This is a genomic window from Paenibacillus sp. V4I7 (assembly GCF_030817275.1).
Lineage (GTDB): Bacteria > Bacillota > Bacilli > Paenibacillales > NBRC-103111 > Paenibacillus_E.
The window spans coordinates 6,398,648-6,513,990 of sequence record NZ_JAUSZD010000002.1 but is presented as its reverse complement, the minus strand read 5'-3'; the positions used below and the strand labels follow the sequence as shown (position 1 = coordinate 6,513,990).

The following is a 115,343-nucleotide window of genomic DNA, read 5'->3' as shown; positions in this document are numbered from 1 at the left end:
CATATATCCGAATATGCATATTGTTATTTTTACGGGAATCGATGTGTCTGGCATCTTGAATAAACTAATCGAAATCAAAGTAAGCGGCGTTCTATCGAAGGAGTCGAGTGAACGAACGATTAAAAATATGGTGAATTGTATGTTGGATGGCCATACGATGCTGCCGTTATCATTCTTTCATCAGATGCAATTAAGTGGGGAATATACGAAGGATGACTGTGTGCTACTAGAGGAAGAAGTACTCATGATGAACATGTTGGTTAAGGGGGCGACTCACGAACAAATTGCGGAACGGATCTTTATGAGTAAGCGAACCGTCGATAATTATTTACGCAAGATTTATGACAAATGGGGCGCCAAATCAAGAACGGAAGCATTAGAAAAGTTTATTAAAAGCAAATATTACACATAAACTCAGGGAGGAAACGATGCAGGACATCAAGGAACATATGCACCGTGTTATTGATGACTATATTTATGTAGAAGATTTAAATGCTCATCTTAAATCTTTTATTGACGATAAAGAAAAGGAAAACTGTACATGGTCTAAGATCACGATTTGCGCGCACAAGATGTTAGGAGGAGATTCGCCTCACATTCATCGCATTGCTGCGGTGACGGAACTGGTCATTCTAACCTTGGATATTATGGATGATTTGCAGGATCAAGATCAAGGGACTAAGCCATGGATGCAATGCCCACAAGCCATTACGTTGAATGCTGTTATGGCGCTTTTCATGGGATTTATAGGTGAATTAGGGCACTTGCAGGTCAAAGATAAGATGCTAGTCGAGGTAAGTAAAATCATTTCGAGATCGATTAATGGCCAACAAAAAGATATAACCAATGCGATATCAACGGTAGATGACTATTTGATGATGACGCAAGAGAAATCAGGTTCCTTATTCCGGTTTGCCTGTTTCATGGGCTATTCCTCTTTAGCGTGCTCGGAGGAAACCATTGAACAGCTTCATCAATTAGCTGACTGTATTGGCCTTATTCATCAAATTCAAAATGATATGAGAGATCTAATTCGGTTTGATGTGAAAAACGATTTGATTGGAAAGAAACGAACGCTTCCTGTGTTGTATTTACTATCCATTGAAGATGCGGCATTTAGCCAATTGAAGGCGTATTATGATGGTGAAATTACGGCAGACTTCCTTTTGGAAGAGAAAGATGATTTTTTGCAAATGATTCATGATTCCGGATGTATGGAATATGCACGAATTGTTCAATCCGTCTGCATTCAAAAGGCGGAAGAGATTTATGAGAATTTGCAAGCTATCTCTCCTTGGAAAGAAAGGTTTAAGCAAATTACGTACGAGAATTTTTTGGATGCTGATTAAGTGGTCAATGGACAGGCGGCATTTGCGCCAATGTTTGGTAATAAGAAAGGCGCTGCAGGGTGCCAAGAGGTAAGTTCGCCTCTTCGCACATTGCAGCGCCTTTCAATCATAAAATAGTCACACGGAACGAAAAAATGTTAAATTTCAATCGCTGGCATTGTCTGATAAAATTTAGATGGAGTCGGTTTCTTCTAGGAGGAGTTCATATGTCTACGAAATGGTCAATTCAAATGTCCGAATCATTCATGCAGCAATATCCGCTCGTATCCGATATGCCGTTTCAGCGAAGAAGATGCTGGAACTATGAAAACGGTTGTATGCTGACTGCATTTGAACAAGTATGGCGCAAGACAGGGGATTATCGCTATTTCGATTATATCAAGACGAATATGGATTTATTTATTAAACCAGATGGAAGTATCGAGACGTATCGTCTCGAAGAATATAACGTAGACCAAATTAATCAAGGTAAGTCTCTGTTCCTGCTTTTGGAGCAGACAGGTGACGAGCGATATCGCAAAGCGCTAGAACTATTGGTGACCCAGATGAAAAGCCATCCGCGTACCTCGGAAGGCGGGCTTTGGCATAAAAAGATCTATCCCTACCAAATGTGGCTGGATGGCGTCTATATGACTTCACCGCTGCTAGCGCGGTATGCCCAAGCCTTTGGCGCTTCGGAATGGTTCGATGACGTGACCCATGAGATTCTTCTGATGGAAAAACATGCACGAGACCCAAAGACTGGCCTGCTGTATCACGGTTGGGATGAGAGCAAAGAACAGTCCTGGGCAGACAAGGAATCGGGCTGTTCACCTCACTTCTGGGGGCGGGCACTCGGCTGGTATGTGATGGCGATTGTGGATGTGTTGGACTTTTTACCGATCGATCATCCCAAAAGGGGTCTCGTGATTGGGCTCTTTTATCGGCTGGCGGAAGCTATTGCTCGTGTCCAAGAACCGGAATCCGGGTTATGGTATCAAGTGCTTGATGAAGGGGAGCGGGAGGGGAATTACCTGGAAGCCTCCGGATCTGCGATGTTCGTGTACGCCTTAGCCAAGGGCGCTAGAAAAGGGTATTTGAGCGATTCCTTTTTACATGTTGCGCGCAATGGTTTCCAAGGTCTGTTAACTCATTGCGTGGAAAAGGATGCGGACGGCTCACTGCATGTGAACCAAATTTGCAGCGTCGCGGGATTAGGAGGAACACCTTACCGTGATGGCTCTTACGCCTATTATATCAGCGAGCCTGTGCGTAGGGATGACCCTAAAGGGTTTGCTCCTTTCGTGATGGCATGCCTGGAAATGGAGGAATCCAGTGTTTCAGATCCTCATCGTTGATGACGAGCACATCGAAAGAGAAGGTATCAAGCTATTAATTCATAAATATAAGCTGCCCTTATCAGTGATGGAAGCTGAGAATGGCGAAGAGGCATTGGACATTCTGGCATCGCATCCCATCGATATTTTGTTAACAGATATCAAGATGCCTTTTATGGATGGGCTTGAATTATGCAGAAGGGCAAGGGAACAGTTTCCCGAGTTGAAAATTATCATTTTCAGCGCGTACGGGGAGTTCGAATATGCGCAAAGAGCGATTCATTATCACATTTTTGCTTATCTGCTTAAGCCGATTGACGTGAATGATTTCATTCGTGAGTTTACCCATGTGATTGAGCTTTGCCAAAAAGACCAAGAACAAGAAAAGGAACATTTATTGCTGGAGTTGATCAATAACGGCCAGCAAAATGCATGGCTAACTCAGAAGCTTGCTTTATCAGGCATCGATTTTAGACAGAAGTATATCCAGATGATTCTGATTGATTTTACCCAGCCTGTATTTGATGCCGAGCATGATGAGCTTCCAGACAGGGTTAAGGAAGTCATTTCTGCACCTATCGAATATGTCAATTTGAATGAACATCAGAGCTTACTCTTCGTTCTATATGATAGGAATGCATGGAATGGGGAAGAGCAGCAGCTTCTAGGGAGCAAGCTCAAAGATAGCATTACGGGCTTGTATGATGATACGGTCACGCTTGTTGTGGGGAGACATGTATGCTCGGAAAGCGAACTAGCGCAAGAGTTTAGGCTGATGGAGAGCGTGCTCGAATATAAGTTTTTCTTTCAGGAAAGCACGGTGTTATATACGGATGAAAGTCAGGGCAAAGAAGATTTGTCCGACACCATCCCGAAGCTGATGGAAACAGTTTATTGGCATTTGGATATGAAGGATGACTTTGGTTTTCGCAAAGGCGTTGAGCTGTTTTTTAAGACCATTGATGGCAGCGGGCAGCATTCAGCTATTTATATCAAGTACATGTGCATTGAATTGGCCAAGAAAATGTGGGAAACGGCTGGAAAAAGTGACAACCATGCGTTTAAATCCGTCGTTGAGGCTATCTTTGGGTGTAAATCCTTAACCGAATTGAAGGGGCAGATTCAATCTGTTATGGCTTTGATAGGCAGAGAAACTGATGTGCATAGTACGGAGTTTAGTAAGAAAGTGATTAAGGATATTTTAAAGCTTATTGATGACAACTATATGTCGGATATCAGTCTGAAATGGATTGCGGATAAGGTGTTCCTCACCCAGACCTATCTTAGTTATTTGTTCAGTAAGGAAGTGGGGCAAACGCTTGTTAAGTACATTACGCTTGTTCGCATGCACAAGGCAGAGGAGCTTTTACGCAAGACGAATTTGACGATTGCGGATATTAGTCACCAAGTCGGTTTCATGAATAATTCGTATTTCTGCAAAATTTTCAAACAGTATCATGGGCAAAGTCCAGCCAAATTCCGTGAGATGAAGAGCTCATGATGAGAAGATTCCTTGCTTATTTTCAAAACTTGAGGTTCAAGCAAAAGCTGTTTATTTCCTATATGATTGTTTCTATTATTCCCGTTCTCGTGCTAGGGCTGTTTTCTTACCATCAAGCCAGCAGCTTTCTATTGCAGCAAGCAAAACAAAATTTAGACGGGGCGATCAGTCAAATTGCCGAGACGATAAACTATCGGGCGAAGCAGCATGAATCGATCATTAATTCGATTACGCAAAATGTGGTGTTTAAGCGGATTTTCATCGCAAATGATGGTGATTTTCCAGTGCTGTATCGCGATTATGTGGATCCGTTTTTTAGTAATATTCTTGATTTTAATACAGATCTTCTACAAATTTCTGTGTTTACCGATAATCCGTCCATTCTGCGCGGGGAGTATATCTTGCCGCTGGGTTTGACGAATGATTTGCAGTGGGTGAATCGAGAGGTTAAGCCGCAAGAAACTCAGTGGAACATTAGGAATGGCAAGCTGTTTGCCACCCGAGCGTTTGTTGGTGAAGAGGGTGTGCAAGTAGGGAAGCCTCCGGCTGTTTTATTTCTCAGCATTGATGGGGATAGCATGTTTCAAGACTTGGATGACATTAAAACGAACGCCTACGGGGTCTTGATCCTAGATAAACAGGGAAATCCGATTCTGTCCAAAAATGTCCGAATGGATGCCAAGCTCCCTATAACAACTTTGATGCCAAAACAGTTAAGCGATAAAGTGGGCTCATTTACTATGAACCATACCGATTATATGTACATCACGGCGGACATCCCGGAGTCGGGCTGGAAACTCGTTTATTTTACACCCAAGAACGGGATTTCAGTGGATGCCAAGAGTATTGTCAGTGCGACAGCGCTGATTACCGTGATTTGTTTGGCGATATTGCTGCTTATTATTTGGATGTTTTCCAACACATTCGTCAAACGGATTATTAAGCTCAATAAAAAAATGATGATCGTTGAAAATGGTAATTTAAAGATTGATGTGACCAGCCAGTCCAAGGATGAAATCGGCCAGCTGACCAACCGTTTCGGCAACATGCTGACCAATATTAACACACTTATCGAAGAGGTTTATCAAAGCAAAATTACGCAAAAAGAGGCGGAGCTCAAGGCGCTGCAGACTCAGATTAATCCGCACTTCCTGTATAATACGTTGTCCATCATTAATTGGAAAGCGCTAGAAATCGATGCCATGGAAATCAGCCAAATTACAAATACCGTATCCAGATTTTATCGGACTGTGCTAAATAAAGGGAGAGACTTTATTCCTGTCCGAAATGAGCTCGAGAATGCCAAGGATTACATGCATATTCAAAGCATTATGCACAATTATAATTTTGATTTTAGTTGTGAAGTCGAGGAAGCGCTGCTGCGCTATGACATGATTAACCTTATTTTTCAGCCGATTCTCGAAAATGCGCTGGAGCACGGCATCGACCAGCTGCGCAAGGGAAGCGAAAGAGGCCGAATTGTGCTCCGAGGTTACATGATTGGAGAAGATCTGGAATTTAGCATTGAAGACAACGGGCCGGGTATGAACGAGGAGCTTGCCGAAGAGGTTCTTCGGATGCATACAACCGGGTATGGGTTGAGAAATGTCCATGACCGTATCCAGATTCGTTTTGGCCAAGGATATGGGTTGCGAATTCATAGTGAAGTGGGCAAAGGTACGAAAGTTTACCTGACTTTTCCTGCCTATACGGCAGTAGTTACTCCGACTTAGTTATGCTAATAAAGAGCAGTCTAAAACTGAAAAATAGTTTTACCAGGACTAGAAGCCGCTAGAGCACGTGGACGCAAGGGCGGTCGCCCTATGACGGATAAGAAGAAGCTAGACAAAGCAATCAAGCTGCATGAAAGTAAAGAGTTTACGGTAACGCAAATTGAGGAAATGACAGGAGTAAGTAAGGGTTCGCTTTATCGTGAACTTAATCGAAGGAAGCAAGAAGAAGTAACGCATGTGACAGAGACAGTTTGAGAGCCTGAGGACTGATATTAGTGAGAGCAACCCACAAGGATAGGGCGGCTCTTCTATGTATGTCTGCGGGTAAGTACGAGATTACAACTAGACCCTATCCCAGTACCTAGCCATTCAATTTTTATTGCAACATTAGAGTTTAACCTCGTTTTACCTACGAGAAAATTTTATCGCATTTAGGCTGTACGTACAGGGCGGCTTCTGAAAGGAACGATCAGGTTAATAGATAAGTAATCAATCTCTGGAAAGAATGACAAGACCCTAGAAGGCTAGGGTCTTGTAGGGTTTTGGTTTCATTAACCTAACACTAAAACGCAAAAGATTCCCCATCATTTGGAATCAGGACATTTGAGGAAATTCCTCTTTCGTTTGTATAACTTTTCAATTCTTCCCTTGATAATGTCCAATGATTAACTGCTTCCATATGGACAGAAATAATTTTCGCCTCAGGGGCGGCTGTATAAACATTGTAGATATCCTCTTTCCCCATTACTAAAGAACCACCTTGAAGGAATTGATTATCTCCTCCATTTACAACAATGATTTCCGGTTTGTGTTTATCGATTGCTTCCTGAACAGCTTCATACCAAACCGTATCTCCAGCAATATACAATGTTTTCTCACTTGGGTGCTTAAAGACAACACCGCAAACATGTCCAGCAAGTTGTAATATTTCTCCTCTTCCGTGTTCGCCTTTTGTTTTAACTAATTGAATATCTCCAAAGGCTGAATTTTCTTGTAGCACTTCTACATTTTGAAAACCAGAGTTTCTTACTTCTGTTGCGTCTTCTTCATTTTGTACAAACATTTTAATATCTTTTGGTAAGACCTCTTTAGCCGTGTCGTCCCAATGGTCTAAATGTAGATGAGTAACAATCACAGCATCTAAGTTGCTGATAATATTGTCAACCGAGATTGGTAAGCTAACCAAAGGATTGTTTTGATCTTGTCGCAACGAATTAGGGAAAGGTGGGTAAATACCTTTTTCCCCTAAAAAAGGGTCGATTAAAAACTTCTTCCCTGCATACTGGACAACAAGTGTCGCATTTCGAATCAGTTGTATTTTCATGTGTAATGGACTCCTTTTTGATTTGGGTATAGTTTGCTCAACGGTCAGTATCAAATACATGTTCCCTTTCTCAACTTTGGGATAAGGGTTAATGTATAATTAAATGATAAATGACATCTTGAATAAATTCGATGCTTCAATGAAACACTTTTTCATTATTTCATTTCACGGTGAAAGGATTATTATATGCAACTTGATCAAACTGATTATCAGATCCTTCGGTTACTAACCGAAAATTCAAGGATTCAATGGAAAGACTTAGGGGAACAAATTCATATGACTGGACAAGCAGTAGGCAATCGTATCAAAAAACTTGAGGAAAGCGGTGTAATTACAGCCTACTCCCTTATAATCGATGAAATGAAACTAGGACTTGTTTTTACAGCATTTGTAATTATTCATATGAAAACAGCAAATCACGATTCGTTTATTCGTTTTATAACCGATCAAAATGAGGTAGTAGAAGCACACCGAATTTCTGGTGAAGGCTGTTATCATTTAACGATAAAAGTTTCATCCCCAGATCAACTGAACCTTTTTCTTAATAAACTTCTCGATTATGGGAACTACAGTTTGAATCTGTCCATACAAAAAATCAAACAAAGCAGTACGTTGACCGCCGTACCAAATAAATAGCAAGCGCTTTGTTATTACTAAAAACTCAGAGCAAACACTATTCCTTCGGACACATACACGTTTGTTGTCACTGTCTACTCGACACATGCGGAGTGCTTAAAATTGATGGTTCTGAATCAATAAATGAGATACAAGCGAAACGACAGAGATGTCGTTTTTTTATTAATATCTGTATAATAAAAACTGACACGTAGAGATTGTAGATTCAGAATGTTCATGCTGATAAATTGAATTGATCGCGAAGAAGGAGGCTGTGGAATGTCTTCAGAAAATCAAAAAGTTAAAATACTCGGAGACTTTTTAAAATCCCGCCGGGAACGGATCAAGCCGGATCATGCCAGCATTGTCGGTCGGTTTGGCAGAAGGAGAACGCCGGGATTACGCAGAGAAGAGGTTGCCCATCTTGCGGGGGTAAGTATCACTTGGTATACCTGGCTTGAACAAGGCAGGGCCGTCACCGCCTCAAGGGAAGTGATCGAGAGCGTCGGCAAAGCCTTGCAATTATCTTCAGAAGAACATCTTCATTTGCTTCGTTTGGCAAATTATGGCGGAGGGGGAGTCTCTTACCCGAACGCTAAGGAAATATATCCGGACCTTCAGAACATTATTGACCAATTGCACTATCCGGCGATCATCGCGAACAATCGAACCGAGGTATTGGCCTACAATCGGATGGCTTCTGAAATCATTGCGGATTTCCATGCGATTCCATTTGAGAAACGCGTGATGACACGATTGATATTTACCGATCCAAACCTACGCAATCAGCTGGCGAATTGGAAGGAATTTGCCGATTACACGTTAGGGGTATTTCGTTCGAATTTTGACCAAAAGGCGGACGATCCCTGGTTTGAGGAATTCGTGCTGCAGATGTGCAAGGAAAACGAGGAGTTTCTAACGCTATGGCGTTTGCATGATGTGCAGCAAAAGAAAGCCATACATTTCACAATTGATCACCTCGTCGGAGGGCGATTATACTTTCAATTGAATTCCTTTTCTAATTTTAACGGCAATGGAAACCTACACTGCTGTATATTTACTCCCATTGCAGGTACCGACACTGAGCAAAAATTATTGTATATTCGAAAATAAGCATGTTAGTCTGGATACCTGTATAACTGCAAACTGGTTACCTCCTTGGTCGTCAAATATAATGGAATTATTCGCAATCAAGGAGGATACAGAAATTGAAAGCTATCATTATTGATCGACCAGGAGGACCTGCAAATTTGCAGCTGCGAGAAAAGCCGGATCTTCAACCAGTCCCCGGTATGCTGACCATTGACGTTGCTTATGCTGGAGTAGGTTATTTCGAAGTATTGCTTAGCCGCGGTGATTTCATTTCCGCTTTTCCGATGCCGCTTACTCCCGGTTTGGAAGTGTCGGGATATGTACGTGCCATCGGTGAAGGAGTAGAGGGTTTCTACGTTGGTCAACCCGTTGCCTCGATGACACTGCATGATCTTAACGGCTTTGCTTCAATGGCGAATGTACGACCAGATCTGACGGTTCCGTTAGATCAATTAGGAGCTGACCTCGACTTAGCGACAGCCGCAGCCTCCATTGTAAATCTGACAACCGCTTATCTGGCTATAAAAGATGTTTATAGAATGAAAACGGGCGACGATGTACTCGTTCATGCAGCGGCTGGCGGGCTGGGCAGTTTTCTAGGGCAAATGGCAAAACGTTTGGGAGCAGGCAAGGTATTGGGAACCGTCGGAAGCGCCGGGAAAGTAAAGCTGGCCGAATCCCTCGGATACGATGAATTATTTATCCGATCCGATTTTGTGGAGCAAACCCTTCAGGCAACCGGACGAAAAGGCGTTCATGCCGTCTTTGATCCTGTCGGGGGGAATATGCGCAAACAAAGCTTAGAGGTGCTTTGTCCGTTAGGCCAACTGGTTGTAGTTGGAAACGCAAGCGGAGAAGAGGATGTTATACATTCTTATAATCAAATATGGTTTTCCAACAAACAGTTCGCAGGTTTTACATTAGGCGGATACAGCGACAGTAATCCTGTGGAGACTGGGAAAGCGGCGCGAGAAGCGTTAGGTATGCTGGCAAGAAAAGAAATACATGCGGAGATTCAAGGCGTGTATCCTCTGGAAAATGCCGCAGAGGCACTTGCTCTTTTGGAAGAGAAGAACACGGTCGGAAAACTGGTTTTGCAAATATAAACCTGACCTCGCTTGAGTAATTGTGGGAAGATCTCGATCCACGAGCAGAAGAAGTAACACCTGTTTGTTAGGCGATGATGCCTGACTGATGCAGGTGTTTTTTTATTTTCCTATGAATCAAAACATCCGTAAGAAAGTGTTACATATCGAAAAAATGTTGGATATTTGCCGAGTCGGGCTTTTGCTAAACTTCAGTTATAGGGCTGCTGATCGAAAGGAGTTGGACATATTGGGGGATAAGAAACCGCCGCTGATCAAGCTGATCCGCAGAGATAAACTGCTTCTGCTCATGTTTTTACCGGTTTTTTTGTACTATTTCATTTTCTGTTACTTGCCGATGCCGGGAATATTGATTGCTTTTAAAAACTTCACACCAGGGCATGGCATTTTCGGAGGGGAGTGGGTTGGCCTCAAATGGTTGAACCAGTTCGTACATTCCCGTTATTTCTGGCGACTGCTCAGGAACACCTTCTTGCTGGCGTTCTATCCGCTTGTTATCGGATTCTCGATACCGATCCTGTTCGCAATCTGTGTGGTTGAAATTAAGAACGGTATCTTCAAGCGTTTTGCTCAAACGGTTACCTACCTGCCTCACTTTATCTCGACCGTTGTTATCGCAGGGATGATCATTAACTTCCTATCGCCGACAGATGGAATAGTGAATACGATGCTCACGTCGTTCGGTATGGAAAAGATCAACTTCATGATGGCTCCTGAATGGTTTCGTTCCATCTTCACCGTGTCGGGGATCTGGCAGAGCTTCGGCTTCAGTTCCATTATCTACATCGCAGCTATTATGGGAATTGATCAGGAAATGTATGACTCGGGCAAAATTGATGGCGTTAACAAATTCCAGGAGGTGTGGCACCTTACACTGCCAAGTCTCAAGCCGACCATTGTTATCCTGCTGCTATTGTCCATAGGAGGCATTATGAGCGTAAATTTTGAAAAGGTGTACCTGCTTTACAACGGGGCGACCTATGAAACAGCTGATGTCATCTCCACCTATGTGTACAGACAAGGGATCGAGTCGCAAAACTTTGGTTTCGCCACAGCAGTAGGGCTGTTCAATTCCATTATCAGTTTTATATTAGTGTATGCTGCCAACCAGGCGAGCCGTCGTGTCAACGATATGTCGCTTTGGTAATGGCGCCCCAAGAAAGGAGGCCGTTATGGTTAAACCATGGGTGGATCGAAGCTTCTATGTGCTCGTTTACAGCGTCGTCATTATTGCGATCCTTGTGACCTTGTACCCTTTCATTTATGTGGTGAGTATCTCGATGAGCTCGGTGGAAGCAATTGATAATAAGCTGGTTACACTGTTTCCAGTTGATATCAATTTTGATGGCTACAAGATGGTGCTTGGCTACTCGGAATTATGGAGGTCTTATTACAATACGGTTTGGTACACAGTCGTGGGGACGATTTTCAATCTCGTGGCTACCTGCCTAGCGGCTTACCCGCTTTCGAGAAAGAAGTTTTTTCTTAGAAGGAAGCTCAATTTCTACATTGCGTTTACGATGTATTTCTCCGGAGGGCTGATCCCGCTTTACATGATTATAACGGAATTGGGCCTCTATAACACGAGATGGGCCATGATCCTTCCTGTGCTTATCAGTACGTTTAATGTGATGATTCTACGTTCTGCCTTTGAGAATATCCCGAATGAGATTTTTGAAAGCGCTAATATCGATGGGGCCAAAGATTTCACCTTATTGTTCCGCATTGCCATACCGCTTACTAAACCAACGCTGGCTGTATTGACTTTGTATTATGCGGTCGCACATTGGAATGACTTTTTCAATGCCCTTTTATATCTAGGAAAAGCCGAACTACAGCCGCTGCAAATCTTCCTGCGCAGGGTGCTTATTATGGCCTCACCTGAAATTTTGCAGAAAATGGGCGGAGAGACGGCGGCCAAAGCGCTCGCTGTATCAACGCTGCAAGTTCGTTATGTCTCGATTGTCGTCAGTATTTTACCGATTATTACGATCTATCCATTCATTCAAAAATACTTCGTGAGAGGCATTACGCTGGGGGCAGTAAAAGGGTAGCGATACCTTTGCTGGATAGAGAATCGAGTTTCTTAAAACTAGGGAGGGTTATGAATATGAAAAGAATGCTAAAAACAACGGCAAGTATGACACTGGCCGCTGCACTATTTACACTTGTGGCGGCAGCATGTACTAGTGAAGGCTCCAGCACGCCGACTGCCAGCTCAACAGATACAGGAGCAAAGAAAACGGATGCTGGCACAACAGCTGCACCGTCAGGCTTCAACTACACAGGAACTGGGCCGATTACAGATAAAACAGGTACACTCAAAATTCTCGCTACGAATGCCTGGACGAATAATGTGGATCTTAACCAAGCTCCCATTGTTCAGGAGATCAGTAAAAGAGCGGGCGTTACCGTCAATTGGGAGCTGCTGCCGCCATCTACGTATCAAGATGCGATTAGCCCACGTCTAGCGGCTGGAGCAGATTTGCCGGATGTCATCTACCAGCTTGATCAGGATCAGACGATGAAAAATATTCAGGGCGGCTTATTCAAACCGCTGAATGACTATATTGATAAGTACGGTGTGAATATCAAAAAGTTATTTGAAAAATATCCTGCTCTCAAAGCAAGCTTGACCACACCGGACGGGAAGATTTATTATCTTCCGCAATTGGCAGTGACCAAAAATTACATGCCTACCTTTATGGTTAATGTGAGATGGCTGGAGAAACTCGGCTTGAAAGACCCAACAACGCTGGAGGAGTTCACGGATATGCTTCGCAAGTTTAAGTCCGATGATCCGAATGGGAATGGCAAGAAGGATGAAATCCCGTTCTCAGTTGCTCCCAATCAATTGGCGAATGCTTTCGGCCCGGTATTTGGTCTGGATTTAGCGAATAATTTCTATGCAGATAAAGATGGCAAAGTGCATTATTCCTACTACGAACCCAACTATAAGGAGTACCTCGCGTATTTAAACGGACTTTATAAGGAAGGATTGTTAGAGTCGGATTTCGCCAGTGTAACAGGGGATCAGATTACGTCGAAGTTCTCTCAAAATATCACGGGCGCTACTTTCAATTTCAGTTGGTACACGTCAATGGTATACAGCAAGCTATTCAAGGACTATGATCCAACGAAGCCGCTTATTAAGGGGATTGCCCCATTCAAGGGACTTCATGGCGATCAATTCTACACAGGCAGAAACCCGATCACTGGCATATTCGGTATTTCCAAGAATGCAAAGGATCCGGAGCTGGCGTTTAAGTATCTGGATTACGCGAGCAGTGAGGAAGCGAAAGAGATTTATGTTTGGGGACTTAAAGGTCAAACCTATGACGTTGTCGATGGTAAAAAGCAATTTACCGAAAAAGGCAAAGATAACGACTTCATCCAGAAATTCGGCATCAACCCGGTTAATTTACCTATCGAGCAGTCCGTTGACGCAACGGATGTTCTGGTAGCCCCGTGGCATGCGAAGATTGATAAAGAGATGGAGAAATATATCAAAGCTCCGTTCCCCTTCGTATACGCACTGAAAGCTGAAGCGGATACTGAAAATACCGTGATGCCTGATATCACGACGTATGTGAATGAAATGAATATTAAATTTATTACAGGCAAAGAAGGCCTGGATAAATTTGATAGCTACTTGAAGACGTTGAAGAGTATGGGTGCTGAAGATGTTATTAAAGGCAGACAGGCGCAATATGACCGTTACCAAGCGGCTAGTAAGAAATAATTAGTGATGATAACACAGCAGCCGTTTACGTGGCTGCTGTGTTTATCTTAAAATAGGGGGATAGCCGATCAGCCTAAGGCATAATTGTAATCGATTTCAAGGTGGCTGGAGGAGAGAGATCGAGATGAGAAAGTCCATGTATGTATTGCTTTTCGTATTAACTACAGTTTTATTCGTTGTGATCATCACCTATTGCAGGGCGAATCCTGATAAGTCATCGATGGTTTCCACACCGGCACCAGCTAAATCGGACATACAGCCAACAACACTTAAACTATTGTTTCCTTTGGACAAACCGGCTGCTCAGGAAGAAGTCATTCGAGCTGTTGAAGCTAAGCTGGCCAAGGATGGTTTACCGATTAAGCTGGAGTTTACGTATATCCCTTATGACCAGTATTGGAATAAAGTATGGCTGATCGCAGCGAGTGGCGAGCCTTATGACATAGCTTTATCGGCATTTTCCAATATATCGGATTTTGTTTCCAAAAAAGTGCTTGCTCCCCTTGATGCTGCACTCGAAAATTATGGTCAGAATATCGTCAAAAGCACACCGGATTACGCTTTTCAAGGTGTGACGATTAACGGTCATATCTACGGTATTCCTCGTGTGATGCCGATTTCGGAATTTCAAAGCTTCGTACAGATCCGAGGTGATTTGAGAAAGAAGTACGGTCTTCCGGAAATCAAGACAGTAGCAGACATGGATTTATATTTGGAAACGATTCATAAGAATGAGCCGGCGATTACACCCTATTTTTATGATACTGGCCGATTCTTGCTTAGAGAATATGGCGATGTGGCTTTTTTTGCCGGCGGATACCTGAATGCTCCCGTTTATATTGATCCTGCGGATCCGCAGCTTAAGGTCAGAAATACGTATGAATCGGACTTTTTCCAGAATATCATGGAGAAGATGCATGACTGGCAGAAGAAGGGATATATCCCGTATGGACCTTCAGATACTTCTCGTTATCCGGACCCTGAAATTGCCTTTAACTCGGGTAAAGTTGCCGCTACTTGGAGCGTTGTTTTGAAGCAAACAGAGAGAATCGATGCTTTTAAAGCAATGAACCCAGAGGGAGAGCTGGAAAATGTGTATCTACATCCGGAAAAACCCAAGTACCTGTTCACCGGAGCGGACAATATTCTTTCCGTTTTTTCAACGAGTCAGCATGTAAATGAATCTGTAGCTTTCATCAATTGGCTGAGGAGCAGTCAGGAAAACTATGATCTGTTCACCTATGGGATTAAGGATGTTAATTATAAGTTGAAGGACGGCGCCATCGATTATGACGGGATTGAGCCTAAACATCAATATACGCCGATCAGTTGGAGCTGGAACGATATCCGATATGTTCGTTTCAGTAAGTATATCTCACCCGAATACAGCAACCAGCTGCGTAACTGGGATAAGGAAGCGATAGTATCGCCAACGCTGGGTTTTGTACCCGACCTGGCTCCAATCAAATCGGAGATTGCCCAGCTTAACGTTATTATTACGGAGTACCTGCCTCTCTTGTATGACGCTAAGGTAGATTGGGCAGTAACGATGGAGAGATTTAGAGCGAAGTTGAAGGATGCAGGTATGAATCATGTCATGACCGAAATTCAAAAACAATTTGATGCCTACAGAGCGACCAGAAAGGGCGATAAATCATGATTACAGTAGCAGCAGATGGAAGTGGAGATTTCGTTAGCATACAGGAGGCAGTCAATCAAATTCCTGATGGACAGATAGAACGGATGATCATTTACATAAAAAGCGGTATTTACAAAGAAAAGCTTCACATCCATAAACCGCTTATCAGTTTGATCGGGGAATCAGCGGAGACGACGATCATCACCTATGATGATTATGCCAATAAGACGTTCCCGAACGGAGAGCTTTACAACACCTTTCATTCTTACACTGTATTTATTAGTGGGGATGATGTTACGTTCGAGAACATCACGTTCGAGAATTCAGCCGGAAAAGGGGAAATCGTCGGGCAAGCGCTGGCTGCTTACGTCGACGGTGATCGGGTCTCCTTTAAAGATTGCAAATTTCTTGGTCATCAGGATACGTTGTTTACGGGGCCTTTGCCACCCAAACCGAGAGACCGTGCTAGCTTCGGGGGCCCTAGAGATGGCGTCCCTACACGCCCAGTGCGTCAATATTATGAGCGCTGTTATATCCAAGGGGATGTTGATTTTATTTTCGGATCGGCTACGGCTGTCTTTCAGGATTGTGAAATTTCTTCGTCTGGACGGGGGTGGATCACGGCAGCATCAACACCAGAGGATGTGCAATTTGGGTATGTGTTTATTGGATGTAAATTAACCGGTGATGCGCCTGAGCAATCGGTTGGTTTGGGAAGACCCTGGAGGAATTACGCAAAGGTTGCTTTCATTAACTGCTGGTTGGGACCCCATATCAAGGTGGAAGGATGGGACAGATGGAACGAACGGGAGAGTGTGGATGCGCTTGAATTCATGGAATACGGAAGCGTTGGTCCTGGAGCTGTTAACCAAGGACGCATAGAATGGTCCAAGGCACCCACTCACATGGAAGCGCAGCGGCTTACTGCCCAGCATATTCTAGCGGGCCATGACGGTTGGAATCCGACATCGGATATACAACCGATTACCCTTTATTTGGCTGGTGACTCGACCATGTCGAGCTATGCGTCCTCTTACTATCCGCGTCTTGGATGGGGACAGGTGCTGGGACGTTTGTTTGAAAACAGTGTAGCTGTAAGCAACGATGCCGCTTCGGGAAGAAGCTCCAAAAGCTTTATCGATGAGGGGCGTTTGGCCGCTATATTAAAACGGATACGTACAGGGGACTACCTCTTTATTCAATTCGGTCATAATGATCAGAAACCCGATAAAGAAAGACATACCAATCCCCGGACAAGTTATCTGGATCATCTGCGGCAGTATGTGGAGGGGGCTAGGGCAAAAGGGGCCACACCGGTTCTGATCACCTCTGTTCAAAGGCGCAGCTTTGACGAGCAGGGAATATTCACCGATACGCATGGTGAATATCCGGCTGCTATGAAGCGACTAGCGGAGGAATGCGAGGTAGCCGTTATAGATTTAGCGGAAAAGAGCAAAGAGCTTTTCATAAAATGGGGAGCAGAACGGACGAAATCGTTGTTTCTTTGGCTTAATCCTGCGGAATATGCCAATTATCCGGATGGGCTCAAAGATGATACACATTTCTCAGAAGCCGGTGCGGTTGAAGTGGCTAACTTAGTTGTTGAGGGTATGAAGGAATTAGGATTGCCAATTGCAGAATGGATTCGAAGATAATCGCGTAATCACTAGTTTTGAAGGCTGTTAAGTTCGTCCGCATGTGCGGTGGGACTTAACGGCTTTTTTTAAGAATAAGAAAGTATAAGTTTTCTGAGGCATGAGAGATTGAGATGATTTCATTGCACATAATCCAATCTCCACCTCATAATGATATACCCATTCCTTAGAATACTGCACATTTTCCAATGGGAGTGGATGTAGCCAATTTTATTCATATTGTTGCAAAGTGTGCAATAACCCACAGCCAACGCACAAGCTGTAAAGATATTTTTCATCGTTACAGGTGCGAGGGGATGTGGAGTCGTGTCTGTAACCATATATTTCATCTTTACAGGGGGGATAACTGCGAAATAGAGGATCTACGTTCCTCTTAATCCTAGATTCGGGTGTTTCCGCACAAATAGCGGATCCTTGTTCCCTTTAAAGATCACACCTTTGTAGATTACAGCAATTTCAGGTTTAACAAGCGTAGAAAGCGTTATTGACAACTCTTCTCAATTAAAATAAAATAGGTATTACATAATAATTATTCTAAATAAGTGACGTACTATTTTATTACAATTTTACCTACGAAGGAGAATGCAGATGTCCCATAACCACTTAACAACGAATCAAGGTGCGCCTGTAGGCGATAACCAGAACTCACGGACAGCAGGTCAGAACGGCCCGACGCTATTGGAGGATTACCACTTATTAGAGAAAATCGCTCATTTTGATCGGGAACGTATTCCGGAGCGTGTGGTTCATGCGCGTGGAGCGGGAGCTTTTGGAACCTTTACGGTCGAGAATTCCATGAAACGCTATACGAAAGCAGGATTCCTAGCTGAAGCGGGCAAAGAAACGGCGGTATTCGTACGCTTTTCCACCGTTATTCACGGTCAAGGGTCACCTGAAACAGCACGCGATCCACGTGGATTCGCGGTTAAATTTTATACAGAAGAAGGCAACTACGATCTAGTCGGCAATAATCTTCCTGTTTTCTTTATCCGTGACGCGATGAAATTCCCTGATATGGTTCACTCCTTAAAGCCCGCGCCTGACACAAATGTTCAGACACCTGACCGCTATTGGGATTTCATGTCACTGACACCGGAATCGACACATATGCTGACTTGGGTATTCTCAGACTACGGAACGCCGGCGAATTACCGTGAAATGAATGGATTTGGTGTCCATGCGTTTAAATGGATCAATTCCGTAGGGAATTATGTGTATGTGAAATATCACTGGAAACCGCATCAAGGCGTTCGCAATTTGAGCAAAGCCGAAGCATCAGTCATTCAGGGCGAGGATTTCAGCCATGCGACAAGAGATTTGTACGACCACATCGATCGCGGCGAATTCCCGAAATGGGATCTGCATGTGCAGCTGCTGCAGCCAGAAGATCTGGATGCTTACGATTTTGATCCACTGGATCCAACAAAAGTATGGCCAGAAGATCTGATACCTTTGCAAAAAGTAGGGACGATGACGTTAAACCGCAACGCTCAGAACTTTTTTGCAGATGTGGAGCAAGCAGCTTTTGCGCCAAGTGTGTTGGTATCAGGGATCGAGCCTTCGGAAGATAAGCTGCTGCAAGGCCGACTTTTCTCCTACCCAGATACACAAAGACACCGTCTCGGTGCCAACTACCTGCAAATTCCGGTGAACTGCCCTTATGCAACCGTGCAAAATAACCAACGCGATGGCGCTATGCAAATGAAGCAGCAGGCTGGCAGTGTAAATTATGAGCCGACTCGTCATGCTGATGCACCAAAAGAAGCGCCTGAATTCCGCGATAGCAGCGCACCACTGGGCGGAACTGTTGTTAGACAAAAAATCGCGAAAACCAATGATTTCGCACAAGCCGGAGACACATTCCGCAGCTTCACTGAACAGGAGCAAGCAAACTTCATTTCCAATTTGGTAGGAGACCTCTCCTCCGTACATGAGAAATCGAAACTGCTTGCGATTTGTAACTTTTATAGAGCTGATGCAAAGTTGGGAGAAAGTTTGGCGGAAGGCTTGAACGTGGACATATCGACTTACTTACAACATTTGAAACGTTAAAGGTCATCATAAATAAATGTCAATAAATCGTAGAGGAGGTTTCCATGATGGTACAACATGATCTGAATTTAGCGCTGCAGAAGATGTGGGCCAAAAATATTACCTTAACACCGCAGCGGCGTGCGTTATTGGAATATCTTTATGCACAGGGGAGTTACACAACGGTCAAAGACATATGTGAAGGGCTCAGTGTAAAGTATCCTCATATTAATGCTATGACAGTTAACAGCAGCTTGCACGTATTCAAGCAGCTAGGATTGGTTAATGAATTGGCTGTTATCGGTGCCTCCTTACGATATGAAGCCGCAATTTGTTCGTAAAAAAATAGTAAGGCGCTGCAGGGTGGGAAGTGTTTACTTCTTAGCACCACTGCAGCGCCTTTTTTAACTGTAAAGGAATATTCCGAAATATCTAGAATATATGTTAACTTCGACAAAATAAATTTCTAAGAGGAGGATGGTGAAGTTATTTGACTTATTTATCCATATTGATTCTAATACTCTTATTTTATATAATTTTCATTTTACCTACACAATGGCTAAAAGTTGAGCGGATTAAATACCCTCTGGATTTAAGATTGAAAATCCTACAGATTAGTGATATGCATGTAGAACGATTAAGGATAAGTCCATCTAAAATTACAACTATTATTAATCGTGAGAAACCAAATTATATTTTTGTTACAGGTGATTTTACCAAATATCGAAAAAGTCTCTTTAAACTAGAAAAGTATCTCAGAGCTTTGGTTATATGTAACGTACCCATTTATTGTGTTCTCGGAAACCATGATTATCAGCAAAAAAATGTACAGGATTTAATCAATCTACTAAGAAAATATGGTTTGCATTTGTTAACTAATGAATCGGTACATTTAGAGCAATTTGAGTTAATTGGAATTGATGATTTTGATTCAGGCAAGAGCAATATAGAAAGATCGTTTCAAAATGTTGATCATAGTAAAACTAAAATCGTTATTACCCACGATCCTAACGTAGTCTTACATTTAAATATACAATATGACTATTTAGTGGCTGGGCATCTACATGGTAAACAATTTAATGTTCCATTTTTCTTTAGAATCAAAAATGCGGGTAAATTGCCTAGGATGGGGATTTATAAGGGTCTCCATAAAAATCGATTTGGGACTTACTACATATCTAAGGGGATTGGGCAGACGGGTATTAATGCAAGATTTCTAGTCAGAAGTGAGATAACGATGCACTATCTATAGAACAAAGTATGTTTACTATTGCTATAATAAAAGGTTTTTTGGTACTTTGACTGGCTGACGGTAAAAAGGAGGGGATCCGCTCTGGGTATCGATTTTTACAAGAAATGGGCATGCCAAAAAATGATTGAATCATCGCAGACGAACATTTGGGAAGGCCACTGGGCGTGCGCGGTTTTAGCCTTGATTGGAGTTTTGGAAGAAAACCTGGTACCGGGAACGCTGGAAGCCACGATTCGCAAACATCTCGAAAAAACGGTGGAGGAACACCCAAACGATAAGCAGTATCGTGCCCACAAGGAATACGCAGGCTTTCGTAATGGTATTTTGAGCTTGCTCGTCAAAAAAGATCAATCTTGCCATGCATTGGGTCATGATGTGATCTATGCGTATTATATGCTGGCTGCGCTCTCTCGCTCCGAAGTTCCGGCAACGGTCGAATTGTACAATGCCATGACTGCATTGCTGGAGGGATTTGCTGCGTCCGGTCCGGGTTATGTAACGATAAACGGAAACAACATCGTCATTGATCCTGAAGACATCCCTGTAACGACAACAAGGGTTCAACTGACTCCCGCTGTTGTGCTTGATCTTTTCCATAACTTTCAGAGGCCGTACCAAATGGAAAAAGGCGATATGCAGCTCGGACACCTCCTTACTCATGGCCACTCCATCTTAGAGCTGAAGCAAGTATTTCGCGATCATGGGCTTGTTCAGTCGGAGACTTCCTTATTCACAAGAGTGGACATTCTGGTCTACGCAAACGGGCTGGAAAAAAATCCGACGGAATATGATCCACCATTTAAAATACCCATGAGCAGTCCGTTGGAACAGCCATACTGGGAGCAGGCATTCGCGGACAGCAGGCACGGCCATTATTATAAATACGCGTACAGTTACCTAAAGCTGAACCGGATGGCCGGCCGCAATCTTTCCGATTTCGGATCGTTCAGCCGGATTTTGTAGTTATCTATTTTCCTGTTGCGCTCTCTGACAATATTGTGGCACACTATGGATATCACGAAATAACCGAGTAGCAAAGAATGCCCCGCTTCCTTTCTAAATCGGAAAGGAGTCGGGGTTTTGTGTTTTTTAAATCGAATGAAGAGGCGGGTGATCAGGGAATGGGTTTTGAGATCGAACACGATAAATGGATAGGTGATCATCTTAGGCGAAGAAGAGGGGAACTTTGGATGCTCTGAAACGCGGCCATAGCTAAAGTGAAAAATCTATGTGAAAAATCGTATATAATTTGTCTTTTTGCATGAATCCCGCAAATTATGTTCGAAAAATCGTATATATCAACAGTGATTAAATGGATTTGCTTCGAAGCACTGATTTTTCCAAAGGCAAGGGTTTTTGACGCTTACATCAAAACTAAAAAAGAACTCCTTTCGGAGTCCTCTTCGACGGTGAATAGATTGATGGTACTTTTGCCTTGAACCTTACTTTGCTCGGTCTTTACCTTAACACACTATTGCAGTACATGACTACATTAATGAGCCCACGGCACATCGCCTCGCTTCAATATCGATTCAATAACAACTTCCCTGGTGTTTTATCATTGAATGATCTTTGACACTACACCTCGCTGTTTTCACCGTCGAAAGATATTATGTCCGATCTGGTTCGTAATATTCGTATTCCCGTCTAAGCTCGTACACGGCATCCATGAGCTCTTTACTAATGTAGGATCGAGCTTCTTCATAAACAGGCTCAAGCGCCTGCTGCCATTCATCCTGTTCCTCATTGGTTAGGATATGAACGTTCATCTGTCCAATCTTCTGTAACTCGTTCCATTGTTTGCGGTTGATCTCAATCGCATTTTGATTAGCCCAGATCGTTGTTTCCTGCATGGCTTCATTGATCGTTTTTTGCTGATCGGCGGATAACTTCTCCCAAAATACTTTATTCATTAGCACACCATAACCTAGATAAGCATGATTGCTTATGGTTAGATATTTTTGGACTTGATACATCTTTTTAGAGTAGATGTTCGAAATTGTATTCTCTCCACCGTCTACCAGACCGGATTCCATGCTGCGGTATACTTGGTTAAAAGGAATAGGGACGGACTTCGCATTCAGATGACGAAATTGGGATTCAATAACCTTGCTTGGAAGAATTCGAAACTTCAAATCCCGAAAATCTTCCAGATGAGCAAGAGTACCGCGGTTTGACGTCATTTGCTTAAAGCCATTGGCCCAAAAACCGAGACCAACGATGCCCTTTGGTTCTAATTTACGCATCAAAATGTTCCCGATCTTTCCTTGAAAAGCTTTTGCTACATCCTCATCGTTTTGAAAAACGAAGGGGAGGTCCATCGCCATCCATTCGGGAAAGACTTCGGATATGTTAGAGAAGCTAGGAGCAATCATTTGAATGCTGCCTCCCTGCAAAGCCGCAACTTCTTCCGTTTCATTGTATAAAGTACTGTTCGGAAACAACTCTACTTTGAGGGTGTCGTTAGTCTTTTCTTTGACTAGTTGGGCGAACTTTTGAGCCGCTAATCCTTTGGGTGTATTCTCCGCTACACTAAAGCTGAATCGAATGACCGTTTGTCGACCGAGTCCGATCTGCTCATCATCATTAACGAGCGGTCCGCTATTAAATTGCCAGGAAAAGCCGAATCCTACCGCTGTTAGGAGGCCGATTAAAAGAAACATAGTGATACCGATAAACGTTCTCATATGGACCCCCATTTGTTATGGATAATAAATTCAGTGTAACATAATGTATGATAATCTTAGAAATAAAACGTTAGGCTAGAAAGTAGGTGATCGGCTTTGAGGATCAAGGGACTTCGCATGAATTGGAAAATTACGATCCTGTCGTTCGGCATTGTTTTATTTGCAATTTGTATCGGCGGTATCAATTTAATAGGCCGTGTTATTCACCTCCAGGAACAAGAACTAGGACAGAGACTGCTTGTGACTGCACGTACAGTTACACAATTGCCTTCTATTCTCAGCGGGCTGACGGAACAGAGCCGAAGGCAGGAAATTAATCCAATTACTGAACGTCTTCGAATCATTAATGACGTTGACTATATTGTTGTCATGGATATGAACGGCATTCGTTGGTCTCACCCATCATCCTCCCGAATAGGGGAGCTTTCTCAGGGAGAGGACGAGCATTCCGCATTTGCCGAGCATACGTATCTTTCCAGGGCAAAAGGAGAGCAAGGGACAGCTCTCAGAGCCTTTGTACCTGTTATGAATGAGCAACACGAGCAAATTGGTGTCGTGTTGGTGGGAAAGCTGGTTCCGGGATTGACAGGAATTATTCTTGATATGAGGGGGCAAATTTATGTAACGGTCCTCTTGTCTTTGCTTTTTGGTATTCTAGGTTCGTGGATGCTCTCTAGGCATATTAAGGAGCAGATGTTTCGTTTAGAGCCTGTTGAGATTGCGCAGCTGCTCGTTGAACGAACGGCTACTTTCAATGCGATGCATGAAGGGGTTATTGCGATAGACAGTAAGGAATACGTAACGGTATTTAATGATAAAGCCAAAAAAATGCTGCAAATCGAAGGGGACGTACTTGGACGTCCTATTCGAGAAGTACTGCCGGACACGAGACTTCCAGAAATTTTGCAGCTTAATCATGCTATTTACAACCAAGAGCTGCATATAGGACCTGCTGATATTTTGAGTAATCGGGTTCCTATTAAAGTAGGCCATCAAACGGTTGGCGCCGTAGCTATTTTTCAAGATCGCTCGGAGGTGACGAAAATCGCTGAAGAGTTGACCGGCGTAAGGGCATTTGTTGACGCACTTCGTGTGCAGAATCATGAATATATGAACAAGCTGCACACCATCGGCGGTTTGATCCAACTTGATCATAAGCAGAAGGCGCTGGATTATTTGTTCGAAACGATGGAAGCTCAATCCGAGCTCAGCAGCTTTGTCTCGAGCAAGATCGCGAATGAAAGCGCGGCCGGTTTACTTTTGGGGAAAATCAGCCGCGGCAGAGAGTTGGGCATCGATGTTCGTTTGGACCGGGCAAGCAGGTTGGTGCGATTTCCGGAAAATATGGATCAGCACGACATTGTGGTCATCTTGGGCAATCTGATTGAGAATGCTTTTGATGCTCTGAAGGAGAAGGATGGGAAGAAAGAGATCTTTATCAGTATCGAGCAGGATGATGACCTATTATCAATTTTGGTCGAGGATAATGGGAAAGGCATGGGGGAGGAAACCAAACAACGCCTGTTTGAGCGAGGCTTCTCAACAAATGCTGGCGAAGGCAGGGGCATTGGTTTGTATTTAATCCATAATATTGTGAACAAATGCGGTGCTCATCTGGAAGTGGAGTCCACGGTTGGCGTGGGGACGAGCTTTATTCTCACTTTCCCTATGCATACAAGAGAGGAAGAAACTCATGTACAGAGTCGTACTGATTGAGGACGATCCGATGGTTCTTGAAGTGAACAGGCAGTTTATTGAGAGGGTTCCCGGCTTTGAAATTGTAGGGACATCCGCTAACGGTGTAGATGGAATCGATAAAGTTCGTGATTTGAAGCCAGACCTCGTAATTCTAGATATCTATATGCCGGGGCAAAATGGAACCGAAGTGCTGCAGCAAATTCGAAATGAACAGTTACATACAGATGCGATTGTAATTACAGCCGCTAATGACATTCCAACGATCCAGCGGATGCTTCATCAGGGGGCAGTGGACTATATCATGAAGCCTTTTAAGTTTGAAAGAGTCCGAGAGGCATTGGAAAATTACCGAATGATGAAACGGAGATTAGGTAAGGAATCGACATTATCACAAGTTGAATTGGATCAATTATTACATGGAACCGTGGGAGAATCGATTCCTGGAACACCTGCCGTCAGCTTGCAAATGGATTTGCCCAAGGGTCTGCAAGCACTGACGATGAAACAAGTCATGCTATTTCTAATGCAGCAGCACAAATCTTTATCCGCTGAAGAAGTAGCCGAGGGCGTAGGATTGGCAAGAGTTACGGCACGAAGGTATCTGGAGTTTTTGGAGAAGAATAAGCAGGTGAAGCTAGACCTTGAATACGGCGGGATAGGGCGTCCGATCAATAGGTATGTATGGATGACAGAGGATAAAAGATCATAAGTCAAAGTGAAGACCAAAAAGACCATAAGTACCAATATGGTCAAATTCTTCACGTCTTCTTTTGAAAGCGATATCATGAAAACAGAAATAGATGTGACAAAGTCTGATATCGCTTGAGGTGCAATTATGTCAATCCCTTCGGGAGTTAATACAAGTATTATTTTGAGACTGGAATTGGATAAGGAAAAAGCGTCGTTCGGCAGTGTTGCTACGGCCATTAGTGATGCAGGTGGGGATATTATTGCTATTGACGTCGTTAGAACGGACAAAAACATCACGGTTCGAGATATCACCATCAATGTATACGATAACAAGCATACTGAACTGATTGCTGCGGCCATCCGTACATTGTCGGGAGTAAAAATCGTTCATGTTTCGGATCAAACGTTTCTGCTTCATTTGGGCGGGAAAATTGAAATGAGTCCAAAGTATCCCATTAAAAATCGAGATGACCTCTCCAGGGTTTACACGCCGGGTGTTGCAAAGGTATGTATGGCGATCCACGAAAAGCCATCCCTTGCCCATACGCTGACAATCAAACGGAATACGGTTGCGGTCATATCCGATGGAACTGCCGTACTTGGTCTGGGCAATATTGGACCAGAAGCAGCGATGCCTGTTATGGAAGGAAAGGCAATGTTGTTTAAGCAGTTAGCTGGTGTCGATGCATTCCCAATATGTCTGGCTACACAGGATACAGATGAAATTGTAAGTATTGTGAAAGCGCTATCTCCGACGTTTGGCGGAATCAATCTTGAGGATATATCTGCACCTAGATGCTTTGAGATTGAACAGCGTCTTATCGAGGAACTGGATATTCCCGTATTTCATGATGATCAGCATGGTACAGCTGTGGTGCTTTTGGCAGGATTGTTTAATGCCGTTAAGATCGTGGGCAAGAAGCTTGAGGATTGCAAAGTCGTGCTTTGCGGCATTGGTGCGGCAGGAACGGCTTGCACCAAAATGCTGATGGCGGCAGGTGTTCGAAATATTATTGGTGTCGATCGGCAGGGAGCCATCACACGTGAAGGCGTTTACGACAATCCGTTTTGGCAATGGTATGCAGAACATACGAATCCGAAGCAGATTCAAGGATCGCTTTCGGAAGTTATTGAAGGAGCAGATATTTTTATCGGCGTATCGGGTCCAGGCGTACTTAAAAGGGAAGACGTAGCCAAAATGGCGGAGAATCCGATCGTCTTTGCAATGGCAAACCCGACGCCAGAAATTCTCCCCGAAGAGGCAGAGCCTTATGTACGGGTTATGGCTACCGGCCGTTCGGACTATCCAAACCAAATCAACAATGTGCTGTGCTTCCCAGGCTTGTTCCGGGGGCTTCTGGATTGCAGGGCGTCCAGGGTGACAGAGAATATGAAGCTTGCCGCAGCCAAGGCGATTGCATCGGTTGTTCAAGAGGATGAGTTGAATGAGTCTTACATTATTCCAAGTGTTTTTAATCAATCGGTCGCAGAACGCGTGAGAGATGCGGTCGTCCAAGCAGCATATGAAGACGAGGTAGCCAGAAGACGCAGAGAGAAAGTCCAAGCCTAGTTCAGATATAGAAAGAAGGAGGATTTTACGATGATGAAACTTAGAAAAAACCTAACATTGCAGGTGTTGATAGCGATTGTACTGGGGATCGCGTTTGGGCAGTTCTTTCCTTCACAAGCAGCCGAGTTAAAGGTGCTTTCCGATGTGTTTATTAAAATGATTAAAATGGTGATTGCTCCAATCGTTTTCTTTACGATCGTGATTGGAATTGCAGGTATGGGCGATATGAAGAAAATCGGTCGTATCGGCGGCAAGGCATTGCTTTACTTTGAAATTATTACGACCCTTGCCATGGTCATCGGAGTCGCCGTGATGTACATTTTCAGACCGGGCGCGGGCATGAGCACAAGCGGCGTGAAGGCAGGGGATGTAGACAAATTTACGAAGCAAGCTGCCGCAACGAGCCATAGTTTTATGGATTTCCTCGTGGGCATTGTTCCAGATAACGTGATAGCGGCCTTTTCCAAAGCGGATATGCTGCCGATCCTATTCTTCTCCATATTATTCGGACTGGCGATGGCGGGTATAGGCAACAAAGTGAAGCCAGTCATGAGCTTTTTGGAGCTAGCGAACGAAATATTCTTCCGCCTCGTGGGAATTATTATGAAGTTTTCTCCGATAGCCGCTTTTGGCGCGATGTCCTATACGATCGGGAAGTTCGGCGTTAGTTCCTTGTTCTCCCTTGGAAAAATGATGGGTTCTGTATACATTACGATGGCGCTTTTCATCTTTATTGTGCTGGGATCTATTTGTAAGTTCTACGGATTCAGTCTTCTCAAGCTGCTGCGTCACATCAAGGAAGAATTGATGCTCGTTCTGGGAACTTCCTCATCAGAATCTGCGCTGCCGCGCGTCATGGAAAAGCTGGAGAAGTTCGGCGCTTCCAAGCCGGTCGTAGGTCTTGTAATTCCTACCGGCTACTCGTTCAACCTGGATGGCACTTCCATCTATCTGTCTATGGCGGGATTGTTTATTGCGCAAGCTTACGGTGTTGAGCTTAACTGGGTGCAATTATTGACATTCATGGGCGTACTCATGCTGACTTCTAAAGGCGCAGCAGGAATTACCGGGTCTGGCTTCGTAACACTGGCTGCAACGCTGGCTGCAGTTCCGAATAACGTTATTCCCGTCGAAGGTATGGCACTTCTCATTGGCGTGGATCGATTCATGTCCGAAGCGAGAGCGATTACAAACATTATCGGCAACAGCGTAGCGACAATAGTTATTGCCAAGAGTGAGAAGCAGTTTAATCCGAATCAATCAAATCAAGAAGAAACAGATATGTCGCTGCAAACGGGATCTGTGAAAGAAGTTTCTGCTGTGTAAAGTAAATTGGCTATGGGTATTCCATTTAATGGAATACCCTTTTTTTTACAACAATTCCCTTGATTTCTCTGGGCACGCTAAGGATGCTGTATGTTGGAGACTGTCGATTGTTTCATTATGCCTCCTCACAACTGGTATTCAAAACTCCAAAATCCGATTTGAGAGTCATTCAGTTTACGCGAGGGCATATGGGCTATAGTGGTTACCAATGTTGCATTTTCTACAACAATTCACACGCCTAAAGGCTATATCGCAACTTGAAGTTGCAGTTTGTACAACATTTTTGAGCCTATTTGTTGCGAAATGGCCTGAACAGGACCAAATTGTTGTACATGATGCAACAACAAAGGGAGAAAGCGAGGTATAGGCAGAAATTGTTGCACTTTCTACAACATCATTCAACCGCGAATATGGATTCATTCAAAGGACAACGTAAGCCGTTTATTTTATGCTGATAAGTCATATATAAAGGTCTTGTCGAAAAATATTAGCACAATAAACGTCTGCGTATCGAAAGTAATTATTGCTGACAGATGTGGTCTCAGGGAAGATGAGAATCGCATCTTAGGTCGCAAACCGTTTAAAAGATAGAAAATGCACCAAAAAGCGAACTATTTAAAAGAATTATCCGAAAATTGTTCGTTTTTTGAAATTGACATCGCACGTTAGTTGGTAGTAAACTAGGGAAGCGGGAAATGAAGCCGCACTAATTGAAAATGTCGAATCAACTCGTATAAAATCAGGGATAAGGCCTGAAAGTTTCTACCCAAAAACCATGAATTTTTGGACTACGAGGAAGCGAATGAGGGAAACCATAGGAAGACGATGGTCTTTTTGCATTCGGTTCTTTTGCTGTCCAGCGGATAGAATCATGTATTCTAGCTCTGGGCGTTTTTTGGGTTTAAGGTTATAGATGATGTATTTGTAAACATGGTTTTAACACTACCATATAAGATGAGAGTAGGTTTGAAGTGATGACGGTACGTGTTGGTGTAATAATGGGAAGCCAATCGGATTGGGAAACGATGAAGCACGCATGCGACATGTTGGAAGAGCTGGGAGTGCCTTATGAGAAAAAGGTGGTTTCTGCGCATAGAACGCCGGACCTTATGTTCGAATATGCAGCCTCGGCGGCAGGCCGCGGCATTCAAGTGATTATTGCCGGAGCAGGAGGGGCGGCGCATCTACCAGGGATGGTAGCAGCCAAAACGGAGCTTCCGGTTATTGGTGTTCCGGTCAAAACGTCGACGCTGAACGGGCTTGATTCCTTGCTTTCAATCGTGCAAATGCCAGGCGGCATTCCAGTCGCGACTGTGGCAATCGGACATGCGGGCGCAACGAATGCAGGCCTCTTGGCAGCGCAAATTCTGGGCGCATTCGAGCCGGAGCTGCAAGCGAAGGTCAGAGCGCGTCGCGAGCGCATTGCACAGACCGTGATTGAAAGCAGTGACCTGTTATGAGCGAAGCCTCAAACTTAAGCGATAAGGTCATCAAGCCAGGCGGTACCATCGGCATCTTGGGCGGTGGGCAGCTAGGCCGCATGTTGGCCTTGGCAGGACGCAACATGGGGTATCGCTTCGTGACGCTCGATCCTACGGATGACGCGCCTTGCGGTCAAGTCGCAGATGAGCAAATTCAAGCGGACTTTGACGATGTTGAAGCGGCGAGAAGACTCGCAGCCTTGTCGGACGTCATCACCTACGAATTCGAGAACGTCGATGCACATGTGACCAACATATTAATGAATGAGTCCTATGTTCCTCAAGGAAGTGAGCTTTTATACACGACCCAGCATCGTCTGCGTGAAAAGAAAGCGATTGAAGCAGCGGGCGTACCTGTTGCTCCATATGCTGAAATCAAGAGTGCAGAAGAACTAAAAGAAGCGGTACTGCGCTTCGGGACACCGTGTGTCCTCAAAACAGCAACCGGTGGCTACGATGGCAAAGGGCAATGGGTTCTTCGCTCGCTGGACGAGGTGGAGGAAGCTTACGAAACGCTCAGCCGCGCCAAAACAGAGCTGGTTCTCGAACAATTCATTCATTTTGACAAAGAATTATCCGTGATTGCGGCAAGAAGTCCACGCGGCGAGGTGAAGGCTTTTCCCGCTGCTGAAAATATACATGTACATAACATCCTGCATCAATCGATCGTCCCAGCGCGAATTCCTGTAGAGGTGCAAAAGGAAGCTGAAGAGCTTGCCGTACGCATCGCAGAATCGCTCGGTGTGATTGGTTTGATCGCAGTGGAGTTATTCCTGACGAAGGATGGACAGCTTTACGTCAATGAGCTTGCGCCACGCCCGCACAATTCAGGTCACTACACGATGGAAGCCTGCCGAACTTCACAGTTCGAACAGCATGTTCGCGCGATTTGTAACCTGCCGCTTGGTTCTACTGAGCTGATGACACCTGTTGTGATGGTCAATTTGCTTGGTGAGCATATCGAACCGCTGCAAGAACTGATCGACCGACCCGATTTCCTGGAACATAGTGAATTAGGCGTTTCTGCGAAGGTTCATTTATATGGCAAGCAAGAAGCGAAAGAAAAACGCAAGATGGGACACATCAATCTCCTTACAAGCGATGTCGCGAAAGCACTAACTTGGATAGAACAGACAAGCATTTGGGGAAAGTAAGTAAATGAACTCATTGGAGGAACGGCTAACATGATTGAACGTTATACACGCCCAGAAATGGCACGCATTTGGACAGAGGAAAATAAATTCCAAGCTTGGCTTGAAGTCGAGATTCTTTCTTGCGAAGCATGGTCAGAACTCGGAGTTATTCCTAAGGAAGATGTGAAAGTACTGCGCGAGAACGCAAGCTTCAACATTGACCGCATTTATGAAATCGAGCAAGAGACGCGTCATGACGTGATCGCCTTTACTAGAGCAGTTTCCGAAACGCTGGGACCTGAGCGCAAATGGGTTCACTATGGTTTAACTTCGACAGACGTTGTCGATACAGCACTTGGCTACTTGCTGAGACAGGCAAACGAGATTTTGGACAAAGACATTCAGAATTTCATTGAAATCCTTCGCAATAAAGCAATCGAACATAAAGATACAGCCATGATGGGCAGAACGCATGGTGTGCATGCAGAGCCGACGACGTTTGGTTTGAAAATGGCGCTTTGGTACGAAGAAATGAAGCGTAACCTGGAGCGTTTCCGCTTTGCTGCTGATGGCGTGCAATTCGGTAAAATCTCAGGTGCAGTAGGCACCTACGCGAACATCGATCCATTCGTTGAAGAGTATGTGTGCGGCAAGCTGGGCACGAAAGCAGCTCCGATCTCTACACAAACCTTGCAGCGTGACCGTCACGCTGAGTACATGGCGACGCTGGCGTTGGTTGCTACGTCCCTTGATAAATTCGCGACTGAAATTCGCGCGCTTCAGAAGAGTGAGTTCCGCGAGGTTGAAGAGCCATTTGCAAAAGGTCAAAAAGGTTCCTCCGCCATGCCGCATAAGCGTAACCCGATTGGTTGCGAGAGCATTTCCGGTCTGTCCCGTGTGATTCGCGGGCACATGGTTTCCGCTTACGAGAACGTAACGCTTTGGCATGAGCGCGACATTTCGCACTCCTCCGTTGAGCGTATTATCCTGCCGGATGCGACGCAGCTGCTTAACTACATGCTGAACCGACTAGGCAACATCATCAAGAACTTGACTGTGTTCCCTGAAAATATGAAACGCAACATGCGCAGCACCTATGACGTTCCTTTCTCTGGCCGCGTTATGACAAAACTGATCGACAAAGGCTTTGCTCGTGAGCAAGCGTACGATACGGTTCAACCAAGAGCGATGCAGGCATGGGAAGAACAGCGTTCGTTCCGCGAAATCGTAGAGAATGCTTCCGTGATTACAGAAGTGTTAAGCCCAGAAGAAATCGCAGATTGCTTCGATCCAAGCTGGCATTTGAAACATGTTGACACGATCTTTAACCGCTTAGGCTTGAAATAGAAAACAACATTTTTAGCAGGAAAGGATGTGTGGTTCGTGGCAAGCAATATCGTGGATTCAGCCGTTGAAATGATTAACGCTCCCCTGGTTCATAAGGGTAAAGTACGTGAACTGTATGATCTGGGCGAACATTTCCTTATTGTGGTGACGGATCGGATTTCGGCTTTTGATTATATGTTGAAGCCTGGTATTCCTGATAAGGGGTACGTTCTGAACGCGCTTAGTAAATACTGGTTCGGCATAACTAGCGGTTACATGAGCAATCACATTGTGCATACGGATGTGGAAAAGCTTCACGCGATTATTCCGAGTGCGGAAGATAGAGAGCTTCTAAAGGAACGTATTATTGTAGCGAAAAAAGCGGAGCGCATCTCCATTGAGTGCGTGGTTCGCGGGTACATCACAGGCAACGGCTGGAGACAGTACGAAAAAACCGGCGAGATTAACGGTCGCAAACTGCCTGAAGGCCTGCGCAAAAACGAGCGCTTGCAAGATCCTATTTTCACACCTGCGGCTAAAAATGATGTCGGTCATGACGAAGACATTTCCGTGGAACAAATGATTGAATTAGTCGGTGAGAAGCTGACTTATGAGCTGCAAGAGCGAAGCATTATGCTTTACACACTGGCTCATGCGATTTGTGAGCAAAAGGGTATTATTTTAGCAGATACCAAGTTTGAATTCGGCTTTTATGCGGGTGAACTTATTATTATAGATGAAATTTTCACGCCGGATTCCTCGCGTTACTGGTCAGAAGATAAATACGCCCTGGATATCGAGATTGATTCGATGGACAAAGAGCCCGTTCGTACGTACTTAGCGGGATCGGGTTGGGATAAAAATAGTGAGCCGGATGAGCTGCCAGCTTCCGTTGTAGAAGAAACTTCGAACCGTTATAAAGAAATTTTACACCGTTTGGTGGATTAGGGGAGGTTCCCCCACTCCCCCGGCTCCCCGCAGCTTAGGCTGCGACAAAAGGAATAAGAGCCTTTAGAGACTCTTATTCCATGGGAATCGCCGATATTCCGGCAAATAAGAGCCTTTAAGGTCTCTTATTTACCGGAATATCGGTCAAATTGTCTTTTTTAGGAGAAATAAGAGCCTTTAGAGGCTTTTATCCTCCCATTTTAGTGAAATAAACGACTTATAAGAGGCTCTAAGGACTTCTATTTTGACAAGCATATACGAGGAGGAGATTTGAAATGAAAGCAACGGTCTACGTAACGATCAAGCAGAACGTATTGGATGTTCAAGGAACTGCGGTGCAAGGAGCGCTTCATTCCATGGGTTTTGAGGAAGTTGGCAAGGTGCGCATCGGGAAATACTTGGAGTTAGAACTGGATACAACGGATAAAGCAGAAGCGGAAGCACGCGTAAAAGCAATGTGCGAGAAGCTGCTTGCGAACACGGTTATCGAAGACTACCGCTACGAGTTGGCGTAATAAACCAGAATAAGGAGGAAAACGTCATGAATTTTGCGGTTCTTGTATTTCCGGGATCGAACTGCGACATCGATCTGTATAAAGCAATCGAAGATACCATTGGTCAGCCGGTTGAGTATGTTTGGCATACAGATGGCGACTTGTCCAAATACGACTGCATCCTCGTGCCGGGTGGATTCTCTTATGGGGATTACCTGCGTTGCGGAGCGATTGCCCAATTTACGAACGTCATGAAAGCTGTGGTTAAGGCTGCGGAAGAAGGCAAGTACATTCTAGGTATTTGTAACGGATTCCAAGTGTTAACGGAAGCAAGATTACTGCCAGGCGCTTTGCTGCGCAACAACGGAATGAAATTCCGCTGCCACCAAACGATCCTCAAAGTGGAGAACAACACGACGGCTTTCACGCGTGATTACGCGGAGGGCGAGCTGATTGAAATTCCAATCGCTCACGGCGAAGGTAACTATTATTGTGACGAAGCTACACTAAAAGAATTGCAAGAAAACAATCAAATCGTATTCCGTTATGAAGCGGGCAACAATCCGAACGGATCCCTTGACGATATCGCTGGAATCAGCAATAAAGCTGGTAATGTCGTTGGTATGATGCCTCATCCGGAGCGTGCCGTTCATGAGATTCTTGGCTCCGCAGATGGTAAGAAAATGTTCACATCAATTCTAAGCGCTTGGAGGGAGAAACATGACGCAGCAGCTATCCGTTAATGAACCAACAGCCGAGCAAATCGCGGAGCAGAAAATTTACAAGCAAATGGGCGTAACGGACGAAGAGTTTGCCAAAATTTGCGGCTTCCTTGGACGCAACCCGAACTATGTAGAGATCGGTGTTTTCAGCGTTATGTGGTCCGAGCACTGTTCTTATAAAAATTCCAAACCTGTACTTCGTAAATTCCCAGTGACAGGACCTCGCGTCTTGATGGGACCTGGCGAAGGCGCAGGGATAGTAGATATCGGAGACAACCAAGCGGTTGTTTTCAAAATTGAAAGTCATAACCACCCTTCAGCGATCGAGCCTTATCAAGGCGCGGCGACAGGAGTGGGCGGTATTATTCGTGATATTTTCTCAATGGGCGCACGCCCGGTAGCGCTTCTGAATTCCTTGCGTTTCGGTAAGCTGGAAAACGACCGCGTGAAGTACTTGTTCGAGCACGTTGTATCCGGAATCGCTGGATACGGGAACTGTATCGGGATTCCGACAGTCGGCGGCGAAGTGATGTTCGACGAGAGCTACGAGGGGAACCCGCTCGTTAATGCGATGTGTGTGGGTCTTATCGACCACAACATGATTCAACGCGGTGTTGCCAAAGGTGTTGGCAACCCAGTCTTCTACGTCGGACCAGCGACTGGCCGCGACGGTATCCACGGTGCGACATTCGCATCCGAGGAGCTTACGGCGGAGTCCGAAGCGAAGCGCCCAGCGGTACAAGTTGGCGATCCGTTCATGGAGAAGCTCGTGCTGGAAGCGTGCTTAGAGTTAATCAATTCCGGCATCGTGCTCGGAATTCAAGATATGGGTGCTGCGGGGCTAACTTGCTCCAGCGCAGAGATGGCTAGTAAAGCGGGCAACGGCATGGAGCTTTACCTTGATGAAGTTCCGCAGCGCGAAGAAGGCATGACAGCGTATGAAATGATGCTGTCTGAGTCTCAAGAGCGTATGCTTTTCGTTGTTGAGCCGAAGCATGAGGCGCAAGCTAAGGGCATTTTTGAGCGCTGGGGTCTCCACTGCGCCAAAGTCGGCAAGGTAACCGATGACGGTTACCTGAAGCTGATCCACCACGGTGAAGTCGTGGGGAACATGCCTGTCGGCGCACTCGTCGACGAGTGCCCGGTGTACAATAAGCCGAGCAAAGTGCCGGCTTATTATGAAGCTAGCGCATCGATCGACACGACTCGTTACCCGGAGGTAACGAAATTGACGGATGCACTGAAATCGGTGCTCGCGTCTCCGACGGTAGCGAGCAAAGAGTGGGTGTACAACCAGTATGACCACATGGTTCGTACAGATACGGCAGTGCGTCCGGGTTCGGACGCAGCGGTTGTAACCATTCGCGGTACCCGTAAGGGCCTCGCGATGACAACCGACTGCAACGGACGCTATGTGTACTTGGATCCGGAAGTAGGCGGACGGATTGCAGTTTCTGAAGCAGCGCGTAACGTTGTCTGCTCCGGTGCTGAGCCGCTCGCGGTTACGGATAACCTGAACTTCGGCAGCCCAGACAAGCCAGAAATTTTCTGGCAGTTGGAGAAATCCACAGACGGTATGGCAGAAGCTTGCCGCTTCTTGGATACGCCGGTTATTGGCGGTAACGTCTCGCTTTACAACGAGAATGCCAAAGGTGCGATCTACCCAACTCCGGTTATCGGGATGGTTGGTCTTGTTCATGACATCGACCACATCACGACGCAAAGCTTCAAAAAAGAAGGCGACATCATCATCCTGCTCGGCGAGACGAAAGCGGAGCTCGGCGGCAGCGAATTCCAATATGTGATTCACGGTGTAACGGAAGGCCGTCCTCCTGAATTGGACTTGGCTACAGAGAAACGCCTGCAAAATGCGGTTCTAAAAGCAATTCAAGAAGGTCTTGTTGCTTCTGCGCATGACTTATCCGAAGGCGGCTTGGCCGTTGCTTTGGCTGAAAGCTGTATCGGTGGTAAAGTGGGCGCAGCTGTTAATGTGGCGTCTGACCTTCGTCCCGACTTCACGCTATTCAGTGAAACACAATCCCGTATTTTGCTCAGTGCTTCTCCTGATAAAGCGGACGCTCTGAAACACTGGATTGCTTCACAAGGCGTACCTTATCAAGAAATTGGAACAGTAACAGGTTCAGATCTGACCGTTAAAATCAATAACGAACAGCGTCTCCAGTCTCCGGTAAACGAGCTGGCGAAAGTCTGGAAGGATGCGATCCCATGTCTAATGGCATGAAAAAAACCAAGGCCCTAAAGCTCCCTGCTGCTCCCGTAGTTCAACTAGGGGATAAACAGCATGAACTTTGGACAGGCGAGTATTTCAACGAAGGTGTAGGCGGCCAAGGCGGATTGTTTGATAAGCTGAATGAGGAGTGCGGGGTGTTCGGGGTGTATGGTCATCCCGAAGCTTCCTCTCTGTGCTATTACGGGCTGCATGCCCTGCAGCACCGCGGACAGGAAAGTGCCGGCATTTGCACGGTGGAAGACGGCAAGTTTAACTATTATCGCGGTATGGGACTTGCCAAAGAGGTATTCACCAATGAAAATTTGCATCCTCTGACAGGTTCTACTGCGATCGCCCACGTGCGCTATTCAACAGCAGGCGAAAGCAAGCTGGCAAACGCACAACCACTCGTATTCAAGTACCGTGAGGGCGACCTTGCTATTGCGACGAACGGCAACCTTGATAATGCGCATATTATCAAGCGCGAGCTTGAGAAGAAGGGTTCGATCTTCCAAACGACGAGCGACACCGAGGTTATGGCGCATTTGATTGCCCGTTCGGAGCACGACGATATTGTGGATGCGGTTAAAGATGCGATGAATCAAGTTATCGGCGGCTTTGCCTTCCTGATCGTCACCAAGGACAAATTGATCGCTGCGCTCGATCCGAACGGACTTCGTCCCTTCATGATCGGCCGTCTGGGAGATGCGTACTTGTTCGCTTCCGAGTCCTGCGCCTTCGATGCGGTGGGAGCTACGTATTTCCGTGATGTGCAGCCAGGGGAAATCATCGTGATTGATCGCGACGGCTTCCGCTCGGAGCGGTTCACGGAAAGCGGCCGACGCGCGATTTGTGCGATGGAGTATATCTACTTTGCTCGTCCAGATAGTGACATTGATACGGTGAATATTCACTCCGCGCGTAAGCGGATGGGTAAGAAACTGGCGATGGAAGCTTTCGTTGACGCTGATATTGTGACTGGTGTGCCGGATTCGAGTATTTCGGCTGCAATTGGTTATGCGGAACAAACGGGTATCCCTTATGAGCTGGGACTGATCAAGAACCGCTACACAGGCCGGACGTTCATCATTCCAAGCCAAGAGCTTCGTGAGCAAGGTGTTAAAATGAAGCTAAGCGCCGTTCGTAAAGTCGTCGAAGGCAAGCGTGTTGTCATGATTGATGACTCCATCGTGCGCGGGACAACGTCACTCCGAATCGTCAATTTACTTAGAGAAGCTGGGGCAACAGAAGTGCACGTGCGTATCTCTTCGCCGCCTTTTATGAATCCATGCTACTACGGGATTGATACACCGGATCGGAAAGAGCTGATCGCTGCGATGAATTCGATCGAAGAGATTCGTAAAGCGATCAACGCGGATTCCCTGCATTTTCTGACAAAAGAAGGGCTGTTAGATTCGATCGGTCAAGGTTCGGCAGGGGCGGAGAGCGGCTACTGTACGGCATGCTTCGATAACAGCTATCCAACAGAAATTGTGGATGTTACGAAGGTTGGTTGTGCTTGCGATTAATTGGTTAATAGATAAGGAAATGCAATAAATTGGAATAGACACAACGGGTGGGTCCCGCTTAGGCGGACGACCTGCCCGATACATAGACAAACTAAGGAGTGATTGCTAAGTGTCGGATGCTTACAAAAAGGCTGGAGTGGATATCGCGGCGGGGAACGAAGCAGTAGAACGGATGAAAAAGCACGTCAAACGGACTTTCCGTCCTGAAGTGTTAACGGACCTCGGTGGCTTCGGCGGGCTGTTCAGCTTGAACAAAGACAAGTACGAGGAGCCTGTGCTCGTATCTGGTACGGACGGCGTGGGCACGAAGCTGAAGATCGCTTTTGCAATGGATAAGCATGATACGATTGGGATTGACGCTGTTGCGATGTGCGTGAATGATATTATCGTTCAAGGCGCGGAGCCGCTTTTTTTCCTCGACTATCTTGCTTGTGACAAAGTAATTCCAGAGAAAATTGAAGCTATCGTTAAAGGGATCGCTGACGGTTGTGCGCAGTCTGGCTGCTCACTCATCGGTGGCGAAACGGCGGAAATGCCGGGCATGTATGCGTCTGGGGAGTATGACATTGCCGGGTTTACGGTTGGAATCGTCGACAAGAAAAAGATCATCGATGGTACAACGATCCGTCCTGGAGACGTGGTTCTAGGTCTGGCATCGAGCGGTGTGCACAGTAACGGGTTCTCTCTTGTGCGCAAGCTTTTGCTGGAAGATGGCGGTTATACGCTTCAAGGTCATGTGGATGAGCTGGGCGATAAGCTTGGTAATGTGCTGCTTGAGCCAACGAAGCTTTATGTGAAGCCAGTTCTTGCGATGCTTGAAGATGTTGCGATCAAAGGAATGGCACACATTACAGGCGGCGGTTTTATCGAAAATATTCCTCGCGTTCTGCCTGATGGCGTGAACGTCGAAATCCAATATGGATCGTGGCCGATCCTTCCGATTTTTGAGTTGATGCAGCGTGAGGGCGGCATTTCGAACAACGATATGTTCCGTACGTTCAACATGGGTATCGGGATGGTTGTTATCGTTGGTTCGGACGATGCTGAGAAAGCTATTGCAGCAGCAGAAGCACAAGGCGAGAAAGCTTACCGTTTAGGTGTTGTTACTGAAGGCGAGCGTGTAGTGACGTTCCAAGGAGCTGAAGTTTAATGCAGCCTTACCGAATTGCGATTTTCGCTTCGGGCAGCGGCTCGAATTTCCAGGCCATCGTAGATCAGGTACAGAAGGGGAAGCTTGATGTCAGCATCGAGCTTCTTGTCTGTGACCGCCCGCAAGCGTATGTGGTGGAGCGTGCTGTAGAGGCGAAGGTGCCTGTATTTGCGTTTGTTCCGAAGGAATACGAGAGTCGTGAGGCTTATGAGGCTCTTATCCTTAAAGAGCTGCACGATCGTCAGGTTGACTTGATCGTAATGGCTGGCTACATGCGGATTATTACGAATGTGCTTGTTGAGCCGTATTTCGGGCGCATGATCAACATTCATCCTTCACTGCTGCCGTCGTTTCCCGGCGTACGTGCGATCGAGCAGGCCGTCGAGTACGGCGTGAAGCAGACCGGCGTGACCGTTCACTTCGTGGACGGCGGGTTGGACTCCGGGCCGATCATCGCCCAGCGTGCCGTTGAGATCCACGAGCACGAGACTGCGGACTCGCTGTCGGAGCGCATCCATGCGGCTGAGCACGTGCTGCTGCCGCAGGTGATTCGCTGGCTGTGCGAGGATCGCGTGAGCTTGGATGGCCGCAGGGTTAGCGTGCGGTCGTAGGGTTTTGAGCTATAGCTCCACCACGCAAAATAAGGTCATCTGTGGATAACTCTTCAGTATGCGCGAGGGATTTAAACAAATTAGACTTTTCTGTGGCGTGGATCGCGGCCGGAGAGTATGTAAGGATGTTTTTCATCACTAGGGTGGCTTGAGCGAGAGAACTAGCTACTGTAAGGATGTTTTACATCGTTACCGCGACGGTTTTACCCTATATGAGTGAGCTTGATCGAAGTTAAGGCTGTTCTTCATCGCTAAGTTGGGATGAGCGGGAGAAGTTACAAATATTATTTTCTGGGAGGAAGCATAGTGGCAATCAAAAGAGCACTGATCAGCGTTTTCGATAAGACGGGAATTGTTGAATTCGCGAGCGAGCTGTCGAAGCTGGGCGTTGAGATCATTTCTACGGGCGGTACGCTTAGTTTGTTGAAGGATAAAGGGGTGCCGGTTATCGGTATTTCCGAGGTTACAGGGTTTCCGGAGATCATGGATGGCCGCGTCAAAACGCTGCATCCGAATGTTCACGGCGGATTACTGGCCGTTCGTGACAACGTGGAGCACCAAGAGAGCATGAAGAAGCTCGGTTTGGAGTATATTGATCTGGTTGTCGTGAATTTGTATCCTTTTGCCGAAACGATTGCGAAGCCTGATGTGACTTACGAGGATGCGATTGAGAACATCGATATCGGTGGGCCGACGATGCTTCGTTCCGCAGCTAAGAATCATGCGTTTGTTTCCGTTATCGTGGATACAACCGACTATGCGAAGGTGCTGGAAGAAGTGCAAGAGACTGGCGACACAACGCTGGAAACGCGCAAACGTCTAGCTGCTAAAGTGTTCCGTCACACGGGGGCTTACGATGCTTTGATTGGTGACTACTTGACTGGTCTACAAGGCGAGCCTTACCCAGAGCGCTATACAGTGACTTATGAGAAAATGCAGGAGCTTCGTTACGGAGAGAACCCGCACCAAAGCGCAGCTTTCTATCGTAAGCCGAATGCGGCTGCTGGCAACATTACAACAGCTGTACAGTTACACGGTAAAGAACTATCGTACAATAATATTAACGACGCTAATACTGCGCTTCAGATCGTCAAAGAATTCAGCGAGCCTGCAGTTGTAGCCGTTAAGCACATGAATCCTTGCGGCGTAGGTATCGGTACAAATGTGCTTGAAGCTTACACGAAAGCGTACAATGCAGACCCGACTTCTATCTTCGGTGGCATCGTAGCCGCGAACCGCGCGGTGGATGAAGCGACAGCTCAACTGCTGCATGAGATTTTCCTGGAAATCGTCATTGCGCCTGATTTTACACCGGAAGCGCTCAATATCCTTTCCAAAAAGAAAAACATTCGCCTACTCAAAGTAAGCGGCTTAGATACAGTAGCTGGCCGTAAAGCGGAGCCAGTGATTACAACGGTTGAAGGCGGCATGCTCGTACAAGCTAGCGATGCTTACCAACTGACCGAAGCTGACTTGAAAGTCGTTTCTGAGCGTCAACCGACGGCTGAAGAGATGAAGCAATTACTTTTCGCATGGAAAGTAGTTAAGCACGTTAAATCTAACGCAATCGTACTCGTTGCAGACGATATGACGGTTGGCGTTGGCGCGGGTCAAATGAACCGTGTTGGCGCAGCCAAAATCGCCATTGAGCAAGCGGGCGACAAGGCGAAAGGATCTGTCCTTTCCTCCGATGCGTTCTTCCCAATGGGCGACACACTTGAAATGGCAGCAAAAGCGGGAATCACAGCGGTGATTCAGCCAGGCGGTTCCATTAAAGACGAAGAATCTATCCGCGTAGCGAACGAAAATGGCATTGCCATGGTCATGACAGGCGTTCGTCACTTTAAACACTAAAACAATTGAGAATGCTCACGTTCGATTTCCAGACCGTGGGCATTCCCCATGAGAGGGGTTTCCATAGCGATGCGTGTATTAGTTATTGGACGAGGCGGGCGCGAGCATGCGATTGTATGGGCACTCAGCAAAAGCCCGAAGATCAGCAAATTGTTCTGTGCACCAGGGAACGGCGGGATTGCTGGCTTAGCGGAATGTGTGCCGATTACAGAACTGCAATTCGAGGAGATCAGTACATTTGCGAAGGAGCAGGCGATTGACCTCGTGATGGTAGCACCTGATGATCCGCTTGCAGCTGGATTGGTTGATCACTTGGAGTCCAAAGGTATCGAGGCTTTCGGACCTCGCGCGAATGCGGCGATTATTGAGGGCAGCAAGGTGTTTATGAAGGAGCTATTGAAGAAATACAGTATCCCTACGGCAGCTTACGAGTCTTTCGACGCTTATGAGCCAGCGCTTGCATACTTGCGCAGTCAGTCGGCGCCAATTGTTATTAAAGCGGACGGCTTAGCTGCTGGAAAAGGTGTTACCGTTGCGCAAACGATGGAGGAAGCGGAAGCCGCGCTTCGCGATATTATGGTGGATCAAGTGTTTGGCAAATCCGGAGCTAGCGTAGTCATTGAAGAGTTCCTAACCGGACAAGAAATGTCACTGTTAGCCTTTGTTGATGGGTCCACGGTTCGCCTCATGGTGCCATCACAGGATCATAAACCTGTTTTTGATAACGACAAGGGGCCAAACACGGGCGGAATGGGGACGTACTCCCCGCTGCCGCATATCCCTGAGTCAATCGTACAGGAAGCACTTGTGAACATCGTTCAACCTACAGCTGATGCGATGGTAAAAGAGGGCCGTCCTTTCAAAGGCGTCCTTTATGCCGGTTTGATTTTGACCCCGAATGGCGTGAAAACCATTGAGTTTAACGCACGTTTCGGTGATCCAGAGACGCAGGTTATTTTGCCTCGCCTCAAGACTGACCTTCTTGATATTTTCTTAGCTATCAACAACGGAACGTTGGCTGAGCAGTCGATCGAGTGGAGTGAGGAAGCGGCAGTTTGTGTCATTGTAGCTTCACCAGGCTACCCAGGTCCTTACCCAAAAGGGCTGCCGATTACAGGACTGGATCAAGTGCAAGATTCGCTAGTGTTCCATGCGGGGACAGCCATCGAAGACGGACAAATTGTCACCAATGGCGGACGCGTTCTAGGAATCACAGGCCTTGGCAAAGATATCATTGAAGCTCGTCAGAAAGCTTATGCGGATGCGGACCGGATCCATTTTGACGGGAAGCATTACCGTACGGATATTGCAATGAAAGCTTTGAAATAGTAAGATTGCTCTTAATTGTATAAAGCACAGCCTTTTGTTCATCAAAGGGTTGTGCTTTTTCATTTTTCTCAAATTAATTGACCGTTGTAAGCGTTTTACTTGTTTTGTATACTAGGCAGTATTAGGCAAGTAGCAAAGCGAGGCTGAATCATGACAATACTTAAAATGATGGGTTTACAACCGAAGCCGCATTCCTTGAAATATCGTCTCATTCTCATCCTGTTTATCAGCTCACTCGCACCCTTAATTCTCATTGGGAGTATTTCCTATTTCTCGATGTATGCGATTTTACAAAATAAAGCAGAGGGCGGGGTCCAAAGCAATTTGCATCAGGTAAGGCTGTTGCTTGAAGATACCCTCGGTCAGTTAAATCACACGTCTCAACAGCTCGCCTTTGACGGGAGGGTTGGCAAAAGCCTAGAGAACTATTTATCAGCTGATTTATATGAAAAGAAAAGATTAAACGACGAGATCAGAAGCGAGTTAGGCTTGATTCATTTTACGAACCCGACGCTTGGATTAATGTTTTATTACTTTGAGAAAGACAAGCAGCTATTATTTGAAAATTTTAACGTTCGTGAAGATTATGACCTTAAGCAGCTGCCAGTACTTATCAAGTTCGATAAACTTACTTATATGGGACCGCATCTTTCTTTAAACCCGATCGACGGCAATGAAGTGCTGTCCATCCTGCGCAAAGTCGAGCTGCCGGATCGTGACGATGCGTATGTCTATATTGAAACTAATTTTAAATTGGCAGAAAGCATACTCAAAGACAACGATCAATTCGGTGGCAACTTGGTACATCTTATTGTCGATAATCATGGACAAATTGTTTATAGCGAGAATTCAACGGATTTTCCTGTAGGCATGCTGCATGCCAATAACCAATCGAATAAAGACATTTCGGGCAAATATATGATGTTTGAGGAGACGAGCAATCAATCTTGGAAGGTACTGGCCGCCGTCCCCAAATCGGTATACAACCTCGAAGTAAATAGGTGGATCAAGCAGTTCGCCTTCTTTGCTATCTTAACCCTTATAGCAAGCTTCTTCATTGCCTGGTTGATTTGGCGAACGGTATACCGTCCGCTCAAGCTGCTGAGTACGGATATTCGTAATGTAAAAAGTAACAACGAGGTTTTCCCGAGAAGACAATCTCAGATCTTGGAGTTTGCCGTTATTTATAAAGAGTTTGCAGAAATGAGAAGCCGCATCTTTGAATTAATCGGCGAGGTGGAGCAGAAGGAACAAGGCAAAGCATTTCTCGAAGTTGAGAAATTAATGACGCAAATCAATCCGCATTTCATTCATAATACACTCGATACCATTCGCTGGCTGGCTCGTGCCAATGGGCAGAAGGATATTGACCGCTTGGTTTCCACGTTGAACAAAGTGCTCTACTATAATCTCGGTAAAGGCGGACCGGCCAGAATTAAAGATGAGATTGAGGCTCTCAAAAATTATGTGGAGCTGCAGGGCATCCGTTATAACTTTCAATTTGATGTGAAAATCCATGCCGATTCCGAGGCGCTTGAGCTGCCGGTTCCAAGGTTCATTCTACAGCCGCTTGTTGAAAATGCGTTGTATCACGGCTTGGAGGATAAAGGTGTAATTGAAGTTAGTGTCATCGAAGACGGTGAATCGCATGTCATTATTGAAGTTAGAGACAATGGAGACGGGATGACAGAAGAAGAAATTGATCAATTAATGAGCGAGAACACGTTAGAGAAAAAGAAGGTAGGCATGGGAATCGGGCTGCAATATGTAAACCGTATGGTGAAGTTTCAATTCGGAGCAGCTGCGAGTTTTCATATAAAAAGCACAATCGGCTCAGGGACGACGATCATACTTCGTCTTCCAATAGGAGGTATACTCGGATGATAAAAGTTATGGTTGTGGACGATGATCACTTGGTGCGTAAAGGCTTCATCGCGATGATGCCTTGGCGTGAGCATAATCTAGAGGTCGTAGGTGAAGCGGGTAACGGCAAAAAAGCGTTAGAGTTTCTGGAGAATAATCAGGTGGACTTGCTCATTACCGATTTAGCGATGCCTGTCATGTCAGGTATAGATTTAATGAGGTGTGTGAAAGAACGTTATCGGGATATTAGCATGGTCGTATTGACGTTTCATCAGGATTTTGAATTGATACAGGAAGCGCTTCGCCTAGGGGCGCTGGATTATATGACCAAGGTCGAGCTTGAACATGAGCAGATGGACGAAATATTAAGAAGAATTGTAGGTAAAATGCAGGAGCAAAATGTACGAACAAGGGACACGAAAGTGGAGATCCATGGCGTTCCTGCGTTTGCCGAAGAGGAAGATGGGCCGTATTCGCCCGAAGTGAAGGCATGTATTTGGAAGGCAGTAGATATTATTCGCCATGAGTTTCAAAATGAGCTTCTTTTGCCGGACATCGCGAAAAGGGTCAACATGAGTCGCAGTTATTTCAGCCGCTGTTTTCGGGATATTGCCGGGAAAACGTTTAACGATTATATCCGGGAAGTGCGAGTGAATCACGCGAAAGATCTGCTTAGTCAAACAGGGAAAACGATTAGTTGGATCGCCGCACAAGCTGGGTATCCGAATGAAAAATATTTTGGCAAAGTATTCCGTGAGTTGACGGGGATGCTGCCCGGTGAGTTCCGCAAGAGCAAGAGTTAAAATTGGGCTTTCACCCAAAGACAGTAACACAAATCGTCTCCAAAGAAGTGCACTTTTGTCTCCTAATCGTTCCCGGAATGCCGATTTAGGAGACGATTTGCTCCTAAACGTAAGACATTAACTGACCCGAATGCCTCTCATTTTCTTTAAGATGTAAGTGAAGGGTAATTAATGAGGAGGGGCAATATGAAAAAGAAAAAAGCTCTAATTTCTATGATTACATTGGTTGTTTTGCTGACGGCATGTTCGAGCAATAACGGAGGGGCCAGCAAGGACGGCGGCGGGCAAGCTGCAGATCCGAACGTTAAGGTGGACCCGTTTAAGATGCCGAATCCGATAGAAGTTACCACCTTCAAAAGCTTGAGCCCAGGTGCAAAGTTACCTGCTGGCGATACAGTAGAAAGCAATCAGTATATGAAATATATCTCAGAAAAAACAAATATCAACTTTAAAATTTTATGGTATGCAGCTTCACAGGACTATGAGCAAAAGATGAAACTGGCCATCGCGAGCAACGATCTACCTGATGTCATGCTTGTAAACGAGCAAATCTTCCTTGCCCTCGCCGAAGCCGGACAAATTGAGGACTTAAGCAAAGTGTATGACAAATACGCGTCTCCATTAGCCAAGGAATTGTATGCATCAACGAACAACAAAGCGATTGAGAAAGCAACCTATAAAGGTAAATTGATGGGTATTCCCAATATTAGCGTACAAGCGGATGCTTCAAGTATGGCGTGGGTACGCAAGGACTGGATGGATAAATTGGGACTTCAGCCGCCAAAGTCGATGGACGATGTCGCTGCGATCGCCAAAGCTTTCGTAGAGAAAGATCCAGACGGTAGTGGCAAAGCGGATACCATTGGCATCGCCGGTTACGAGAAAGCATTAACGGTAAGCGGTAAAGCGCAGCGAGGGGACTTTAAAGGTATTTTCCAAGCATTCGGCGCTTATCCTTCCAACTGGATCAAGGATAGCTCCGGCAAGGTCGTTTACGCTTCGATCCTTCCTGAAACGAAGCAAGCACTCAGCAAGCTGCGTGACATGTATGCGGCAGGTGCAATTGATAAGGAATTTGCTTTGCGCAAAGACCCGAACGAGAACATCGTATCTGGCAAAGCGGGTATGTTCTTCGGTCCATGGTGGTCCGGCGGGTTGGCTGCTGATGCTATGAAGCTCAATCCGAAGGTTGATTTCGTGCCTTATTTGATCCCTGATGCCAAAGGGACTGTGAACACGATGATGGTGCCGGTAAGTAACCAGTTTATTGTTGTGAAGAAAGGGATGAAGAATCCTGAAGCGGCTATGATTTATGCGAACACGTTTATCAATGCTCAGCGTAAAGTAGATCCTGACGCTTTGAAGTTAGACTTCACGGTAAGCGCAGAGTATTGGCCGATCGGAAACTCCACTTACGATTATGCGGATGCTGTGGAAAGAAAATCAGACACATTGAAGAAGGCAATGAGCGGACAGATCAAGCCTGAAGAGCTGAATCCGGAAATGAAAGAAATGTTTGCAAAGGCAACTCGCGACAAAGCTAATCCGAAAGCAGATCTGAAAGATTGGTCAGGATATTTCGGGTACACCGTTCCAGCAGATTTGCTGAAGCAAAACATGAATAAGGTGTACAGCGAATTTACAGCGAATACGAAGACGATGGAAAGAAAATGGGCTAATCTACAAAAGTTAGAAACTGAAACTTTCTTCGGCATCGTAATGGGCGAGAAGCCGCTTGATTCGTTTGATAAGTTCGTTACGGATTGGAAGGCACAAGGCGGCGACGAAATCACGAAAGAAGTAACGGATGAAATCAGTAAGTCCAAAAAGTAACGTGTACATGTAAAGAGCGCATCACCTGACCGAATGGTGGTGCGCTCTTTCTACAATCAAAAACGGATAAGTTGAACAGAGGTGTATCGTTCATGAACATAAAATCGTTTTACAAGCACTACCATTTGATGCTTCTGCCGGGTATCGTGCTTCTCATTATTTTCCATCTCGTGCCGATGTTCGGAGTCGCAATTGCGTTCCAAGATTTCAAGATTGGTTTGGGAATATGGAACTCCCCCTGGATCGGCTTCGAAAATTTTACGTACATGTTTCAACTGAGAGATAGTAAAGTTATTTTCTTTAATACCGTATTTATTGCTGTGTGTAAAATTATCGCGCACCTTATCATTCCACTTACCTTTGCCATTTTGCTCAATGAGATTAGATTCAGCATATTCAAAAGATGGGTGCAGACAGTTGTGTACCTGCCTCATTTTATATCATGGGTTATCTTGGCGGGTGTTGTGATAGATATGCTGTCGTTGGACGGCATTATCAACAATACGTTGAAAGCGTTAGGATTCGAGCCGATTATGTTTATGGCCAAAAACAGCTTGTTTCCAGGCATAGTCGTTAGTACAGACATTTGGAAAGAATTCGGATTTGCTGCCATTATTTATTTAGCTGCACTAGCGGGCATTAATCCTTCCCTCTATGAAGCAGCCGAAATGGACGGAGCTACTAGATTGAAGCAATTGTATTATATTACGCTGCCGAGCTTGGTTCCTACTGTTGTTTTGTTGGCTACTTTGAGCATAGGCAATATTTTGAATGCAGGATTTGATCAAATTTTCAATTTGTATAATCCTCTTGTCTACGAGTCGGGTGATATTATCGATACGTATGTGTACCGGGTAGGACTTGTACAGGCTCAATATGGCTTAGCTACGGCCGTCGGTTTGTTGAAGTCAGCAATCGGATTCCTTCTCATCTTTATTTCGTACAGAGTCGCCTATACGTATGCGAATTACAGAATTTTCTAATGAAGCAGGTGAATGCCAGTGGTACGCAATAAAACGATTTCGGCTCGTATAGCCGAAGCAGCTCTAATCTTGGTGATGCTAGTCATCTCAGCCATGTCGCTTGCGCCTGTTGTGCACGTGTTCTCCGTCTCGTTTAGCGACAACGCGGCAGCGGCTGGGGGATTCGTTAAATTTTGGCCTGTTAGTTTCTCATTGGAATCATATCGTAAAATTATGGAAGAACCGCATTTTCTCAATGCATTTTTAGTTTCCGTCAAACGGGTTTTGCTGGGCGGGGGAATCAATTTCGTATTGACCGTTATGATGGCGTACCCGTTGTCGAGAAGCAGCAAGGAATTCCCGTACCGGAACGTGTATATGTGGTTCATGCTGTTTACGATGCTGTTCAGCGGCGGGATTATTCCGTTATATTTGACCGTCAAGGCATTAGGGATGTTTAACACCATGTGGGCTCTTGTGCTGCCGGGTGCGGTGCCGGTTTTTAACGTTATTTTGTTAATGAACTTCTTCCGAAACTTGCCGAAGGAGCTGAGCGACGCGGGTTACATGGACGGTGCAGGACCTTGGTATATGATGGTCAAAGTCTATCTGCCGCTTTCGCTGCCAGCGATGGCTACTGTCACATTATTCAGTATTGTTGGTCACTGGAATTCGTTCTTTGACGGTATGATCTTTATGCGCAGTGCGGAAAATTATCCGCTGCAAACGTATATTCAGCAGCTCGTCGTCAACCAGAACGCGTTGTTGGAGCTTGATTCGACGAAGCTTGAGTTACTGATGAAAGTATCGGATAAGACACTTAACGCTGCCAAAATCGTAGTTTCGATGGTGCCGATTCTTATCGTTTATCCGTTTCTGCAAAAGTATTTTATACATGGCATCATGCTCGGTTCTGTAAAAGAATAAACAAAGAAGAGGTGCATATACGATGGAGTGGAAGGTCATGACTTTCAATCTGCGATACAATGAGCCAAAGGATGGAGACAACGCATGGCCTCATCGTGTGAGGCGCGTTTCCCATACAATCCAAGAGCACGACCCCATTCTGGTCGGCACACAGGAAGGCTACTATGACATGCTGACCGAGCTTCATGGGGAGCTGGAAGCGTACAATTGGATCGGCAAGGGCCGATTTGGCGAACATGAAAATGAGCATTGCGCTATTTTTTATAAGAAGGATCAACTTGAGGTGCTAGAGGAAGGCCACTTCTGGCTTTCGGAAACGCCGGAAGTAACGGCATCCAAAAGCTGGGACAGCATGTTCCCTAGAATGTGTACGTGGGTTCGATTCCTGGACAAATACACTCAGAAAGCATTTATCGTGTACAACACCCATTTGGATCATCATAGTCAAGAAGCTAGAGAAAATGGCGTTAAAGTGATTTGGGATTATATTCGGTCGCATAAGTCCGAGCTTTCTTTACCCGCTATTTTAATGGGGGACATGAACAGCCATCCGAGCTACCCGCCTATCCGTTTTTTGAGGGGGGAAGCTGGGGACGAAGGACCGAACGGCTGGCTGAAAGACGCTTATACCGCTATTGAAGGACATGTAGGCCGAACTGCGCACGACTTCAAAGGTGGAGCAGACGAGGCGCCAATTGATTATATTTTCGTATCTCCCGAGGTGGAACTACTGGAAACGATCGTCGATAGAGGGCAGATTGAAGGGGGCTACCCGTCGGATCATTATCCGATTATTGCTTCTTTGCGCTTAACTTAAAACCGAGCAGATCAAGGAGAGCGACAGATGAAACATGTGGAAAGAATACGTTCAGTTACGACAATGACGAAAAGAATTGCTAATTCGGAGCAAAGCACTTATATCGAAGTCCCTTTTGAAATGCCCGAGCATGTTGAGGAAATTGTGGTCACTTACGTGATCGAATCACACGGTGAACAGAAGGCCGTGATCGACTTGGGCCTGAGGGATACCGGCAGAGTGAGAGGCTGGAGCGGAGGAGCTCGCAAAGCATTTCGACTTGGAAAGGAACAATCAACTCCAGGCTATTTATCGGGTGATTTAACGCCGGGAAACTGGGCGGTTCTGCATAACGCCTACAAGGTACCGAGCGAAGGTTGTTCCGTTACCGTTACGATCGAATTTCTTTATAAGACACCTCGCTGGCTAAAAGGCGATCTGCATACACATAGCGTGCACAGCGACGGTACTTTTACACTGGAAGAAAATGCGGCAAGGATGGAGGAACTCGGCTGTGATTTTATCGCCATGACGGATCACAATACGGTCAGCCAAAACATGACCTATCCGCGCCATACGAGCGTTGTCATGATACCGGGGATGGAATTTACAACGAATTTCGGACACAGTAATTTCTTGGGTGTTATCGATCCGATCCGAGATTTTCGGGTGAAGAGTCAGGAAGACGTCAACGCCAAGATTGCCGAAGCCCGTGCTAATGGAGCCAAAATCGTGATCAATCATCCGCACTGCGAGTATTGCCCGTGGGAATGGGATTTGGGTGTAGATCACGACTGGGTAGAAGTATGGAATGGCCCCTTTACGGAGCGGAATGTTAGAGCGCTGAATTGGTGGCATAGTCAACTCGTCTCCGGCAGAAGGCTTGTTGCTGTTGGCGGCAGCGATACCCATCGTCCAGATCCGTATGTGAAGCATGCGATGCCATGTACCTGGGTGTACGCTTCTGAGAAAACCGTGGATGGCATTTTAAGCGCCATTGGGCTTGGTCACGTACTGATTACTTATGCGCCAAACGGGCCTTTTGTGGAGCTAAACTGCGGTTCTTATAGGGTTGGAGATATTGTTCCAGCAGGAGAGCGGAGCAGAGAAGTGTGTTTGTACGCCGAGGATTTGATGGCCGGAGATAAGATCAAACTGTTTAGCAACATTAGATTGGAAAAGGAAGTACTAGTGTCCTCAGACGGGGTGCTCGCCATCCATTTTGACGCACAGGGAACAACGTTTGTACGCGCCGAAGTATGGCGGCATTTCGATGAGGTCAACATGACGCTTATGGCTGCGCTAACGAACCCGATTTATTTTGACTAGTAAAAGGATATCGGCATCCGCGACGCGATGAAAACCTTGAAATAGATTGAAAGCAGAAACACAACCTTTTGCATGGTAAAAGGCTGTGTTTTTTGTTTTTTCAATAGATTAAGAATTTATATGTTTTGGGTTTTGGAGTTATCTATGCAGTTCATTGTGCGGATAAGGCAACTGAAGTAGCTTATTTGTCTTAATGACCCCGGCTATGATTGCATAAGCAAGCTAGGCTTGCTTATTGTTGGCTAATACACCATGGAAGTCTCGTTTACAGCTAATAAGCATGCGCTGTGGTCTTATCTGACGAGATGCTCCGATATTAGAACAAATAAGCAAGGTAAGCTTGCTTATTTATTTCTAGCTAAACCGCTATTCGTAGAAGGCCCTGGTTTGTGCAAGACAGCTGGTAAGAGCGAATGCGAGTTGTACCAGAAGCAGGTCGTAATAGCTTCATCTGAGTAAGCTTATTTTGATTCGTAATAGTCACAGACTAGGTTTATCTTGTGATAAACCACTTCTAACGAGGTCGATTACTAGTGAATGACCTTAATAAAAAATTCACATGAATAATGTCGATATTAAGAGGTTTTTGTCGATATTACGCGAAATTTCTATTCATAATCTGTAATCATAGAGATAAGTGGGGGCGTTGAAGATATTGAAGCTAAAAAGTATTCAAAGTAAATTTATGCTGCTGCTTGTTCCTCTAATTGTTGCTACTCTGTTTGGCATCGTTGCGTTCGCATACGTGAATAGTAAAGGATTGATTAATAACGAGATTGGGCTCAAAATGCAGCAGCAGCTAGAAAGTGTGACCAGCAGCATTAATGGAAAGCTTGTTGTGCATCGTAAAGTGGGAAAGTGGTTGCCAGGACGGTTGAGTTTGCACCTAACCAGTTGACTTTGGACATGTGAAAGAAGTGTCTCAATCGGCTGTCTTCGTTCAATCCGACTCGAAACATATGGTTGAGGTTGTCGAGCAAATTTGTGCCATTTCCAGTAAATCGCTAGAGAGCACTCACAGCATAGCCGCAGCTGCTGAGCAGCAGCTTGCTTCCATGGAGGAAGTTAGCGCAGCATCTCAATCATTGTCGAAAATGGCTGACGAGCTGCAAGAGGTCGTCAAAGTATTTAAGGTATAATAAGTTTTGACAGTTCGAAGTTATTTGTCATCGTTGCCCCTGATATACTTGTCCTTATTTTTATAAACGTACCATAAGGCAAGAAGGACACCTACGATCAAAGCAATCGGTAACCAGTGGTTAGAAATGTAGCTCCAGAGGGTATTCATGTGAGTACCTCCTTCTATTTTATTTATATAAAGGATAGTTTTGGCAGGAGATGTTTGTTTCATGCATCGGGTGATTCGCGCAGGGCAAAGAACCAGTAGAATGAAGACGGAGAACCTTGTGAAAGCAGCAACCTGAAAGGCGAAGAAACCCTGTGAAGCAGCACCATGAAAGGCGGAGAGCATTGAAAGTAGCAAAAAATCGGAAGCCGTGGATGGCTTTCATGAGTGTTGCCGTATGGATGGTCTTTGTACTCATCGCGGCTGGTTGTACGTCGCAGGTATTGGATAGACTGGCTATACCTCAGGAATCGCCAACAGTAAAGAAGGAAACGTCTGCGGTCACGAGTAGCTCGACCATGCAGCCGATAGCGGCAGAGGATAGAACAGAGGCTGCACTAGCGCCTAAAACAAAGCCTACAGCAGAGATCGAGGCTTCCAAAACGGCAGCCAAGCCTCAACAAGGAAGACTCGTCATGCTGGACCCCGGACATCAGCGTTATGGGAATAATGCTCTTGAGTCTGTAGGTCCAGATACGCGAGAAACCAAGCCAAAGGTCAGCTCTGGTACGGTCGGTGTACGTACGAAAAAACCGGAACATGTGCTCAATCTGGAGGTATCTCTGCTGATCAAGGACGAGCTGGTCCGTCGCGGCATAGAGGTTGCGATGACCCGCGAATCGCATGAGGTCGATATCAGCAACAAGCAGCGCGCTGAAATGGCGAACGAAGCAGGAGCAGCGCTGGCTGTACGCATTCATGCGGATGGCGATAGTTCACCGAAGACCAAAGGGTTTTCGGTGTTGTATCCGTCGGCTTCCTTAGCAGCGGTAAAGCCCATCGCAGCAGAAAGCCATGAAGCAGCTGGCTTTATTCTAGAGCATCTGAAGGCCGCGACCGAAATGGCTGGAAGAGGAATATCAGCACGCAGCGACTTATCAGGCTTCAATTGGTCCAAAGTGCCAGTCGTGCTGGTCGAGCTTGGCTTCATGACCAATCCGGAAGAAGATGAGCTGATGTCCGAAGCGGAATATCAGAAGAAGCTGGCCCAAGGTATCGCAGACGGGATTGAGCAGTTTTTGAAAAGGCGATGAGGCACAAGTATTAATATTGAAGCCGGCCGCCCTTTTATTTTATAGCCAGCGCACAAGCTGTAAAGATGTTTTTCATCGTTACAGTCGCGAGGGGAAGTGAAATCGTGTCTCTAACGATGTTTTACATTCTTACAGACGAGTAAAAAGTAGTTTTTATACGCTGAGCGAAGCTGTAAAGATATTTTTCATCGTTACAGATGCGAGGGGATGTGGAATCGTATCTGTAACCATATATTTCATCTTTACAGCCGAGAAGATTATCTAAAAGAGCGAGTGATAGCAAAGAGAAGTTCGTCCCCATGCTCCAACATAGGCTTTAGACAAGAACCTGGCCATCGGCCAGGGTTTATTTGTGCCCAAAGGCGTATAATGTATAGTATATTGGTAAAAAGTTACCATTTAGGAAGAAGGGGGATCTGCCATGCTGCCATCTTTTTTCATTGCCCATGGAGTACCGAGTTTGGCGATCGAGCAGCATGCTTACACCGAGTTTTTGCAGAAGCTGGCCAAGAGCATTCCTGCGCCCAAAGCCATCGTGCTGTTCAGTGCACATTGGGAAAGTCCCGTGCAGAAGATTAGCTCGGCGATTCATCTGGAAACGATCTATGATTTCTCGGGCTTTTCGGAAAAGCTTTATGATATTAAGTACCCAGCTAAAGGGGATTTGACGCTAAGCTTACATATACAGCGATTGTTTCAGGAAGAGGGCATTCGTTGTGAGCTCGATGATGAGCGAGGCTTGGATCACGGGGCGTGGGCACCGCTGCATATTATGTATCCAGATGCGCAGATACCGGTGGTGGCGCTCTCGGTGAATCCACGTTTGACGGCGGAAGAGCATTATCGCATCGGTGCGGCATTAGGCCCATTGCGAGAAGAGGATGTTCTTATCCTCGGCAGCGGAGGGACGGTTCACAACTTGCGCAGGCTGGATCGGAATAATCCTGTACCGCAGGTGTGGGCGGTGGAATTCGATGAGTGGTTGGCGGAGCAGCTGGAGACGTGGAATTTAGACGCGCTAGTTCGATACGATGAAAGAGCGCCTAACGCGCGTGAGGCGGTTCCGACGCCGGAGCATTTTGCGCCTTTGCTGCTTGCACTAGGTGCGGCTGACACTACTCGCAGGGCGAAGCTGCTGCATCATAGCTTTCAGATGGGCACGCTGAGCTTGTGCTGTTGGATGTTTGGCGGGATGAGGAAGTCTTAGAGACAAAATAGGGCAGCGTAAATCGTGCTGGAACAGAGCTGGAACGTGCGTGAAGCGTATAAGAACGTGCAGATCTGAGCGGCAGCGGAAAACTAAGCAAGAGCCGAGCAGGAATGAGTGGGGAACAGTGGAACACTAAGAGCGAACCGTAAGGAGATCGAACGAAAACTGCGCGAAAATCATGCTGATCACTACTCTAGGAATCGTGCCTTGTACTCAGGCTTCGGCAGCATGCAGTGCTCGGCTTTGCCGAACCAGCGATAGCGGTTGCGCGCTACGAAGGCATAGACCAGATTCCTCAACGGAGCGGGAATGATGATGGCCGCATACGCCAGAGGCCAAGCACCACGCAGCCGCCGGGCAATGCGCAGTGCAGCGGTCGAACGGGTATAGAAGCGGCCGCCCTCGATCAGGACGATCGTGCTGATGATATCCGTAGGCAGGTTGTGCTGCTCGAGCAGCTTTTGACCGCTATCCGATTGTAAGGAAGCAAAGCGGAAAATTCCCTTCTTATCGTTCCGTAGGATGAACTGAACAGCACCGCTGCACAGGTTGCAGACCCCGTCGAACAATACGATGGCTTGGTCATCGGTGAGCTTGGTCATGAAATTGCCTCCTTAATGGCGAGTAGGGAATAGTTGAGTAGTTGATGCAAAAAGTGCATACAATTCCGGTGGTCAGCCGTCTATAACGGTAGAAGCTGCAAAAAAGTGCAGCAAAAATGGCCCATTTTAGTCAATTTAACTTGTTTTGGACAAATTAGCTGTAGTTTTTGCAAGCAAATCTACTGAAACGCCTATTTGAGCAGAATTTGATGCACAAAATGCATGAACTTGTTTTAAACATACTCATCACGCATCTCTCTCCCTACTATACCTAATCACAGTCGCGGGTCCAACTACCTTTTGACCCACTACGCGCAAAAAGTCTTCTACCTATCGCATCACTAGCATATATATTTACTAGAACGATTAAGAGAAGAGGTGCAGCCCTGTTGAAATCATTGCCTTTATTCCGTAAAAAAAACCTTAGCTCCTGGCTCGTCCTTGGATGCTCTGTCATAGCCATTGTCGGTTGCAGCGATACGCCTGCCTCCTTACCATCGACCAGCCCGAATACCGCTGAAGCCACGTCCGCCGCCGCATCGCCCGCTACTAAACCTGCTGCCACAGCTGCGGAGACGGAGCTGCCCTACAAATTCCCGCTAACGGGTTTGCCTACCGATAAAGAAGTCAAGAGCCGGCCCTTCATGGTCATGGTCGAAAATGCCCCGCAATCCAGGCCCCAAACCGGCCTAGATCAGGCGGACATCGTCTATGAGATTCTCGCAGAGGGCGAGATTACGAGATTCGTCTCCGTGTTCCAGAGTCAAGCAGCGAAGACCATTGGTCCCGTGCGCAGCATACGCCCTTATTTCGTGGAGATCGGCGACGCGCTCGATGCGGTTATCGTCCATGCCGGCTGGAGTCAGGAGGCGATGGATATGATGGCAGGCCGCAAGCTGGCCCATCTCGATGAGGTGTACGGCGATGGCGCCTATTACTGGCGCGCGACGGATCGTAAGGCACCGCACAATCTGTATACCTCTGTGGATAAAATGAAGCAGGGCGCCGAGGCGCGTAAATTCCGCTCCGAATGGAACGGACCGCTGCTCGCTTTTGCCAAGGATGGTCAAAGTAAGCTTACCGGCGCAGCCGTGAACTATATCCAAATTCCTTATATCCAAGGGTATTTCGCTTCCTATGAATACAATGCCGCTGAAAGTGTATACAAGCGCAGTATGGAGGGCAAGCCGCATCTCGACAAGGAAACCGGCAAACAGCTGCAAACCAAAAATCTGCTCGTACTCGAGAGCAAGCATAAGATTGTGGACAAAGAGGGGCGCCGGACGGTGGATGTTTTTGGACCTGGTAAAGGTCTCATTCTGCAAGAGGGCAAATCTCAGCAAATCACTTGGGAACGTAAAGGTGGCATGCTTCGCGCCTATGAGGAGGGTGGCAAGGAAGTGCCGCTGCTGCCGGGCAACACCTGGGTTCAGATTGTACCGGAGGGTACAGCGGTGAAAATAGAATAGCCATAGATAGGCGCAGAGAAGCCGCCCTTCTTGGGTTTAGAACCAAGACGAGGCGGCTTTCTCGTGCGCTTTTTTGGAATTATTTTGACCTGCGTATGACTAGAGGTTGACCTGAGAGTGATCTGTGTAGGATAATCTTATCGGCGTTTGCGTTTGGTTAAGGAGGTTTTGGAAGCTCCTTTTCTTCTAGGGCCTGAGCTTGATTTCTTCCGGCGTTTGCGTTTTGGTTTTAATATTTCTTCCAAGTCATCCGATGAATTCACTTTTCCTTTGCCAATCGAACTCAAAATGGTTTTCACCATAGGTGCCATTTGTTGAAAGGTGCTCATGAACTTCTGAACCTTGCCCATTGTGCCGAGAATGCCGTCAATACCACCCATACGTTCAACGAAGCCGGAGATTTGCTTCAAATTCAAGCCGCTAAGCGGGTTAGACGAGGCACCGCCTACAGCTCCACCACCGCCACCACCTAAGAGGTTGCTGAGGAAATTCCCTCCGCCACCACCGCCAGCACCGCTGGGGTTCGCGCTGCCGCCTCCAAAAAATCCGCCGCCAGCATTACCACCGCTAGGGCTACCGAAGAGATTACCGCCTCCTTCGAAAGGAGTAGGAAATCCTCCTCCGCCTTGTGCAAAAGGATTTCCGCCACCGCCTAAGCCCGGATATTGCCCGAAGCCGCCATCCCCGAGTTGGGTAGGTAAAGTTAAGCTTCTTGTATAAACCTCAGGACGATTACCGCCATTACCAATGATTTGTCTTTGGTTGTTCACTAGGATTCACGATCCTTTTTATCAGATTTGTCTCCTACAGGATATGTCACTTGCCTACCGTTGGTATGGACGAATGTCACGGGTCTAGTTAAATGTCACAATTCACCTCATTAACGCATAGAAATTTTAACGTTTCGCTATCCTAAAGGAAGGATTTATACATGACGTGTCGAATGATACACAGGAGCTTAAACAGATCTTATAAGCTTAAATGCTTTTCTACCGGGAGTTGACAACCTATGCAATTAAAAAAATTAAATGATAAAGCAATAGACCAGCTTTTTGAAGCCGTGCTGACGCTCAAAGATATTGAAGAGTGCTATGTCTTTTTTGATGACTTGTGCACCGTGAACGAGATTCAATCGCTTTCCCAACGCCTTGAGGTTGCTCGCATGCTGCGCAAGGGCTGTACGTATAACCAGATCGAAGCCGAGACGGGCGCATCAACAGCAACCATTTCTCGTGTCAAAAGATGCCTCAACTACGGAAACGACGGCTATGTGCTGACGCTGGATCGTTTAGGTCGTTAATTCATGTTTGTTCGAAAAAAGAATTCAAGATCCTGCGTTACCTTGCGTAATGCGGGATTTTTCCTGTTTATTTGCAGGTCAATTGACATGTGTGAACACATTCGTTAGCATAGGATTTATAGGCATGTTTAGAACGGGTGGGGAGAACAAAATGAGTGAGTATGGTGTGCTAGTCATAAGCCATGGATCTCGGGATGAGGGCTGGGTTCAGCTGGTCGATGAGGCCGTGTCTGCCGTCAAGATGCCGATGAATGTTCCGATCTACGCTTCTTATTTAGAATTGGTGGAAGGCCGATTAATTCAAGATGGTATTTACAGTTTAGAGGCGCAAGGCGTGACGGATATTATCGTCGTTCCCCTGTTCGTGTCCTCTGGGAGTACACATATTGATGAAATCAGCTATGCCTTAGGTGTGATTGAGGAGCCACTGCTCGAGACAGATATGGAACCTTTTGATATCAAGGCGCGCATTCATTTCACATCGCCAATTGATGACGACCCCGTTATTGCTGAGATTATTTATGCGAAAATCAAAGAGCTTTCCGAATCGCCAAGTCAGGAAATCGTCCTGCTTATCGGTCACGGAAGTAAAGAGAAAGGCTTCCATCTCAAGTGGCGCCAAGGCTTAGAGCTGCTCGCAGAGCGGTTGAAGGCGTTAGGCGGCTACGACGAGGCGGATATCGCTATGCTTTTGCCAGATCAAGTGAAACAGAAGATGACAGGGTGGGCTCAGAAGAAGCCTGACCATGCAGTCGTCGTTGCACCGCTTTTTCTAAGTGAAGGCTATTTCACGACGCAAGTCATCCCTTCCCGCATGGAAGGGTTCGAATATCGGTACAATGGACGGGCGCTGCTGCCTAGTCCGCTAATTTCCAAATGGATAGAGAAGCAGATTGCTTCAGAAATCGCAGAAGGCGAAACAGGTGATTGAGACGATGGTGGTCAAAAGAGCAAGACTGATCTATAATCCGACTTCTGGCCGGGAAGAAATGAAAAAGCGTTTGCCAGAGATCCTTCAGCGCCTGGAGCGCGGTGGTTTCGAAACATCCACTCACGCTACCATCGGTGAAGGCGACGCAACACTCGCAGCGGCACATGCCGTTAGTCGAGGCTTCGATCTGATCATCGCTGCAGGCGGAGACGGCACCCTGTGTGAAGTCGTCAACGGCATGGCCGAGAGAGAGGGCAGGCCCCCACTTGGCATTTTGCCGCTGGGAACGACCAACGATTTTGCCCGGGCGCTCGGCATTCCTAAGAATTTGGAGTACGCCTGCGACCTGATCGTGCAGCAGTACACAACCGACATCGATGTAGGCAAAATCAATAACCGCTACTTCATTAATATCGCCGGCGGCGGCTCGCTGACCGAGCTGACGTACGAAGTCCCAAGCAAGCTCAAGACCATGATCGGCCAGTTGGCCTATTATATGAAGGGACTCGAGAAGCTGCCTAGGCTGAAGCCCATAGATCTGTATGTCAAGGCAGGCGACAAGGAATTTCATGAGGAAGTCATGATGTTCCTCGTTGGCAACTCTAACTCTGTTGGCGGCTTCGAGAAGCTGGCTCCGGAAGCGAGTATGAATGATGGACTTTTTGATGTATTGATCTTGCGCAAGTGTAATCTTGCAGAGTTCATAAGAGTGGTTACGCTCGCACTGCGCGGCGAGCATTTGAGCGATCCGAATCTGATTTATTTCCAAACGAATCACATTGAGATTAATTCGCCGGACTACGTCCAGTTGAATCTGGATGGGGAATTCGGGGGGACGCTGCCTTGTGTGATGACGAATTTGAAGAGTCATTTGCAGATTGTTGTGGATCAGTCGGGGCAGTCGATTTATAAGAAGACGTTTTTAGAGACGTTGACCACGCCGTTTCATTTGAAAGGGAATGGGCAGGGTCATGGGGATGAGGAGCAGGAGAAGCTTGAGTAGGGTGGGGTAAAACGTACCCCCTGCGTGCTGCGCCTGGCCTAGGTAGATTAAGTAATAGGGATTGAGTAAAGTGAGGGTCATATGAAAGCAAAAGGTAGTTCTGGCTCAGTGTCAGGTAAACATAGAGGAAATGGGAATTTTGGGAAGACGGCGAAGTCCGGGAATTCCGGAAGGACTGGGAAGACAAGGAGTTCTGGAAAGATAGGGAATTCCGCCCAGAAGGCGGCTCCGGCTTGGATGGCGGATCTGCCGGTGCAGATCGGGCAGCAATATGAGGCTGAGATCATTGGGATCAGCCATGATGGCGAAGGGGTAGGCCGTGTGAACGGTTTTACCCTTTTTGTCGCTGGTGCGCTGCCTGGTGAGCGTGCGCTTGTGCGGGTGGAGCATTTGAAGAAGCAGTATGGATATGCTGCGCTTGTGGAAGTGCTGGAAGTTAGTCCGGATCGGGTTAAGCCGGATTGTGGGATATATGAGGAATGCGGCGGCTGTCAGCTGCAGCATTTGAGCTATGAGGCGGCAGCTTCGCGTGAAGCGCCAGCAGGTGGTGGATAATTTGCAACGTATTGGGAAGCTGCAGGTTGCGGGGGAGCCAACAATAGGTCATCTTGATGCTGGTGCTTCAGATGAAGGGATTGTTGTCCATCCTACGTTGGGGATGACCGATCCGTGGCGGTATCGGAACAAGGCGCAGGTTCCTTTTGGGGAAGAGCAGGGCGGCCTCATTGGCGGATTTTATGCTCATGGAAGCCATCGCATCATCAATATGGATGAGTGTTTGATCCAACATGAGTCGAACGATGAAGTCGTTGCTCGTGTGAAAGAGATCGGCGCGCGACTTGGAATTCGCGCTTATAATGAAGAGCGTAATGACGGACTGCTTCGCCACGTCGTCGTCAAAGTCGGCTTCCGCACGGGCGAGATCATGGTCGTGCTAGTGACTAATGGCGCCGAGATTCCTCGCGTAGCGGAGTGGGTTGCTGGCATTCGTGCCGCATTGCCCGGCGTGAAAAGCATTTGCCATAACATTAATGTGAAACAGACCAATGTTATTTTTGGGGATGAGACTCGCGTCCTGTGGGGCAGCGAGGTTATCTATGACTATATCGGCGATGTGAAATTTGCCATTTCCGCGCGATCTTTCTATCAAGTGAACCCCGTCCAAACGGAAGTGCTGTACGGGAAGGCACTAGAGTACGCCGCGCTAACAGGCGGCGAGACGGTGGTCGATGCCTACTGCGGCATCGGCACGATCTCCCTGTTCCTCGCCCAGAAGGCGGGACAGGTGTACGGGGTCGAGATCGTCGAGGAGGCGATCTCGGATGCACGGAAGAATGCCGAGTTAAACGGCATGACGAACGTGCACTTCGAGGCAGGCCCAGCGGAAGTGGTCCTCCCCGAGTGGACACGTCAGGGCGTTCGGCCCGACGTGATCGTGGTGGACCCGCCCCGCAAGGGCTGCGATCCGGCGCTGCTCGCGACGATCCTCGAGCTGCAGCCGCGGCGCATCGTGTACGTGTCGTGCAGCGCGTCGACACTCGCGCGCGACTTGCGCGTGCTCGTCGATGGCGGGTACGGCGTCGTCGAGGCGCAGCCGGTGGATATGTTTCCGCATACGGTGCATGTGGAAAGTATTGCCCTACTTACTTTGTTGTAGTAGGGTTTTTCATGTTATATGATTAGGAAAGACCACAATTTTCCACAATCTTTCTTAAAAGTATAACAAAAAGTCAGAAAGGTGATATATATATGGACAACCATCCAAAGACTATTCAAATTTTCCTCCCTGATGGTTCGCCAAGAAGTATAAAGATTGCAGAGATAACAAGTAGAACTATTCAGGCTATCTACATACCTAGAAACAAACTTAAAGAAACAGAGTCGCGTAATGAAATAAAGAACGTCGGCGTTTATTTCCTTTTCGGGGACTCGGACGATAGACTAAAACCCGTTGTATATGTTGGTGAGGCGGAAGATTGTTATCACAGACTGAAACAACACAATCAAAACAAGGACTTCTGGAATGCAGCAATAGTGTTGATTTCGAAAACCAACAGTTTTACTAAGTCGCACGTTAAATTTTTAGAGTGGCATTGTTATACGAAGGCAATCGAAAACAACAGGTACATAATTGACAATAGCACCATTCCAACCAAATCATTCATTACCGAAGCAATGGAAGCTGATTTAATGGATAGTTATGAAACAGCAAAAATACTTATTGCAACTTTAGGGTTTCCTATATTTGAAGGGCTAGCAAACTCGATTGACAAGTCTGAGGCATTAATATGTAAGGGTAAAGATGCGTATTCTGAGGGCCAATATACAGATGAGGGTTTAGTGGTATTTAAAGGTTCTAAGGCTAATCTAACCGAAACTCCGACCGCAGGTCCTTGGATTGTTGGTATGAGACAAAAACTTATTGAGTCGGGAATTCTTAGAAGGAATGAATTAGTTTTGGTCTTTACTCAAGATCATATCTTTGCCTCTCCGAGTGCAGCAGCGGGTGTTATTCTAGCAAGAAGATCCAATGGTTGGATTGATTGGAAGGACAGAAACGGTAAGACTTTAGATGAAATAAAGAGGAAGTGATGGAAGATAATTTATTGGCATCTATATTCAAGAACATCCATCATTAGAGCCGTATTGGACTTAGCATAAAGTAAAATAAATAAGCATGTTTTAGTGGAAGTGGTTTAAATTCGAGACGTGTGTGGAATGTGTAACTCATTTGAGGTGACCTAACTAGCGTATAAAAAAGAGAGTACCAGTGTAAAACGGGTAGTCTCTTTTATTTGAGCTTACTGTCTAAAACAAGTAATTGCAGGCATTCATTTACTGTTTGTCGAATGAATAATACTAACATCGAAGTTTTATGATAAATTCTTCAAAACTCTATTTCACAAAACAGGTGATCGAATTGACTCTGCCTACAGAACTTTCAAGTATATTTTCTAATAAACAGAAATCCTACAAAATGGTGCTTATTCTAGCACTATTAACTGAGATGCAAGCAACCGGACTGAAAGTAGTCTCTCTACTAAATTTAAAACAACGCTTTCTTTCGCTACTACAAGAAAGAGAATCAAATGGCCTAATAGTCGATCAGCCACCGGAAAAAGCGGGAACCAGCTGGGGAAGTATGACAGTCATTAATGTGCAGTCTGTCATTACCACACCAATTTCAGCACTATCCTCTATTTTGGAACAAAATAATGAATCCATCGGTTTTAAGAAACAACTATACGATTCCTGGTCAGATGATGTTCTAAGAGAACTTTATACTTTAGCTCAAACCGAATTAGAAAACTACTATAATGAGCTGAACTCAGTAAGCTTCTCTATAAAAGATGCGCTATCTGATATTTTATCAACCTACATAACTGCAAAAAAAGAAACGTTTGCAGGACACAGACTGGGCAATCTCATACGACAACAGATACCAGCCAGGCTGAGAAAGTTGCCATTTATCCATTCCGAGTTAAAGATCACTGGGTCAGTGGGACAAGGAAATTGGGCAACGATTCCATGGATCGCCATTATGGATAAACGTATCACAGAGACAACACGCCAAGGCGAGTACCTGGTCTACCTTTTCTCAGAAGATATGAAATCGGTTTACCTTACATTCATGCAAGGTGTAACTATACCAATTGAAACCAAAGGTAAACAAGCAGCCTACCAATATTTCAAACAAAAAGTTCAAGGTATACGTCATCTGCTCCCACTTGAAGGAATGGTCAAAGACGCTGCCATCTACTTAACATCTGGCGGTCTAGGCCAAGATTATCAAGTATCTACGGTTGCCTATTACCGTTACGATTCGGAGCATCTTCCATATGACGAACAGCTAATTGCGGACTTAAACAATGCGGTTACTAACTATAACGAATATGTAAACAAAGTACTCAATCAAAATGATGAACCCGAGCAAATGATCAGCTTCAATTATACGATCAGTCATTTATATGCCGGGCAAGGCATTTTAAAATACCTATATGATCATAGACCCAATGCTATCTCTTTAGATCAATTGATCTCAAATCAAGGCACTGTTCTTCTTTCTGGAGACGATGTGAAGCATCCAAAAGAGAGAGTCAGGCATCTGGGACGAGCCTTGCAAGATTTAGGCTTATTGTCTATAAATGAGAACCAGTTCTCATTAACTGATCTAGGTCAGGAATACGCGAACCATTTTAACGAAAATAAATGGACTTTAAGTGATACGCAAGTCAGGCTAATTCGCGACCAGCTAAATAACGCTGAAGGGCAAACCCCACTTGTTAGAAGCATCAATAAAGCCATTGAAATCTGTAAGGAGCTAGGATCTTTCACCTTAGATCAATTCGCTCCTATGTTTATCAATGCTCTTGGCATGCTACAGACTTGGGGAGAAGTTACCCAAAAACAACGGTCTATTTTTATGCTCAACTGGCTAGAGATATTGAAATTTGTTATCAAATCAGGTCAGCAGTACACGTATATAGAGTGGGAGGAGACACCTCTTGTGGATGCACTAACAGTAATCGAGCGAATAGCCACGATCAAGAACTTCATCGCCAGCAAAGGGTTTATGTACCCCGATCACTGGATCGAGAACTTCTTCTTATCCCTAAAAGCAAAGCCTTTCGTCATTCTGGCAGGTGTCTCCGGCACTGGCAAAACAAAGCTCATGAAGCTATTCGCTGAGGCAGTAGGAGCAACCGCGAGTAATGGCCAATTCTCATTAATTCCAGTCCGCCCGGACTGGAGCGATCCTTCTGATCTGTTGGGTTACAAGGATTTGTCAGGTGTTTTTCGACCTGGGAAGTTAACGGAGGTGTTGGTTGAGGCTTCAAAGCCGAGTAATCAGCATAAGCCCTATTTTATATGCTTGGATGAGATGAATTTGGCTAGGGTTGAGCATTATTTCAGTGATTTACTGAGTGTGCTTGAGACGCAAGAGTGGGATAACCATCGGATTGTAACAACGCCGCTCATACATAGAGACTCCCTGCAAAATGAGTCAGATAAGCAAGTGTACGGCAACCTCCATCTGCCAGATAATGTTTACATTGTTGGAACGGTGAATATGGATGAGACGACGCATCCTTTTAGCAAAAAGGTATTAGACCGCGCCAACACGATCGAGTTTAATTACATTGATCTTGGACAATATCCAACGGGTGAAGGAATGCCGGCTAGTGAAGGCGCTGCTGTTCCTCCTAATTCATTATTGCGAAGCGAATATTTGCAATTGGTTGATGTTTATCGTGACTATAAGCAGTTAACGGAAGAGACGACTGAGTTATTGGTGGAAATCAATGGGATTTTGGAGCAGATTCATTCGCACGTAGGGTTTCGGATCCGGGATGCGGTCTGTTTTTACATGATTTATAATGATCGGTTTGCTTTGCTCAGTAAGGAAGCGGCATTCGATATGCAGTTGTTGCAGAAGATTTTGCCTCGGATTCAGGGGAGTAATTCGTCTGTGAAAAAAGCTTTGCTTCAATTGATGCAGGTGGCGCAGGATCGTAGCTTACCTATTACGGAGTATATGGAGGATGCCTCTAAGCTTTATCTCTCTCCGGAGACGTTAGCAGCGTCCAAATATCCACAAAGTGCAAGGAAAATCGCCTTCATGCTGCGGAGGTTAGAAGAAGATGGCTTTACCTCATACTGGCTCTCTTAATCAAAGCACGGAATTGCTGCGAATCGAGACGAATCTGTTCAATCTCTATATTCAGGGCAAGCCGTTCCATCCCACGGTTGAAACTTTGAATCTCCATCGTAATGTGGATGAGGAGTGGGTGGATGCCCATTTTCACGCTGCGCCGCTGGTGGATTCGTTGGTCATAGATTCTATTTCTGTTTTCTCTCTTGAAAACAGGGCGATGACAACTTGGAGTTCGGGCGAAGTGTGTACGCCGACTTTTTATGAAACGCAGGCCTATGAACTGGTCATTGAAAAGAAGGCGGATATTGCATTAACCTTTTACCACGACAATATCCATGTGAGACAGGCGATTAAGCCGCTGGGGAAGATGATTTTATCAGGGATTCTTAATTTTCAAAATGAAGTGGGACTCTCTGAACTTGAGCTTCGATTGAATGGTGAGGCTATTTTTCGTCTCCAGTTAGAGATTTTTCCATCGAAAATCGATTATAAAAATGACTACCAGATGATCCTTAACGATGTTAATGAACAGATTTATAATCTTTCCTTCGATTTTCTGCGGAAAACGTATAACCTGACGGGGTTAAAAGAAACGAATCATCAGAGTTTGACGGAGTATTTTACGATTTTGCAGCATGTATTTACGCAGCTTGTGCAGGCTGTTGAGAGAATCAAACTATCGCCACATTCTAAGCTTCAAAGCGAGAATCGGCTGGTAGACGCTGCACGTGTGAAAAGAGCCGGAAAAGAGAACATTGCCTTCCTAAACAAGCGCCCACATCTATTAGCTAAGGATCCGGTGAACGGGGTCATTCAGGTAGAGGGCCAGCGGTTTACACCGACTCACTTGCTTGAGACTAGACGCCATGTTCATTATGATACGGCTGAGAATCGCTTCGTGAAATGGGTGCTTTTACGCATTGGGCAGAAGCTTAAGGATGTTAAAACGCGTTTAGCTCAAAAAAGTCGTGTGGAAGATCCTAATCTTACGAAGAAGCTTAATCTTATGCAGAGTCAGGTTCAGCGGCTGTTACAGCATGATTTTTTGGATGTTGGCGAGATGAGGCAGCTGTCTATTTCTTTGGTTTTGCAAATGGCATCAGGGTACCGTGAGGTATACCGTTATTATTTAATGCTGTTAAAAGGTTTGTCGATTCAGAATGATCTTTTCCGATTATCGATGAAAGATTTGGCTCAGCTCTATGAATATTGGTGTTTCTTGAAGATTCACCATCTTTTAAGCAAAAAGTATGAGCTGCTCAAACAAGACATTATCAAAATCAATCGGAGTGGGCTGTTCGTCACATTGGATAAGTCCCAGCAGGCGAAGATGGTGTATAAAAACCCGTTGAACGGGGAGATTTTTACGCTGTTTTATAATGCGCTGCCCAAAGGGGATCGGAGTCCGACTCTGTCCCAGCGACCAGATAATGTCCTAACTTTGAAAAAGAACGACGCCGCGGCGGAGTATAAATACATTTTCGATGCCAAATATCGCATTAATCCTGCTTATGAGGGTACGCCTTACTTCGAGAGGTACCGGATGCCGGGGCCGGAAGAGGATGATATTAATACGATGCACCGCTATCGGGATGCGATTGTGTATTCGGAGGGGCAGGGGAAAGAGTACGAGCGGAGCATGTTTGGGGCTTATGTGTTGTTTCCCTATCATGATGAGGAGCGGTTCCAGCTGCATAAGTTCTATAAAAGTGTGGAGCTCATTAATATTGGAGCTTTTCCATTTTTGCCGAATTCGACGAGCTTGATGGAGAAGTTCCTGGACGAGATTATCATGGATAGTCCGGAGAGAGCCTATGAGCGGACGACGAGGCCGCGAGGGACGAAGGAGTATTACGGGAACAAGCTATCTGGGAAAAATGTGTTGGTTGGGGCTTTGAGTAAGAAGTCACAGTTGGATGATGCTTTGGAGCATGGATTTTACCATACGCCTTTGCGGAGTATAACCGACCATAAGGTGTTGACGAGATTGGAATTCGTCGCGTTGTATCAGTCGATTCGTTTGTTCGGTGCGGATGATGCGGGCATTTCGTGGTATGGAAGAGTGAGAGAGTGGAAGGTTGTTCCACGGTCTGCGATAACGGCTATCCCCTCTAGTCGAGGTGCGACGGATGAGCTTTATGTTGTGTTTGGGGTGGGGGAGTGGGTCAAAAGGGAGAAGGCTATAGTTGCTGCGGGGCATGGGATTTATCGGATTCTGTATACGACGGATTATATGCTTAACAGGGCGAAGGAGGTCTCTGAACTGCGTTTGGAGACGGAGGAAGAACTGCAGGAATGGCGGGAGAAGCGGCGTGTGGGTAAGGTCCGCGTGACGCTGGATCGGGAGCATTTGGATTTGGGTAGTAGTGTTTTGGGGATCGATTTGGAGTAACTTTATAAATAAGATGATTTCATTTATATCACATGGCCTATAGTCAATAAGAATTAGTTACTAGAGTTCGTGGAACAATAAATTAACTAGTGCAAGGAAGGAAATGATACAGTCGGATGAATAGAGAACTCACGCCTGAAAAGAAAAAAACATTGAGTCTTTGATTACTATTATCTCTAAGTTTGAGATTGACTTTAAATTAGAATCAGAACACTCGCAGTACCTCGATCTTTGTCAAAAGTACAATGATAAGGCAAATCAATATGATCTGGCAGAGAAGGATATGTATGATATTGCTAGCTTGCTAATCAAGCTTAATACTCCAATAGATATGGATTTCGAAGCAAAATATCAACTCTCAACTAATAACGTACAAAGAAGAAATGAAGATACGCTTCGTGAAGAACTGACAACATTCAGGCTACAAACATCAAGAGAGGAGCAAATCAAGGCGTATTATATTTTTAACAATGCTGAGATGGATGATATGATTGCTAAATATCCAAGAACTGAAAATGAATTATTAGAGGTAAAGGGTTTTGGGAAGGTAAAGGTTGGGAAGTATGGTAGTGCAATTTTGAACATTTTTAATGGGTAAAAAACTTGGGTTGAGTGTATAAGATGGATTGGATGCTTTTTAACTGTGATATAATGGTAATAAAAGTAGGGAGGGGCAATATGACCTTTGGTAAAATAGATCTTTTAAAAAGTGAATTAGATGAATTACGTCCTTTGCCAGCGGCTGCTGTAAGAAATTTGGAACAAGTTTATCGGGTCGAATGGACGTACAACTCTAATGCGATTGAAGGTAACACATTAACACTTTTAGAAACCAAATTGGTTTTAGAAGAAGGTTTAACAATAGGTGGAAAAAAGCTGCGTGAGCATTTTGAAGTCGTTAACCATTCAGAAGCGATTTATTACGTACAAGATGTAGTAAATAGAAACATGGAATTGACTGAGTATGTCATAAAATCAATTCATCATCTAGTACTTAAAAACATTGACGATGAGAATGCAGGGCGATATCGGATGATCAACGTTTTGATATCAGGCTCTGGGCATACCCCTCCAAACTTTTCAGTTCTCGCGGAAAAAATGGAACAGTTGATTCAATGGTATGATGAACACAAAGATAAATTGCATCCAGTTGAATTAGCAGCGGAATTCCATTTCCGTTTTGTATACATCCATCCATTTTCTGATGGTAATGGGCGTACTGCGCGACTTTTAATGAATTTAATTTTAATGAAATACGGATTTCCACCGGCTATTGTTAAAGCTGCAAATGATGCTCGTTTGAAATATTATGAAACTTTAGAATTAGCAAGCATGGGGAAAAATTTAAAACCATTCGTACAATTAATTGCCGAATGTGTTGAGGATAGTTTGCAAAAGTACATAGGTGCGGTAAAGTGACTTATGGTACTATATTTAAAGTTTCACATGTAATCATTGCCCTTATGTCATTGGTTCAAATGAAATCACTCGGGAAACGGCCAATCGGTTCAAAGAGCAAGGTGTGCGATTCGTTGGCATTAACGCTAATAGTGTGAACACGAAGCCGGAGGATTCCTTTGACCACATGGTAACGTATATGGAAGAGCATCAATTTCCACGGGTATACCTCAGAGATGAATCCCAAGAAACCGCGCTGGCTTATGGCGCTTTACGGACGCCTCATTTCTATATATTCGATGAAAATCAGAAGCTGGTTTATACAGGACGCGGGGTGGACAGCCCTAGGGATGCCAATAGAGTTACAGTGAACGATCTGGAAAATGCATTAGCCGAACTTATGGCTGGTAAAGAGATTACGGTGCCACTTACGAATCCGATAGGTTGTAACGTCAAGTGGGACGGCAAAGATGCGCACTGGATGACTGCTGAGGCTTGCGATTTGGTGTAGGTGTAACAGTTGCTCACTAGAGCTAAGAGGCAGGGGCGTATTGGAAACCAGCCCAGCTAAGATCAATACTGGTATCTATTTTACAAGGCGGTTAAGGTAGATGAAAAAGGCGGTCAATCCTCTATGGGATTAGCCGCTTTTTTATGTCGTTAACACTGTCGGTCTACCAAGCGTATGTTTCTGAGGCCGTTTCTTTACAGAGCATTGAGAACTGTTCCAACTGACAGTATATATGTGCTATACATGATTAGCTATAGTAATGCCCACGATTTCGAAAAAACCATTCGATCAAGAGTTCCAAACGATATTAAGTGAATTGCAATCCGGCTACCATGCAGGGGTATTGAGTAAGAAGGAAAGCTCGGAACGGCCTAATGATGTATATCTCATTGAAGTTGAAAACACAATGGTGGGGTATGCCGGAATTCAGAAAGCGGAAGGATAGGGTTTTATTTGGTGTGTGAACACGGGCTTTGCATTCTCATTTTGAGGATTCTTTGATACAATGATTTTGATTTATCAGAGTCAAAAGGAGAGCTGTATTCATGTCGCCTATTATCAAAAAGTTGCTTAAAATAGTTGTTACGATTGCGGTCATTATGATCGGGTTTAATTTTAACTGGGCGTTAGGGGTAGTTATGATTGTGTTGGTGCTAGGATACTTTGGCTACACTTCCCGTTCTGTCCTATATGCGCAGAGGGGGAATCTGGCTTATATGAAGGGTGATCGCGACCGAGCATTGATTTTGCTGGAAAAAGCGTATCGCTTGAAGTCGGCGCTCCCTCAACATCAGCTTGGCTATGGCTATGTGTTGATGAAAGCAGGGGAACTTAGCAAGGCTGAGAAGGTATTCGACGAGGTCCTTCATAAAGCGAAAGCTAGAGATATGCACATGCAGGCAAAGCTTAATTTGGCGACAGTGTATTGGTTGCAGGGCAGACGAGATGAGGCTTATAGCTATCTTCAAGAAATGTCAGAGGAGTATAAGAATACGCTGGTATATGGGAACTTTGGTTATTTTCAAATTTTACACGGCGAGCTGGAAGCAGCACTTGTGTATAATCGCGAAGCTTATGCTTTTAATGACAACGATCTGACGATTATGGACAACCTGGCACAAAACTACTATTTGCTCGGTCAGCTGAATGAGGCGGATGAGATGTATGCCAAGGTGATAGCAAAGACGCCCAAGCATGCCGAGTCCTATTATTACTATGCGTTAACGTTGGAGCAGCTGGGACGATTACAAGAAGCGAGAGAGCAGATTGGAAAGGCGCTTGAGAAAGAATTAGCGCTTATTACCCCTCTGACCAGGGAAGATATCGAGTTATTAGCGATTTCTTTGGGAAAAAAGAGTGATTTCAATCCTACAGCAGATGGATCTGGACCCTTTGTCAAGGAAACTTAAAAAAAGAGGCTTTGATGATTTAGGCAAGCCGACAGAAGATGGTTCCTGTATTGAGTATGCCTGAAGGTAGTCAATTATTTGAAGAGTTTGACTCTCAATGGCGGCGGTACATCGAGGCTAGCGTGCCGAATTTTAGGACTGATGAAGAGATGCACGAATGGTATTATAAGCAGTTGTGGGAAATCCACTCCTTTTTTATTGCGTACAAACTTAAGTCATTCGCTATAATGAGTAAAATCAATCTACTAATTAATGCGATTAACCTCTCGAGATGGGAGGTTTTATTCATTTAAGCACCTTAATGCGCTACCCAAAAGGGGTTGAGTGCAACCCCGCCCCAGCGGCCAGGTAATGTCCTGACTTTGAAAAAGAACAACGCCGCGGCGGAGTTTGTGGCGCTTATGGATTGTTTCCCTAGTTTATTAATATTGAGCCGATCACTTCCAATTTTTTCATAGTGAAAAACCTCTATGGTGCTAGTATTATCAAAATAAGTAATTAAAATCTATCATTACAGTGGTTCTTTATCATTTAAACAGAGCAACGGAGGGTACTATGAAAAAAACAACAATGTTCAGTCTTGCTTTGACCTTTTCATTGCTTACAGGAAATATGGCTTCGGCTATGAGCTACTCTACGTATACTATTCAAAGAGGGGATACGCTATGGTCGGTGTCACAACGACTTAATATCAGTCTTGCCAGCGTATTAGCAGCGAACCATCAAGTGAATCCGAACAATGTTTACGAAGGATTAAAAATCAATATGCCGGTTGGGGAAAAAGCAAAAGCAGCCGACCAGACGAACACAACGAACAATACATACACTGTACAGCTTGGAGATAATTTTTGGGTGATTAGTAAAAGTTTAAATATCGACTGGAGTCGCCTAGTAGCTGCGAATCCGAATGTAAACGCTGCCAATATGTACGTGGGAATGAAAATTAATTTACCAATCAATCTGAATGTACAGACAAATACGAATTCCGACAATCATACTTCAACCAGCAGCTCGATGCCTGTAAGTTCAGTTGAAGCTCCTTCGTACCTATCAGACGGACTATTTCCGTTGAAACCTGGTACATATAGCCCATTTATCAATACATTCGGGGATGGCAGAACATTTAATGCTGATGGAACCCAACAACGTAACCATGAAGGTAATGATATTATGGCTGTAAAAGGCACACCCATTTACAGTGTTTATAACGGTACGGTAATCAAAAAAGGTTGGAATACACTGGGGGGCTGGCGACTTACGGTGAAAACACCTGATGGTAAAACAGCATTCTATTATGCACACATGTCGGCTTATGCGACTGGTGTAGAAATTGGCAGTTCTATTACGAAAGGTCAGCTGATAGGATATGTAGGGAATACAGGTTATGGGGAGGAAGGTACCGAAGGTACTTTTGATCCGCATTTGCACTTCGGAATGTATGATATAACCAATGGATTTATCGTAGAGGATCCTTATAATTATCTGAAATATTGGGAAAAGACTTCACTGACAGCAAAATACTAAAACTAACTCCATATTGAAAAATCCGCTTTGTGAGCGGATTTTTACTTTTTTAAATCAAAATTGGCGCCTTTTATTATAAGATGCTGTGCGAGGAGCTTCGGAACGATCGGCCGTTGACCGACCAGGACTACCTGGACCGGATGCAGCGGGTTATCCAGCGTTTGTTGCTGTTGTCCAGGAAGATCTGCGGAATCGCGTAGCATCACTGGCGGCATCTCGCGCTTGATTCCGGAGCCGATCCTGAAGCGGCGCTACGGCCGGTTCATAAAGTAGTGCCTGCTCTGAACCCAGCGGTCATCCTCGATTCCAAGCTGGAGCAGGGTATGAGAGCAGGTTATATTCAAGGCTACCCGGACGGGACGTTCCGTCCGAACGGGGAGCTGAGCCGCGTGGAAGCCGCCGTTATTCTGTCGCGGCTTGTTCCCGTCCTCGGGTTCGCTTCCATCAAGCGCAAGAGCACCGATCCAAAAAGATCGGTGCTTTTGCTTTTAATTCGTAACCTGTCAGCCTTTTCCCGTATTAAAAATAGGTACGGAACCGGCGGAGCAGTCGCGGAACTGTTCCGGTCCGATACTGCTTATGGAGAATGCTTATCCTCATAATGCATGCTTCTTTTGCTACCAATGTACGTTTTGCTATATCACGTTAAAAAGCGAAAAGCTATGGATTGACCCATTTTACAGGTTAACTAGACGCAATCCTCCGATGTGGTATTCTCGTTTAATACTTGAGGCAATGATAGAAGTTTACCAATCTTGGTCTCAGCAGATGAAAAGATTAAATGAACCATTCTATCTGAAAATTTGGCTCTATAATCCGAACTTTATTAATTCACAAATTGTTGTCGCTTTTCGTGAATGCTTAAATTATTACGATAATACATTCGATAAAAGCAACGATAAAAAAGCATTCCCCTCACATCTGAATGGGAGAATACTTGGTCTTCAAGAATTTAAATGGGAACTTGCTATACATTCAGATGATTATTGGCTTTCTGACCTACAAGAGGATATTGGTTTGGGGTTTAGGACTGACAAGGATATTGAAGCTATAAAAAACAAAGCATACAAGTATGAGACTGTAAAATTAAGTATCGGTAAGGATACTATTTATAATGTTAGTGTCGGAGATGTTTGGTTAGGCGAGATTATATAGCAAACGAAAAAGATTTGCCTCAGAGACAATGATCTGAGGCTTTTTTGTGTAGAAGGGGGTGGGTGGCGATTAAACGACTACTTTCATCTCTTATCCATGTAACTGTTTTAATGACCCTACGATTTTTTTGCAAATATGTTGTTCGTACAATAATGCTTTTAAATTATAACCTATTTCTTTTAAGAGACGCACTAGGGAGAACCGTAAAATGTTTAGTTACCATCATTAAACGGTGTAATTAGCCTACCTTCGCTTTCTCACGTTTTTGTGAAATTTAAATAAAAATGCACTAATCGCAACACAATGCATAGTCGTCACGATAGATACGGTGAGAAGGTTATGAAGTGTATTGCAACTAATCGTATGCATACCACGACCACTCTTAATGTAAGGACCAATTGGCTGTGCACACCATACGGGTGCATATTGAATCTGTAAATTCTATCGATTTATAAGGGGATTGAGTAAAAGATTAATAGGGTTGTGGACTGATTGGGGACGCGAAATGTTGCGTCCTCAATATTTATTGTGAAAAAACTTTAATTTATTTCGAGTAGAATGTTTAATTTTCGCATGGAAAAATGAACAGGGGTTCGACTCCCATGCTTTTGGTACATTACGAGCTCTTCAAAGTAATCCTTATCGACCCAATCCTTTTTCAAACGTGAAGAACCCACTGTTCAGGCTTGACGAAGTGAACTTTAATTGCATACTGTGATTATTGTGCTAAAGAAAGTGACGCTCTCGGAAAAAGTACGACAATATTCGAGGAAAATGATAAAAAATTAGAGAAGTTACTTTCTTCCACTTTGCATAAAAGCCAAAATCTGATAGGATATAAAGAAATGCGATAGATTTAGTAAGAATTAAAAGGAGGCACCTTTCCATGCAAAAACTGATGCTTGATTCCATACAAGAAATGACGCATCTGGATCAACTCGAGGCTGAAGCGATTTATATTATCCGAGAAGTAGCGGCGGAATGTGAAAATCCCGTGATGCTGTATTCGATCGGAAAGGATAGTTCCGTGATGCTGCATTTGGCGCTGAAAGCTTTTTATCCGGAGAAGCCGCCATTTTCTTTCATGCATATTGATACGACGTGGAAGTTCAAAGAAATGATTGAATTCCGCGATCGTAAGGCAAAAGAATTCGGAATCAAGATGATTGTTCACTCCAATCAGGAAGGGATTGATCAAGGGATCAACCCGTTCGATCATGGTTCCGCGTATACGGATATTATGAAAACCCAAGCTTTGAAAGAAGGATTGGACAAATACGGATTTACGGCTGCGTTCGGCGGCGGAAGGCGTGACGAGGAGAAGTCGCGTGCGAAGGAGCGGATTTTCTCTTTCCGGAATAAGAATCATGCCTGGGATCCGAAAAACCAACGGCCGGAAATGTGGAAACTTTTCAACACAAGAATCAATAAGGGAGAAAGCATCCGTGTTTTCCCAATATCCAACTGGACGGAAAAAGACATCTGGCAATACATTCGCAGAGAAAACATTGATATTGTGCCTCTCTATTTTGCCAAAGAAAGACCTGTACTTGAACGCGACGGACATCTCATCATGGTGGACGATGATCGCATGAAGCTCGAGCCTCATGAGAAAATTGAAATGAAAAAGATGCGCTTTCGCACATTAGGCTGCTATCCGCTTACAGGGGGAGCTGAGTCAGAGGCGGATACGATAGATGCCATTATTGAAGAAACGCTTGGTGCGGTCTCATCCGAACGGACAACGCGGGTAATTGACCAAGAAGCGGCGGGAAGTATGGAAAGACGGAAACGGGAGGGTTATTTCTAAAATGAAAAGTCTGCTTAAATTTATTACTTGCGGAAGTGTAGACGACGGAAAATCCACCTTAATTGGACATATGCTTTATGAGGCCAAGCTTTTATTCGCCGACCAGGAAAGAGCGTTAGAGCTGGATAGCAGACTGGGCAGCCGCGGCGGCAAAATTGACTATTCCTTACTGCTTGACGGGCTGCTAGCCGAACGTGAGCAAGGTATTACGATTGATGTGGCTTATCGGTATTTTACGACGGACGACCGTTCTTTCATCGTAGCGGATACGCCTGGACACGAAGAATATACCCGTAACATGGCCGTTGGCGCATCTTTTGCGGATCTGGCTATCATTCTTGTGGACGCAAAGAAAGGGGTTATCACCCAAACCAAGCGCCACACTCGGATTTGCGCACTTATGGGCATTAAACATCTTGTTTTAGCTGTGAACAAAATGGATTTAGTCGGTTTTGATCCTAAGATATTTGATGCGATCCAACAAGAATTCTTGCAATTGACCGCTGAGTTTCACTTTGAAAGCATTCAGGTGATCCCTGTTTCTGCCACAGAAGGGGATAACATTACGAAAAAATCGCCAAATACCCCTTGGTACGAAGGCCTTGCCTTGCTGCCATATTTGGAAAATGTGGACGTTCATCAGAGCGACAGTACGAAGCCATTTATGATGCCGATTCAGCGTGTATGCCGTCCGGATCATACATTCCGTGGTTTCCAAGGCCAAATTGAGGCTGGGCGTATCGCGGTTGGCGATGAGCTGACAACGTTGCCTAGTCATGAGAAGGCGAAAGTCAAACGTATCCTCGTGGGAGACCAAGATCGCGATTATGCCTATGCTGGACAGCCTGTAACCATTCAATTGGATCGGGAAGTCGATGTTTCGCGGGGTTGTGTATTCACAAAGGATAGTCAAATCCAAGAGGCGAATAGCTTCTCAGCTACGATTCTTTGGATGGATGATTCTGTGCTGACGCCAGGCAAAAACTATCTGGTCAAAGTAGGAACGAAGGTTCTGCCAGGTACCGTAACGGCCATTACGCATAAAATCGAAATTAATACTGGAAAAACGGTTCCAACGGATCATATCGTCAAAAATGAATTGGCAACATGTGAGTTTTCCTTATCTGACAATATCGTAATTGATTCTTTTGAACAAAATAAAAGCATTGGCGGATTTATTCTGATCGATCGTGTCACGAATATGACATCTGCTTGCGGAGTGATTGAGCAAATCGTTCAAGGTTCCGACAATTCTGTACTGCTAGATACGGAAATCACCAGAGATGTTCGTGCCCAGCAAAAAGGTCAGAATCCATTAACCCTCTGGTTCACCGGTACGGTTTCGGATAAATCAACGCTTGCGAAGGAAGTCGAAAAACGGTTGGTATCGACAGGCCACCATACCATGTTACTGGGGAATGGCCAGGGAGAATCGTTGCAGCGATTAGCAGAAGTTGCAAAATTGATGAACGATGCGGGACTTATTGCATTGGTATCGAATGATTCCCCGATCGAAAACGACCGAGAAACCGCGCGAGATATCATTGGCAAAGAATATATTGAAGTTTATGTAAATGGACCGCTTGCAGGCAGTTCGAGCACAAATGATACACCTGGGAACCCGGAAATCGAAATCGATACAAGCAAGTTTTCAATCGAGGAAGCTGCCAATTATGTAGTGAAACGAATTATCAAATATTTAATCAATGAGAGTAGTCGTGGACAATTCCTTAATTTCTAATGCTTAAACAAATCGACTTTGGCGAAATAGTCTTTGAAAAATAGTATCCCTACATTACCGTGAATAGTGATGTAGGGACTTTTTTTTGTGTTCGCGGAACGCTTTACTTCGAGACGTACCGGATGCTGGGGCCAGAAGAGGATGATATCAATACGATGCATCGTATCGGGATGCGGAGTTTACTCTCTATTATCCAAAAATCTATCGGGCTTGGCTAGTTTATAATTCAAACTGTAATTCAAATTTCTCTGGTACGATGACAGGCTCTTTTCTGTTTAGAAGATGAAGAACTAGATGAGATACTAACACGCCAGGACCTAGTGCTTGTCCTACACTAATAGTAGGGATCGTTTTTGCTTGGATCCATTTTAGAACTTTATCTGGAGTTGCGTAGGCCGGGAGAGAACTGGTGTAGTTTCCAGCCGGGAAGGTGATTTCATTAAGCTTCTCGGGCGAAAGGCCCTCCGGTAAGCCCAAATACTGTTCTAGTGACATCCCCGTGGGTGAAAATGTTAAAACCGATGTACCAAAGCCAAGCGCTACCGCAGTAATGATGTATAGATGTTCTTTTCTTGCTGCCTGGTGCATGAACAATGACGTAGGAAACTCAAAATAATCGATGGCATCGATGACATAATCGGAGCCATGAATGAATTGTTGAACATTCTCCTTAGTAACGCCTGATTGGTATTCTTCTACAATAAGTTCAGGATTTATTTTTAATAAGTGATCCCGTAAAGCTAGAACCTTGGACTTCCCAACGGATTCATAGGTAGCTGCACATTGCCTGTTAATATTGGAGATATCAAAAACATCGGGGTCAGCGAGCTTTACCTTTCCTATACCCATTCGGACTAGTAATTCTGCCGAAAATCCGCCTATACAACCGCATCCGGCAATAGAAATTGTACTATTTTGAAGAATATTGATTTCCTCTTCAGACATAATCCCTAAATTACGGCTAAATTGTTCTTTGATCATTGTACCACCTCATTAGTTTTATAAGAATTTTCTGATAAATAATTATATAGAGTAGGCCGATAAACTTCTAGTGTGTTTAAACATTCTGTTAGATTTAATAAGCATGGAATACTAGTTGAGCCAAGGTATAATTTGGGTGCTCCAACAACCTTGAAAGGGAATTTGAACATGCGGTGCATATAATTATAGACTCTCTCATCAATGCAGCATATCCAGTGGGTGATTCCTGTATGCTGAGAATATTGTAGAACAGTTCGGATCAGTCCCATTCCGACATCATGTTGAGGCAGCTTCGTAAATGCACTGATTTCCGCGTATCGATTTCGATCCATTTGCATTAATTTGGCTTTTTCGAGATCATATAACGAAAAGTATTTCATGGTCGGCAATTCTTCTAATTTCTCAAAAATAAGGCGTGTTACTCCGACAATCTTCTTCTCCGTTATCGATTCTGCGACAAAATAGGTAGAATTAGTTTCATAGGGATCCTTATCGTCTTTTCCAAAAAAACCCACCTCCTGATATCTTTGATGATGAAGCCGAATAGCGTTATCTCTTTCTTTACCAAAAGCTTCATAAAAACTGTAGTTATAGCTCAAATTATTACTCATAAAATAACACTCCTTTTTATTTTTTCTCTTTAATTATAGAAGAATGTCGTAATTTATTAAGAATAATCATTTTATGATACAAATTGTATCATTACTAGTTCTTTTTTACTATAGGAAGTTAAGATTTCATAGTTTATCATTATTAAAAATGATACAATGAAGTTCAAATAAATCATTTGGGATGGACTTTCTATATGGGGAATACCGAGCAAAATAAACTACTCTTGTCCTTTTACAAAATTCATCAAGGTAACCTAAATAACAACATTTTACAAGTTGGTTTTGTATATTTAATCTTAAGTATTACTTGGAATTATCTTTTTAGGGTTATGCACTTGCCTTACTCAAGAGCAAATATTGGGATTTTATTACTTTGTCTAGTCATTTGCGTTATTACGTATTCATTAAATAAATTTTCTGAACTTCCTGTATCAATATTGAAACATATAACTTTATGCTTTGTTTGTTTTGTAGTCATATGTTTATATTTTGGTTCGGGTTATAGGGAAGCATGGAGTTTTTTCCTTTTGATACCTTTAATATCTGCACTATATGGCGATATTATTTCTTTATTGATATATTCCGTTCTTGGATTAGTCAGTATGATTACCCTCGATTTATACTTTCCATTGATTCCAAATACCACCTTTGATTCTATTGATCTCTCGAACCGAATTCTTCTTTACATCATTCTTGCAACTTTCAGTCATATCCTATACAAAAAACTACTTGGTCTTTATTTAAATTTGGTTTCGATTATATCTAAATCTGCTGATGAATCGATTGAGCAAGTTGTTAAAACGTTTATCGTTTCTGTTGAAGCTAAAGATGCATATACTTTTGGTCATAGTGAGAGAGTCAGTAATTACGCTGTTGACCTTGCGAGTAAACTGCCTGAATATCAGCAAGAACCTAAAAAACTGCACTCACTTAAAATGATGGGGCTTCTCCACGACATAGGGAAAATAAATATATCAGAGACAATCCTTGCAAAGCCATCGAAGCTTACGGATGAAGAGTATGAAATTATTAAGACCCATACGGTTGTGGGAGCAAAAATGGTAGAAAAGATATCGGTCTTAGGAACATTAAGAGAGGGCGTACTGTATCATCATGAAAGGTGGGATGGGCTAGGTTATCCTAGTGGCATAAAAGGGGAGGAGATTCCGTTAGAAGCGCGAATTCTTGCAATTGCAGATGCGTTTGATGCGATGACTTCAAATCGTGCTTATCGGGATGCCATGTCTACCAATCAAGCTTTCCAACGCTTAATAGAAGGTAAAGGGACATTTTATGATCCTAGACTTATTGATGTACTAACTCCGCATCAATTATCTTGGTTAAAACTATTTAAACAATTAAACAACGAGATTGATGAATTTGAAACATTAATGAACCTAATTTAATATTAATAAAGGTTTAGAAGTTGATTGCGAACTAATTCCGAATGATAATTAATTTTTTATAATGAAGCCAAGCCAATAGCACCTGAAAATTATAGTAAAGGGAATGATTCCAACTAAGGAACAAAAAAGCAGGGGCCTAAGGCCCAATGTCATTAAGTTAAGGCGAAAGGCCAAAATCAAGAAAAAGAGCAGGTTATCGAAAAGATAACCCGCTCTTTTTTTACGTCCAAAAGAAAAAAGAACTTGACAAGCAGTTGGAAATGTGTGGCGAAGCCCCTTGAAAAAACGAGGAGGTTACGCCAATGGATGAGTACTCGAATTCGCTAAAAGAAACACTGACATCCCTCATACGAGAAATGTCAGCTGCACCAGCACCTTTTGTCAAAAACCCCGAAAAAGATTTTACCCGAAAGAAAAAGCTTCCCTTTGAAACGGTTATGCAACTCCTGATCTCAATGGGGGGCAACAGCTTATATAAGGAACTCTTGGAATCGCAGGGCTATGACGTAAATACCGCAACCACCTCTGCATTTGTCCAACAGAGGAATAAAATCCTGCCATCTGCTGTGGAATTCTTGTTTCACGAATTTACGCAATCGTATACCGATATCAAGGACTACCGTGGGTATCGATTACTTGCCGTTGACGGTTCGGATTTGCATATCGCAACTGACTCTGCGGACACGGACACCTATTTTCAAAGTCAACCGAACACAAAAGGCTATAACCTTCTGCATTTGAACACAGCCTATGACTTGTGCAATAGACTTTACGTGGATGCGATTATTCAGCCACGAAGGTTGAGCAATGAGGGAAGGGCGCTGGCTGCTATGGTTGACCGTTCCCCCATCAAGGGCAAAACCATTGTTACTGCCGATAGAGGTTATGAAAGTTACAACAATTTCGCTCATATTGAACGAAAAGGGTGGAATTATGTCATACGGGTAAAGGATTTGGATTCCAGTGGTATTCTTTCGGGTTTGTGTTTGCCCTCTGGCGGAGCGTTTGATCTGGACGTTCATCTGACACTCACCAAAAAACAAACCAAAGAGGTCAGGGCTCATCCCGAGATTTACAAGTTCGTCCCTTCCACGTCTACCTTTGATTTTTTGGATTTGCATGAGAACTTGTTTTACCCGATTTCCTTTCGGGTTGTTCGTTTCGTCTTGCCAAATGGCGCTTATGAAACCGTCATTACGAATCTTTCTGCCGCTGATTTCCCACCCGATGAAATCAAGTCCATTTACAACATGCGATGGGGCATCGAAACCTCTTTCAGGGCATTAAAATACACGGTAGGTCTGACGAATTTTCACGCAAAGAGACAAGAGTCCATCACCCAAGAGATTTTCGCAAGAATGATCATGTACAATTTCGCTGAAATGATTACCTCGCACGTAGTCATTTCCCAAATGGATAAACGGCACCAATACCAAGTCAACTTCACAGTTGCCGTTCACGTTTGTAGACATTTCCTGCGCTCAAGGGACGATGAACCCCCGCCCGATGTTGAAGCACTGATTCGCAAAAACATTTTGCCGATTCGACCCATCCGCCCAGGACAGCAGAATACGCGCAAAATCCGCTACAAATCCGTTGTTAGCTTCGTCTACAGAGTAGCATAATTCGTTTCATATGAACATTTTTTTAAGCGGAAAGTTCATCCGCTTTGTTTGCTGTACGCTTTTTCCTTGCTGGCGCAAGAAAACAAACGGCACAGGGCTTTTCCCATGCCGTTTTGGATTCTATTTTTATTCACGGTCTTGTCTTTGAGCCTAACTTAATGACATTGGCCTAAGGCCTCCTGCTTTTTTAACATTTTTTTCTAGACATTAATCATGTATTCCTTGCCTTCTTTACGTTTTTTTGCATATTCAGCTGTTGCTGTAAAAAGTACGTCGGAGGATGAATTTAGTGCTGTTTCAAAAGAGTCCTGTAAAACACCTATGATGAAACCTGCACCAACGACCTGAATCGCAATGTCATTCGGAATGCCGAATAAGCTGTACGCCAGAGGAATGAGTAAGAGCGACCCGCCGGCAACACCTGAGGCACCTGCAGCAGATACAGCGGATAGAATGGTTAGAATAAGCGCCGTACCAAAATCTACTTCAATGCCAAGCGTATGAACAGTTGCGAGAGTTAAGACAGAAATCGTAACTGCTGCGCCCGCCATATTTATCGTAGCACCTAATGGAATGGATACCAATACGTATCCGAATCCAGTTTCATTTTTTCACATAATCTCATGTTGATTGGAATGTTTGCAGCTGAACTTCGAGTAAAGAATGCGGTAAGAACGAGAAGTAATTTTCCATAATCGAGCAAGGAAGAAAGCCCGTTGATTGTAATGGAATCAAAAATAAGTCCCATGATTCCTAACGGTGCCAAATTGATTACCCATTTGACGATTTGCGATACGGCATCTGAAAAATTTGTAAGCAAATTTTTTGTACTGTCATGGGCATTTCTTAAAGCAACGCCAAGAAGGATGGCCCAACCCAGGATACCGATATAGTTGGCATTCATTAAGGCCTTAACCGGGTTGTCAACAATCTGAAACAGTAATGTCTTAAGTACTTCTACAATCCCATCAGGTGGAGTGAGATCTACGGCACCTTTTACTAGTGACAAGCTTACCGGAAAAATAAAACTTGCAATAACTGCTATTAGCCCCGCCAGAAAAGTACTTAAACCATAGAGGGCAAGAATCGCTTTCATATTCGTTTGATGGCCCTTTTTATGTTCAGATATGGCAGGCCATCACGATTAGCAAGACCAATATGGGCGCAACCGCCAAGCCACCAGGTTGTAATGAGGCAAGTTAATATTTTCAAACGTTAGTTTATCACGAAAATTGTCGAATGTGTATGAGCGTAAGAATTTGGAAAGATACTAAATGGGAAGCTATGGATGTCCAATTACCAAGGTAGTAATGTCAGCAGTTTACTCTCTAAGCTTTTATAGATGGCTTCCCATATCGGACAATGTGAATGAATCACGCATGGAAAGTTACTTTTGAACAAAGGAATTCGTGTTTTTCACTAAGATCGCTTTTTAAGTGGGGCCAGTACACAGTATAATTATTTGAGAATAGCACTTTCGTCTACAAATTCATTGATAGAATTAAAAAGTGGATTAGAGATCTTGAAAGAAAATCTCTGGCTTTGAACAGGATGCAAAACCTCCAAAAAGAAGGAAGTGTTAAACAATGAATTTAGAAATGGTTATGCAGGAGCTTGAAGCTCTCGGCAAGGAACGAACCAAGAAAATTTACGTATCCAATGGCGCGCACGAGCCGCTTTTTGGAGTGGCAACAGGCGCCATGAAGCCCATTTTCAGGAAAATAAAGTTAAATCAACCTTTGGCTGACCAGCTTTACGCTACAGGGAACTACGACGCAATGTACTTTGCCGGCATAATTGCAGACCCAAAAGCAATGACTGAAGCGGATTTTGATCGTTGGATGGATGCGGCTTATTTTTATATGCTGTCCGATTTTGTGGTTGCAGTAACCTTGGCGGAAGCAGATATTGCACAGGAAGTTGCCGATAAATGGATCGCAAGCGGCGAAGAGCTAAGAATGTCAGCGGGCTGGAGTTGTTACTGCTGGCTTTTGGGTAATCGTCCGGACGGTGAATTTTCAGAAAACAAGCTTGCCAAGATGCTTGATCATGTGGAAAATACGATTCACGATTCCCCCGAACGAACGAAATACGCAATGAGTAATTTTATTTACACAGTGGGGGTATCCTATTTGCCGCTCCACGATAAGGCGGTCGAGACGGCAAAGGCAGTAGGCCCAGTAGAAGTCAATCGGGACAAGACCAAAAGCAAGTTCCTTCACGCCTCCGAAAATATTCAAAAGGCAGTAGATAAAGGGCAGCTTGGTTTCAAACGCAAACATGTAAGGTGTTAAACAATAGCCTCACCTCGCGAAGTGGCGGGGTTATCTTTACTTAAGCTTAAGCGAATTCGTGCTTAGGCTTTTTCTTTTTTTACGCTGATACTTCAGGCCTGTTGTATCAAGAATCGGAAGGCTGGTCATTTTACATGCATACGTCACATATAATTTTAAGTATGAACGGCCCAATAAGAGTTTTATCGCACGTGCTAAAGGAGGGAGGGATCAACAATGGAATGGTATTTAATGGTGTTAAAAAATTACGTAGGTTTTCAAGGAAGAGCACGGCGTAAGGAATACTGGATGTTTGTTCTTTTCAGTATCATTGTTTCCATCATACTTGCCATATTGGAGTCAATCCTAAACGCATCTAACGTTTTAACAGGACTCTATTCTTTAGCTGTTCTATTACCGTCTTTAGCTGTTGGAGTTAGGAGACTCCACGATACCGGAAGAACCGGATGGTGGCTCTTAATTAGTCTGATTCCCCTTATTGGTTCCATTATTCTGCTTATATTTATGTGTCAAGATAGTGAAGTGAATGATAATCAATATGGACCCAATCCTAAAGGTTAGTTATTGAATAGGAAAAGGAAGACGAGAGGGGCAGCCCTTAATGTCTTCCTTTTTTCGTTTTTGCGGTAAGCCATGCTGTAAGAATATCTTCCTGAAAATGAAACAGTATTTTTTCCAAAATCAATTTCTATCTTGATTTTTTCCGCACCACAAACATATACATACTACCGAGATACAATTTGTCTACATAATAAGAATTTATTTATTGGAGGGAATGACAATGATCAGACGTGTAAGCAAAGGATTAGTTATTGCCATTGTTTTTATCATGGCTTTAACCGCTTGCGGAGGTACGCCGCAGGATGCATCTGCGCCCAAAGCATCGGAAGCGCAGAATGCGGGAGAGAAACCATCCAGCCTGGTTATTGCGACTGGTGGCACGGCAGGCACCTATTATCCACTCGGCGGCGGTATCGCCAACCTGATTAAAGAAAAGGCAAAAACAAACGCCACTGCACAGGTTACTGGCGCAGCAGTTGAAAATATGCGCTTAATCAGCAAGAAAGAAGTCGATCTGGCGATTACGCAAGGTGACATCGCGGATTACGCGGCTCTGGGCACGGAAATGTTTAAAGAGGGCGCGGTCAAGAACCTACAGGCTATTGGCGCGCTTTACCAGGAAACCATTCAAGTCGTCGTATCGGAAAAAAGCGGAATTAAATCCGTTTCGGAGCTGAAAGGCAAAAAAGTTTCCGTAGGCGCACCTGGCAGCGGTACCGAAGTGAACGCCAGACAAATTCTTGAAGCTTATGGCCTTACCTTTAACGATTTCAGCACAGAGCGTCTGTCCTTCGGCGATTCGGCGAAGAAAATCCAGGACGGTGGCTTGGATGCGGCATTCGTAACGGCGGGAGCTCCAACGGCAGCGATTAACGAGCTGGCTGCAACTACCGGAGTACAGATTCTAACGATCGAAGCTGACAAAATTAAAGCCATTACGGATAAATACAAGTATTACAGTCAGCAAGTGATTCCTTCCAAAACCTACCCGAAACAGGACGCCGAAGTAAAAACGGTCGCGGTTAAAGCGATTATGTCTATTCGTGCTGAGCTAGATACGCAGCTCGTCTATGACATCACCAAGACGATATATGAAAATACGCAGCCGCTAATCGCCATCAATGCCAAGGCGAAAGAAATCCAAACCGACAAAGCACTGGAAGGTATCAGCATACCGTTGCATCCGGGGGCAGAGAAGTACCTCAAAGAAAAAGGCGTTATCAAATGATGTACTTAACACCAAGGGTGTGGGAGAGGGCTCCTGCACCTGTTTTTCTTCGAATATGGCTGTGGCTTATCATTTTCGTAACCGTTGTTGCTGTAGCCATATGGTTATGGGCCTCAACCATCCCGGCCTTAACGATCAGGCAGGTGGCAGACGGCGAAGTAGTCTTTCAATCACGGATGGAAAAGAATGGCCGATTCTCGCTTACGTATATTCATTCGATTCACCGTACGCCGATTGAGGAACGTTTTTTCATTAATGAGAAAAGGCAAATGGTTCTGGACTCAATGATATTTGAATCCTATGGGGTCGGAATTCCATCCTCTCTCGAAGGAAATGAAACCTTTCGAATGGAAAACGGAAAAATGCGGATTGAGAACATCCATCGGACCCTAGAAATGTTTGAGCTTCGAATAGGACAGGTGATTGCCGACCATAAACTGCTTCTGCGAGATCAAGTGATCCCTCTTTCACAACTCAGTATGCCGGGTTCGGCGGTACGGTTTGAAATCAGCAGTCTGAATATATGGGTTTATTTGAAAGGAGTGCTCCACTTTGGCCGATAGCCCAAAGGCGTCAGAAATCGAAAAGGAAACAATGAGCCAAGAAGAAATACAGGAAATGATCGGCAAATATGATCCTGATTTCGCCTTTCGGCGGCTTGAGGGAGTGATGAGAGCCTTTACTTTCGCGTTTGCCGTATTGTTTTCCTTGTATCAGACTGTATGTCAGCTTCTTTACCCCGTTCCCTGATCAAGTTCATCGTGCGGTGCACCTATCTTTTGGATTAGGCCTCATTTTTCTTTTATATCCTTCTACCAAAAAAGGGCGGGGTAGCCGAATCCCGTGGTACGATTATATGTTGGCGGCGCTTGGTATCGGGGTAGGGCTGTACTGGCTACTGAACTATGAGGAGCTGTTTAACCGTATCGGTAATTTTACGTTAACCGATTTTATCGTCGGCGGAATTGCGATGATTCTGGTTCTGATTGCAGCGCTGCGTGTGGTCGGTGTTCCCATCGTGACGATTGCGGTGGTGTTTTTGCTTTATGCCTATTTCGGCAATCATATGCCTGGATTTTTAGAGCATCGGGGCGTGTCGCTGGAACGGTTGATCAGTCAGATGTATTTCACATCTGAAGGGATTTTGGGGACACCGCTTATGGTTTCTGCCAGTTTTATTTTTCTTTTCATTTTATTTGGCTCTTTTTTGGACAAAACGGGAGTTGGCGAATACTTCAACGATCTCTCCCTAGTCGTAGCGGGAAGGAGAATCGGAGGACCGGCCAAGGTAACGATTTTCTCCAGCGCCTTACAGGGGACGATCAGCGGCAGTTCCGTCGCCAACGTTGTGACATCCGGAGCCTTCACGATCCCGATGATGAAGCGTCTCGGTTACCGGCGCGAATTTGCTGGTGCTGTCGAAGCGTCTTCTTCAACAGGCGGCCAAATTATGCCCCCGATCATGGGGGCGGCTGCGTTTCTAATGGCCGAATTCACAAATATTCCTTATTCCCAGGTGGCGCTGGCCGCTTTAATTCCGGCGCTGCTATTTTTTACCGGGATTTGGATTATGGTGCACTTTGAGGCGAAGCGGCTTGGACTGAGGGGGCTTCGTCCGGAAGAACTGCCGAGCCGCAAAGAGGTTTTGCAAAAGCTTTATTTATTGATCCCGATCTTAGCGATTATCGGCTTTTTGATGTTAGGTATGTCTCCCATGCGTTCGGCCATCTACGGTATTTTGTCTGTTATCGTAATGGGCGCCGTCCGAAAGGCCACCCGTATGTCCTTTAAGGACATTTTATCGGCTTTGGAAGATGGGGCAAGATCTGCTCTCGGCGTGGTTGCTGCAACCGCCTGCGCGGGGATCATCGTCGGTGTTATCACGTTGACGGGGATAGGCTTAAAATTCGCAAACGGTTTGTTGGAGCTGGCGGGAGGCATGCTGCTCCCTACGCTTATCCTGACCATGCTGGCAAGCTTGGTACTTGGTATGGGTACGCCGACTACGGCCAACTATATCATCACTTCTACGATCGCTGCGCCGGCCATTATTGCACTGGATTACCCTGTCCCCCTTTTGGCCGCTCACATGTTTGTGTTCTATTTTGGTATCGTAGCAGATATTACGCCACCTGTTGCGCTAGCGTCCTTCGCAGCTTCCGGCATTGCCGATTCCAACCCGATGAAAACAGGCCTGGAATCGACACGTGTCGCGATTGCCGCTTTCATCATTCCTTTCATCTTCGTTTATCAGCCGCAGCTGCTGCTAATCGATACCACCTGGGCTGAAGCTGTCGGCGTTACGGTTACCGCTGTCATCGGCATGATCGGTGTCGGGGCGGGGATGATCGGATTCTGGTTGCGGAAATTGAACGCAGTTGAACGGCTTATCGTTATCGTAGCGGGGCTTCTGCTCATTATCCCAGGACTTGTTACCGATCTTATCGGTATGGGTACACTCGGGGTCATATTCACTTTGCAGTATGTTCAGGGGAAGAAGCAAAAGGGAAACTTGATTAGATGAAGTCTATAATGTAAGTTGGGTCAGGATTTTTGACACCGAATTACTTCATATCAGACTAGAGAAGAGTTTTTTGGAAAATAAGATTAAAGGTTTAGAAGCTGAATGTCTGCTGATTTAAAAAGATAATTAATACATAGTAAATGAACCTCATCTGCCTTAAGATGGGGTTCATTTTAGCTTACAAAAGAAAAACTGCCCGAAGGCAGTCAATTATTTGGAGATATAGAATACATTATTTTCAAGCTTTATTGTTAATCCTAACTCATCAACGGCATAGTGCCATGTCATAGGGAAATAGGTAACATCGTTTAATACTAGTAAAGGGTACTCCTCGGAACCATTATCAACCCAGCTGTCGTTTACATAGATATTAAAATCTGGTTCTTTAGCATACAGGTTTGTGTTCGTGGAGCCGTAGTCAAATTCAAGGTTACCAGCTTTATTAGAAGTTTTTCGAATTACAAATCCAGTATCTGCATCCCATACTGTTTCTAAAGCAAGTGCTTGGGTAAACTTAAATGTCATTGGAAAATAAGTAATATCCTTATGCGATATGACGGGGTATTTTAGGGATGAATTTGGTACTGAAGTACCATTTACGTAAATACTGTATGTCGGTTTTACAACTTTGACATGTCCACTAGCAATAGTTTCTACGATTGACGAAAACCCGATTAAAGATTTAACGAATTTAAAATATTTAAGTAAAGTTGAAAATCTAGATCTTAGCGAAATGGATATTCAGGACTTAAGTTTCCTTCAAAATATGGTTAGTTTAACCAAATTAGAATTATCGCAAAATCGTATTACCGATATTTCACCGCTCAATAAGCTTGTGTCTCTAAAACGTTTATATCTATCCGGTAATGAGGTTTCAGATCTTACGCCACTTTCTAAAATGGTAGGATTAACGAGTGTGCTTCTTAGCGATAATAAAGTCACAGATCTTACGCCTCTTCAAGAATTACCTAAGTTAACTACCCTCTCTCTAAATGCTAATCCGGTTAAAGACTTTACTTTACTTGGGAAAATCAATTCATTAACGTTTTTAACGCTTAGTTCAAATCGTTTAGAAAATATAGATTTTCTTTCTAGTTTGAATAAGTTAGAATTTTTATATCTAGATTATAATAACATTACTGATTTGAACCCATTGAGGAATCTTAAAAGGCTTCGAAGTCTAAGTTTATCAGTAAATAAGATCGTAGATCTCCAACCAATAAAAGAAGTATCCGTGCTAGATGATCTGAATATTAGTTTCAATCAAGTGAAGGATATATCTGCTCTTGCTGCTCTTACTAAATTAAATACATTAATATTAGCCAATAATCAGATTACTAATATTAATGTTCTCAACAATTTTCCAAAGCTTTGGGAAATTAATCTCGTGAATAATCCATTGGAAACTAGTAGCTATAGTGTAATTAAGGCAAGGGAAAGCCGAGGAGCTGTCATTAAATATGGCAATGTTATAACGGTCAAAATTAATGGGTATGTTCAAAGCTATTACGGAGACGAGCAGCCAATGTTAGAGAATGAAACAGTCCTTGTCCCTATGCGTCGCATCTTTGTTGCTCTAGGTGCGGACATTACATGGGATGGTGAAACGCAGACGATTACTGCGAGTAAAGGGAGTAGTAAAATCATTTAAAGATTGACTCTAATGAGGCCTTCATTAACGGTCGCGGCATTCAATTGGATGAGTCCCCTCGTTTACACAATGGTACGACAATAGTTCCTGTTCGATTTGTTAGGCTGACTTTAATTTGCATTTCCAAAATAAAGGGGTACCCGCGATGGTGCCCCTTTAAAATGAGATTTGCCGGGTTGAGCGGACTGAAGAGTTTATTGGAAAATAAAATAATAATAGCAGTGAGATAAATTTTACATCGTATAAATTTTCCGAATCATGGAAGTAAGTTATACTGTAATAGTAGTGATTGCAAGTATCAAAGGAGGTTAAGAAAGTGGGTACCAATGAGAAAATAGGCGGCGGTGGCTTTCATCACGTTGCGCTAAGAGCGAACGACTTTGAAGCGACGGTCAAGTTTTACACGGAGGGATTAGGCTTCAAGGAAAAGCATGGCTGGGGCGAAGGCGATAAGCGAATTGTCCTACTGGATTCCGGCGATGGTAATTACATGGAGGTTTTTGCAGGTGGATCTGGTGAACCGAAACCGGAAGGCTACTATTTTCACGTTGCTTTTCGTAGCAACAATGTGGATGCAGCCGTTGAAGCGGCTGTTGCAGCTGGAGCAGTGGTGACGGTAGAACCTAAAGATGTTGTCTTAGGCAACAATCCGCCGACGCCAGTTAGGCTCGCATTTGTCAAAGGGTTGAACGGTGAAATTATCGAATTTTTCCATAGCACAGGAGAAAAACAGTTGTAACTTTTCAATCATGAAAGGGGAACATGACATGGCTTTTACCTTTACTTTATCGCTAGGGGATCAAGCGCCTGACTTCTCTTTACCGGCAACGGACGGGGAAGTATATTCGCTGAACGATTTTAGCGGCGCTAAAGCGCTTGTCATCTTTTTCACATGTAATCATTGCCCTTATGTCATTGGTTCAAATGAAATTACTCGGGGAACGGCCAATCGGTTCAAAGAGCAGGGTGTGCAATTCGTTGGCATTAACGCTAATAGTGCGAACACGAAGCCGGAGGATTCCTTTGACCACATGGTAACGCATATGGAAGAGCATCAATTTCCATGGGTATACCTCAGAGATGATTCCCAAGAAACTGCACTTGCTTATGGCGCTTTACGGACGCCTCATTTCTATATATTCAATGAAAATCGGAAACTGGTTTATACGGGACGCGGGGTGGACAGCCCCAGGGATGCCAGTAGAGTTACAGTGAACGATCTGGAAAATGCATTAGCCGAGCTTACGGCTGGCCAAGAGATTACGGTGCCGCTTACGAATCCAATAGGCTGTAACGTCAAGTGGGATGGCAAGGACGCGCACTGGATGCCTGCTGAGGCATGCGATTTGGTGTAGGTGTAACAGATGCCCACTAGAGCTGTGAGTAGGGTAGTAAACAGTAAATAAATACGAATCCTCATTATCATCATCGACAAGAACAATAGAGAAGTATAAGCTGATGGAGCAAGAGTGAGGCTTCAAGAAGATGAAAAGGCGGCCAATCCCTAAGGGATTAGCCGCTTTTTTAGACCTGTCGGTCTACCAAGCATAAGCTTCCGGAGCCGGTTTTCCGGGTCCTGGGAAAATCTCATCCAACTTTTTCAGCGTATCTTCACTCAGTGTGACTTCTGGTACACGTAACGAATCTTGTAGCTGCTCGATCGTTCTCGGTCCGATAATTGGCGAGGTAACGGCTGAATGCGATAGTACCCAGGCCAAGGCGACAACGTCTTCTTTTTCATCGATTTCTTTGCAAAGTGCTGAAAATTGTTCCAACTGGCTCCGATGCTTCTCGATCCGCTCAGCGGAACGCGCACTCCGGGCACCTGTACCTGCCAAGGCGTTGCGGCCTAGCAATCCTCCGGCAAGAGGACTCCATGGAATGACACCAAGACCGAGTTTTTCTGAAGCGGGAAGCACTTCCAGCTCCGGCAATCTGGCAAGTAGATTGTACATGTGCTGCTCAGAGACTAAGCCTAGGAAATGACGTGCTTTGGCCTCAGCTTGGGCACAGGCAATATGCCATCCTGCAAAGTTGCTGGACCCGATATAGTCAACAGTTCCTTGGTTTACCGCGGATTCAAATACTCCCCACAGCTCATCCCAAGTTACATTGCGGTCGATATGATGCATTTGATAAAGCTCTATATGGTCCGTCTGCAGTCTTTTCAGCGATGCTTCCAGATGACGTCTGATTTTGTACGCAGATAATCCTCGTTCAGCATTCGGTCCATCATTGGGATCATTCATATCCCCATAGGCTTTCGTCGCAAGTATGACTTTCTCTCTACGACCTCCGCCTTGTTTGAACCAGCGTCCGATGATTTCTTCTGTCCATCCTCTTTTTTCAACTCCGCCGTAGACGTTAGCTGTATCGAAAAAATTGATTCCCGCGTCTAGTGCGGTATCCATAATTTTAAAAGCTTCTTTTTCCTCGGTTTCCGGTCCAAAGTTCATCGTTCCTAAACATAACTGACTGACCTTCAATCCGGATTTCCCTAAATACGAATACTTCATGATTCATCCTCCCACATTCCTCTAGATTTTAGTAGAAACTAAATTTATTGAGTAGTTGTACGTGATGACACTTTACATTCTATAGAAGTTCCTATGTCTTTGAAAGTAGTGAAAATATTTACAGTATATGAGCTTTATGTGATTAACTATAGCCGAAGTTATTAACTAACATTGGGGATGGTGTAGATGTATGTTATACTTCCGGTACCGATAACAGTGTGAAAAGGAGATTTATAATGCCTACGATTACGAAAATAGCTTTCGATCAAGAGTTCCAAACGATATTAAGTGAATTGCAATCCAGCTATCATGCAGGGGAATTGAGTAAGAAGGAAAGCTCGGAATTGCCTAATGATGTATATCTCATTGAAGTTGAAAATACGATGGTGGGGTATGCTGTGGTTTGGGAATACACGAGTGCGAAACAGTTAATTCAGAAAGCGGAGAAAGATTATTTTAACGATGATGAAAAATACTTAGAACAAGACTTCTATATTGATATCAAGAACAAAACAGATTATGTATTTATAGAAGCATTGGATATACTGAAAGAATTTGAACGGAAGGGTTATGCGGCTTTCTTCATGGATTGGCTTAAACTGAAATACCCTAATAAGAAAATGTATGTTTATTCATTAGAAAAATCACGTAATTTTTGGTATAAGCAGGGTTTTGAGGTTGTGGGTAATACCGTATGGATGTCGTATAATTAAGTAGGTTTTTTACCTAAAATTGGTAAATTTTTATTCAGAAGTTTTCAAAATATCATGATCAACGTATCTTTCCTCATTCATTTCGCTAATGACATCTGCCCTTTTTGTCATGCTTTTATCATGATGGATGAGCATAAATATCTTTAGGTTAAGATTCTCAGTTATAATATATTATGCTTCGCAAAGTGAAATGTCAATATGTATGTTGTTTTTTTGATTTTCATAAAAAGCGCATAAATAGCAAAGTTCCACAAAAATGAACAAGGATGCACAAAGAATTTAAATTGAATTTGGCCTACAATGAGATCCGAGAGATAGTACCATCTTCAAGTTAGGAGCACCGATCCGTATTCAAAAACTGTTACAGAAGCAGCTTATATAAGGAAAAAGAGGAGATAACAAACAATGACGAAACATCTTGATTGGGCTGTAAATACAGCAAATACATTTATGTCTGAAGCTGATGCAGAGGGCTATCATCCTGAGCTGGCGAAACGGTGGGCCTACGTTCCCGGTATGATGCTTCTCGCATTTGGAAGGCTGGCGGAGCAAACCGGCGATGAACGCTATTATGAGTTTATGAAGCGTCACATGGACCTTTTCGTTCAGCCTGACGGTAGGATTCGGACTTATGCGATCGAAGAATATAATCTGGATCAAGTGAATCAAGGAAAGGTATTGTTCCCCTTAATACGGAGAACGGGTGAGAAGTGGTATGAGCAGGCCGCTCATTTGTTAGCTGTTCAACTGAAAGGACATCCAAGAACAAGTGAGGGCGGGTTCTGGCATAAGAAGATTTACCCATTCCAAATGTGGCTTGACGGGCTGTACATGTCCTCTCCGTTCCTTGCGGAGTATGCGAAGATGTTCGGACGGGAGGATCTCTTCGATGATGTAGCTAAGCAACTGCTGCTGGTAGAGAAGCACACGCGAGACCCCAAGACAGGACTGCTTCATCATGGCTGGGACGAAAGCAGAGAACAAGCGTGGTGTGATTCGAACACAGGACAATCCTTTCATTTCTGGAGCCGGGCGATGGGGTGGTACGCGATGGCGATCGTCGATGCACTGGAGCACTTTCCTGTGGATCATCCAAAACGGGGAACCGTTATCGGGATTTTTGAGCGCATGGCGGAAGCGCTGGCTAAGGTGCAGGACCCAGATACGGGCCTTTGGTATCAAGTGCTGGATATGGGGCACAGGGAAAGCAATTATGTAGAAGCCTCCGGTAGTGGCATGTTTGTTTACGCGCTGGCTAAGGGGACTAGACTTGGTTATTTATCTGGGAAATTCAAGGCCGCAGCATTAAAAGGGTTTCAAGGAATGATCGATCATCTTGTGGAAACCGATTCAGCCGGGGTACATCTGCATGGGATTTGTCATGGAGCCGGACTGGGGGGAACCCCTTACCGAGATGGCTCTTTCAAGTATTATGTGGAAGAGAAGGTAGTTAGCGATGTTATGATGGGATTGGCGCCATTCCTGTTGGCCGGCATGGAGTCAGATAAGCTGGTGCATGTGGAACCTATTCATAGATAGCAGATTTACGGGAAGGTTGCATAAGCCATTCGATGGCTTCAGCCTTCTTTTTTTTTACGTATGTTTATTTTACATTCGTTCTAATCATTTTCTTATATTCGAGAGGTGACATTTTGGTTACCTGCTTAAATTTGCGATTAAAATGAGTGATGTTCATGTAGCCGACGGATGCTGCAATATCGATTACTTTGCTGGAGGTTTCCCGCAGCAGTCTTTGTGCCTCTCGAATTCGGAGTGTGAGAATGTATTCGGTAAAGTTGAAGCCTGTATATCGCTTAAAGAGACGGCTGAAATGAAAGGGACTAATAAAGAATTGAGCAGACGCCTCCTTCATCGTAAGTGTTTTCCTATAATGTGTGTTGCAATATTCGGTGATTTCTGCAATTTTTTTGTTCATCGGAAGATAGGCGGTTTCCGCCGTTTCCGCCGCCTTACGGGAGGCGAACAGCAGTAATTGGACGAGCAGTGTTTCGAAATAAAGTGCCTGCCCATGACGATTGGGGTTGGCATATTCGTTATTCATTTGAAAGAGAAGATTCTCGATATAATTTTGTTCCAGGTTGTTAAAATCAATAACGCGATTGATTTGCATAAAAGGCGATAGGAGCAGATCCAGATGGGATCCGCGATACGGTTCCAGAAATGCATCCGTGAAGTAAACGATTCGCGCGTTCATGAAGTTTACCGCCTTCTAGTGTTTTATGAATGTCATGCTTCTTGATAAAAAGAAAATCCCCATTCATTCGGTATCCCACTCCTTTAAAGAACCATAATGTCTATTTCCCATTTTCCATATATAATAGAAATAAATCAATTTTTTAGACAACAGGCAGCGGTATTTCCGGAGGGGGAAAGCGTATTGCGCAGATATTTGCTTAGATTACTGGCATTTAGCTTTGTATTAGGCGTACTTCCCGCTGTAATTATTGGGATTGTCTCTTATTCGATTGCAACTAGGGATCTTGAGGATAAGGTAAAAGATGGCAACATGCAGTGGTTGGCGCAAACCCAGATGCGTGTGGAACAAATGTTGAAATCCATTGAGAAATCGGCGACGCAGTATGCCAACTCTTCCCTGGTTAAGACGGCGATGAACACGACTTACTCGCCCACTGATTTTGAACAGATACGTGATCTTTATGTGTCGTTGTATAACCTTCAATCAAGTGATGTTGTCATCACTGAGGCCTTTTTAATTAATTTGGAGCGAAACTGGTCTATAAGCCTAAATACCATTAAACCGTTAGATCAGCTCGTAAACAATAAGGAGTTCTGGGAGTATGCCAAGCAGCCGAGAAGCATTTATTGGCGTACAGGAACGGTGCCTGCAAATGGCGTTGAGGAAAATCCTGTGGAAATGATAACCCTTGTACATAAAATACCGATCCTGCCCCAAACGAATAAGCCGCAAGGACTTGTGGTTGTACGAATATCGGCGGCCGATATTCGGGAAGCGTTGATACCCGGCAATCCATCGAACCGGAATTATATTTTGGACCGCACAGGAGCTGATATTCTTGTGACGGCTGAGGCAAAGGATGGCTTTCACGAAATTAATCAGGTCATTGCTAATAAACTGGAAGCGGAACCAGAAAATAAACAAGGATTTTTCAATACACATTTAGGAAATGAAGAGGTAGCGGTTATGTACCGTTCCTCAGGCTACAACGGGTGGACGTATGTGTCGGTTATCTCTATTGGTGAAATCACCAAGGAACCCCAGAAAATTGCCAAGCTAACGCTGATTGTTTGCGCTGCCATCCTATTGGTCGTGCTGGCTTTTGCTTTATACGGCAGTCGCCGCATGTATCGACCGATACAGAATCTATTAGATGTTGCCAAGGGTATTGATCATAAATTTAACGCTCAATCGATACAGCCTAGAACCGATGAGCTGGAATTCATTAAAGTAAGCATGCAGTCTTTGGCTGTTTCAAGAAATCATATCGAACAGCAAATGCTCGGTCAAGCGGGACATTTAAAAGAGTTTTTTGTACTAAAGCTGTTTACAGGACAGTTATCGGAGAACGACTATTTATTCCGCTCTGCCATGTATGGCTTTCCAACCGGCTGGAAGCATCTGGGGGTGCTTACGCTGAAAATTGATAATTTGCAGGATACCAAGTATCAGGAGCAAGACAGGGAGCTTCTGCTTTATGCCGTGAATAACATTGCCCAGGAGGTACTGCCTCCTGAGTTTCGGTTTACACCGATTATATTGAATCAGTCGCAAGTGACGCTTGTGGCAACGGATGTGGAGGATCCGGCGGAGGTCAAGCGCATTTTATATCAAATGGCGGAGTCCATTAAAACAAATGCCAAGCACTACTTACATATACAAGTAAGCATCGGAATCAGTAAACCGTTTCCTACGTTAACAGATACCGTCAAAGCGTATGGAGAGAGCTTGTTAGCTATGAAGTCGCGTATAAGTCTTGGGCCGGAGATTATTGTTCACTATGAGGATATCGAAAATAACCCCGGAGCAGATAAATATGTCTATACGCACCTAAAGGTAATGGAAGAGCAGCTTGTGTATGCGCTTCGCGAAATGCAGCTGGACAAAGCCACCGAGCTGTTTCAGGATTATTTGAATGCGCTGCTGCATAAGGACGGCTTTTTGTATGAGCATCACATTTTACTGCTGCAGCTTATTTCCCGGATTCTAGGGATCGTACAGGATCAGGGCATTTCGATAAAAAAAGTTCTTGAGGATGAAGGCGCGGTAGAGCGATTGCTGCATTTGCAAACACGGGATGAAATTGAGTACTGGTTCGAATCCCGATTGTTTGCTCCAATCATTCAGGTTTTATCAGAGAAATCAGAAACGCAATACGTAAAAATTGCTGATAGGCTTGTAAGGATGATTCAGGAGCAATTCGATCAGGAAATTACATTGGAATCGTGTTCGGAAATTCTTAGCTACCATCCGGTGTATCTAAGCCGCATTTTCAAGAAGGAAATCGGCACGACGTTTAGCGATTATTTATCTGATTATCGGATGAAGATGGCCAAGGTCATGCTGGAGACAACGGATATGAAAATTTCGGAAATCGGTGAAAGGCTTCAGTATAAAAATATAAGCGCATTCATTCGGAGTTTTCGGAAAATGTTCGATGTAACACCAGGGCAGTATCGTGAGAAGATGGATCAAAAGTAGAGAGGAGTACCAAATGAAACGATATTCCGTGTTCATAGTCAGCTTGCTTATATCCTCCATGCTGCTGACTGCATGCAGCCAGAGTAAAAAGCAGGAAGTGGAAAATACCGCTAAAATCTCCTCTCTTTCGCTCGTGGTCAGCCAAATTGGAGAGATTCCTCCCAAGAACAACGAGATGGAAAAAGCCATTGAAGCGTACACGAACACGGATTTGCAAATTCAATGGATTCCCTTTTCGGCCTATGATGAGAAGGTGAAGGTGATGATCGCATCCGGAGAGCTCCCGAAGCTGATCAAGCTCAGCTATACGCCGACGATCATCGCTACACTTAAGGCGGGGCAGTTTTGGGAAATCGGTCCCTACTTAAAGGATTATCAACAATTATCCGCCCAAAATATGTTGTATTACGATAACATTGCTGTCGGCGGGAAAATATACGGGGTACCATTGTACCGTCCCCTTGGTCGTGCAGTTATCCATTACCGTAAAGATTGGTTTGACATCTTGGGTTTAAAGCTGCCAAAGACGTTGGATGATTGGTATACGGTTATTAAAGCGCTTACGCTAGGTGACCCGGATAAGAATGGGAAGAATGATACATACGGGATGATCTTGGAGAAAAGATACAATCAGGATGTAAGCTCCATACTGACACGGTTTTCCGTATCGCAAGGAGGGCCGAACAAATGGAAGGTGGAGAACGGCCGCTTCACCCCCGAATTTATGACCGAGCCATTCCACGAAACGATGAAGCTGTTTAAACGGCTTTATCAAGAAAAGCTGATGAATCAGGATTTTGCTGTCGCGGATGCTACGGAAACATCGAAGTTATATGAATTGGGGCGGGCGGGTACTCAGGTTGTCGGAGGGAATGCCCAAAGCTGGCAGGATAAACTGGTAAAGGCAGTTCCTTCAGCGGTTGTGGAGGTGGCTCCGTTAGAGGGCCCTGAAGGGATCCGGCTCCCTGGCGAACCGGGCAATGTCGGTTTCCTGGCTATTCCTAAGGATGCGGTGAAAACGGAAGCGGAAATGAGAAAAATTTTAGCTTTTCTAGATAAGTTGTTGGAGCCTGCCATGCAAACCGTGCTTTCTAAAGGAATTGAAAATAGACATTGGATCGATAAAGGCGAGTATACGGAGGTTCTCGATCGTGAACTGGATCTAAAGGAGGTTAAGACCTATAGAGATACTTTCCCGTATATTGACAGTAATCCTGCCCTGAAGCCTATACGCCAACCCGACCTCTATCGGAAAAACCAGCAGATCATCAAGGAGAATGAGTTGTATATTGTCCCTAACCCAGCGTTAACCTTAGAATCAGAAACCTATGCCGAGCGTGGCAAGGAGCTCGAGGTTCTGATTACGGATGCGCAGACGAAGTTTATTATGGGTAAGATTGATGAGGCAGGCTGGAAATCCGAAATCGAAAAGTGGAGAGAAGCCGGCGGCGACAAGATGATTCGGGAATATGAAGAAGCTTATACCAAGAAGGATAAGGATAAATAAGACCGCCAATACTGGGAAATACCGTAGAACCCTTGAAAAATCAAGGGTTTTTTCGTTTGTGCATATATAGTTGCCTGGAAGCTATTGCTCTGGAAAAGGGCAGAAAAGCAAAAGAGGTTATGCCGCAGGTATAGCCTGCCACAAGGATTCTGTCCAATAATAAAGGCATAAACAAAGAGATGTGGAGGAGCTTAAGATGAAAGCAGACTTGACTTTGCAGTCGAGACGATCGAACGGACAGATTCGAAAATCGAAACTGAGCTTGCTGATGAAGGAATTCATTAGAGACAAATGGTTATACCTGATGATGTTACCGGGTGTGGCATACTTCCTTATTTTCAAATATGTCCCGATGTACGGACTGATTATGGCATTCCAAGATTATAAGCCCCACCTTGGTTTTATGGAAAGCCCTTGGGTTGGGTTTAAGCATTTCGAGCGATTCTTTAGTGAGCCGCAATTCGGCATGCTGTTTAGAAATACAATCATCATTGCCGTATACAATCTGGTCTTTTTCTTCCCGCTGCCGATCATTCTTTCGCTGATGATGAATGAGCTTCGCAGGGATAGGTTCAAACGATTTGTACAAACGCTCATCTATATTCCTCACTTTGTCTCATGGGTTGTTGTCGTAGGGATATTTTATATGCTGCTAACGACGGAGAACGGGATTTTAAACGAACTGATCTATGCGATCAGCGGGAAGAAAATTGCCTTCCTGCTCGAACCGGAATGGTTCCGGACGATGATTATTTCGCAATCCATATGGAAGGAAGTTGGTTGGGGTACGATTATTTTCCTTGCGGCTTTGTCCGGTGTCGATATGCAGCTATATGAAGCTGTACGCATAGACGGAGCCGGAAGGTGGAGACAGCTCTGGCATATTACTCTCCCTGCGATTCGCAGCACGATCATTATCTTGATGATTCTGCGCCTCGGAAATTTTCTGGACTCTGGCTTCGAGCACATCTTCTTGATGATTACGCCGACCAATCGAGAGGTAGGGGAAGTATTCGATACCTATGTGTACACGAAAGGATTAACACAGGCGCAGTACAGCTACAGTGCGGCGGTAGGTTTATTTAAATCGGCAATAGGTCTGGTCTTGGTACTTGGCTCGAACTGGCTTGCCAAACGATTCGGGCAGGAAGGCGTGTACTAATACCGTCTTGTTTTCTAAATAAAGGAGGACATCGCAATGCCATACGATAAAACCCTAGGCAACCGCCTATTTGATATTTTTAACTACAGCTTCTTACTTATCTTCTCTATTGCTTGTGCATTACCGTTTCTGTATGTTCTAGCGGTTTCTTTCACAAGTCCGGCGGAGGTAGCGAGAGGGGGAATCATTTTATTTCCCAAGGAATGGTCCCTTGCATCCTACCGTTACATATTCTCAACAGATACATTGATCAGAAGCTTAATGGTTTCTATTTACATTACGGTTGTAGGCACCTTCATTAATCTGCTGTTTACGTCATTGATGGCCTATCCGCTATCGAAGACACATATCCGGGGCAGACAATTCATACTGCTCGCCGTATTGTTTACGATGCTGTTCGGAGGCGGGTTGATCCCCACCTATTTCGTGGTGAAAGCGCTGGGTTTAACCAATACGCTGTGGGCTTTGATGATTCCAAGTGCAATCAGTGCTTTCAATCTCATCGTGCTTAAAAACTTCTTTCAACAAATACCGGACGGCTTGGAGGATTCGGCGAAAATCGACGGATGCAGCGATCTGGGTGTTTTATTCCGTATCGTTCTCCCTTTATCGATGCCGGCCATGGCCACATTCGCACTTTTCTACGCGGTATCCCACTGGAATCAATTTTTCAGTGCTGTGATGTATATCAACGATAACAGCAAATGGCCGATTCAGGTGCTCCTGCGGGAGATCGTTATTTTAGCGCAAAGCCGAATCGGCGATGCAAGTATCGATGATACCGAGATTCAGCCGCTAACCATTCGTATGGCTGTTATTGTATTTGCTACCGTTCCGATTCTGTTTGTATATCCGTTCTTGCAGAAGCATTTTACGAAGGGTGTGCTCTTAGGCTCGGTGAAGGGATAGAGAGTTTTACTAAAAAGAGGGGAGAAGTTGAATGGAAACGTTTCGTAATCCGATTCTTGCCGGGTTTTACCCTGATCCTTCCATCTGTAGAGTGGGGGAGGATTATTACATGGTCACATCGACCTTCGAGTATTTTCCCGGTGTCCCGATCTTCCACAGTAAGGACTTAGTCCATTGGCGCCAGATCGGACATGTGCTCGATCGGCCGTCGCAGCTCAATCTGGATGGTATTCCAGCTTCTCGGGGGATCTATGCCCCCACGCTAAGATATCATGAAGGCGTTTTCTACATGATTACGACGCTTACGGAGAGAGTTCCCGGCGGGCGCGAGAATTTCTTCGTTACGGCAACAGACCCTGCCGGACCATGGTCGGACCCGTATTGGTTAGATAATGCACCTGGGATTGATCCTTCCTTGTTCTTCGATGATGACGGAAAGGTCTACTATACAGGAAACCGAGTGCCGCCAAGCGGACAGCAATATCCGAAGCATATGGAGATTTGGTTTCAGGAGCTGGATTTGGAGACGAAGCAGTTGGTTGGTCCGAAGCATAGTCTTTGGGACGGGGCATTGAAGCAAGCTCACGCGCAAGAAGGCCCGCATCTTTACAGAATCAAAGGGTACTACTATTTGCTGATTGCTGAAGGAGGAACGGGCTTTACCCATGCAGTTACCATTGCACGGAGCGAATCGCTTACAGGACCCTACGAGGTATGCAAACGCAATCCGATCTTAACACATCGGCATCTTGGCAAACAGCATGGTATGGTAAATGTAGGCCATGCGGATCTTGTTCGAACTCAGACTGGGGAGTGGTGGATGGTATGTTTGGCTTCCCGACCGTATGGGGGGCACTACCGGAATATGGGGCGTGAAACATTCCTCGTTTCCGTGGAGTGGGAGGACGATTGGCCGTTAGTGAATCCGGGCAAAGGAATCATTGAATGGGAGATGCCAAAGCCGAATTTACCAGAAGCAAGGTGGCCTGCTTTACCTGCTTGTGATCATTTTGATGCTCTGGCATTGGAGCACCGATGGAATTTCATCAGGACTCCGAGAGGAGAGTTTTGGAGCTTAAGCGAGCGTCCGGGTTATCTAAGGCTGAGGCTTAAATCAGAGTCGATTTCCGAGGTCTGCAATCCAAGCTTTGTAGGCCGCCGGCAGCAGGATATTTCCTATGCCGTGCGGACAAAGATAGAATTCACGCCAAATACCGCAAATGAAACGGCGGGTTTGGCGTTACTGCAAAACCAAGATTACCAATACCGTTTGGAATGCGGATTGAATGCTAACTCTCAGCAGGAAGTGCGCTTAGTGAGCAGGGCTGCTGGTGAGGAAAAGGTGCTATTCAACCAGAACATAGCTGCGAGCAAGATTTATTTGAGAGTGGAAGCGATAGGACAGTCCCTTCGTTTCGATTATGCAACGGAGGTTGAGCAGTGGCAGCACTTGGCCGACAGAATAGACGGCACCATTCTCAGCACAGATACGGCGGGGGGCTTCACCGGAGCGTACATCGGTCTCTTCGCAAGCAGCAACGGTGTATCCAGTGGAAACCATGCGGATTTTGATTATTTCGAATACATCGGTTTATAACTTATCTATCTTAGGATGATTGAGAGGATAGGTATTAAATAATAACAATCCAAAGAATGAAGGGGTAGAACAATGAGGAAAAAACATTTAGCACTTATGTTAGGTACAGTATTGTTGACATCTTCGGTGCTTACAGCATGCGGTGAGACTAAGCCGGATGAAGGGAAACAAGAAACCGCTAAGGTAGAAGATAACAAACCGTTTCCGATTAAGCTCGTTATTAACCAGGTAGGCGAAATTCCTCCGAAGGACAATGAGATTGAGAAGCAAATTAAGGCCTATACGAACACGGACCTGGAGATTCAATGGCTCCCAACATCGACTTATGATGAAAAAGTCAATGTGATGGTGGCGGCGAGCGAGCTTCCGACCATTATTAAATTGGGTTATAACGCTACATCTATCGGTCAGATGAAATCCGGCTTATTTTGGGAGATCGGTCCTTATATAAAGGATTACAAAAATCTTGCGGCTCAAAATCAGGTATTCTACGATAATTTATCCGTTGAAGGCAAGCTTTACGGGGTCCCTCTTTTTCGCGATTTAGGCCGTGCCATTATTCACTATCGTAAGGATTGGTTTGATACGATGGGTCTTACGCCGCCAAAGACGCTTGACGATTGGTACAATATCGCCAAAGTACTGACCCTGAACGACCCGGATAAGAACGGGAAGAATGACACGTATGGATTGATTCTGGAGAAAAAATACAACCAAGACGTGAGTTCTACACTTACGCGGATTGCTGTATCGCAAGGTGCTCCGAACAAATGGAAGATTGAAAGCAATGGCAATTTCACACCGGAGTTTACGACCGAGCCGTTCTTCCAAACGATGAAGCTGTTTAAGCGTCTCTATGAGGAGAAGCTGATTAATCAGGACTTTGCGGCAGTGGACGGTACGGAAACGGCCAAGATCTACGAGTCGGGCCGCGGAGGCATTCAGCTCTCGGGCGGAAACGCGCAGTCGCTTCAAGACAAGGTCGTTAAGGTCGTCCCTACCGCTGTTATGGATGCAGCGCCGGTGGAAGGTCCTACCGGCAGAAGGCTCCCTGGCGAGCCGGGTAACGCAGGGTTCTGGGCCATCCCGAAAGCGACCGTAAAGACGGAAGCGGAGATGAAGAAGGTTCTTGCCTTTATTGATAAACTCATGGATCCGAAGATGGCAACGCTTTTGGTGAAAGGTGTGGAAGGTACGCACTGGGCGGATAAAGGCGAATTTACAGAGGTTCTTAACCGTGATGCCGACGCGAAGGAAGTTAAGCCATATCGCGATACGTTCCCTAACCGCAACGAAAACTACAACATCGCCAAAAAGGCGAAACAGCCGGACCTGTTCCGTAAGAATTCGCAAATTGGTGCAGAAAACGAGAAGTATATTGTGCCTAACCCGGCACATAATCTTCTGTCGGGCACGTATTCCGAACGTGGCAAGGAGCTTGAGCAGATGATTACCGATGCGGAAACGAAGTTTATTATGGGCAAGATCGACGAGGCAGGCTGGCAGGCGGAAGTAGAGAGATGGAAAAAGGCCGGCGGGGATAAGCTGATGCAGGAGTATAAGGAAGCTTACGAGAAAAGCAAGAAGAAATAACCCCCCATCCTCATAGTAAGAGTGGAATGTTCCCTGAGCCTTAGGAGGGGGCATTCCTTCCTATATCCATTACAAGGAGGCACGTCATGAAGAAATGGTTTTCACAAATTCTTGTTACAGCTATACTTACCGCATCTATGCCTGTAAGCGCTCACGCAGAAGCGGCAGTCTCGCTTCCGGCATTCCCAGGCGCTGAAGGCGGAGGCAAATATGTGACCGGCGGGCGCGGTCAAGCGGTGTATGAGGTTACTACACTTGAGGATTACAATAGGACTGAGGCGCCGATTCCCGGCTCGCTGCGGCATGCAGTAAGCCAGAGTAACCAGACGATCGTCTTCCGCGTTGGAGGTACGATTCGATTGAAGGATAGCCTAAAAATTACAGGCTCGAACTTGACCATTGCAGGACAAACCGCTCCCGGCGACGGCATTACGGTAACCGATTACACGACGACCGTCGAGGCAGACAATGTCATTGTCCGGTATATGCGTTTCCGCCTGGGCGATCGTTATCCCAGTGAGGACGATGCCTTCGGTTTCCGCTATCGCAAAAACATCATCGTCGACCACTGCTCCTTCAGCTGGTCGGTCGATGAGGTGCTCAGTCTTTATGACAATCAGAACACGACGGTGCAGTGGTCGATCGCCGAGGAAAGCATGCTGATGACTACTCACCAAAAGGGAAGGCACGGCTACGGCGGCATCTGGGGAGGAAACAACGCAAGCTTCCTTCATAACCTTGTTGCCCACAACTTCAGCCGCAATGCGAGATTCCCAACGGACAAGAAAGAATATGACATCGTTGAGTCGACCAATAATGTTATTTACAATTGGGGCCTACTTTCCGCATATGGCACCGGCGGCGAAGGGCAGTACAACCTGAATAATAACTATTATAAATATGGTGCAAACACTTATTACAATGTGCGAAATCAGCTGTTCGATCAGCTCTCTTCTCCAAGCAAGATGTACGTAGGCGGAAATATTATGGATGGCGACGCTGCTGTCACATCGGACAACTGGCTTGGCGTGAAAAGCGTTAAGGACCCTTCTTCGAAGCTTTCTCAGCCCGCGCAGGTTGCCGGCGGCTACGTTCCTGAATCCGCTCAGGACGCGTATAATCATGTCCTCGCAGGTGCGGGGGCTACTTTGCCAAAGCGTGATGCGATCGATGCCCGGGTCATCAATGACGTGAAAAACAGAACCGGCCAGCATATGAATTCCCCGCTTGAAGTGGGCGGATATCCCGATTATCCGGCAGTCGTCTCAACCGTAGTCGATCAGGATCATGACGGCATAGATGATGCTTGGGAATTGGAAAAGGGCTTATCCCCCGCAAACCCGAACGATCGGAACTTGGCGAATTTGTCTCCAGAAGGATACACGAACCTTGAGGTGTACCTCCACGACTTGATTGTCAAAGGAAACGCGGGCGGCAACAATACGGATAACCCGGTTGTCTCGATCACTTCCCCCGTTAATAACACCTTGAAGGATGCCGGAAGCCATGTAACCGTAGAGGCTTCAGCTTCCGACACCGACGGGATTGCCAAAGTTGAATTTATTGTTGACGGCACTGTCATAGCGGAGGATCGGGCGGCTCCGTACAGCTTCGATTGGAACGACGTGACCGACGGGACTCACTTCCTTGTCGTCCGCGCAACGGACAACGTCGGGCTGTCGACGCAATCGGATAATGTCGCTGTTCACGTAAACAAAACCGGTCCGATCGCTCCATGGCAGTCGCAAGATATTGGTTCTGTAGGTATCCCAGGCCATACGCAGCTGGAAGGTGACGCACAGACGGTAACGGTCAAAGCCGCAGGGGATATCGGAGGCACCGCCGATGCGTTTCACTTCGCGTATCAGTCGTTGACAGGCAACGGCGAAATCATCGCCCGGGTTGAGCATGTTACACCTACGGATGACAATGCGGAAGCGGGGGTCATGGTTCGTGAAACGCTGGACCCTTCCTCCAAGATGGCCTTGCTTGCGATTCCTTATGTCAAATTTGGCAAGAAAGGTGTCATAATCAGCCGTTCGGCGACAGGTGGAGATTCTGCGAGGGCGGAGCCGGATGATTTCATATCGACGCCTTATTGGGTAAAGCTCGTTCGACTCGGCAGCCAGTTGACAGGACTGATATCCGCAGACAAGACGAACTGGAAGCGGATCTCATCCGTTGACATTCCGATGTCGGAAACCGTCTATATCGGGTTAGCGGTGGACGCCTCCAAGACGATAGACGACATTAATAAATACAACACTTCTTTATTCAGCGGCGTGGAACTTCATACGTTAGCCGCAGATTTTCCGACGCCTCCACAGGCGCCAGCGGCAGCGGCAGGACAAAATAAAGCGGTGCTGAGCTGGTCCCCGGTAAGCACTGCAACCAGCTACAACATCAAACGAAGCGACGTCCCCGGCGGCCCTTACACAACGATCATGCCAAACGCGACGTCATCGTCCTATACCGATACGAACTTAGTAACGGGTAAAACGTATTATTATGTCATTAGTGCGTTAAATGCGAATGGCGAAAGCTTCGATTCAACGGAGGTCAGCGCGACTCCAACAGGCGCTCCTGAGGTCATTTGGCTCGCTCAGGACAATTTTGAAGGAGATACCATTGGAGAAATGCCTGCCGGATACACCTTGGTCAATCCGATTCCGGCGACAGCCACGAATAAAGTGATTACACAGGCAGTTCCTGGAACGAGTACAGGGAACAGCTCGGGCAAAGTCATGCAGCTTTTTGATACAGGCACGGTGAACACCAGAGTTGCGAAGACCTTTACACCGCAAAAGGGTACAGTGATCCTCGAAGCGGATTACATGCAGCAATCGATGATCGGCTCTGCCGGCCTGCTCCAGCTGCAGACACCGGATGGCGGTAAGACGCCTTTGTCTTTGGAAATCCGCAAAGCGGATGGAACCAATAATGTGTTCGTCATCAACAATGGCGGTACGTACGTCAAGGTGACAAATGAGCTGCCGCCATTGAACCGTTGGATCAATTTCAAGATTGAAGCAAACGTTCAAACGGGCAAAGCAAAGATTTATGTAGATAATGTTCCGGCGGTGACTCCGGAAATTGATTTCCTCAGCACGGCTCTAGCCGATACGCAAGCAAAGGGAATTGGCCGTATTCATTTCTCCACACCGGGAAGTGGATCGGGCAGCCCCTATTGGGATAACGTGAAGGTGTATGTGGAGCCGGTAGCTTCTCCGAAGGGATTGGTTGCGGTACCGGGCAATGAAGCTGTTGAATTGAAATGGCCGGATGTACAAGGGGCGACCTCGTACAATGTGAAGCGAAGCGAAACGGATGGAGGCCCTTATACAACGATCCAATCTGAATCGCAGACAGCTTCGTTTATTGATAACACAGTAACGAACGAGAAGACGTATTACTACGTCGTTACGGCCAACGGAGTTGGCGGAGAATCCGCTGCTTCCAATCAGGTGCAAGTAACCCCGTCGGCATCCGCTATAAAGCCTGCGGCACCTACAGGACTGAAAACGGTGAGCCGGGATTCGCAATTGGATTTGAGCTGGAACGCCGTGGACAATGTAAATTTCTATACGGTGAAAAAAGCGGCCAGCCCATCGGGACCCTTCGAGGTCGTCGCTTCCAATATTACGGACTTGGCTTACCGGGTGGGCGGCGTGCCGGATGGCGTAACCGAATATTACGCAGTAACGGCTACGAATGTAGCGGGAGAAAGTGAAGTCTCGGCTTCTGTGAGCGGCGTTGCCCTTGCACAGATTGGTACGCCTAGCTTGACGGCGGAGGCGGGTGACGCCCAAGTAACGCTGAGCTGGACCCCGGCTGCACAAGCCAACCGTTATACGCTGAAACGGGCCACGAGCATAGAGGGGCCATATATGATTCTCGCTGCAGATGTGACGGGAACGAATTACACCGACACAAAGCTGGTTAACGGTCAGCCTTACTACTACAAAGTATCTGCCGCAAACGAGTCGGGTACCGGCTTGGAATCCACTGTTGCAGCGGCTCGCCCCGTACTGAACGTCGGCCAGCCGGATGTGCCGGTTGGCATCAAAGCGGATCCAGGAAATACGGAGATTCAGTTGACGTGGAATGCGGTCAGCGGTGCTGGCGATTACCAGGTGGTTCGCTCAACCAGCAAGAACGGACCATTCTCGGTTATCGCCGATCAAGTGGCTGGGCTGGCGTTCACCGATAAGGGGCTGGCCAATGATACAGCCTACTATTATGCTGTTGCGGCGCACAACGATAAAGGTCTTAGCTATCATTCCTTGCCGATTAAGGCAGTACCGGGCGCAGTACTCGCCGTGGCCAAGGATGGAAGCGGGCAATTCACAAAAATTGCGGATGCGGTCAATGCCGTTCCGGACAACAGCGAGAAACTTACCATCATTAAGGTGAAAAACGGTATTTATAACGAGAAGCTGCTTGTTCCCTCGACGAAAAAAATGATTACGATAATCGGAGAAAGCCGAGAAGGAACCGTTCTGTTAAATGGAGATTCCGCAAGCACGATCGGTCCTAACGGTCAGCCGCTTGGTACAAGCAACAGCTATACGCTTAGGACAGCGGGAACAGACTTTACACTGGAAAATATGACGGTTCAGAACAATGCCGGAAGGACTGCCGGGCAAGCCGTCGCACTCTATGCGGGAGGTGACCGGGGGATTTTCCGCAACGTGAAGCTGCTGGGTTACCAGGATACGCTTCAGACCGAAAAGGGACGACAGTATTTTGTTGACAGCCACATTGAGGGAACCGTCGACTTTATCTTCGGAAGCTCTGCGGCCGTATTCGAGAACAACATCATTCAAAGCGTTGGCCCCGGCTATGTGACGGCACCATCCACAGAAATGGGCAACCCGGGATATGTGTTTGTCAACAATCAACTGATTGCCAGCGCAGATGCGCCTGCCGGAACTGTAGACCTCGGCAGACCATGGAGAGATTACGGCAGCACGACGTATATCAATAACTACCTTGGAGAGCACATCCGGGCTACGGGATGGAACGAATGGGTTGACGGCCGTTCGAAGACTGCCCGCTTTTCAGAATACTTAAGTTACGGACCGGGTGCCAACCCGGCTGGGCGTGTCAATTGGTCGACACAATTGACAACGGAAGAAGCAGCTCAATATACCATAGAATCCACTCTTGGCGGCTCCGACGGTTGGAATCCGAAAGTGTTGATCGGGTTGATTGATAAAGCTCCGGTTGCTGTCGAGCGGGTGTCCTCCATCTCGGTAATTTCGGCGGGCGGAGCGAATTCGATCACGTCGAAGAATGGCTCACTGTCCTTGCGGGCATTGGTTCTTCCGGGCAATACGACAAATCCGGCGGTTGCTTGGGAAGTGTTTGAAAGCGACGGAATTACGCCTTCAAGCCGGGCGATGATTGACGCCGACGGATTGCTGACCGCGAAGAATAACGGAGTAGTCAAGGTTGTCGCGACCGCAAAAGACAGCAGCGGGGTTCATGGAAGCATGTATATTTTCATTAGCGGCCAAACGAGCATCCCTGCCGACTTGCCGATCGCAAATCTTAGCGGGCCTGCGACCGTATATTCGGGGCAGGAGTTCAGCTACCGGGTAGGGTTAAGTAATGTTTCGTCCTCCCAATACTCATCGGTGTATGCATTGGATTTCACCATGCAATTCGGGACGAACACTGTGGAACTTGTTTCCGCCGATTCGCTCAAACCGGGCTTCCAGATCATCGCTCAGAAGACGGACATTCCGGGTCAGGTGAGGATTATCGCGTCCAGTCTGGGATCTTCCAACGCCATAACCTCCAGCGGCGATATTATTGAATTGAAGTTTAAAGTGAAGCCGGTCTCGGGTACGGATGCAGCGACGCTTGGTTTCACTTCTTTTAAAGTCTCCAACGGGGCGGCTCAAAGCTTTGCTGTGTTGCAGGCTAATCCATCCATCATACAAGTTGCTCCTCCTGCCAAGTAAACGGGGCGGTAGAATACCAGTCTTTCGGCGCAGACGTCGCTTAAAACGGATTTGCGCCGATAGGCAAAGGGATGGGTGCGCAGATGGCTGTTGTCATTTAACATTTGTTTGCTCTGCAGCAATAAACGCAATTCGCCTTGAATAACGTTACATGAAAAGGAAGTGGTCTGGTTGAATAGGTTATTGAAAATTGGGTTGGCTGCACTTTTATTAACAGCATCCTTTCCTCAAATAGATAGCAAAGCAGCGGCCGCCGTGTCTGTGCCTTCCGGGAATACCGCGCTAATCAATGACGATTTTAATGGGGTAACCGATGCGACGGTGATGAAAACGACAAACCCTATGACGAAGGTAGCGGGTTATACGCCTACTATTACCGGCGCCAACAGCTCGATCGGCATTACCCAGGTTGGAATGGACGGAGGTGAAGCCGTGACTTCCGATGCTTTATTGCTCAGGGACCTGGACGGAAAGAACGGGCTTGGCCCAACTGTCGGTGACGGCAGCGGTTCCACGGCCATCGCCAAATCATTGGGACAAAATGTGAAAGAAGGCATCTTGACGATTGAGCAGGATATGTATTTCTTCGGAGACACAACTGTCCCGAACGGAACGAACGATATCAGCCGCGGTCGAACAGTCCTGGCCTTGTCCGGCGGGATCAATGATGCGAACCGTACGACGGATACGCTCGTTCAAGTCGACCTCAAAGGCGGCAGAATCGCATGGAAGGACAGTGCCGGAGCTTTTACCAATATTACACCGAACAGCGTCTCGAACGGGGTATGGTACCATTTGAAGGCAGTTGTCAACTTCACTTCGTTCCGTGCCGACTACTACGTTACCAAAATGAGCGACGGAACGGCGATCGGCAAGCTGGAGGGCCAACCGTTCTCGCTGAAAACGCTCGGTGCTGCGCCGACGGATTATGCGGTCGCCAAGTCGTATTCGGCAACTACCGGCGGCTTGACAGCGCAAAACATTTTGCTGGATAACATCATTGTCTACAAGCCGAATGCGCTGCCGGATGCGCCTGTCTGGGGAAGCCTTACGCCTTACGCCTCCAAAGTAAAAATGTTATGGAAGGCTGCGAAAAACGCAGAGTCGTATTCGATTCTGCGCGGTACGACTTCCGGCGGACCGTATACGACGATTGCTTCGGGGCTTCCTGTGACGCAATTGGATTATTACGACTCGACCGTAACGAATGATACGACCTACTACTATAAGATTAGCGCAGTCAATACATTCGGCAATAACGATTCGGTGGAGCAATCCGTAACGCCTACGGCATCTGCGGCGTTGCCCCAGCCTCCGGCGAATATAGCTGTTGTCGCCCGTGATTCAGCGGCAAGCCTAACATGGAGTCAGGTTTCAAGCGCAAGCCAGTATACGTTGAAGCGCAGCACGTCTTTGGAAGGACCGTATACAACCCTTTCAAGCACGCTGCCGTATACGCAAACAAGCTACTATGATTCAGGCTTAACGAACGGTACGACCTATTATTATACATTGGCAAGCCAAGCACCCGATGGAACGCCCGGCAACGATAGCACGCCTGTTGTTGCGAAGCTGACCGCACCGTTTGCGTCGCCTGCGAATGTTACTGCCAATATTGCCGATTCGCAGGTTGCCATAAGTTGGGAGCCTGTCAGCGGCGCAGCCTATTATACCGTGAAACGCAGCACGGACTCCGGCGGCCCCTACACAACGATCGCGGCAAACGTCGCCTCGGAGGGCTATACGGATGTAACGGCGGTCAACGGCACAACCTATTATTATGTGGTTTCCGCTTTCAACGGGCAGCTCGAAAGCATGAATTCCATACAAGTTGCCGCATCGCCTGCTTCCATAGCGGCAGGGGCGCCGGCCGCTCCAGGCGGAGTTGCCGTTAACCCCGGCAATAACAAGGTGGCATTGCAGTGGAATCCTGTGCCGGGAGCAGCTTCCTATTCGGTGAAGAGAGCGGTCTCGTTTGCCGGACCGTACACGGTATTGAGTACAGGCTTGACCGGAACAAACGCCAACGATGACACTGCTTCGAACGGCACGACCTACTACTATATCGTGACGGCTGCGAGTGCAAATGGAGAAGGTACGCCCAGCAAGCCGGCCATTGCGACGCCTGCGTCAATGATCGTCGTTGCGAAGGACGGTACGGGTGATTTCACTTCTATTCAAAATGCGGTAAATTCCATCGCATCGAACAATACGGTCAGAACCGTTATTTTCATCAAGAACGGCGTGTATAAGGAAAAAATCCTGGTCAATAAGCCTTATGTTAGCTTTGTCGGCGAAAGCCGGGACGGCACGATCCTGACCTACGACGACTATGCCTGCAAGGAGAGCGCGACCGGAACTCCGGCGGCTGCTGGCTTCTGCTCTGCTTTGCCTGCAGGAACGCTTATTTTGGGAACGGGCAACAGCTACTCGGTCAGCGTAACCGGAACCAATTTCACGGCGGACAGCTTGACGATTCAAAATACAGCGTACCCGAGAACGTTGGTTGCACCGGCTGTTGCGTTGTCTGTGACGGGAGACCGCGCCGTATTTACGAACGTGAAGATGCTTGGCTTCCAGGACACTCTGTATGCGAACAGCGGCAGACAATACTATAAGGACGTTATTATTGAAGGCGATGGCGATTATATCTTCGGCAATGCGAGGGCGGTCTTCGACAGCTCGGAGATCAAATTCGTAGGGAAGGCCGGAGGCCATATTACAGCCGCTTCAACGGATGCGACAGCTGAATTCGGTTACGTATTCCTCAACTCGAGATTGACACGAGGCACTTCTGCATTAAAATCTTCCGTAACGGTAGGAAGCTGGGATTCCTCTTGGGATATCGATGCCAATATCAGCGCAACGAACAGCACCGTTGATTTGGGCAGACCTTGGAGGCCGTACGCCAATGTCAAATATATCAACAGCTGGATGGACGCCCATATCAAAGCCGTCGGTTGGGACAATTGGGGCAGTGCCAGCAATGAAACGACGGCCAGATACGGGGAGTATAACAGCAGCGGGCCGGGAGCCAATGCGAAGGGCAGGTTCAGCTGGACCAGACAATTAACGGCTAGTGAAGCCAATGAATATACGCCGCAGCGAATATTGGCGGGAGCCGATGGATGGGAGCCGACGTTAATCAGCATGCTGCCCGGACAAGAAGCTCCACAAGCACTGTCGGCTCCGGGAGGAGTGAACGCGACAGCGGGCAACGGGACAATTACGCTGAATTGGAGCCCTGTTGCTGGAGCCGCCTACTACAGCGTGCAACGCAGCACAACAAGCGACGGCAGCTTAACGGCGATCGCCGGTCCCGTATATGACACGACCTATATAGATTCTAACGTAGTGGCAGGCCAAACTTACTATTATACGGTGACCGCAAACAATGCGGATGGTCAAAGCGCGCCGTCTGCGACGGTAAGCAGCACAATAAAAGGGAGTGTGAATGCGGATATATCGGTTCTCCACTCCATTATTGTCAATGCCGAAGCTGCGGTCCTCGCCGCAGTGGAAGGAACGGGCACAGGGCAGTACCCGTCTGGAGCGAAGGCAACGTTCCAATCGGCGATCCAGGCCGCCAAGGCGGTGGAGAGCAATGGGGCATCGACACAGCAGGAGATCGATAAAGCTGCACTTGAGCTGAATAAGGCGA

At 45.6% G+C, this 115,343-nt stretch carries 92 protein-coding genes, 4 pseudogenes and 1 riboswitch (2 of these 97 running past the window's edge); of the genes and pseudogenes, 84 read left to right on the top strand and 12 right to left on the bottom strand.

All coding sequences use genetic code 11. From position 1 onward, the window contains the following. The 6 genes from QFZ80_RS30530 to QFZ80_RS30505 all read left to right on the top strand — a co-directional run. A protein-coding gene (locus QFZ80_RS30530; protein ID WP_307562461.1) for a response regulator transcription factor crosses the window boundary here: on the top strand, positions 1-412 show its 3' portion. 221 nt of this gene lie to the left of the window's left edge; the window shows 412 of its 633 coding nt (coding positions 222-633); its start codon lies off the left edge, out of view; its stop codon occupies positions 410-412. Between the two features lie 16 nt (positions 413-428). Continuing rightward, positions 429-1,349, top strand: a complete 921-nt coding sequence (locus QFZ80_RS30525) for a polyprenyl synthetase family protein (RefSeq protein WP_307562460.1) — start codon at positions 429-431, stop codon at positions 1,347-1,349. 206 nt (positions 1,350-1,555) lie between these two features. Then, positions 1,556-2,686 carry a glycoside hydrolase family 88/105 protein gene (locus tag QFZ80_RS30520; RefSeq protein ID WP_307562458.1) on the top strand — a complete coding sequence of 377 codons (1,131 nt, stop codon included), beginning with the start codon at positions 1,556-1,558 and terminating at the stop codon, positions 2,684-2,686. Beyond that, on the top strand, positions 2,664-4,166 hold the full coding sequence (locus QFZ80_RS30515) for a response regulator transcription factor (protein ID WP_307562456.1): 1,503 nt from the start codon (positions 2,664-2,666) through the stop codon (positions 4,164-4,166). Before QFZ80_RS30520 ends, QFZ80_RS30515 begins: the two co-directional genes overlap by 23 nt. After that, entirely contained in the window at positions 4,163-5,899 is a 1,737-nt protein-coding gene (locus tag QFZ80_RS30510; protein ID WP_307551945.1) for a sensor histidine kinase, read from the top strand. Before QFZ80_RS30515 ends, QFZ80_RS30510 begins: the two co-directional genes overlap by 4 nt. Before the next feature lie 90 nt (positions 5,900-5,989). Beyond that, on the top strand, positions 5,990-6,154 hold the full coding sequence (locus tag QFZ80_RS30505) for a hypothetical protein (protein ID WP_307551947.1): 165 nt from the start codon (positions 5,990-5,992) through the stop codon (positions 6,152-6,154). A gap of 307 nt (positions 6,155-6,461) precedes the next feature. Here QFZ80_RS30505 and QFZ80_RS30500 read toward each other — a convergent pair whose 3' ends face one another. Beyond that, entirely contained in the window at positions 6,462-7,223 is a 762-nt protein-coding gene (locus tag QFZ80_RS30500) for an MBL fold metallo-hydrolase (RefSeq protein ID WP_307551950.1), read from the bottom strand. Between the two features lie 186 nt (positions 7,224-7,409). Between QFZ80_RS30500 and QFZ80_RS30495 the strand changes: the two genes are divergently transcribed. From QFZ80_RS30495 to QFZ80_RS30440, 12 genes are all read left to right on the top strand, one after another. Continuing rightward, the gene (locus QFZ80_RS30495; RefSeq protein ID WP_307562454.1) at positions 7,410-7,859 is read left to right on the top strand and encodes an Lrp/AsnC family transcriptional regulator; all 450 of its coding nucleotides are present in this window, start codon (positions 7,410-7,412) and stop codon (positions 7,857-7,859) included. A 258-nt stretch (positions 7,860-8,117) separates the two neighbouring features. Further along, the gene (locus QFZ80_RS30490; RefSeq protein ID WP_307562452.1) at positions 8,118-8,951 is read left to right on the top strand and encodes a helix-turn-helix transcriptional regulator; all 834 of its coding nucleotides are present in this window, start codon (positions 8,118-8,120) and stop codon (positions 8,949-8,951) included. A 95-nt stretch (positions 8,952-9,046) separates the two neighbouring features. Continuing rightward, the gene (locus QFZ80_RS30485; RefSeq protein ID WP_307562450.1) at positions 9,047-10,036 is read left to right on the top strand and encodes a quinone oxidoreductase family protein; all 990 of its coding nucleotides are present in this window, start codon (positions 9,047-9,049) and stop codon (positions 10,034-10,036) included. A 229-nt stretch (positions 10,037-10,265) separates the two neighbouring features. Further along, positions 10,266-11,183, top strand: a complete 918-nt coding sequence (locus QFZ80_RS30480) for an ABC transporter permease (protein ID WP_307551957.1) — start codon at positions 10,266-10,268, stop codon at positions 11,181-11,183. A gap of 25 nt (positions 11,184-11,208) precedes the next feature. Further along, a complete protein-coding gene (locus tag QFZ80_RS30475; protein WP_307551958.1) occupies positions 11,209-12,090 on the top strand; it encodes a carbohydrate ABC transporter permease in 882 nt (293 codons plus the stop codon). A gap of 56 nt (positions 12,091-12,146) precedes the next feature. Then, positions 12,147-13,778, top strand: coding sequence for an extracellular solute-binding protein (locus QFZ80_RS30470; RefSeq protein ID WP_307562448.1), 1,632 nt, complete (start codon positions 12,147-12,149; stop codon positions 13,776-13,778). Positions 13,779-13,902: 124 nt separating this feature from the next. Next, positions 13,903-15,438 carry an ABC transporter substrate-binding protein gene (locus QFZ80_RS30465; RefSeq protein WP_307562445.1) on the top strand — a complete coding sequence of 512 codons (1,536 nt, stop codon included), beginning with the start codon at positions 13,903-13,905 and terminating at the stop codon, positions 15,436-15,438. Beyond that, the gene (locus QFZ80_RS30460; protein WP_307562444.1) at positions 15,435-17,072 is read left to right on the top strand and encodes a pectinesterase family protein; all 1,638 of its coding nucleotides are present in this window, start codon (positions 15,435-15,437) and stop codon (positions 17,070-17,072) included. The genes QFZ80_RS30465 and QFZ80_RS30460 overlap by 4 nt, the downstream gene beginning before the upstream one ends. A gap of 588 nt (positions 17,073-17,660) precedes the next feature. Beyond that, on the top strand, positions 17,661-19,124 hold the full coding sequence (locus QFZ80_RS30455) for a catalase (RefSeq protein WP_373460205.1): 1,464 nt from the start codon (positions 17,661-17,663) through the stop codon (positions 19,122-19,124). Positions 19,125-19,168: 44 nt separating this feature from the next. Further along, positions 19,169-19,444 (top strand): Fur family transcriptional regulator, encoded by a 276-nt coding sequence (locus QFZ80_RS30450; protein WP_307562441.1) that lies wholly within the window; start codon positions 19,169-19,171, stop codon positions 19,442-19,444. Between the two features lie 149 nt (positions 19,445-19,593). Beyond that, complete coding sequence (locus QFZ80_RS30445) at positions 19,594-20,355, top strand: metallophosphoesterase (protein WP_307551969.1); 762 nt, start codon at positions 19,594-19,596, stop codon at positions 20,353-20,355. Positions 20,356-20,475: 120 nt separating this feature from the next. Next, positions 20,476-21,318, top strand: a complete 843-nt coding sequence (locus tag QFZ80_RS30440; protein ID WP_307562439.1) for a hypothetical protein — start codon at positions 20,476-20,478, stop codon at positions 21,316-21,318. A 647-nt stretch (positions 21,319-21,965) separates the two neighbouring features. Here QFZ80_RS30440 and QFZ80_RS30435 read toward each other — a convergent pair. Further along, positions 21,966-23,042 (bottom strand): DctP family TRAP transporter solute-binding subunit, encoded by a 1,077-nt coding sequence (locus tag QFZ80_RS30435; RefSeq protein WP_307562437.1) that lies wholly within the window; start codon positions 23,040-23,042, stop codon positions 21,966-21,968. A gap of 117 nt (positions 23,043-23,159) precedes the next feature. On the opposite strand from QFZ80_RS30435, the gene QFZ80_RS30430 reads away from it, so the two are divergent. The 25 genes from QFZ80_RS30430 to QFZ80_RS30310 all read left to right on the top strand — a co-directional run bounded on the left by QFZ80_RS30430 (position 23,160) and on the right by QFZ80_RS30310 (position 52,785). Next, on the top strand, positions 23,160-24,758 hold the full coding sequence (locus tag QFZ80_RS30430; protein ID WP_307562435.1) for an ATP-binding protein: 1,599 nt from the start codon (positions 23,160-23,162) through the stop codon (positions 24,756-24,758). Beyond that, positions 24,736-25,449 (top strand): response regulator, encoded by a 714-nt coding sequence (locus QFZ80_RS30425; protein ID WP_307551974.1) that lies wholly within the window; start codon positions 24,736-24,738, stop codon positions 25,447-25,449. The genes QFZ80_RS30430 and QFZ80_RS30425 overlap by 23 nt, the downstream gene beginning before the upstream one ends. 126 nt (positions 25,450-25,575) lie before the next feature. Beyond that, positions 25,576-27,000, top strand: coding sequence for an NAD-dependent malic enzyme (locus QFZ80_RS30420; protein WP_307562433.1), 1,425 nt, complete (start codon positions 25,576-25,578; stop codon positions 26,998-27,000). Positions 27,001-27,030: 30 nt separating this feature from the next. Then, on the top strand, positions 27,031-28,326 hold the full coding sequence (dctA, locus tag QFZ80_RS30415; protein WP_307551977.1) for a C4-dicarboxylate transporter DctA: 1,296 nt from the start codon (positions 27,031-27,033) through the stop codon (positions 28,324-28,326). Positions 28,327-29,035: 709 nt separating this feature from the next. Next, positions 29,036-29,137: riboswitch (purine riboswitch) on the top strand. A 163-nt stretch (positions 29,138-29,300) separates the two neighbouring features. Continuing rightward, positions 29,301-29,786: a 5-(carboxyamino)imidazole ribonucleotide mutase gene (gene purE / locus QFZ80_RS30410; RefSeq protein WP_029198283.1), complete on the top strand. Its 486-nt coding sequence runs from the start codon at positions 29,301-29,303 to the stop codon at positions 29,784-29,786. Next, the gene (purK, locus tag QFZ80_RS30405) at positions 29,783-30,961 is read left to right on the top strand and encodes a 5-(carboxyamino)imidazole ribonucleotide synthase (RefSeq protein ID WP_307562431.1); all 1,179 of its coding nucleotides are present in this window, start codon (positions 29,783-29,785) and stop codon (positions 30,959-30,961) included. Before purE ends, purK begins: the two co-directional genes overlap by 4 nt. Positions 30,962-30,991: 30 nt before the next feature. Further along, entirely contained in the window at positions 30,992-32,287 is a 1,296-nt protein-coding gene (gene purB / locus QFZ80_RS30400; protein ID WP_047676348.1) for an adenylosuccinate lyase, read from the top strand. Positions 32,288-32,356: 69 nt separating this feature from the next. After that, positions 32,357-33,214 carry a phosphoribosylaminoimidazolesuccinocarboxamide synthase gene (locus QFZ80_RS30395; protein ID WP_307564273.1) on the top strand — a complete coding sequence of 286 codons (858 nt, stop codon included), beginning with the start codon at positions 32,357-32,359 and terminating at the stop codon, positions 33,212-33,214. Positions 33,215-33,489: 275 nt separating this feature from the next. Continuing rightward, a complete protein-coding gene (purS, locus tag QFZ80_RS30390) occupies positions 33,490-33,729 on the top strand; it encodes a phosphoribosylformylglycinamidine synthase subunit PurS (RefSeq protein ID WP_056830702.1) in 240 nt (79 codons plus the stop codon). 26 nt (positions 33,730-33,755) lie between these two features. After that, complete coding sequence (purQ, locus tag QFZ80_RS30385) at positions 33,756-34,451, top strand: phosphoribosylformylglycinamidine synthase subunit PurQ (RefSeq protein WP_307551980.1); 696 nt, start codon at positions 33,756-33,758, stop codon at positions 34,449-34,451. Further along, positions 34,429-36,672 carry a phosphoribosylformylglycinamidine synthase subunit PurL gene (gene purL, locus QFZ80_RS30380; RefSeq protein WP_307551983.1) on the top strand — a complete coding sequence of 748 codons (2,244 nt, stop codon included), beginning with the start codon at positions 34,429-34,431 and terminating at the stop codon, positions 36,670-36,672. The genes purQ and purL overlap by 23 nt, the downstream gene beginning before the upstream one ends. Beyond that, complete coding sequence (gene purF / locus QFZ80_RS30375; RefSeq protein WP_307551984.1) at positions 36,657-38,189, top strand: amidophosphoribosyltransferase; 1,533 nt, start codon at positions 36,657-36,659, stop codon at positions 38,187-38,189. Before purL ends, purF begins: the two co-directional genes overlap by 16 nt. A 109-nt stretch (positions 38,190-38,298) precedes the next feature. Further along, positions 38,299-39,339: a phosphoribosylformylglycinamidine cyclo-ligase gene (purM, locus tag QFZ80_RS30370; protein ID WP_307551986.1), complete on the top strand. Its 1,041-nt coding sequence runs from the start codon at positions 38,299-38,301 to the stop codon at positions 39,337-39,339. Next, on the top strand, positions 39,339-39,950 hold the full coding sequence (purN, locus tag QFZ80_RS30365; RefSeq protein ID WP_307562429.1) for a phosphoribosylglycinamide formyltransferase: 612 nt from the start codon (positions 39,339-39,341) through the stop codon (positions 39,948-39,950). The genes purM and purN overlap by 1 nt, the downstream gene beginning before the upstream one ends. A 306-nt stretch (positions 39,951-40,256) precedes the next feature. Next, complete coding sequence (purH, locus tag QFZ80_RS30360) at positions 40,257-41,804, top strand: bifunctional phosphoribosylaminoimidazolecarboxamide formyltransferase/IMP cyclohydrolase (RefSeq protein ID WP_307562427.1); 1,548 nt, start codon at positions 40,257-40,259, stop codon at positions 41,802-41,804. 69 nt (positions 41,805-41,873) lie between these two features. Continuing rightward, positions 41,874-43,133, top strand: a complete 1,260-nt coding sequence (purD, locus tag QFZ80_RS30355) for a phosphoribosylamine--glycine ligase (protein ID WP_307551992.1) — start codon at positions 41,874-41,876, stop codon at positions 43,131-43,133. A 150-nt stretch (positions 43,134-43,283) separates the two neighbouring features. After that, entirely contained in the window at positions 43,284-45,017 is a 1,734-nt protein-coding gene (locus QFZ80_RS30350) for a sensor histidine kinase (protein WP_307551994.1), read from the top strand. After that, positions 45,014-45,799 carry a response regulator transcription factor gene (locus QFZ80_RS30345; RefSeq protein ID WP_307562424.1) on the top strand — a complete coding sequence of 262 codons (786 nt, stop codon included), beginning with the start codon at positions 45,014-45,016 and terminating at the stop codon, positions 45,797-45,799. The genes QFZ80_RS30350 and QFZ80_RS30345 overlap by 4 nt, the downstream gene beginning before the upstream one ends. Positions 45,800-45,985: 186 nt before the next feature. Further along, positions 45,986-47,632, top strand: a complete 1,647-nt coding sequence (locus QFZ80_RS30340; protein WP_307562422.1) for an extracellular solute-binding protein — start codon at positions 45,986-45,988, stop codon at positions 47,630-47,632. A 92-nt stretch (positions 47,633-47,724) separates the two neighbouring features. After that, positions 47,725-48,615, top strand: a complete 891-nt coding sequence (locus QFZ80_RS30335) for an ABC transporter permease (RefSeq protein WP_307562421.1) — start codon at positions 47,725-47,727, stop codon at positions 48,613-48,615. Between the two features lie 18 nt (positions 48,616-48,633). Beyond that, positions 48,634-49,521 carry a carbohydrate ABC transporter permease gene (locus tag QFZ80_RS30330; protein WP_307562418.1) on the top strand — a complete coding sequence of 296 codons (888 nt, stop codon included), beginning with the start codon at positions 48,634-48,636 and terminating at the stop codon, positions 49,519-49,521. Between the two features lie 37 nt (positions 49,522-49,558). Next, complete coding sequence (locus QFZ80_RS30325) at positions 49,559-50,338, top strand: endonuclease/exonuclease/phosphatase family protein (RefSeq protein ID WP_307552002.1); 780 nt, start codon at positions 49,559-49,561, stop codon at positions 50,336-50,338. A gap of 27 nt (positions 50,339-50,365) precedes the next feature. Beyond that, positions 50,366-51,646, top strand: coding sequence for a CehA/McbA family metallohydrolase (locus QFZ80_RS30320; RefSeq protein WP_307562416.1), 1,281 nt, complete (start codon positions 50,366-50,368; stop codon positions 51,644-51,646). A gap of 655 nt (positions 51,647-52,301) precedes the next feature. After that, the gene (locus QFZ80_RS30315; RefSeq protein WP_307562414.1) at positions 52,302-52,544 is read left to right on the top strand and encodes a hypothetical protein; all 243 of its coding nucleotides are present in this window, start codon (positions 52,302-52,304) and stop codon (positions 52,542-52,544) included. Between the two features lie 10 nt (positions 52,545-52,554). Then, complete coding sequence (locus tag QFZ80_RS30310; protein WP_307552009.1) at positions 52,555-52,785, top strand: hypothetical protein; 231 nt, start codon at positions 52,555-52,557, stop codon at positions 52,783-52,785. Positions 52,786-52,805: 20 nt separating this feature from the next. Here QFZ80_RS30310 and QFZ80_RS30305 read toward each other — a convergent pair whose 3' ends face one another. Further along, the gene (locus tag QFZ80_RS30305) at positions 52,806-52,934 is read right to left on the bottom strand and encodes a hypothetical protein (protein ID WP_307552012.1); all 129 of its coding nucleotides are present in this window, start codon (positions 52,932-52,934) and stop codon (positions 52,806-52,808) included. Between the two features lie 182 nt (positions 52,935-53,116). Between QFZ80_RS30305 and QFZ80_RS30300 the strand changes: the two genes are divergently transcribed. Together QFZ80_RS30300 and QFZ80_RS30295 are read left to right on the top strand one after the other, a co-directional pair. Beyond that, positions 53,117-54,025 carry an N-acetylmuramoyl-L-alanine amidase family protein gene (locus tag QFZ80_RS30300; protein WP_307562412.1) on the top strand — a complete coding sequence of 303 codons (909 nt, stop codon included), beginning with the start codon at positions 53,117-53,119 and terminating at the stop codon, positions 54,023-54,025. Positions 54,026-54,446: 421 nt separating this feature from the next. Next, positions 54,447-55,232, top strand: coding sequence for a DODA-type extradiol aromatic ring-opening family dioxygenase (locus QFZ80_RS30295; protein WP_307562411.1), 786 nt, complete (start codon positions 54,447-54,449; stop codon positions 55,230-55,232). Between the two features lie 191 nt (positions 55,233-55,423). Here the strand turns inward: QFZ80_RS30295 and QFZ80_RS30290 are convergent, their stop codons facing one another. Beyond that, positions 55,424-55,837, bottom strand: a complete 414-nt coding sequence (locus QFZ80_RS30290; RefSeq protein ID WP_307552018.1) for a thiol-disulfide oxidoreductase DCC family protein — start codon at positions 55,835-55,837, stop codon at positions 55,424-55,426. Positions 55,838-56,226: 389 nt separating this feature from the next. Between QFZ80_RS30290 and QFZ80_RS30285 the strand changes: the two genes are divergently transcribed. After that, positions 56,227-57,306, top strand: a complete 1,080-nt coding sequence (locus QFZ80_RS30285) for a DUF3048 domain-containing protein (RefSeq protein ID WP_307562409.1) — start codon at positions 56,227-56,229, stop codon at positions 57,304-57,306. Positions 57,307-57,443: 137 nt separating this feature from the next. Here the strand turns inward: QFZ80_RS30285 and QFZ80_RS30280 are convergent, their stop codons facing one another. After that, positions 57,444-58,076 carry an aminotransferase gene (locus QFZ80_RS30280; RefSeq protein WP_307562407.1) on the bottom strand — a complete coding sequence of 211 codons (633 nt, stop codon included), beginning with the start codon at positions 58,074-58,076 and terminating at the stop codon, positions 57,444-57,446. A gap of 239 nt (positions 58,077-58,315) precedes the next feature. Here QFZ80_RS30280 and QFZ80_RS30275 point away from each other — a divergent pair, with 239 nt between their 5' ends. The 13 genes and pseudogenes from QFZ80_RS30275 to QFZ80_RS30215 all read left to right on the top strand — a co-directional run bounded on the left by QFZ80_RS30275 (position 58,316) and on the right by QFZ80_RS30215 (position 73,430). Further along, positions 58,316-58,606: a YerC/YecD family TrpR-related protein gene (locus QFZ80_RS30275; protein ID WP_029198698.1), complete on the top strand. Its 291-nt coding sequence runs from the start codon at positions 58,316-58,318 to the stop codon at positions 58,604-58,606. Between the two features lie 151 nt (positions 58,607-58,757). Next, a complete protein-coding gene (locus QFZ80_RS30270; protein WP_307564271.1) occupies positions 58,758-59,537 on the top strand; it encodes a sirohydrochlorin chelatase in 780 nt (259 codons plus the stop codon). Positions 59,538-59,544: 7 nt separating this feature from the next. Continuing rightward, complete coding sequence (locus tag QFZ80_RS30265) at positions 59,545-60,540, top strand: diacylglycerol kinase (RefSeq protein ID WP_373460444.1); 996 nt, start codon at positions 59,545-59,547, stop codon at positions 60,538-60,540. Between the two features lie 237 nt (positions 60,541-60,777). Continuing rightward, a pseudogene (gene rlmD, locus QFZ80_RS30260) lies at positions 60,778-62,197 on the top strand (23S rRNA (uracil(1939)-C(5))-methyltransferase RlmD). A 92-nt stretch (positions 62,198-62,289) separates the two neighbouring features. After that, positions 62,290-63,132, top strand: coding sequence for a GIY-YIG nuclease family protein (locus QFZ80_RS30255; RefSeq protein WP_307562404.1), 843 nt, complete (start codon positions 62,290-62,292; stop codon positions 63,130-63,132). A 550-nt stretch (positions 63,133-63,682) separates the two neighbouring features. Next, entirely contained in the window at positions 63,683-66,211 is a 2,529-nt protein-coding gene (locus QFZ80_RS30250) for an MrcB family domain-containing protein (RefSeq protein ID WP_307562402.1), read from the top strand. Continuing rightward, positions 66,183-68,588: a restriction endonuclease-like protein gene (locus QFZ80_RS30245; RefSeq protein ID WP_307562400.1), complete on the top strand. Its 2,406-nt coding sequence runs from the start codon at positions 66,183-66,185 to the stop codon at positions 68,586-68,588. The genes QFZ80_RS30250 and QFZ80_RS30245 overlap by 29 nt, the downstream gene beginning before the upstream one ends. A gap of 160 nt (positions 68,589-68,748) precedes the next feature. Beyond that, positions 68,749-69,186 carry an HRDC domain-containing protein gene (locus tag QFZ80_RS30240; protein ID WP_307552051.1) on the top strand — a complete coding sequence of 146 codons (438 nt, stop codon included), beginning with the start codon at positions 68,749-68,751 and terminating at the stop codon, positions 69,184-69,186. A gap of 80 nt (positions 69,187-69,266) precedes the next feature. After that, a complete protein-coding gene (locus QFZ80_RS30235) occupies positions 69,267-70,007 on the top strand; it encodes a Fic family protein (protein WP_307562398.1) in 741 nt (246 codons plus the stop codon). A 22-nt stretch (positions 70,008-70,029) separates the two neighbouring features. Continuing rightward, positions 70,030-70,497 (top strand): annotated as a pseudogene (locus QFZ80_RS30230) (thioredoxin family protein); the annotation flags it as partial. Between the two features lie 259 nt (positions 70,498-70,756). Further along, a complete protein-coding gene (locus tag QFZ80_RS30225; RefSeq protein WP_307562396.1) occupies positions 70,757-70,942 on the top strand; it encodes a hypothetical protein in 186 nt (61 codons plus the stop codon). Positions 70,943-71,042: 100 nt separating this feature from the next. Next, positions 71,043-71,906 carry a tetratricopeptide repeat protein gene (locus QFZ80_RS30220; RefSeq protein ID WP_307562394.1) on the top strand — a complete coding sequence of 288 codons (864 nt, stop codon included), beginning with the start codon at positions 71,043-71,045 and terminating at the stop codon, positions 71,904-71,906. A gap of 555 nt (positions 71,907-72,461) precedes the next feature. Next, complete coding sequence (locus QFZ80_RS30215; RefSeq protein ID WP_307562392.1) at positions 72,462-73,430, top strand: peptidoglycan DD-metalloendopeptidase family protein; 969 nt, start codon at positions 72,462-72,464, stop codon at positions 73,428-73,430. Positions 73,431-73,471: 41 nt separating this feature from the next. Here QFZ80_RS30215 and QFZ80_RS30210 read toward each other — a convergent pair whose 3' ends face one another. After that, positions 73,472-73,636, bottom strand: a complete 165-nt coding sequence (locus QFZ80_RS30210; protein ID WP_307562390.1) for a hypothetical protein — start codon at positions 73,634-73,636, stop codon at positions 73,472-73,474. A gap of 117 nt (positions 73,637-73,753) precedes the next feature. Here QFZ80_RS30210 and QFZ80_RS30205 point away from each other — a divergent pair, with 117 nt between their 5' ends. The 4 genes from QFZ80_RS30205 to QFZ80_RS30190 all read left to right on the top strand — a co-directional run bounded on the left by QFZ80_RS30205 (position 73,754) and on the right by QFZ80_RS30190 (position 78,136). Beyond that, positions 73,754-74,032: an S-layer homology domain-containing protein gene (locus QFZ80_RS30205; RefSeq protein WP_307562388.1), complete on the top strand. Its 279-nt coding sequence runs from the start codon at positions 73,754-73,756 to the stop codon at positions 74,030-74,032. A gap of 103 nt (positions 74,033-74,135) precedes the next feature. Then, complete coding sequence (locus QFZ80_RS30200; protein WP_307562386.1) at positions 74,136-74,585, top strand: hypothetical protein; 450 nt, start codon at positions 74,136-74,138, stop codon at positions 74,583-74,585. 886 nt (positions 74,586-75,471) lie between these two features. Beyond that, positions 75,472-76,395 (top strand): sulfate adenylyltransferase subunit CysD, encoded by a 924-nt coding sequence (gene cysD / locus QFZ80_RS30195; RefSeq protein WP_307562384.1) that lies wholly within the window; start codon positions 75,472-75,474, stop codon positions 76,393-76,395. Position 76,396: 1 nt separating this feature from the next. Further along, a complete protein-coding gene (locus QFZ80_RS30190) occupies positions 76,397-78,136 on the top strand; it encodes a GTP-binding protein (RefSeq protein WP_307562382.1) in 1,740 nt (579 codons plus the stop codon). A gap of 219 nt (positions 78,137-78,355) precedes the next feature. Here QFZ80_RS30190 and QFZ80_RS30185 read toward each other — a convergent pair whose 3' ends face one another. Together QFZ80_RS30185 and QFZ80_RS30180 are read right to left on the bottom strand one after the other, a co-directional pair. After that, complete coding sequence (locus tag QFZ80_RS30185) at positions 78,356-79,117, bottom strand: ThiF family adenylyltransferase (protein ID WP_307562380.1); 762 nt, start codon at positions 79,115-79,117, stop codon at positions 78,356-78,358. Next, on the bottom strand, positions 79,114-79,728 hold the full coding sequence (locus tag QFZ80_RS30180; RefSeq protein ID WP_307562378.1) for an N-acyl amino acid synthase FeeM domain-containing protein: 615 nt from the start codon (positions 79,726-79,728) through the stop codon (positions 79,114-79,116). The genes QFZ80_RS30185 and QFZ80_RS30180 overlap by 4 nt, the downstream gene beginning before the upstream one ends. 194 nt (positions 79,729-79,922) lie before the next feature. Here QFZ80_RS30180 and QFZ80_RS30175 point away from each other — a divergent pair, with 194 nt between their 5' ends. Together QFZ80_RS30175 and QFZ80_RS30170 are read left to right on the top strand one after the other, a co-directional pair. After that, the gene (locus QFZ80_RS30175) at positions 79,923-81,134 is read left to right on the top strand and encodes an HD-GYP domain-containing protein (protein WP_307552061.1); all 1,212 of its coding nucleotides are present in this window, start codon (positions 79,923-79,925) and stop codon (positions 81,132-81,134) included. A gap of 302 nt (positions 81,135-81,436) precedes the next feature. Beyond that, on the top strand, positions 81,437-82,759 hold the full coding sequence (locus QFZ80_RS30170; RefSeq protein WP_307556960.1) for an IS4 family transposase: 1,323 nt from the start codon (positions 81,437-81,439) through the stop codon (positions 82,757-82,759). 200 nt (positions 82,760-82,959) lie between these two features. On the opposite strand, the pseudogene QFZ80_RS30165 reads toward QFZ80_RS30170, so the two are convergent. Further along, positions 82,960-83,952 (bottom strand): annotated as a pseudogene (locus QFZ80_RS30165) (cation:dicarboxylate symporter family transporter); the annotation flags it as partial. Positions 83,953-84,345: 393 nt separating this feature from the next. On the opposite strand from QFZ80_RS30165, the gene QFZ80_RS30160 reads away from it, so the two are divergent. The 5 genes and pseudogenes from QFZ80_RS30160 to QFZ80_RS30140 all read left to right on the top strand — a co-directional run bounded on the left by QFZ80_RS30160 (position 84,346) and on the right by QFZ80_RS30140 (position 89,366). Continuing rightward, entirely contained in the window at positions 84,346-85,053 is a 708-nt protein-coding gene (locus QFZ80_RS30160; protein ID WP_307562376.1) for a DNA alkylation repair protein, read from the top strand. A 216-nt stretch (positions 85,054-85,269) separates the two neighbouring features. After that, positions 85,270-85,614, top strand: coding sequence for a DUF805 domain-containing protein (locus QFZ80_RS30155; RefSeq protein WP_307552063.1), 345 nt, complete (start codon positions 85,270-85,272; stop codon positions 85,612-85,614). A 220-nt stretch (positions 85,615-85,834) separates the two neighbouring features. Further along, a complete protein-coding gene (locus QFZ80_RS30150) occupies positions 85,835-86,842 on the top strand; it encodes a TAXI family TRAP transporter solute-binding subunit (RefSeq protein WP_307562374.1) in 1,008 nt (335 codons plus the stop codon). Next, the gene (locus QFZ80_RS30145) at positions 86,839-87,405 is read left to right on the top strand and encodes a DUF1850 domain-containing protein (protein ID WP_307562372.1); all 567 of its coding nucleotides are present in this window, start codon (positions 86,839-86,841) and stop codon (positions 87,403-87,405) included. The genes QFZ80_RS30150 and QFZ80_RS30145 overlap by 4 nt, the downstream gene beginning before the upstream one ends. Before the next feature lie 31 nt (positions 87,406-87,436). Beyond that, a pseudogene (locus tag QFZ80_RS30140) lies at positions 87,437-89,366 on the top strand (TRAP transporter permease). Positions 89,367-89,576: 210 nt separating this feature from the next. On the opposite strand, the gene QFZ80_RS30135 reads toward QFZ80_RS30140, so the two are convergent. Further along, the gene (locus QFZ80_RS30135; protein WP_307562370.1) at positions 89,577-89,891 is read right to left on the bottom strand and encodes a hypothetical protein; all 315 of its coding nucleotides are present in this window, start codon (positions 89,889-89,891) and stop codon (positions 89,577-89,579) included. A 103-nt stretch (positions 89,892-89,994) separates the two neighbouring features. On the opposite strand from QFZ80_RS30135, the gene QFZ80_RS30130 reads away from it, so the two are divergent. The 4 genes from QFZ80_RS30130 (at position 89,995) to QFZ80_RS30120 (ending at position 92,372) form a co-directional block, all read left to right on the top strand. Beyond that, positions 89,995-91,017 carry a leucine-rich repeat domain-containing protein gene (locus QFZ80_RS30130; protein ID WP_307562368.1) on the top strand — a complete coding sequence of 341 codons (1,023 nt, stop codon included), beginning with the start codon at positions 89,995-89,997 and terminating at the stop codon, positions 91,015-91,017. A gap of 44 nt (positions 91,018-91,061) precedes the next feature. Continuing rightward, complete coding sequence (locus QFZ80_RS39210) at positions 91,062-91,247, top strand: hypothetical protein (RefSeq protein ID WP_373460203.1); 186 nt, start codon at positions 91,062-91,064, stop codon at positions 91,245-91,247. A gap of 86 nt (positions 91,248-91,333) precedes the next feature. Further along, on the top strand, positions 91,334-91,756 hold the full coding sequence (locus tag QFZ80_RS30125) for a VOC family protein (RefSeq protein WP_307552068.1): 423 nt from the start codon (positions 91,334-91,336) through the stop codon (positions 91,754-91,756). Between the two features lie 28 nt (positions 91,757-91,784). After that, positions 91,785-92,372 carry a thioredoxin family protein gene (locus tag QFZ80_RS30120; protein ID WP_307552069.1) on the top strand — a complete coding sequence of 196 codons (588 nt, stop codon included), beginning with the start codon at positions 91,785-91,787 and terminating at the stop codon, positions 92,370-92,372. A gap of 183 nt (positions 92,373-92,555) precedes the next feature. Here QFZ80_RS30120 and QFZ80_RS30115 read toward each other — a convergent pair whose 3' ends face one another. Next, positions 92,556-93,533: an aldo/keto reductase gene (locus QFZ80_RS30115; RefSeq protein ID WP_307552070.1), complete on the bottom strand. Its 978-nt coding sequence runs from the start codon at positions 93,531-93,533 to the stop codon at positions 92,556-92,558. 236 nt (positions 93,534-93,769) lie between these two features. Here QFZ80_RS30115 and QFZ80_RS30110 point away from each other — a divergent pair, with 236 nt between their 5' ends. Beyond that, on the top strand, positions 93,770-94,246 hold the full coding sequence (locus tag QFZ80_RS30110; protein ID WP_307552071.1) for a GCN5 family acetyltransferase: 477 nt from the start codon (positions 93,770-93,772) through the stop codon (positions 94,244-94,246). A 405-nt stretch (positions 94,247-94,651) separates the two neighbouring features. Next, positions 94,652-95,785 carry a glycoside hydrolase family 88/105 protein gene (locus QFZ80_RS30105; RefSeq protein WP_307552072.1) on the top strand — a complete coding sequence of 378 codons (1,134 nt, stop codon included), beginning with the start codon at positions 94,652-94,654 and terminating at the stop codon, positions 95,783-95,785. A gap of 64 nt (positions 95,786-95,849) precedes the next feature. Here the strand turns inward: QFZ80_RS30105 and QFZ80_RS30100 are convergent, their stop codons facing one another. Next, a complete protein-coding gene (locus tag QFZ80_RS30100) occupies positions 95,850-96,461 on the bottom strand; it encodes an AraC family transcriptional regulator (protein ID WP_307552073.1) in 612 nt (203 codons plus the stop codon). A gap of 183 nt (positions 96,462-96,644) precedes the next feature. Between QFZ80_RS30100 and QFZ80_RS30095 the strand changes: the two genes are divergently transcribed. The 8 genes from QFZ80_RS30095 to QFZ80_RS30060 form a co-directional block, all read left to right on the top strand. Beyond that, positions 96,645-98,945, top strand: coding sequence for a helix-turn-helix domain-containing protein (locus QFZ80_RS30095; RefSeq protein ID WP_307552074.1), 2,301 nt, complete (start codon positions 96,645-96,647; stop codon positions 98,943-98,945). 13 nt (positions 98,946-98,958) lie between these two features. Beyond that, on the top strand, positions 98,959-100,452 hold the full coding sequence (locus tag QFZ80_RS30090) for an extracellular solute-binding protein (RefSeq protein ID WP_307552075.1): 1,494 nt from the start codon (positions 98,959-98,961) through the stop codon (positions 100,450-100,452). 268 nt (positions 100,453-100,720) lie between these two features. Then, positions 100,721-101,614, top strand: coding sequence for an ABC transporter permease (locus QFZ80_RS30085; RefSeq protein ID WP_307564269.1), 894 nt, complete (start codon positions 100,721-100,723; stop codon positions 101,612-101,614). A gap of 36 nt (positions 101,615-101,650) precedes the next feature. Beyond that, the gene (locus tag QFZ80_RS30080; protein ID WP_307562366.1) at positions 101,651-102,523 is read left to right on the top strand and encodes a carbohydrate ABC transporter permease; all 873 of its coding nucleotides are present in this window, start codon (positions 101,651-101,653) and stop codon (positions 102,521-102,523) included. Positions 102,524-102,554: 31 nt separating this feature from the next. Further along, the gene (locus tag QFZ80_RS30075; protein WP_307552078.1) at positions 102,555-104,120 is read left to right on the top strand and encodes a glycoside hydrolase family 43 protein; all 1,566 of its coding nucleotides are present in this window, start codon (positions 102,555-102,557) and stop codon (positions 104,118-104,120) included. Between the two features lie 72 nt (positions 104,121-104,192). Beyond that, positions 104,193-105,713, top strand: a complete 1,521-nt coding sequence (locus QFZ80_RS30070; RefSeq protein WP_307562364.1) for an extracellular solute-binding protein — start codon at positions 104,193-104,195, stop codon at positions 105,711-105,713. Between the two features lie 86 nt (positions 105,714-105,799). Further along, positions 105,800-111,682, top strand: a complete 5,883-nt coding sequence (locus tag QFZ80_RS30065; protein WP_307562362.1) for a pectinesterase family protein — start codon at positions 105,800-105,802, stop codon at positions 111,680-111,682. A 171-nt stretch (positions 111,683-111,853) separates the two neighbouring features. After that, positions 111,854-115,343, top strand: partial view of a pectinesterase family protein gene (locus QFZ80_RS30060; RefSeq protein ID WP_307562360.1) — the 5' portion only. The gene runs 3,218 nt beyond the window's last position; only the first 3,490 of its 6,708 coding nucleotides appear in the window; its start codon is at positions 111,854-111,856; its stop codon lies beyond the right edge, outside the window.

Excerpts from the sequence above, each read along its gene's own strand:
- QFZ80_RS30525 (WP_307562460.1), top strand. The coding sequence starts at position 429 with ATGCAGGACATCAAGGAACATATGCACCGTGTTATTGATGACTATATT.
- QFZ80_RS30520 (WP_307562458.1), top strand. The coding sequence starts at position 1,556 with ATGTCTACGAAATGGTCAATTCAAATGTCCGAATCATTCATGCAGCAA.
- QFZ80_RS30510 (WP_307551945.1), top strand. The coding sequence starts at position 4,163 with ATGATGAGAAGATTCCTTGCTTATTTTCAAAACTTGAGGTTCAAGCAA.
- QFZ80_RS30505 (WP_307551947.1), top strand. The coding sequence starts at position 5,990 with ATGACGGATAAGAAGAAGCTAGACAAAGCAATCAAGCTGCATGAAAGT.
- QFZ80_RS30500 (WP_307551950.1), bottom strand. The coding sequence starts at position 7,223 with ATGAAAATACAACTGATTCGAAATGCGACACTTGTTGTCCAGTATGCA.
- QFZ80_RS30495 (WP_307562454.1), top strand. The coding sequence starts at position 7,410 with ATGCAACTTGATCAAACTGATTATCAGATCCTTCGGTTACTAACCGAA.
- QFZ80_RS30490 (WP_307562452.1), top strand. The coding sequence starts at position 8,118 with ATGTCTTCAGAAAATCAAAAAGTTAAAATACTCGGAGACTTTTTAAAA.
- QFZ80_RS30475 (WP_307551958.1), top strand. The coding sequence starts at position 11,209 with ATGGTTAAACCATGGGTGGATCGAAGCTTCTATGTGCTCGTTTACAGC.
- QFZ80_RS30470 (WP_307562448.1), top strand. The coding sequence starts at position 12,147 with ATGAAAAGAATGCTAAAAACAACGGCAAGTATGACACTGGCCGCTGCA.
- QFZ80_RS30465 (WP_307562445.1), top strand. The coding sequence starts at position 13,903 with ATGAGAAAGTCCATGTATGTATTGCTTTTCGTATTAACTACAGTTTTA.
- QFZ80_RS30460 (WP_307562444.1), top strand. The coding sequence starts at position 15,435 with ATGATTACAGTAGCAGCAGATGGAAGTGGAGATTTCGTTAGCATACAG.
- QFZ80_RS30455 (WP_373460205.1), top strand. The coding sequence starts at position 17,661 with ATGTCCCATAACCACTTAACAACGAATCAAGGTGCGCCTGTAGGCGAT.
- QFZ80_RS30450 (WP_307562441.1), top strand. The coding sequence starts at position 19,169 with ATGATGGTACAACATGATCTGAATTTAGCGCTGCAGAAGATGTGGGCC.
- QFZ80_RS30440 (WP_307562439.1), top strand. The coding sequence starts at position 20,476 with ATGATTGAATCATCGCAGACGAACATTTGGGAAGGCCACTGGGCGTGC.
- QFZ80_RS30435 (WP_307562437.1), bottom strand. The coding sequence starts at position 23,042 with ATGAGAACGTTTATCGGTATCACTATGTTTCTTTTAATCGGCCTCCTA.
- QFZ80_RS30430 (WP_307562435.1), top strand. The coding sequence starts at position 23,160 with ATGAATTGGAAAATTACGATCCTGTCGTTCGGCATTGTTTTATTTGCA.
- QFZ80_RS30425 (WP_307551974.1), top strand. The coding sequence starts at position 24,736 with ATGTACAGAGTCGTACTGATTGAGGACGATCCGATGGTTCTTGAAGTG.
- QFZ80_RS30420 (WP_307562433.1), top strand. The coding sequence starts at position 25,576 with ATGTCAATCCCTTCGGGAGTTAATACAAGTATTATTTTGAGACTGGAA.
- dctA (WP_307551977.1), top strand. The coding sequence starts at position 27,031 with ATGATGAAACTTAGAAAAAACCTAACATTGCAGGTGTTGATAGCGATT.
- purE (WP_029198283.1), top strand. The coding sequence starts at position 29,301 with ATGACGGTACGTGTTGGTGTAATAATGGGAAGCCAATCGGATTGGGAA.
- purK (WP_307562431.1), top strand. The coding sequence starts at position 29,783 with ATGAGCGAAGCCTCAAACTTAAGCGATAAGGTCATCAAGCCAGGCGGT.
- purB (WP_047676348.1), top strand. The coding sequence starts at position 30,992 with ATGATTGAACGTTATACACGCCCAGAAATGGCACGCATTTGGACAGAG.
- QFZ80_RS30395 (WP_307564273.1), top strand. The coding sequence starts at position 32,357 with ATGATTAACGCTCCCCTGGTTCATAAGGGTAAAGTACGTGAACTGTAT.
- purS (WP_056830702.1), top strand. The coding sequence starts at position 33,490 with ATGAAAGCAACGGTCTACGTAACGATCAAGCAGAACGTATTGGATGTT.
- purQ (WP_307551980.1), top strand. The coding sequence starts at position 33,756 with ATGAATTTTGCGGTTCTTGTATTTCCGGGATCGAACTGCGACATCGAT.
- purL (WP_307551983.1), top strand. The coding sequence starts at position 34,429 with ATGACGCAGCAGCTATCCGTTAATGAACCAACAGCCGAGCAAATCGCG.
- purF (WP_307551984.1), top strand. The coding sequence starts at position 36,657 with ATGTCTAATGGCATGAAAAAAACCAAGGCCCTAAAGCTCCCTGCTGCT.
- purN (WP_307562429.1), top strand. The coding sequence starts at position 39,339 with ATGCAGCCTTACCGAATTGCGATTTTCGCTTCGGGCAGCGGCTCGAAT.
- purD (WP_307551992.1), top strand. The coding sequence starts at position 41,874 with ATGCGTGTATTAGTTATTGGACGAGGCGGGCGCGAGCATGCGATTGTA.
- QFZ80_RS30350 (WP_307551994.1), top strand. The coding sequence starts at position 43,284 with ATGACAATACTTAAAATGATGGGTTTACAACCGAAGCCGCATTCCTTG.
- QFZ80_RS30345 (WP_307562424.1), top strand. The coding sequence starts at position 45,014 with ATGATAAAAGTTATGGTTGTGGACGATGATCACTTGGTGCGTAAAGGC.
- QFZ80_RS30340 (WP_307562422.1), top strand. The coding sequence starts at position 45,986 with ATGAAAAAGAAAAAAGCTCTAATTTCTATGATTACATTGGTTGTTTTG.
- QFZ80_RS30335 (WP_307562421.1), top strand. The coding sequence starts at position 47,725 with ATGAACATAAAATCGTTTTACAAGCACTACCATTTGATGCTTCTGCCG.
- QFZ80_RS30325 (WP_307552002.1), top strand. The coding sequence starts at position 49,559 with ATGACTTTCAATCTGCGATACAATGAGCCAAAGGATGGAGACAACGCA.
- QFZ80_RS30320 (WP_307562416.1), top strand. The coding sequence starts at position 50,366 with ATGAAACATGTGGAAAGAATACGTTCAGTTACGACAATGACGAAAAGA.
- QFZ80_RS30305 (WP_307552012.1), bottom strand. The coding sequence starts at position 52,934 with ATGAATACCCTCTGGAGCTACATTTCTAACCACTGGTTACCGATTGCT.
- QFZ80_RS30295 (WP_307562411.1), top strand. The coding sequence starts at position 54,447 with ATGCTGCCATCTTTTTTCATTGCCCATGGAGTACCGAGTTTGGCGATC.
- QFZ80_RS30290 (WP_307552018.1), bottom strand. The coding sequence starts at position 55,837 with ATGACCAAGCTCACCGATGACCAAGCCATCGTATTGTTCGACGGGGTC.
- QFZ80_RS30275 (WP_029198698.1), top strand. The coding sequence starts at position 58,316 with ATGCAATTAAAAAAATTAAATGATAAAGCAATAGACCAGCTTTTTGAA.
- QFZ80_RS30270 (WP_307564271.1), top strand. The coding sequence starts at position 58,758 with ATGAGTGAGTATGGTGTGCTAGTCATAAGCCATGGATCTCGGGATGAG.
- QFZ80_RS30255 (WP_307562404.1), top strand. The coding sequence starts at position 62,290 with ATGGACAACCATCCAAAGACTATTCAAATTTTCCTCCCTGATGGTTCG.
- QFZ80_RS30250 (WP_307562402.1), top strand. The coding sequence starts at position 63,683 with ATGACAGTCATTAATGTGCAGTCTGTCATTACCACACCAATTTCAGCA.
- QFZ80_RS30245 (WP_307562400.1), top strand. The coding sequence starts at position 66,183 with ATGGCTTTACCTCATACTGGCTCTCTTAATCAAAGCACGGAATTGCTG.
- QFZ80_RS30235 (WP_307562398.1), top strand. The coding sequence starts at position 69,267 with ATGACCTTTGGTAAAATAGATCTTTTAAAAAGTGAATTAGATGAATTA.
- QFZ80_RS30225 (WP_307562396.1), top strand. The coding sequence starts at position 70,757 with ATGCCCACGATTTCGAAAAAACCATTCGATCAAGAGTTCCAAACGATA.
- QFZ80_RS30220 (WP_307562394.1), top strand. The coding sequence starts at position 71,043 with ATGTCGCCTATTATCAAAAAGTTGCTTAAAATAGTTGTTACGATTGCG.
- QFZ80_RS30215 (WP_307562392.1), top strand. The coding sequence starts at position 72,462 with ATGAAAAAAACAACAATGTTCAGTCTTGCTTTGACCTTTTCATTGCTT.
- QFZ80_RS30205 (WP_307562388.1), top strand. The coding sequence starts at position 73,754 with ATGAGAGCAGGTTATATTCAAGGCTACCCGGACGGGACGTTCCGTCCG.
- QFZ80_RS30200 (WP_307562386.1), top strand. The coding sequence starts at position 74,136 with ATGTGGTATTCTCGTTTAATACTTGAGGCAATGATAGAAGTTTACCAA.
- cysD (WP_307562384.1), top strand. The coding sequence starts at position 75,472 with ATGCAAAAACTGATGCTTGATTCCATACAAGAAATGACGCATCTGGAT.
- QFZ80_RS30190 (WP_307562382.1), top strand. The coding sequence starts at position 76,397 with ATGAAAAGTCTGCTTAAATTTATTACTTGCGGAAGTGTAGACGACGGA.
- QFZ80_RS30185 (WP_307562380.1), bottom strand. The coding sequence starts at position 79,117 with ATGATCAAAGAACAATTTAGCCGTAATTTAGGGATTATGTCTGAAGAG.
- QFZ80_RS30180 (WP_307562378.1), bottom strand. The coding sequence starts at position 79,728 with ATGAGTAATAATTTGAGCTATAACTACAGTTTTTATGAAGCTTTTGGT.
- QFZ80_RS30175 (WP_307552061.1), top strand. The coding sequence starts at position 79,923 with ATGGGGAATACCGAGCAAAATAAACTACTCTTGTCCTTTTACAAAATT.
- QFZ80_RS30170 (WP_307556960.1), top strand. The coding sequence starts at position 81,437 with ATGGATGAGTACTCGAATTCGCTAAAAGAAACACTGACATCCCTCATA.
- QFZ80_RS30160 (WP_307562376.1), top strand. The coding sequence starts at position 84,346 with ATGAATTTAGAAATGGTTATGCAGGAGCTTGAAGCTCTCGGCAAGGAA.
- QFZ80_RS30155 (WP_307552063.1), top strand. The coding sequence starts at position 85,270 with ATGGAATGGTATTTAATGGTGTTAAAAAATTACGTAGGTTTTCAAGGA.
- QFZ80_RS30150 (WP_307562374.1), top strand. The coding sequence starts at position 85,835 with ATGATCAGACGTGTAAGCAAAGGATTAGTTATTGCCATTGTTTTTATC.
- QFZ80_RS30145 (WP_307562372.1), top strand. The coding sequence starts at position 86,839 with ATGATGTACTTAACACCAAGGGTGTGGGAGAGGGCTCCTGCACCTGTT.
- QFZ80_RS30135 (WP_307562370.1), bottom strand. The coding sequence starts at position 89,891 with ATGACATTTAAGTTTACCCAAGCACTTGCTTTAGAAACAGTATGGGAT.
- QFZ80_RS30120 (WP_307552069.1), top strand. The coding sequence starts at position 91,785 with ATGGCTTTTACCTTTACTTTATCGCTAGGGGATCAAGCGCCTGACTTC.
- QFZ80_RS30115 (WP_307552070.1), bottom strand. The coding sequence starts at position 93,533 with ATGAAGTATTCGTATTTAGGGAAATCCGGATTGAAGGTCAGTCAGTTA.
- QFZ80_RS30110 (WP_307552071.1), top strand. The coding sequence starts at position 93,770 with ATGCCTACGATTACGAAAATAGCTTTCGATCAAGAGTTCCAAACGATA.
- QFZ80_RS30105 (WP_307552072.1), top strand. The coding sequence starts at position 94,652 with ATGACGAAACATCTTGATTGGGCTGTAAATACAGCAAATACATTTATG.
- QFZ80_RS30100 (WP_307552073.1), bottom strand. The coding sequence starts at position 96,461 with ATGAACGCGCGAATCGTTTACTTCACGGATGCATTTCTGGAACCGTAT.
- QFZ80_RS30090 (WP_307552075.1), top strand. The coding sequence starts at position 98,959 with ATGAAACGATATTCCGTGTTCATAGTCAGCTTGCTTATATCCTCCATG.
- QFZ80_RS30085 (WP_307564269.1), top strand. The coding sequence starts at position 100,721 with ATGAAGGAATTCATTAGAGACAAATGGTTATACCTGATGATGTTACCG.
- QFZ80_RS30080 (WP_307562366.1), top strand. The coding sequence starts at position 101,651 with ATGCCATACGATAAAACCCTAGGCAACCGCCTATTTGATATTTTTAAC.
- QFZ80_RS30075 (WP_307552078.1), top strand. The coding sequence starts at position 102,555 with ATGGAAACGTTTCGTAATCCGATTCTTGCCGGGTTTTACCCTGATCCT.
- QFZ80_RS30070 (WP_307562364.1), top strand. The coding sequence starts at position 104,193 with ATGAGGAAAAAACATTTAGCACTTATGTTAGGTACAGTATTGTTGACA.
- QFZ80_RS30065 (WP_307562362.1), top strand. The coding sequence starts at position 105,800 with ATGAAGAAATGGTTTTCACAAATTCTTGTTACAGCTATACTTACCGCA.